The organism is Haloarcula sp. Atlit-7R (assembly GCF_003666065.1).
In the GTDB taxonomy this organism is placed as follows: Archaea; Halobacteriota; Halobacteria; order Halobacteriales; family Haloarculaceae; genus Haloarcula; species Haloarcula taiwanensis.
Window position 1 is genome coordinate 441,097 of the sequence record NZ_QXIK01000001.1, and the last position, 110,442, is coordinate 551,538.

A 110,442-nucleotide genomic window follows, 5' to 3' on the forward strand; every position below is an offset into this window, starting at 1 on the left:
GGGGCGCTTCGGTCGTCTTGAGGCCGAACGACGCCTCCTCGCTGACCTCGCGGAGCCACTCCAGTACGCGCTCGGCCCGCTCGGGGGGAATCGGCGTCAGTACCCGCCCGCGGCCGACCGGGACGAGGAAGAACACCGACCACAGCACCGCGTCGAGGTCCGCGACGAGGTCCCGTATCGCCGGCAGTTGCTCGACCGTCTCCGCGCAGACGGTGGTGTTTATCTGCAGCGGTATGTCGAGGTCACGGGCCGCCTCGGCGGCCTCCATCGTCGCCTCGAAGCTCCCGGACTCGCCCCGGAAGGCGTCGTGGGCGTCGCTGTCGCCGCCGTCGATAGACAGCGCCAGCCGCCGGAGCCCGGCGTCGTCAAGTTCGGCCAGCCGGTCCCGCGTCAGCGAGGTCGTCCCGCTCGGGGTCATCGTCATCCGGAGGCCCTGCTCGGTCCCGTAGGCGACGAGTTCCGGGAGGTCCTCGCGGGTCAGCGGGTCCCCGCCCGAGAGGACGACCAGCTGGCCCTCGCCGAACTCGCGGGCCTGGTCAAGCAGCGCCTTCCCCTCCGCCGTCGAGAGTTCGTCGGGGTGGCGGCGCGGCTGGGCATCGGCCCGGCAGTGCTTGCACGCCAGTTCGCAGGCCTGCGTCACCTCCCAGATCAGCACCAGCGGCTGCTGGTCGAGGTCGAGGTTCCCGTGCATCTATGCCTCCCGGTGGACGCGGGTGACGTGGCCCCCACAGCCACACTGCTGGACGTACTCCACTGAGACGCTGTCGCCGAAGGCCGCCTCAAGCGCGTCGAATAGGTACGTCTCGGGATGGCCGTGATCGGCGTGGCTCACCAGATTGACGTGGTTCCCAGCCGTCGTCATCTCGACGGCGTCGACGGCCTGCTCGACGACGGCGTCGAGGTCATCGGCGTGTGCGGGCGTCTCCAGGTTCGCCGACCAAGAGTTGTCGTGGACCTCGGTCGTAACCGGCGGCAGGTCCTCGTGGGAGTGGCTCATAGGTACCCGTTACCGGCGGGTGTCCCTCGGTCCTTTCCCGAAGATGTTCGGGATATTAATAGAGAACAGATAGGCGGTCACTCGAACAGTCACACTCGTGTTTACCGCGATGATACTTGCTCGACGAGCCAGTCGAACTGCCTGTTGAGTTCCTTCGTGCGCTGTCGGGAGATGACGGTCGAGTCGAGCATCTCGCCGAGCACGGGGAGGTCGAGGGCGCTGTACTCCGTCATCGCCGTCACCTCGGTCCCCTCATCGACGGTTTCGACCGTGTACTCCGTCATCATCGACTCGAAGATGCCCTGACGCTGCTCGTACCGCAGCACTGCGTCAGTCTCGACGATTTCGAGGTCCAGTTCGATTTCGAAGAGACCGACGCGGTTCGTGATGCCGAGGTCGTCCCCGTCCAGCGTCACCTCGTCGAATCCTGCCGCGATCATGAACGGCTCCACGTCGGTTATCAGATCAGTGACTGTTTCCGGATCGGCCGGGATTGTCCGAGTCAGCGAGACGCGCTCCATACCAGACGGCCAGTGGCCGGCGAAATAAGCGTTCGCCATACCCGTAGATGTTCGGCTCGTCGGTCTTGCATGACCGACGCTCGCGCCGAGAGCACACGGCAGGTCCCCAAGGTTCTTGTCCGAGCCATGGGTAGACGAACATGTTCGGGATTACGGCCGCAGAGGTTGGGCGAATATATTCGGATACACCAATGCCACACGCTGAACTCACACTCACGATTCCGGACGAGATCTGGATCGGCGACGTGTCGCGCACGTACAACGATGCGACGTTCCGAATCCTCTCGGCGCTCCCCGGCGAGGACTCCGGCGTCGGACTGGCGGAGATCACAGCCGACGACCTCCCGGCGGTGCTCCGCGACATCGAGGGCCGGGAGTCGGTCACCACGCTCGAAATCCTCTCCCACCGCGACGACAGCGCATTGGTGCAGTTCGAGACGTCGATGCCGCTCCTGCTGTTCCCGGTCCAGGGGTCGGGCGTCCCGCTGGAGATGCCGTTTACGCTCTCGGATGGGGAGGCCGTCTGGGACATCTCCGCGCCACAGGAGCGGCTCTCCGAACTCGGCGAGCAGCTGGAGGAGTTCGGTATCTCCTTCAGCGTCGACCGCATCCGGCAACACCTCGAAACCGAACAGGTGCTCACCGAGAGCCAGTTCGAACTGGTCGAGGAGGCCATCGAGGCGGGCTACTACGACACGCCGCGGGAGTGCTCGCTAACAGAGCTTGCGGACCGAGTCGGTATCGCGAAGTCGACCTGCAGTGAAACGCTCCATCGAGCGGAAGAGCAGATACTCAAGCAGTTTGTGTCGGACCACCCGGCGCGGTGACGGGAAGTCGAAGGGCGTAATACGCGCCTCTGTGAGAGGTACGACATATGAGTTCCGACGCGGTCGACGAGACGCACGAAAACGCTCGACAAGAGGTCGTCGCGGTGGACGCCGACGACAACGAGGAGGGGCTGGTCAATCGGCTCGACGCCCACACCGGCGACGGGGTTCGCCACCGCGCGTTCACCGCCCTGCTGTTCGACGAGGACGACCGAATCCTGCTCGCACAGCGCGCCGCCAACAAACGCCTCTGGGACACCCACTGGGACGGCACCGTCGCCTCTCACCCCGTCCAGGGCCAGACGCAGGTCGAAGCCACCGAGGAGCGGCTTGAAGAGGAACTGGGTATCGACCCCTCGCAGTACGGAGACCTCCGCGTGACCGACCGGTTCGAGTACAAGCGCTACTATGAGAACGCCGGCCTCGAATGGGAGGTCTGTGCGGTCCTACAGGCCACACTCCACGACACGTCGCTGGAACCGAACCCCGAGGAGGTCGACGGTCTCATGTGGGTTCCCTACGAGCGACTACGCGAGCACCCCGAGTACTACCGGCAACTGCGCCTCTGTCCCTGGTTCGAGATTGCGATGCGCCGGGACGAGGAACGGTAGGTCGGCCCCGACGCCGCGGCGGCCTCGCCACGACCCCCCTTCTTTTCGGCTCGGCCGCCCAACCTCGGGTATGGACGTTCCGCTCTATGACTCCCTCGACGGGCAGGTCGCCCTCGTTACCGGAGCGACGCGGGGCATCGGAAAGGCAATCGCTGACGGGCTGGTCGACCTCGGCGCGACTGTGTACGCCGGCGCACGCGATACTGACGACATCGAGGCCACGGACCGCCACGCCGTCGAACTCGACGTGACCGACGACGAGGGGATGGTCGCCGCCGTCGACCGCATCGAGCGCGAACAGGGTCACCTCGACGTGCTGGTCAACAACGCCGGCGTGATGGACTCACGTGACCCGCTGGACGAGATGCCGACCGACATCATCGACCACACCCTCGATACGAACCTCCGGGGGGCAGTCCTCATGACGAAATACGCCCTTCCGCTGTTGCTGGCCGAGGAGGGCGGCCGCGTCGTCACCATGTCGTCCGGGCTGGGAGCCATTACCGAGAGCCAGTCGGGTGGCACGCCGGCCTACCGAATCTCGAAGACGGGCGTCAACGGACTGACAAAGTACCTCGACGGCGAGTACGCGGCCGACGGGCTGGTCGCCAACTCGGTGTGTCCGGGCTACGTCCAGACGGACATGACTGAGGGCAGCGCCCCGCGGACGCCGGAGAAGGGGGCCGAGACGCCGGTCTGGCTCGCCCGCTTCCGACCCGACGCACCAAGCGGACGCTTCTGGCGCGACAAGGCCGAAATCGAGTGGTAGCAGCTACGGTCAGTCAGCGTTCTCGCTGTGGGCCGCCACTGGGTCGTCCGTCGCGTGGGCGGGCTCAGCCGTTGGCAGTTGCAGCTCTACGGTCGTTCCCGATTCGTCCGTATCGGGGAACGACATCCGACCGCCAAGGTTCCGGACAATCCAGTTGACGAGCCACAGCCCGACGCCGGAGCCGTGCTTGAGCGGCGTTTCGGTCCCCGAACGGATGACCTCGCGCTCGTGGTCGGTGATACCGGGACCGTTGTCGTGAACGGCCACACGCGCGCCCGGCGTTCCACCGGCCCGCGTCGCCGTGATCTCGACCGTAACTCGGTCCGCATCGGCTGCTTGATGTTCGACAGCGTTCTCGACTAGCTCCTCCAGCGCGATGAGGACCGACGGACCACCCCGAATCCAGATATCATCCTCGCAGGTGAGCGTGATCGCCACGTCAGGGTGGCGGTCCCGGGCATCGCTGACGACCGATTCCAGTAGTTGGCGAAGCGCTGTCGGGCTGTGCTGTTCGGTCTCTAACGCCTCGGTGACTCGCCCGATTTTGTTGCTTCGGTCGACGATGTCGTCAACTGTGCTGATAATGCGGTCGAGTCGCTCGCGCTCGTCGGTGTCGGCTGTATCCCTGAGCAGGTCCGCGTTCCCCTTGACGACGTTCATCTCGTTTCGGATGTCGTGTCGGAGCAGGCGGTTGAGCACGTCCAGCCGCTGTTCGCGCTGTCGGCGGTCTGTGATATCCCGGAGGCTGATGAGATGGCCCGAAACAACGCCGTACGCGCGGTACAGCGGTATCACGCGCACGTCGTAGTACCGCACACTCCCGCCACGGTCGAGAGCCATCTCGGTCTGTGTTTGCTCGCCAGGGCCGGGGACCGTCTCGGCGAGTGTCGGTGATGTCTGAGAGAGCGAGCGGCCCAGAACCGCGGTCTGGTCACCGTCAAGCAACGCCGTGGCGGCCGCGTTGATGTCGACGATGCGGCGCTCGTCGTCGACAATGATGACCATATCGTCCATTTCGGTGAAGATAGCTTCTCGCCCCAGTTCTCGGGTCACCGGTGCCACGTCGAGCAGTTGCCCGCGGAGGATAGCGACCGAGAGGACGGCTCCCGATGCAACGTACCCGAGACTCGTCGGGTCGAAGGCGGTCGGCAGCACACCGAGCACAAACAGCGTCTGGACGACCGTCGGGACGGCGATGGCGAGCAGCAGTGCGAGCCCCTGGCCCTGGAATACCTGATTCGACCGGAACAGCATTCGTAACAGGAGGACACCGCCGGCGAGGATCAACAGCAGTATGTAGGACATGTGGCCCCAGTACACGACTTCGTACGCGGGCACGAGCGTCACCGACGACGCCGAGACGTACTGCGTCCCGCGACCGGACCAGATGAGTTCGTGTGCGTGATTCGACCACACGAGCGTGACAAACACCGCCGGTTCGATAAGCAACAGCGCTGTTCGGCGCTGGGTGAGCCAGTGTGGATGTCCCGTGTACTCGATAACCGTCACGAGCCACGCGACGGGGATGATTACCGAGAGCGTCAGCTGCACCTGGACGAGTCGCTCCATGGTTGCCAGCCCCGGCACAGCAAGCTCGATACCGTACGTAACGGCCCAGAGGCTCGCCGCAACGACGAACACTGCCAGCGGTCCTGCACCCGGCCGGTCCCGGTGGAGCCACACGAGAAAGGCGACGCCCATGCCGACGACACCCGACAATAAAACGACAGTAAGCGGCGACAGGACCATTCAGTAGCTTAGCAAAGGCGTCCCTGATATAATTATTCTCGGTCACTCAGACTGCGAGCGAACTGCGGACCACACCGCGAGCGCACCGAGGACGAACGCCGGCACGAGCGGGAGCGTGAGATAGGCGTCTCTGAGTGTGAGGCCGAAGCTACTGATGACGCCCTGTGCGGACGGCAAAAGCAAAATTGCGCCGGGAACGAGGAGGAACGCCACGCCGATCATCCCGACGAGAATCCAGCCGCTCGTCCCGAACTCGGGACCGTCGGTGGGGTCCGTGCCTGTCTCACCGTCTGTGCGAGAGCGGTCTGTGGACTGTGGCTCCGTGTCGGGACGGTGGACGTAGCCGGACTCGTCGTCAGCCATCGACATCCACCCCGTCGCGCCCGCTCGAACGGTGCGTCACGATGGACACCCTCCAGTAATACCGGCGGAACAACGTCGCTGCATAGGTCAGAATCAGGCAAGCGTGCGCAAAACGCTAACGGTCCCGCTACTGTGACAGCCCGGGCGTTTCCCGGCTTGAGATGTCACCCAGACTCATCCGGTGCCCGCTGGCAGAAGCGTGTGCGTCCCGCTGCCCCTCCGCGAACGACGACTCTTCGTACAGTCCCTCGAACGCACACTCATGGCAGACGACGTGGTATCTCCCAGCCATACATTTTTGTCCTTCTTACTATATTTTAAGGCTATCGGTTTCAAATATTATATCAATAGTAAGCACACAAACGGTCGTCAGGGTATTTATTCACCCCGACCGTTGAACGAGTATGGTGGATTTCCAGTCCCGTGACACACGCCGCGGTCCGACTGACGGGGACGACGAGACAGCAGAGGGTGAGACAGGGGACGACGAGGAATCCGCGGCCGTCGATACTGACACCGAGGCCACCGCTTCGGAACCCACCGAAGCGGCCGACACAGAGTCGGGAAACGATGACATAGCGACAGGAGAATCCGACAGCACAGCGACTGCTGCAGTGGATGATACCGCTGAGAACCGCGACGAACCCACCACGGCGGCCGAAGCCGACAGTCCTGTGGCGGAACAAATCGACGAGGCGACAGCCCAAAGTTCGGACAACCAGTCAGCGGCCGAAACGCAGGACGGTGAAGTGACTGCTGCAACGACACAGAGCCCTGACGAGGACGCACAGAGGGAACGCCACGGCGAGGCACAGGCAGCGACCCAATCGGCAGATACACCAGAGGAAGCGGCGGTTCAGACAACGGATACGCCGACAGCACAGACAGGAAGCCAAGACGACACGTCACAGGAACAGTCGGTGACCACCGCTGTCGTCACGGTCGGGACGGCGACCGAAGAAGGCGACCCGACGGGCGAGGCGGTGGAAGCGGCCCTCGAATCCACCGGACAGACGGTTACAGCCCGTGAGCGACTGCGAGGGAACTATGACGGTATCCAGGGGACCATCGACAGGCTGGTCGGCCGCGACGACGTGGAGGTCGTCGTCACGGCGGGCGGTCTCGGCGTCGCGCGGTCGGAGCAGACCCTCGAAGCAGTCCACCCGCTGTTCGAGAAGGCCCTCCCGGGATTTGAAGAGGTGTACCGAGCACTGCTCTTCGAGCAACAGGGGGCCGGTGTCATCTCCATCCGTGCGACGGCAGGTATCGCTGACGAAACGCCGGTGTTTTGTCTGCCCGCGGACCCGGCGGCGGCCCGTGTCGCCATCGACGAGATCATCGCGGCGGAAGCCCCGTCTCTCGTCGCCGACCTGTCCTGAGGCGACGGGATGGATTCGCGGTATCAGTCTTGTGTCCGTTTACGCGACTTAACCTGATATTTTATCGGTTCGGTTCGGGCCGCCAATTTTCTATGTCCGACGGGCTATTCCCTCGAATATCGGCCGTTTAAACGTTTAAATCGCTGTGAAAGGTCGTTAACTGCGCCCCCCATTGAAGTGGAGACAGTCCACAGGACCGGGTGTCATGTCCGATCGCAACGCGACACGACGCGGCGTACTCAAGGGTATCGGCACGACAGCTGCAGCCGCACTCGGCGGGGCGGCCCTCTCCGGGACGGTTGCGGCGGCCGGCCCCTGGGAGTCCGTCGAGTCCCCGACCGGGAACACCCTCCACGACGTCGAATACACCGCGGCCGGTGCGTACGCGGTGGCGGGTGGCGGCATCGTCCTCGAACGGACCAGCAAGGGCTGGCAGAAGGTCATCGGCGGCGGCCCGACTGGCAACGGAAATAGCCTCTACGGGGCCGACGTGACCGACGACGGGAAGGCCCTCTGGTTCGTCGGGGCCTCGGGCGCTATCGGCGAGTACGACGTGGAGTCGGGCGTGCTCACCGACCACAGCGCCCCGATGGACGTCACCAACAACTTCAACGACGTGTCCGTGACCGGGGCGGCCGGCGAGGCGAACGTCTACGTCGCCGGCGATTCCGGCAAGATGTACTTCAGCTTCGAGAACGGCGCGAGCGAGACGTGGGACTACACCACGCCCGGCTCCGGGTCGGCCATCAACGCCGTTGACTTCCACGGCGTCCGCTCGGGCCACATCGTCGACGGCAACAAGAGCGTCTTCGTCACCGACGACGGCTCGACGTGGGACAAGATAGGGCTGGCCGACGCCAACGTCAACTTCTACGGCGTCGACTCCGACGGCCCGGACGACGTGTGGATATCCGGCGGCGGCGGCATGATATTCCACTGGAACGGCTCCGAGTGGACGCCGACCGACACGGGCGACGCCGGCCTGCGCGACATCGAGGTCACCGACGACGACAGCGCCGGCTACACCGTCGGCGGCGGCGGCAAGGTGTACGGTTTCGGCGGCGGTGACTGGACCCAGGAGGAGACCCCCGCCGGCGAGAACCTGAAGGCCGTCGTCCGCGGCGGCACCGACATTGCGGTCGGTTCGGGCGGGACTATCCTAGAGCAATAGCGACGGTACAGTAGCGCAGGCCGGTTCGAGACCGCGGTGCGCCGGAGCCACTGACTTTTCACCGGTCCCCTCCAACACCGTGCATGGACGACATTCAGGTCCAGGGAACGTCGGTCCCCGCACTCGGCCTCGGGACGTGGCAGCTCACCGGCCAGTCCTGCCGTGAAACCGTCGAAACGGCTCTGGAGATGGGCTATCGCCACATCGACACCGCACAGGCGTATGGCAACGAGCGGCAGGTCGGACTGGGGATGGATGCCGCCGCGGTCGACCGCGAAGACGTGTTTCTGACGACGAAGCTCGACGGGTCCAACCGCGACGAGCGAAGCGTCCGCCGGTCGACGCGGGAGAGCCTGAACAAACTCGGGACAGACTACCTCGATCTCCTGCTCATCCACTGGCCGAACACCCCGTGGATGGCCCCGCTGTCGGAGACGCTCGGCGCGATGAACGACCTCGTCGAGGAGGGGCTGGTCCGCCACATCGGCGTCAGCAACTTCTCGCCGTCGCTGCTAGACAGGGCGCGGGACATCTCCTCGGCCCCTATCTTCACCGATCAGGTGCAGTACCATCCCTACTGGGACCAGCGGAAACTACTGGATTACTGCCGTATCCACGACGTGCTCCTGACCGCCTACAGCCCGCTGGCCCGCGGCGGCGTCCTCAACGACCCCGCGCTCGTTCAGATAGGGAACCGCTACGGCAAGTCCCCGGCACAGGTCGCGCTCCGGTGGCTCCTCCAGCAGGACGGCGTGGCCGCAATTCCAAAGGCATCCAGCCGCGACCATCTCGAAGCGAACCTCGCGGTGTTCGATTTCGAACTCACCGACGCGGAGAGAGAGCGGATTCGGGACCCGTCGAAGGTCAAGACCGGTATGCAGTTCGTCCGGTCGCAGTTGCCGCTCTGAGCGGGGTCAGCGCCACTCCGTATCGATGCAAAGTCGCTGTTCGGACGGAAATTAGCAGCCGGTAGAACATCCAGCCATTTCTACAGCATTTATCGCTATGTCTGTGGCTTTGGACGCCGCAAATATTACGAATCACACAACTATCATAAACCATCTGGCCGCAGCTTTCGTGTGGTGTGTTACCACTGAACTACAGCGGAGGAACACACCGCCGAACCCACAGCGAGGCCACTGTGTCAGTACACGAATCCGAGCCGATACGACGGAGCATCGAAGTGGAGTACTGGGTCATCGACGAGGCGGGCCGGCTGGTCGAGCCGGGCACGCTCGTCGACGCAACTCCGGGGGCGGAGCGGGAGTTCGTCGAGCCGCTGCTTGAAGTCAAGACGACGCCGTGTGAGACAGCCACAGAACTGCACGAGGAACTCCTCTACCGGCTCGGGGACGTGTTGCGGCGGGCCGACGACCTCGGGAAGCGCCTCGTCCCGCTCTCGACCCCGGTCAACGCCGACGAGATATCGGAGCTACCGAGCGACCGGACCCGGATTCAGAACCGCGTCGTCGGCGACGACTTCGAGTACGTGCGCCACTGTGCCGGCACGCACATCCACGTCGAACAGCAGCCGGGGCGGGCCATCGACCAGCTGAACGCGCTCATCGCCGTCGACCCCGCGCTGGCGCTCGTCTCGTCGTCGCCGTACTTCCGCGGCCGGCGGCTGGCCGACAGCGCCCGCTCGAAACTGTACCGCTGGATGGCGTACAACTCGGTGCCACACCAGGGGTGGCTGTGGTCGTACCTCGAAGACGCCGAGGAGTGGGACCGCCGGCTCGAACGGCGCTACGACGACTTCGTGACCGCGGCCATCGACGCCGGTATCGACCGTCGGACCGTCGCGGCCAACTTCGACCCCGAGAGCGCCATCTGGACGCCGGTCCAGCTCCGGGACAAGTTCGGCACCGTCGAGTGGCGGTCGCCGGACGCCGCGCTCCCGAGCCAGGTCCTGCGGCTGGCCGACGACGTGGCGTCCCTGATGGACCACCTCAGGGGCACCAAGGTGCGAATCGGCGGGGCGACGGGCGGGGTGACCGACGAAGAAATCGTGCTCCCGGAGTTCGACACCGTCCTCGAGTACGCCAACGACGCTATCCGGGACGGAGTCAGCGCCGACGTGGCGGCGTACCTCGACCGGATGGGCTTCGACGTGGACGCCTACGACCCGGTCGCGCCGACCTTCGACAGGCCGGAACCGGTCACGGCCAGCGACGCCCGCGAGATTCGACTGGAACACGCCGACCGACTCCAGGACGACGTGCGACAGGCCGCGCCGGTCGCACTCGACTGAGACAGGGCACCGACACAGGACAGTGACAGTTTAGGAACCGCCACACCAACGCCGCGGTATGGTAACGGCGCTCGCCGACGATATCTGGTGGTACGATCTCACGGGCGTCAACGCGACGCTCGTTGACGACGGCGGAACGCTCACGCTCGTGGATACGGGGCTGCCCTGGCACGGAAACGAACTCATCGCTGGCCTGAGCGACGCTGGCTACGAACTCCGGGATCTGGAGCGCATTCTCCTGACGCACTTCGATTTCGACCACGTCGGCGGACTGGCGGCCTTCGACGGCATCGACGCGACCGTCTACGTCGGCGAACGGGACGCGCCGCTGGTCACCGGCGAGCAATCCCCGCCGCTGGGCAATCACAAGGGCGCGTTCCAGCGGCTCGTCTCGCCGTTTCTGGACGCGCCGGCCGACGACGTGGTCCCCCTCGCCGACGGCGACACCGTCGGCAGTTTCACCGTCTACGAGACGCCCGGCCACACGCCGGGCCACGTCTGCTACGTCAGTGAGTCGCTGTCGCTGGGACTGCTGGGTGACCTCGTCCGGGAGGACGGCGGCCGCTTCGAACCCTCGCCGTGGCTGGTGAGCTACGACACCGACGCCGTCGCCCGGAGTATCAGTGATTTCGCGGACCGGTCGCCCGCCTTCGAGGTCGCGGTCGCGGGCCACGGAGTTCCCTTCGAAAAAAGCGGCTCGGAGCGGCTCGACCGGCTGGCGGTGACGCTGTAATCAGTCCAGTTCCTCGGCGACCGCGTCGGGACCGAGCAGGTCCGGGTCGACGACGAGGTCGGTCTGCCGGCTGGCGAAGCCCGGCAGCGAGCCTTCGGCGTAGACGACGACCCGCAGGTCGGGGTTGAGGTCCTTGGCGACGGCGATGGAGGTGGCCTGGGACATCTCCGTCAGCAGGTACACGTCCGCCTCGTGGACGCCGGCCTCCTCCAGGCCCGGCCGGTTGCCGACGTCGGCGACCGTCACGGTGTGGCCCTCGGCGTCGAGGGCGTCTGTGAGGCCGTTGGGGTCCGTGCCGACGAGAACGACATTCATTCGTACTCGATGGTCGCCGGCGGTTTGTGGGTCACGTCGTAGACGACGCGGGCGACGTTCTCGTGGGCCCCCGTGATGCGCGACTGGATGCGCTGGAGCGTGTCCCAGTCGAGTTCCTGCGCCCGGGCGGTCATGCCGTCACGGCTCTCGACCGAGCGGACGGCGACGACCCAGCCGTGGACGCGGTTGTCGCCCTTGACGCCGGTGGCCTTGCCGATGACGGCGGCCAGGGCCTGCCAAGGCTCGTACTCCTCCAGTTCCTCCTCGACGACGTGGTTAGCCTCGCGGGCCACCTCCAGTTTTTCCTCGGTGACCTCGCCGATGATACGCACCGCGAGTCCGGGACCGGGGAACGGCATCCGCTCGGAGATTATCTCTTCGAGGTCGAGCGCGCGGGCCACTTCCCGCACCTCGTCCTTGTAGAGGTCCCGCATCGGCTCGACGATGCCCTCGAAGTCGATGCGCTCGGGCAGGCCGCCGACGTTGTGGTGGCTCTTTATCGTGCCCTCGCTCTCGATGCGGTCGGGGTAGATGGTCCCCTGGACGAGGTAGTCGGCGTCGACCTCGCGGGCGACCGTCTCGAACTCCCGGATGAACTGCTCGCCGATGATGTGGCGTTTCTCCTCGGGGTCGGTCTCGCCTTCGAGTTCCTCGAGGAAGCGGTCCTGGGCCTCGACGACCCGCAGCGAGTCCATGTAGTCGAACGTCTCGCGGATCTCGTCGGTCTCGCCTTTCCGCATCAGCCCGGTGTCGACGTAGACGGCGGTGAGCTGGTCGCCGATGGCCTCGTAGGCCAGCGCGGCGGCCGTCGAGGAGTCGACGCCACCGGAGAGTCCGATGACGGCGTGTTTGTCGCCGATTTCCTCGGCGATTTCGGCTTTGGCCTCTTCGATGAACTCGTCAACGTTCACCATCAGTGGCTCACCTCCTCGGTCGTCGCAGCGTGTGGGTCCTCACCGAGCACGGCTTCGAGCAGTCCGACGAAGGGCGGGCTAGCACGCGTCGGCCGGGAGCGGAACTCCGGATGGAACTGCGTCCCGATGAAGTACGGGTGGTCTTCCGGTCCGAGTTCGAGTATCTCCATACGGTTCCCGGCGCGGCCGGAGAACTTCAGCCCGGCGGCTTCGAGGTCGCCGATGTACTCGGGGTTGACCTCGTAGCGGTGGCGGTGCCGTTCGGTACAGGACTCGCCGCCGTACAATGTCGCGGCGAGCGTATTCGCGTCGATTTCGGTTTCGTGAGCACCCAGCCGCATCGTCCCGCCCATGTCCTCGATCTCGTACTGTTCGGGCAGGATATCGATGACGGGGTGTGGCGTGTCCTCGTCGAGTTCAGCGGAGTGAGCGCCCGCCAGGTCGAGGACGTTGCGGGCATACTCGACGACAGCCATCTGGAAGCCGAGACACAGCCCGAGGAAGGGAACGTCGTTCTCGCGGGCGTAGCGGATCGCCTCGATCTTCCCCTCGGTCCCGCGCGCGCCGAACCCGCCGGGGACGACGATGGCGTCGGCCTCGCGCATCCGGTCCGCGTGGTGGTCGCTCATCTTCTCGGAGTTGACCCACCGGACGTTCACGTCGACGTTCTTCTCCAACCCAGCGTGTTTCAGCGCCTCGTGGACGGACATGTAGGCGTCTTCGAGGTCGTACTTGCCGACGAGGGCGACCTCGACCTCGCCTTCGGTCTGCTGCGTGACGAGGTCGCGCCAGCGGTTCTCCCGCTCGTCCTCGGGCAGGGCCTCCGACGCGATGTCGAGTTCCTCCATCACGTACTGGTCGAGACCTTCTTCTTCGACCATCAGCGGGACGTGATAGATGTCGTCGACATCCGGGTTCGAGAACACCGCCTCGGTCGGCACGTCACAGAACAGCGCGATTTTCTCTTTTGTGTCGATATCGAGCTTGTCCGAACAGCGGCCGACGAGAATGTCGGGCTGGAGCCCGATAGAGCGCAGTTCCTTCACAGAGTGCTGGGTCGGCTTGGTCTTCTGTTCGCCGTTCTTCGAGTAGGGGACGAGCGTGACGTGGGTAAAGAGAATGTCGTCCTCGTCTTCCTCGTGGGCGAACTGCCGGAGTGCTTCGAGATAGGGCATCCCCTCGATGTCGCCGACAGTGCCACCGACCTCGATGATACAGACGTCGTTGCCCTCGGCGGCCTCGCGGATGCGGCGTTTGATGTCGTCGGTGATGTGCGGGATAATCTGGACCGTGCGACCGAGGTAGTCGCCGGACCGCTCCTTCTCGATGACGTGCTGGTAGGTCTTGCCCGTCGTGACGTTGTGGTCGAAGGTCATGTCGATGTCGAGGAACCGCTCGTAGTTCCCCAGATCGAGGTCGACCTCCCCGCCGTCTTTCAGCACGTACACCTCGCCGTGCTGGAACGGGTTCATCGTACCGGCGTCGACGTTCAGATACGGGTCAATTTTGACCGCTGTAACGTCGAACCCGGCGTTTTTGAGTAATCGGCCTGTGCTGGCGGCGGTGATGCCTTTCCCCAGGCCAGACATCACGCCACCGGTGACAAAGATGAACTTCCGACCCAGTTCCGGGTCGTAGTCCGTTTCGGGTTCGGTCGGCATACCGACGGTGAACCCCGCGTAGTCTAAACGGTTTCGGAGCGCGCACTGTTCGCCACCCCGTCGCAGTGTCAACGCGGCTACAGTGAGGGCAGCGTGAGAACACGCCACGCGGCCACGAGCGCGGCGAGTGACAGCGCCGAAAACACCGCATCACTGGGACTTGAGCCGATGGCGATAAACAACAGATAGCCAGCGACGAACCCACCCAGAAGCGAGACGATGCCGTGCCGTGTCGAGTGAGACGCCGCTTCCCTGGTTCGCGTTGACATACATCACTATTTATCAGTATATAGTATAAATGTACCTTCGGCCGAGAGTCAGGACTTGAGCACGCCGGACCTGATAGCGACGTAGGTCCCGATGGCACCAGCCGAGGCGAGCACGAGCGCCCGGAGCGGGCCGCCTGCGACGAGTGCCGTCTGCATCAGTACTAACAGCGTCACCAGCGTGGCAACAAACGACACGGCAGCGAACGCGAGCGGGCGGTTCATGGTCGGGACTCGGACCCACAGTGCCTCTGTCTTTCGATACTGTCCGGTAGTCTCGGGTCCCGGCAGTCGGATTCGACACCGGCTACAGATGGCCACGGAGAAACGGCCCAACAGTCTCACCGACACGGCCGCTCTGGCCGACGAAGTGATGATCGGCCGGCAGACGCTCGACGGCCTGTCCCAGTTCGGTGGCCCGGTCGACGACCGGCTCCCAGTCCACAGTGTCGTCGCGCTCGCCGACCACGACCTGTACCGGGCAGTCGATAGCGTCGAGCGCGGCGACAGCATCGAGATGGGCGGTCAGTCCGGCCGGCGGAGCGAGGACGGAGAAGACCGACGGCTCGGACTCGCTATCGAGTTCGGCGGCCGCACAGAGCGCCACAGCTGCGCCGAAACTGTAGCCAAACAAGCCGACGGCGTCTGCTCGTTCGCCGGCCCATGCAAGGGCGTTCTCGGCGTCGACCCGTTCGCCGCGGCCCTCGTCCCACGCGCCGTAGTCGAAGCGGAGACAGCCGACATCGGGGGCCAGTGCGTCGCTGACCGCGTTCAGGCGCGTGTCCGACCGCTTACCGCCGTACTGTGGATGGGGCGGGCACGCAACGACGATAGCGTCCGACCCGGGTCGGTCGAGCGTCGCGGTGACGTCTCGCCCGCCCGGAATCCCGACGGTAGTCATACGTGTTCACTCGCCAGCCCTCTGTAAGAAATTTAAGGTTGGAGAGACCAATGCGCATACATGGGAATCCTCTCGCGCGCGTCGTACGTCATCCGCTCGAAACTCAACGCCGTCCTGAACCGAGCGGAGGACCCGACAGAGACCCTCGATTACAGCTACGAGCAGTTGCGTGACGAACTGCAGGATGTCAAACAGGGCATCGCGGACCTGACGACCCAGAAGAAGCGACTGGAGATCCAGAAGCGCCGCCTCGAAGAAAACGTCGAGAAGCACAACGAACAGGCGCGTCAAGCCGTCGAGCAGGACCGTGAAGACCTCGCTCGTCAGGCGCTGGAAAAGAAAAAGCAGAAAATGAGCCAGATAGAGGATCTGGAAGGCCAGATACAGGACTTGCAGAACCAACAGGACCAGCTGGTCGAGCAGAAAGACGAGCTCCAGAAACAGATCGAGCAGTTCCGCACAAAGAAGGAGACGATGAAGGCCCGCCACGAGGCCGCCAAGGCGTCGGCGCGCGTCAACGAGGCAATGACCGGCGCGGGCGACGAGATGCAGGACATCAATCAGGCTATCGAGCGTGCGGAGGAACGCACCGAGGACATGGAAGCCCGCTCGCAGGCGATGGACGAACTCCGCGAGGACGGCGTCCTCGAAAGTCAGATATCGGATGAGAGTTCGCTGGAGCGGGAGCTTGAGGAAGTCCGACAGAAAGGCTCAGTCGACGCCGAACTCGACACGCTGAAAGCCGAGATGGGGAAAGCCGAGGACGGCGATAGCGGGTCGACCGACGCGGACGTCTCCGAGGCCGAACTGGAGCAGGAACTCGCCGACGAGAGTACGCAGGTCGACGTCGACGAGAGCGAGGTCGAGTCGGAGCTTGACGAGCTGAAAGAGGACGAGCAGTAACGCGGCGGCCCGGAACTTTACAGCGGCCAGACAACCGACACCGAGAGCGTCGTCACGGCACACAGAAGCAGCTGGAGCGGTCCGCCGACGCGTGCGAAGTCGGTGAAGCGGTAGCCGCCGGGACCATAGACCATCAGGTTCGTCTGGTATCCAATGGGAGTCAGGAAGGCCGTCGCGACCGCGAACGTGACGACAACGAGAAACGGGAACCCGGAAACGCCGATCTCGGCGGCGGTGGCGACGGCAATCGGAATCATCAGCACGACGGTTGCGGGCGGAGTAATAACGCTGGCGAGGACGGCCGTGAGGAGGTACACCAGCGCCAGCAGCGCAAGCGGCGGAAGGACCCCGGCGGCGTCGACGAGGAGCGCGCCGACGAACGCGGCCCCGCCTGTGGCCTGCATCGCCTGCCCCAGCGGGAGCAGGCCGGCAAGCAGGAACACGACGTTCCAGCTCACCGCGTCGTAGGCCCGCGACGCGCTCAGCGTGCCCGTCGCCACCGTGGCGACGACGCCGCCCAGCGCGGCGATGTAGATGGGAAGCAGGTCCAGCGCCGCGAGTCGCCCGGCCAGCCAGTCGACGACGCCAGCCGATTCGACGCCGGCGCTGAGAATGTACATCGCGACGATAGTGACCACCGCCGGGCTGGCGAACCCGTCGATGGCTGTCCGTGCCGGGACGCCGGTGTACGGTTCCAGCACGACCAGGGCGACGAGGACGGCGACGGCGGTCATGTCCGGCGGGAGCCATTCGGTGACGAACAGCGCCAGCGCGGCGGCGACGAGCGCGAATACCACGAGCGCGCCCGTCGAGAGCGGGGCCATACCACCTCTCTCGACGGACGGTGACAAAGGCGTCCGGGACGCCGCCGGGGTTTCGGGCGCGGAACCGCTGACCGTCGGTCCAAGCCGTCACTCCGGGTTCGGCTCGTATCCCGGTCCTACGCGGAGCGTGAGCGACTGCGTGCGCACCGACAGCGACAGCGTCTCGTGGGTGCTGAGTTCGCCGTCGCGGCTGAAGGTGAGTGTCTCACCGTGTCCGTCGACGGTGATCTCGTCCGCTCGGACGTGGGTTACACCGTCGGTATCAAGTGCCAGTAGTCGCTGGCCGATAGCCTCCGCGACGAGATTCCCCGTCGGCATCTGTTCGACGATAGCCACGTCGAGCAGGCCGTCTTCCATGTTCGCCTGCCCGCCTTCGGCGACGAACTTGCGGGCGTTGCCCACCAGCAGGCACGTGGCCTCGCCGGACCAGGTGAACGGCCCGTCTTTGCCGACAGCCGCGATAGTGATGTCGAGCCCGTCGAAACGCAGCGCCTCCTGTGCGCCGGTGAGCAGAAACGCCAGCGTGCCGAACCGTTCTTTGAGGTCGCCCGGGGTCGAAACGCTGGCGTCGGCTGGGAGGCCCGCGATACAGGAGACGAGGAACGGCTCGCCGCCAGCGACGCCCACGTCCACGGTCCGCTTCGTTCCGGTGTCGGCGATTTCGACGCCGTGTTCGATGTCCCTGATGCCGACGTTCCCGGCCAGAAGGTTCGCGGTCCCGGCCGGGACGACGCTCAGCGTCACGTCCGAGAGGTGGCCGGCGTCGTCGAGGCCGCGGACGACCTCGTTTACCGTCCCGTCGCCGCCACAGACGGCGACCTCGGAAGCCTCGGCCCGGCCCGCCTCGCGGCCGAACGCGACGGCGTCGCCCGGAGCCGCCGTCTCGTACACCTCGAACCCGCGTGCTTCCAGCAGCCGCGGAACGTAGTCGGCGTGCTCGCCGTCGCCGCTGACGGGGTTGAGGATACACCGGCGCGAGCCAATCTGCATACTACTACCGAGTCCGGAGCGGCACTTATACCGTGGTGATGTGTCGCCGTCAGTCCCAGTCGACGTCGGCGCTCCGGTCAGTCTCCCGGAGGATGAACGGGCCGATAGCGAGGGTCCGCTTGGTTATCGTGACGATGCGGAGGATGTACGACAGCAGGACGGTGAAGGGCAGGACCGCCGCCGTCGTCGCCACGGCGACGAGCCACAGCACGTCGGGCACGCCGGCCGTGAGGCCGACGAAGTCCTGCGTATCGAGGAACAGCAGCGACGTGACCGCGACGGTGAGCGCCGGAACCGCGACGTACAGCAGCGTCCGGGAGAGGTTCGACAGCTCCCACTGGAAGTACAGCGTCTTGAAGTGCTCCCGGGCCGGGCCGAACAGTTCGAGCGTCTCGACGAGTTCCGCCAGCGAGTCGTCGATATCGTCGGTGAGTTCCTCGGCGTAGGTCTCCCTGATGCGCCGGCCGACGTACAGTTTCCAGGAGTAGTTGTAGTTCAGGGCGGCCTTGATCACGTCGAACTCCCCGAAGGTCCCGCCTTCGAGCTGGTCGGTGACCCTGTCGGCGTTGCTCGTCACGTCCTCCAGATACGTCGACAGCAGCGCCGTCAGGTCGTCGTCGAGCGCGGTGTCGTCGACGGCGTCCCGGGCTGTTTCGGCCCGCTCGGCGGTCCCGCGGACCAGCGACCGGAGGAACGCCGAGGGCTCCGCGGGACTGACCTGGGCGTCGACGGCGTCGGCCACGTCCGCGCGGAACCGCATCGCCCCGTCCATCCGCTCGCGCTGGTCGCCGACCGCGCCCAGTTCCTGTGACAGGACGAGCTGGCTCAGCGTCAGGACCAGCGTAACTGCGGTTATCGTCCCCGTAATCAGCGCCTGGAACAGCGTTTCCACCGGGTCGCCGCGGGTCAGCAGCGCCAGGGCCGGCGTGGGGTGGAGGAGGCCGACCGCGAGAATGCCACAGAACAGAACGCCCGAGAGGAGGGCGGTGACGAGCCAGCGGTCCGCATCGAGGAGGAGCCAGAGGAGTCGGGTGTCGCCCGCGGCGCGCTCCCGCATGGTGTCGCTCGACTCCCCGCTGTCGGTGGTCATACAGGTCGGCTCGCCCGCTGGGGATAAAAGAGCGCGCCCGGCGCATTCCGGAGTGCCAATACAGCGGCAGCGAGAATCGGCCGAACAAACAGCAGCTATCGGCCGGCGAGGAACGTCACGGCGGTCCGCTGTTGCTCGACTTCAGTTTCGAGGTGGTCGCGGAACGCGGCGATGTCGATGTCTTTCTCTTCGCGTTCCTTGCGGTCCCTGACCGAGATGGTCCCGGCTTCCTCCTCGTTGTCGCCGATGACGCACATATACGGGACGCGGTCGTCGTGGGCCTGCTGTATCTTCTTGCCGACGGTCCAGGAGCGGTCCTCGATGGTGACACGGAAGTCCTCAAGTTCGTCCTGAATCTCCTCGCAGTAGGCGATGTTGTCGTCACTGACCGGCAGCAGGCGGATCTGCTCGGGGGCGAGCCACGGCGGGAACTTCCCGTTGTAGTGTTCGGTCAGCACCATGAAGAACCGCTCGTAGGAGCCATACAGCGCGCGGTGGATCATCACCGGGCGGTGCTCCTCGTTGTCCTCGCCGGTGTAGGAGAGGTCGAACCGCTCGGGCATGTTGAAATCCAGCTGGACGGTCGGGCCGTCCCAGTGCCGTCCGAGCGCGTCCTCGAAGGCGAAGTCGATCTTCGGGCCGTAGAACGCGCCGTCGCCTTCTTCGACGACGTAGTCGATGTCCTGCTCGTCGAGGACCGACTCCAGTTGGGACTCGGCTTTCTCCCAGATTTCGTCGCCGCCGACGGACTTCTCCGGCCGGGTGGCGAACTGGACGGTGTAGTCGAGGTTGAACGTGTCAAGCGTGTCGAGGATGATGTCGACCGTCGCCAGCACCTCCTCCTCGATCTGGTCCGGCCGGACGAACAGGTGGCCGTCGTCGATGGTGAACGCCCACGTCCGGGAGAGCCCGGAGAGTTCGCCGCGTTGCTCCTTGCGGTACACCTTCCCGTCCTCGAAGTACCGCACCGGCAGGTCGCGGTAGCTCCAGGAGTTCTGCTCGAAGATGGTGGCGTGGCCCGGGCAGTTCATCGGCTTCAGGCCGTACTCCTCGTCGTTGACGTCGAGCAGGAACATGTCGTCGACGTAGTTCTCGTAGTGGCCCGACTTCTTCCACAGCTCGGTGCGGAAGACGTGGGGCGTCTCGACCTCGTCGTAGCCCGCGTCGCGGTTGAGGCCGGCGACGTACTCGGAGAGTTCGTTGAGGATTTTCTTGCCGTTTGGCTCGTACAGCGGCAGGCCCGGCCCGGTCGTCTCGTCGATGGAGAACAGGTCCATCTCCTGGCCGATCTTGCGGTGATCCCGTTCCTCGGCCTTGCGGCGTTGTTCGAGGAACTCGTCGAGCGCGTCCTCTGTCGGGAAGGCGGTTCCGTACACGCGGGTCAGCGTCTCGTTGTCCTCCTCGCCGCGCCAGAAGGCCGCCGAGATTTCCAGCAGGGCGAAACCGCCGATTTCACCGGTCGATTCGACGTGGGGGCCCTGACAGAGGTCTTCGAACTCGCCCTGCGTGTAGAACGAGACTTCCTCGTCGTCCGCGGCCTCGGTTTCGAGGATGTCCTGCTTGAACGGGTTGTCCTCGTAGCGTTCGAAGGCCTCGTCGCGGTCGACGAGTTCGCGCTCGATGTCGAGGTCCTCCTCGATGATCTCCTCGGCTTCGGCCTCGATGGCTTCAAGATCGTCTTCGTCGATGTCGACGCCGGTGATATCGTAGTAGAACCCGTTGTCGGTCCACGGCCCGATTGTGAGCTTCGCGTCAGGGTGGAGGCGCTGCAGGGCCTGCGCGAAGACGTGAGCGGCCGAGTGACGAAGCACGTCGAGGTACTCGTCACTGCTCTCGGTGACGATTTCGAGCCTGACATCGTCTGTCAGCGGCGCGTGTTTGTCGACAAGGTCGCCATCGACGACGCCGGCGACCGTGTCGTCACCTAGCCCTGGCCCGATTTCGTAGGCGACATCCTCGACCGTGCTGCCGCGCTCGACCTCTAAGGGAGTCCCGTCGGGCAGCGTGACCGTGACCGTACTCATATCCGAGGATACGACGGCGGCCGGGGATAAGTGTATTGAGACGCGGGCGACGCTGGCGTTACTCTGGTAACGGCGGGTCCGAATCCTCGTCGGCAGTGTCGGCCGCTGGCAGCTCAGACTGGGCTGGTGGCCGTGCCGCGCTTGCCCGTTCGAGCGGTGAGAGCGTCAGTTCTTCCTCGCCTTCGAGCATTGTGAGCCGGTCCGTTACAGTGACGGTCTCCCCGTCGGCCGTGTGCGGCGTTACGCACCTGAGTTTCGATCCGACGTACTCGGCTAATAGTTGGACTGGAAACACGAGCGCCCGGTACTGCTCCCCCGATATTTCAGCGTCTACCGAGCGCACCTGAAACGCGGGTTCGAGTGAACATTCGTTGCGTTTTGCCCACTCCTGAAAGACGCTAACTCGGTTGAGTGCGAACAACCCGAGTTCGGTCCGCGCCTCCGCTGGCGTGGACGGTATCTGCCGTCCAATGACCTGAACAGTGATATCTGACAGAACACCGTCGTCCGACAGCCCCTGGAGCCGGTCAATTACCGCAGCCTGTTGCTGCGTGTGCCCGTCGGGCAGTAGTGAACGAACGTACAGTTCTGCCCGTGTACCGTCTGGCTGCGTGCTCCCCTGCATCGTATAGAAATGAATTGACAGCAACCGGCAAAAGTATTCCTGTTGACAAATAATGGTTAGAACGGTTATACACTGAACGACGGAAGCTGAATCAAACGGTTTCACCGTCGGTTGGACAGTCACGGCTCGTATCAGTGTGATAGTGAGTACTATGTGGGCACAGTTCGCATGAGAAGCCGGATATGTACGATTCGGTACTCGTAGCCACAGACGGGAGTTCGGGAACGGCTGAAACGCTCGCACACGCCACCTCCATCGCGCGCGACAACGACGCGACCCTCCATGGGCTGTACGTCGTGGACAGACGGCTGTACGTCGCGGCCGACAAGGCCAATCAGGACGAGGTGCGTCAGTCGCTGGAGGAAGAGGGCGAGGTCGCGCTCGACGACATCGTGGTCGGCGGCGAGGAGGCCGGCGTCGAGGTCGTCACGACCATGGCGGAAGGGATTCCTCACAAGACAATCACCAACTACGCCGAAGAGGAGGCCATCGACCTCATCGTAATGGGGACCCACGGTCGAACCGGGCGAGACCGGGTCGCCAATCTCGGGAGCGTTACCGAGCGCGTCGTCGAGAGCGCGCCCGTCCCCGTCCTCGTCGTCCACATCGAATAGCTCAGGTGCGGCTGGCGGTTGCGGTACGGACGCGCTCGACAGCGGCTATACGACCGGTGCGCCCCGTTCTGACCGGTATCTTTTCGAGTGGCCGACACGATGGTAGCAGTATGGACAGCCGAGAGTACGCTTTCGAAGGAGCCACGCCAGATATCCACGGATACGCCCACGTCAGCCGCGAGGCGATGCTGGTGGGAGATGTCACCGTCGGCCCGAACGCGAACGTCTGGCCCGGCGTCGTGTTGCGCGGCGACGTGGCCCCCGTCGAAGTGGGCCGCGAATCGGCCATCGGTGACGGAGCCATTGTCCACGCCTCGACCGTCGGGGAGAAGGTGATGGTCGGCCACGGGGCCGTTCTCAACGATGCAGCGGTCAAGGACGGGGCGCTCGTCGGATTCAATTCGACGGTTAGCGACGCCACCATCGGGGAGGGCTCTATCGTCGCGATGGGAACGGTCGTTCCGCCGGGCTACGAGGTTCCAGCAGAGTCCTTTGTTCGCGGGAGCCCGGCCACAGTGACACCGCTGTCCGAGACCACCATCGACCCCAACGAAGTGTTCGAGGCGTTCAGCTCCGGCGATTACGCCAACCTCGCTGCCCGCCACGAGGACCTCTTCGAGTAACGCCCCGTCGGACAACGACGGGTCACTTATAGTGGAAGAACCCACACAGTACCGAGCATGGACGATATCGTCGACCTAGTGACCCGGTCGCTCGCTGACGAGACTGCCGCGGCGTTCACTGAACGGGTCGACGAACAGGCGATGCAGCTCCGGAGGGCCATCGAGGCCGGGGAGTTCGACAACGAGGCGTTCTCCGTCGGTCTGGAAATCGAACTGTACGCCATCAACGCGGAGCCGGACCCGCCCGAACCGGACGATGCGGAGGATAGCGAGGAAACCGCCGAAGCAGGTCTGAACGACGACCTGAGCGAATCGGGCGAAGCGGCCTGGAGCGGGTCGCTCGACGCGCCGGCAGAGCCAGAAGGTGGCGGCGACGCATCGCTGGAACCAAACGGTGACGGAGCGCCCCTTGCGCCAGACGAGGGCGATTCTCTCGAACCCGCTGGAAACGAACCACCGGACCAGAACGCTGCCGAAACCGCTGACGAGCCCGAGGATTCATTCGGCCCCGGAGAGGGGCCGTCACTCGACATCGACCCGGACAGTCCGCTGGCCGAGGACGAACCGGAGACGCCAGAGGAGGAGGCCGAGCCGGCCGTCGAGTCGTCCGTCGAGGAGGACGACGACGAGCCGTACATGGACCCCGAGGACTGGGAGGGACGGCTGACCCGCCTGCCCGACGTGGTGTTCGAGGGCGAGGCCAACAAGGAACTGGGCGTGCACAACGCCGAGGTCAACACCGAGCCAAACAGCTTCGACCAGACTGGGATGGAGGTCCAGACGACGGCGGTAGAGATGCAGACGAAACAGGCCCGCCAGCAGGCGAGCAAACACAACTGCGAACTCGTCCTTGATGCGATGTGGACCGTCCCGCCCGAGGAGGGCAGCGAGGCGTACCTCTCGGCACACGAGACGAGGGACGGGGTTGTCCTCGCGGACAACATGCGGCAGGCTCCCAGATACGTGGCACTAGACAACGAAGCGCTGGACCACGCTGGCGGCAGCATCGACTTCGACGTGCCGGGATACAGCGGGTCGTTCCCGACGATTCTGTTCGAGTCCCTGGCCACCTCGATCCAGCCCCACCTTCAGGTTCCGGACACCGGGGCGTTCCCCGAGTACTACAACGCCGCGATCCGGACGCTCGGACCGCTGCTTGCGCTATCGGTGAACTCGCCGTTCCTCCCGGCAGATATGTACGGCGACACCGACGGCGAGTGGCTCTGTGCGAACACGCACCACGAACTCCGCATCGCGGCTTTCGAGCAGTCTGTCAACACCAACGAGAACCCGAAGGTCCGGGTCCCACGGGACCTCGACGATACGACGGACGTTGTCGGCCGTGTCGTCGACGACGACCTGTTCGCGCCGTTCCTCCGCGAGTTCCTGCACGACGACGACCGGGCGGCGTTCGAAGACGAGTTCTGGGAGTTCGACCACAAGCGCGGGACCTACTGGCGCTGGCTCCGCTGTGTCGCCGGCGGAACGCCGGTCGAGGGAGCAAGCACTGAAAAGTCGCTCCGCATCGAGTACCGTCCCCTCCCGACCCAGCCCCACGCCAAGGATATGATCGGGCTGCAGGCGCTGACGGTCGGCCTCATCCGCGGGCTGGTCGCCGCCGACCACCCCGCCGCGGAACTACCGTGGCAGGAAGCCAAGCGGAGCTTCTACAACGCCGCACAGGACGGCTTCGAGGCCGACCTGTCGTGGGTGACCGCCGAGGGCGAGCGGACGGCCGACCGCGCGGCCATCTACGACGAGGTCTTCGAGTACGCCCGTCTGGGACTGGCAGAGCAAGGCGTCCCGGAGGCCCGCATTGACGAGTACCTCGGGCCTATCGAAGCCCGATACGACGCCGGGACGACCCCGAGCGACTGGAAGATCGCCCGCGTTCGCGAGTCTCTCGACGACGGCGACGACCTCTCGGCAGCCATCACGTCGATGCAGCGGGACTACATCAATGCGACCCGTGAACACCACGCCTTCGAAGAGTGGCTGTAGGCGGCCAGCGGCGGCAGGGAGTCGGGGTTGCCCTGCCGGATGGCGGGTATTTATTCGGACGACGCCGTTATATTCGGGTGATGGTTTCCACAGGCGACACCGCGCCGGACATCTCGGCGACAATCGCGAACGGTGAGGTAGAGGACTTCGAACTGAGCGACCACCTGGGCGACGGGCCGGTCGTGCTCGCGTTTTTCCCGGGCGCGTTTACGCCGCCGTGTTCCAACGAGATGGTGGCCCTGCAGGAACACCTCGGGGACTTCCACGACGCCGGCGCGACGGTCCTTGGCGTCAGCGCCGACTCGGCGTTCTCGCTGAACTCCTTCCGCGACGAGCACGGGCTGGAGTTCGACCTGCTCAGTGACATGGGCCGGTCGGCGATTCAGGACTACGGCCTCGAAATCGACATTGAGGACCTCGGGCTGCTCGGCGTCGCCAACCGCGCCGTGTTCGTCGTCGACGACGACGGCGAAGTCACCTACAGTTGGGTCGCCGACGACCCGACCAACGAGCCGGACTACGATGAGCTGCTAAATGCAGTCGAATCGGCATAAGCGGGCCACATCACACTCCGAACCGGATTTTTTATCGGTACTGTCTCGCAGCTACGCGTCTCGCGCCCGCCGAGCACCGGTGCCGGCCGACACCGAAGTGAGGTCGAACACGGCACCGTCGAGCGGCACGCCGTCGTAGGGGTCTGACGCCAGCAAGAGCGCCCCGTCGAGGTCGACATAGTCGACAAGCGGTGCGAGATGGACTGCTGCGGCGATGCTGGCGTTGGACTCGACCATACACCCGAGCATCAGGTCGAGATTGTGGACCGCAGCGGCGTTGAACAGCCGTGTTGCGGGCCTGAGGCCGCCGCATTTGACCAGTTTGGCGTTGACAATGTCACAGGCGTCAGCGACCCGCGGTACGTCTGACGCTGTCACACAGGATTCGTCGGCGGCGACGGGAATCTCAGTCGCGTCGGTCACGCGGCGGAGGCCGTCGATGTCGTCGGCCTCGACCGGCTGTTCCAGCATCGTCACACCAGCGTCGGCGAGCCAGTCCGCCTTGTTGATAGCCTCGTGAACGGTCCAGGCGGCGTTGGCGTCAACCCGTATCTCGGCGTCGGGGACGGCATCCCGAACCGCGTCCAGTCGCGCCCGGTCGTCGTCGGTCCCGAGTTTGACCTTCAGGTGACCGAAGCCGCTGTCGGCCGCCTCCCATGCTTTCTCGGCCATCCGCTCGGGCGAGTCGATGCCGACTGTGTAGGTGGTCGGCGGGACCGCATCGGGGTCGAGGCCCCACTGCCGGTACAGCGGCAGGTCCAGCTGCCGAGCGGCGAGGTCGTGGACAGCGATAGAGAGTGCCATCCGTGCGGCAGGCTGACCCGGCGCTTGCTCGTCGAGGTCCCGCTCGATGCGTTGCTGCGCGTGTGGGTCGCCGATGCGGTCGACGGTCTCACAGAGTTCGGGGAGCGTTTCGGTCACTGACTGGGCACTCTCGTCGTAGTACGCTGACGGCGTGACGGCCCCGATACCTGTAGTTCCCTCGTGGGTAAGTTCGACCACGACGGTCTCGCTGGTCTCGCTGGTCTCTCGCGAGATACCGAACGGGTTCGACAGCGGCAGTTCGAGGCGGTCGACGCGCCAGTTCATAGGATAGCGTCCAGTACCTCGTCCGGAACGCCGTGGCGGACCGGGTCAGTCGCCGGTGCGTCCAGAGCGTCACTGTACCCTGCGACAGCATCCGCGGCCGCACCGTCGTCGAGGTGGCGGGTGTTCAGCATGCCCGCGACGACGGACGCGTCCGAGATGGGCGCGGCCAGGCGCTCGTAGATGTCGACGTACTCGGAGAGCGGCGGAATATCGAACGACTCGTAGCCGTGGATGACCTCGCGGCCAGCTTCGTGGCACATAACGAGCGCATCCGGGACCGACCCGTGGAGGATGCTCGTCGTCACGCCCGAATAGGCTGGATGGGCCAGCGCACCCTGCCCTTCGACGACGAGGAGGTCCGCCGTCTGCGCTTCTTCGACCAGCCGCTCGACCGCGCCGGCGGCGTAGTCGGCGATGACACGGTCGATGACGATGCCCCAACCAGTGATGGCGATGCCGGTCTGACCCGTCGGAACGACGGCGGCGTCGAGGCCGCGCTCCCGGGCCGCATCGCGGATCTCGAACGACGCAGTCATCTTCCCCGTCGAGCAGTCGGTGCCGACAGTTGTGACGACTGTCGCATCCACATCGCCGGCGGTGCCCGCCGCCACGGTCAGGTCCTCTGGTGGCTTGCGGAGGTCGTGGAGTTCGGCGTCGTGTTCCTCGGCGAGGCGGGCGAACTCCTCGTCGTCGGCCAGGAAGTCGTGCAGCCCAGCGTACACGTCACAGCCGCGTTCGAGCGCTGTGCGAACGTCTTCGCGCCAGGACTCGTCGAACTCACCGCCGATTGGAGAGATGCCAATGACGAGCGCGTCCACCTCGGGCGCGTCGGCCATCGACGCGACGATAGGGGCGTCCTGCACGTCCGGGAGCGTGTCGTTGACGCGCTGTCCGGCCCGCTCGCGGTCGACGAGAGCGTGTACTGCTCGGTCACCGTACCGCAACAACCCGACCGCTGTCTTGGCCCGGTCGGGAAAGGCGTCGTGTGTTAAAATTGCTACGGCCATAGCCGGACAGAGTCGCCGCCCCGCGAAAAAGCTACGGAACGCGCAACCGAACAGTCCACAGTGACCGAACGGCGTCGTCCAGTGCCTCGGCAGGCTCCCCGGTCGCGTCGACCGGCTTCGTCGCCGTCGCGAAGTCCTCGAACTCGTGGATGACTGACCCTTCGCCGACGACGTACAGCCGGTCGGGGGACACCTCCTCGATAGCGGCCCGACAGCGGTCGAGATGGGAGTCGATCTGCTGGTCCCGAAGCCGCTCGAACCGGCTCTGTGAGAAGCCGCCTTTGGAGTGCTGGCTTTTCAGCTCCGAGTCGAAGCCGTGGAACGCCGTCCGCTCGCGGCCGTCGTACTCGCCCATGGCGAACAGGCCCGAGCGGACCAGCGCGACGACGTGCTCACCGGTCGGTTCGAACCACGACCGCTCCAGCCGAACGGTGTCGCCCCACCCGGTGAACGGCGACGGCGGCGAAGGGACCGACAGGCACGCCGACAGGAGGCCGGCGTCATCCGTCACAGCTAGACACGGCGCGGCGCTGGCGACCAGCGATGCGCGGTCGCCGAAGGCGTCCCGAACTGGCCCGGGCAGGGAACGCTCCGCGTCGATATAGGCAGTAAAGACGCCTTCCGGCTCTGTCTCGAAGGATTCCAGCCGAGTGAGTACTTCACTTAGACGGGCCCGACTGAGCGTCTCCTCGGCCCGGAACGTCGATGCGCCCTCCTCGTCCTGCAGGCGCTCGACGCGGTCTTCGAGTTCAGCCACCCGGTCTTCCAGCCGATTGACCTCGGCCTCGGCCTGCTGGCGCTCGGTCGCTGCGTCGGCACGGCGCTCCTTCTCGGCGTCGAGCTGTCGTTCGAGGTGGTGGTTCTCCTCCTCGAGTTCGGCGACCCGCTCTTTCAGCGACGCTCGTCCCAGCAACCGGTCAAGCATCGACTGGATGGCAGACGGGGACAGGCTTAAAAGTGACTTCCCGGACCGCAACTGCATCGAAGCGTTACCACTCAGTCCGGCGGTTCGTCGTCGTCTCTCAGCGAGGAGATGATGAGCCGCCTGATGCCGCGCCGAAGGCGACCGCCGGCCGCGGGTTGAGAGATATCCAGATTGGCGGCGACATCGCTGAGAGTCGCGTTCCGCGGCTCTTCGAAATACCCCATTTCGAGTGCGACGAGGAGCGCCTCCCGCTGGCTGTCAGTCAGCCCTGCGTCCGTGTTTCCCAGACTGGCGTACTCGTTCACGCGCAGCAGATCGATGTCGATGTCGTTCTCTTGAGCGTAGTCCCACAGCTGAGCGAGAGCCGTCCGTTCGGGCAGCCATATCGTCAGTATCCACGCGCTCCCGTCGTTTTCCATGTCGAGGATAACCCCGTTCGCGGCCGAGATGACGGGGGAGAGGATCTTTGCTTCGTCCGTGTACTCGAAGCTGTAGATGGCCTCGTCGTCTCTGGTTTCGATGACGCGTTCGAAGTCCCCGACAGTGCTGTCGTTCCGTAATCCGTCCTCGAACTGCTGGAAGTCGGACGATTCAATGTGGTAAAAGAACTTGCCCGACGTCGGGTCCGTGCCCGCCTCAGACACGGACCTGACTTTCGAGCTCCGGTCGTGGGAAACGGTCTGTGTGAGGACGATGTCGAGATGTTCGGCTCGGACGACCGCCTTGATATCGGTCATGTGTCTGTAGAGTGGTGTGTGCCAGCGCGTGCAATTACGTGGTGGAGATGTCGGCGGAAATCCGTCCCAAACTCTTGGTACTAGCTGAGGGTAGTCGTGCGCTAATTTAACTGAGTCGGTTGGCCGTGAGGGCCGAGTACAGGCGGCCCGATTTCCGTGTCTCGTCCGGCCGGTCCGAGCGGGATACGTGCCCGCTGAGCCGGCGGGTTCCCGTACGGCGATGTCACCGGTTCAGACGCGATGGCTGAACAGCAGCGCCCAGAGACGTTCGGGCCAGCCGGCACCATGCGATGGAGATACGCCGGCGGGGAGGTAGAATTTGGAGTCAGTAGCGCTATCCTGCTCCTCAGCGTGGTTTCGCTGTGACATACATGTGAAGAGAGGCCCCCGAACCGCATTGCTCTGTAGCTTAAGCGTATAACCTACTTATCCCACGTTTCAAAACTCCGGTCCGTCCGGTAGCCAATGAGAACGCAGTAAAGCGGAGTTTCACCCGCTCAAACGGCAGTGTCAGGGAGTATCGTCGCGCCCTCTGAGAGAGAGAGCAGTTGTGCGGCGTGGTCCGCTTTCGCCAGAAATACTTCTTCGAGGCTGGGCGGGTTCCGGACGTTGGCGTCTTCGAGCATCGGTTCGGGAACAACGAGTGTGTCCGCCGGGACCTGTGCATCTCCGTGGACGGCAAAGTGCTGGGAGCCGAGTTTCATTACCAGCGGATAGTCTGTGCGTTCGACCCCTTCGCCGGAGGCGTACAACTGTTCGTTCACTCGTTCGTGCTGCTCGCGACACATCGCGGCCGCCGCGTCATCTCTCGGTTCGACGTAGAGGCGGCCGAGGTAGTATCCACGCGAAAACTGTTCGAACATCGGTGCAGGTGTATGTGTGTCATTTACATACATAAGTGTTCGCCGGCAGCCTTTTGCCGTCGTGCAAACAGCGGCAACTCACAGTCGGTGGCCCGATAGCGACTCCCGTCCGACAGGGCTTTGCCGTGAGCGGTCCCGAGTCGACCCATGAGCGAGCAGCGGGGGCCGTTGCCCCGTCGGTACGCGCGGTACTACCTCGAACAGACGCCGAGCCTCGTGTGGCTGCTGGTCGTCAACGCCGTGGCGATGCTCGTCGGCATCCGGTACTACGTCGAGACGATGCCCGAGGTGTCGACGTTTCTCTGGCCGCTGTACGCCGACTCGCCGGCCGCGCTGTTCCTGATGACGCTGTCGGTCGCTACCCTTCTGCCGTTCCTCGGCAAGTCGCTCGATGAGGTGCCGCTGACGGTGCCGCTCGCGTACCTCCACACGATTGCACTGGTCTGGCTGGTCAAGATGGGGCTGTGGACCGTCGTGGCGTTAAATATCGGCTTCGACGCGTACTTCCCCGCGCCGTGGGCGTATTTCGGCATCATCATCACCCACCTCGGCTTCATCGCCGAAGGGCTGTTAGTTCCCCACTACGCCCGAACGACGAGGGGCGCGCTCGTGACCGCGCTGGTGCTGGCCCTGTGCAACGACGTGCTCGATTACGCCTTCGGATATCATCCGCCGTTGCGCTACGAGCCCGGCCTCGCGCTGCCGGTCGCCACCGTCGCGCTGTCCGTGCTGTCGGTGGGACTCGCCTGGCGACTGCTCCCGTCGGGGAAGCCGCCTTAAATACGTTCGTAAACACTCTTGGACTATCTGCGGTTGTTTCAGGGGCTGATGAACGACACGAACGAAGGCGTTTCTTTTTGATGTGGGAGGGTCGAAGTAGGAATAGGAATGAGCCCACGCCAGGCCACGCTCCTCACAGTGCTGGTCTTCGTCGGGACTGTCGCTGTCGGCCTCCCAGCCGTGACAGCGCAGGAGACCGCAACGGAGACAGTGGCCACGCAGAACGAGTCTGCCAGCGGAATGGGAACGCAACTCACGGCGTTCCTCCAGTCGAACGCTGCCGCCGCGAACGACACGGTCGAGAACGGGATGTGGCGGTCGACATACAACCAATCGAACAGCACTGAACGAGCCGAGCTGGTCACGAAGCGGGCGGGCTCGCTCGAACGCCGGCTCGAACGGCTACAGGAGCGAAACGCCACGCTCGAACAGCAATACGAGAACGGAAGCATCAGTGAGCAGGCCTACGTGGCACAGCAGAGCCGACTCACCGCAGAGATTGCGGGCCTGCAGACCGCGATTAACGATACCGATGCAGCGGCCGAACAGACCGGTGTAAACGACACTGCACTGGAACGGTTGAAACAAAACGCAAGCAAGCTTTCCGGTCAGCAGGTCGCATCGATTGCTCGGGGTATCGCCGGACCGCCGGGGACCGCTGGCCCGGATGAACAGGGACCGCCCGACGACGCTGGAGTCAACCGGAGCGAAGCAGGACCGCCCGACGGCGCCGGAGTCAACGATAGCGACCGGGGGCCGCCAGCCGAGACGCCCGACCGGGGTGCCAACGAGAGCAACCGAGGCCCGCCCGGCGAGGCTCCCGGACAACAGGGAAACAGTAGCGAGCGAGGCCCACCTGACGATGCCCCCGGACAGCAGGAAAACGAGACCGAGGGAGGCCCACCCGCTGACAGGGGTACCGACGGCGATAGCGAGGGGGCAGACGGCGCGGCCGGGAACGAGGGAAACGAGTCTGACAGGGGGGCGGAACGGGGCAACGGGAACGAAAACGGGGAGCGTGGAGCGTCCGGCACCGAGGACAGCGACGACAGCGGCAACGATGCCAGAAACGGCGCTGGCGGGGAGAACGGTTCTGACGCCGACGAATCCGGAAACGACGGGGCCGACGGCTCGTCCGAGACGGATTCCGACGGTGATGCGGGCGAGGGGGGCAACGACGAGGGAAACGGTAACGGGAGCGAGCAAGGCAGCGACGGGGGTGAGCAGGGCAACGACCAAGCCGGGGACCAGGGAAATAACGGAGGCGACGGGGGCAACGACGGCGGTGACCAAGGAAGCGGCCAGGGTAGTGACCAAGGAAACGACGGCGGCAACGGCCAGGACAATGACCGAGGAAACGGCGGCAATCAGGGCAACGGGAACGGCGGCGCATAGGGGTCGCGGGCCTACCCGGTCGCTGAGCGGGGGACACACCAGCAAACCGCCCGACGAGAGTCATACTTTTGAACCGTGACCCGCTACCTACGTATCGATGGACTCCGCCGAGCTACTCAATCTCCTTGGAAACGCCAATCGCCGGCGGATTCTCAAACTACTCGCACACAAACCCTGCTACGTCACCGAAATCAGCGAGTACATCGGTGTCAGTCCGAAAGCGGTCATCGACCACCTGCAGAAGCTCGAAGACGCCGGCCTCGTCGACTCCCGGACGGACGACCAACGCCGAAAGTACTTCTCTATCGCCCGGAACCTCCGTCTGGAGGTCCGCGTCTCTCCGTACGAGTTTGGTACCAAAAGCGCCTATCCGGCAAACCCCGAGTTCGAGATGCCCTCCTGTCGCCACCTCTCGATAGACGTTGGGGCCACATCTGACGGGGACTTTCACGACCTGGCGCGCGAACTGGAGCATCTCCAGCAGCTAGAGAACGAACTGTCGCTGGCTCAGCGATGGGTGCAAGCCCGCATGACCGACGTACGGGACCGCATCGACTCCGGCTTCGAGAACGGCGACGGACGACTGTACGCAGAACTGGTCAGCGGGCTCGCAAACGGTATCGATACCGTTCCAGCGCTGGCCCGAGAGATTGAGGCCCCGCCCGAAATCGTCGAGGAAGCGCTCACGCGGCTGGCGGAGGACGACGTGGTCGAACGGACCGACGACGGCTGGGAAATCGTCTGAGCCAAACGGTGTTTCGGAGAGCGGACCGTCTCAGTCCGCGTTCGAACCGTACGAACTGGGGACTTCGACCGAGAGCTGTTCTGAGAGCAGGTACGTCACAGACCCGACAGCGACCAGTCCGGCGGGGAGCGCAATGTACGCCGAAACGCCGTAGCCGGCCAGCAGGAACAGCCCGGTTGCGACGATGCCGGCCAGTACTGCATAGGGAATCTGGGTGTTCACGTGGTCGACGTGGTCACTCGCGGCGAACATGCTCGACATCACTGTCGTGTCGGAGATGGGCGAGCAGTGGTCGCCAAACAGCGCGCCGGTCAGGATCGCTGCGATAGCTGGGGCAAGCGGCGCGCCGAGAGCGTGTCCGAGCGGTATCGCGACAGGGAACAGGATACCCATCGTCCCCCAAGACGTGCCGATGCTGAAGCTGATAATGACCGCGCTGAGGAAGATGATGGCGGGCAGCATCCCGGCTGTGATAATTCCCTCGCTGATAGCGACGACGTAGGGACCGACACCGAGTGCCTGACTCACAGCACCGATGGACCACGCGAGCGAGAGCACCGCAACGGGGAACATCACCATTTTGAATCCCTCGAAGATGGCATCGCTCACTTTATCGACCGCAATCCGTGCGTGTCCGACCAGAATTGTCAGAATGACCAGACAGGCCGAGAACGAGGCCCAGACGATTGCGTCAGCGGTGGCCGCGTTCGACAGTGCATCGGTGAGACTCCGGCCAGCGAACCCGCCACCAGAGTAATACAGCGAGAACCCGGTCACCCCCACGAGTGCGGCAATTGGTGCTGCGAAGTACCACCACCGTGGCTCTACGTGGTCGGGCGTGACGATATCGTCCTCCTGCGTTTCCATGAGTGGGTCCGCGTTGTCACCGAGGACTTTGCCCTCTTCCTTTGCTCTGCGTTCAGCCTTCGCCATCGGCCCGAAGTCCAAGTCCGCGATGACGACGATGAAAACCATCGCAAGTGCGAGCAGGCTGTAGAACCGATAGGGTATCGACTCGAGGAACAGCAGGAACGCGCTTCGCTCCACCCCAATCGTGGTGAGTTGCTCGGCGATGAGCCCGACCTCGAACCCGAGCCATGTCGAGACGACCGATATCGACGCGGTCGGTGCAGTGGTGGAGTCAAGGATGTACGCCAGCTTCTCGCGGCTGATGTCGAATTTATCAGTGATCGGGCGCATGACAGACCCGGTGATCATCGTCGAGGCGTACGAGTCGACGAAGATCGTCATTCCCAGTAGCGACGTGCCAAGCGCCGCCTGACGACGAGTCCGAATACGCTTGACCATCTGTGACGCCAGCGCATTCATCCCGCCGGAGAGGAAGATCATCCCCAGCATTGCCCCGATGAGGAACGTGAACAGGAGCAGCTTGACGTTGAACGGCTCAGTCACGTTATCCACGACGAACTGGAGGCTCCGGGCGGCTCCGGCGGCTGGATTCCAGCCGACGAGCACCGTCGCGCCGATCCAGATGCCTGCAAACAGCGAGAGGAGTACTTGGCGAGTGAACAGCGTCAGTACAATCGCGAGCATCGCCGGGAACAGGCTGATAAGCCCGTATGTCTCTGGTGCCATACGTTCTGGTCCGGGATTTACATACGAGAGTTATAAGAGTTGTCAACTCAAGATATTGTGGTTAGGTGGCCATAGAAAACAACGTATAATCATATTATTATTTATTTTTTGGACTACTGAACAAGTTATAGATGTGTTCGACGAGACGGAGACAATCGGTCGCACCGAAAACGTCCGTTCACGCCGAAATCGTAGCGAGCCGTCACAAACGAAAGACGGGCAGAAGATTTCAACAGCGTTTGTCTGATACCTCTATTGCAGTCCGAGCGACGGGACCGTGGAATGCACTGCAGCAAATGCAGCAAGCACGGTCGCGATACTGACCGGCACAGTCGCCTGAAAAGCTACAGGTCTCTCGTCAGCCCACTGCGAAGGTCCCGGCCGAAGTAGTGTCCGACGAGCGCGAGGACGAGACCGACCCCACCGGCGATGGCGAACAGTCTGGTACCGTTCAGTCCCGCAGCAAGCTGTGGGAGGAGGGACAGAACGGCCGTTGCGCCGCCGCTGACACCGCCCGCCAGCCCCAGTTCGGCGTATCGGCGCTCGCTAGCGAGCAGTCCGTAGACGAATCCGCCGAGTACGATGCCGAGCAGTTCGGTGAACGGCACGAGCGGTATCAGTCTGCCAAGCACCATCCCGCCGCCGACCGCGCCGAAGGCGAACAGCAGCGCCCGCAGTGAGAAGTAGCTGCCGCTGTCTGTGGTGGACGTTTCGGTGATAGACGACGTTGTGTCGCGTGATTCCCCGACAGCGACGTCCGTCTCTACTGATTCCGTCGTGCCGACATCGACGCCGAGGTCACCGTCCGACTGCGCGTCCGCGTCGCGGGTCCGCTCCTCGGTTCGTTCGGCCATACTGAGTATGGGACGGCGAGTAGTATGGTCCTTTTGGGGCCTGTCGGCAGTCAGGGAGACGGCGGTGTGTCGCTCAGATACCGAGCCAGTCGTCGTTGCGAACCGAGTAACCGTTCGACCGGCAGAACTCCGACGCCCGTCGGCGCACGTCGCGGGACCCCGGTAGCGTCTCGTTCTCGTGAATGTGCTCAATAATCCAGTCGGCGATAGCGCGAATGCCTTCGTCGTCGTCATCCGCATCGATAGTTTGCAGCGCCCGGAACGTCCGCTCGTACCCGTCGCGCTGTGAGGCACCGAACGACGCGCTTTGATACCTGTCGGCAGCCTTTACAATCCGTTTCATCGCCCCCGCTACGGTCGGCCGCTGGACTCGGGTCCGGACCTCGGCCGGCGAGTCGAACGACTCGACCGCTGCATCGGGCAAGAGATCCGCAACGGTGTACGTTCCCTCGGCCGACTCGATCTCGTAATCGCCAACCGCATCGACCACCGTAGCCGCTGATGCCGGGAATTCGAGCGTGTCGAGTTCAGTCTCGAAGGACGCGAGTTCCGTCGAGTCGACTGGCGGCTCGGGCTCGTCCGCGCGCTCGAGCTCCTCGGCGATAGCGCGCTCGCGCTGGCGGCGCTCCTCGTTTCGAGCCTGCGCTTCGCGCCCGTTCTTGTTGTCTGCCATACGTGTTAGGAGCATGTCGAGTGAGATAACATTGTGGTTTGGTATCGTGTGTGTTGAGAGTCCGACTGCGAACTGCCCCACACACCGGAGCCGCGGGTCGTCGTCAGGTCCGGCGTGTGGCTGAAAAGGCTCGGCGAAACGAGTGGGTTCAAGTCCCACCGGCGGAAAGTGCCGCGCATGAACGCAGGCGACCGGGTCCGCGTCGAGCGCGCGGCCCAGACATACGAGGGCGTGTTGCTTCCATCGAGTACGCCCGAGCACCTCGTCGTCAAACTCGACGGCGGGTACAACGTCGGTATCGACCGCGAGGGCGCATCCGTCGACGTGCTAGAGTCGGACGTGTACGACGTCGAGAGCGCGCAGGACGAACAGAGTCAGTCGGCAATCGAATTCGACGACGACCTCCCGACGGTGTCGCTCATCTCCACCGGCGGGACCATCGCCTCGACCGTCGACTACCGCACCGGTGCGGTGACGGCCCAGTTCGACGCAGAGGACGTACTGCGAGCGGTCCCGGACCTCGCCGGGATGGCGAACTACCGCGGCCGCGTCGTCGCGAATATTCTCTCGGAGAACATGACCCCGGCCGTCTGGCAGGACCTCGCGCAGGCGGTCCACGAGGAAATCGAGGCCGGCGCAGACGGCATCGTCGTCATGCACGGCACCGACACGATGCAGTACTCCGCGTCGGCGCTGTCGTTCATGCTCGACACGCCGGTCCCAATCGTGTTTACTGGCAGCCAGCGGTCGGCGGACCGCCCGTCCTCGGACAACGTGATGAACGCTGTTTCGGCGGTCGAGGCTGCGACGAGCGACTGTGCGGAGGTGCTGGTCTGTATGCACGCAGACGAGTCCGACGACCGCTGTGCGCTCCACCGCGGCACCCGCGTCCGGAAGAACCACACCTCGCGCCGGGACGCCTTCGAGACAGTCGGCGCGAAGCCGCTTGGCGAGGTCGACTACGACATCGACGGCGAGAGCACGGTTACGTTCCACCGTGAGTACACCGAACGGGACGCCGCCGACCTGGCGCTGCACGACGACATCGAGACCGACGTGGAACTCCTGAAGTTCTCGCCGGGGATGGACCCGTCGCTGCTCGAAGCCGCCACAGAGGACAGCGAGGGCGTTGTCATCGAGGGCACGGGGCTTGGCCATGTCAACACCGACTGGATCGGGACCATCGAGGAACTGGACATCCCGGTCGTCATGACCAGCCAGTGCCTCGAAGGCCGGGTCTGTGACCGCGTCTACGATACCGGACGGGACCTGCTTGACGCCGGCGTCACTGAGGGCGAAGATATGCTCCCCGGTACAGCGAAGGTCAAGCTCATGTGGGCGCTGGCAAACAGCGACGACGTGGCCGATACGATGCAAGAGCCCCTTGCCGGCGAGATTCAGCAGCGCTCGACACCCTGGTTGTAGCGCTGGGACCGGCGCAGTAGTCACGGTGTGGCTCCGCGGAGCGTCTCTTTTTTATCGTCGCGGGCGAGTCCAACGGTATGTCGCCGACTGTTCGGACGGCTTGTCACGACGACTACGAGGCTATTGTCGACCTGACCAGCGATGTCTGGGCCGACCGCGCGATGGCTGATTACATCCCGGACGTGTTCCACGACTGGGTCGGCGACGACGGCCCGGACCGGAAAACCCTCGTCGTCGACGTTGACGGCCACGCCGTTGGCATCGCGCAGGCCGTCAGACTCACCGAGACCGAGGCGTGGTTTCAGGGCATGCGCATCGACTCGGATCACCGGGGGAAGGGGTTCGGGTCGCTGCTGACCGACCACCTCATCGAATGGGCGGCCGCTGCCGGCGCGTCAGTCGGTCGAAGCATGGTGTTTTCTTGGAACGAGGCTGGACTCGGCCAATCGCTGGCTGCTGGCTTCGAAGCGGTCACGTCGTTCCGCTGGGCACACCCCGAGCCGGCCGACGTGACGCCCAAGATGTCTGTCGGGAACGACCCCACGACAGCGTGGCGCTACTGGCAGGGGAGCGACGGTCGGGATATCCTGTCAGGGCTCGCGCTCGACAGCGGAGAGAGCTGGGCGCTCTCGACGCTGACGCGGGAGACGCTCGACCGGCTAGCGACTGAACGGGCGGTCCTGACCGTCGGCGAGAAGCCACAGGGGATGGCGTGTCGCGCCCGGACGACCGACGCTGACGGCGACCGGCTCGCAGAGTACGCGGTCGGGGTATGGAGTAACGTCGACGCTGCACGGGCCCTATTCGATGCGATCGCTGCCGATGCAGCGAGGCTCGGCGTCGACGGGACACGAGTCCTCGTCCCCGAGACACCGCGACACGTGGCCCAGGCTGCGTACGCCGGCAGAGACATCAGTGAGTGTCCGGACTACGTGTTCGAAATCCGCGACCTCTGAGAGTTATCATAAGCGATAACGCGGACACAACACTCATTGAAAGACTTTCCATACCATAGGTAGATGAATCTGATCGGGAGCTCTCCGGCATTTCTCGCGTACGTCGCGGCATACGCCCTCGCGGCAGTCGGATGCGGTGTCGGGCTCTACAGAGCAGCTCGCATGGAAGACCCGGATACTCGCCGCGGGATGGTCGGACTCCTCCTCTGTAGCGGCGGCTGGGCGGCGCTGCAACTCGGCTTCCTGATCACGCCCGGGACGCTGGGATACGCGTTCTACCTCGGCAGCCTCGTCGTCGGGCTCGCGACGATCGGCGCGTGGCTATACTTTTGCTCGGCGTACACCGGGCGGGCATTCCACCGGAATCGACTGTACCGTGCGGTCGCTGTCAGCGTGTATCTCGCTGTCGTTGCGGTAAAGCTGACCAATCCGTTTCACGGGCTCTATTTCGCCACGCAGTTCGCTTCCGACCCGTTCCCGCACCTGGCAATTACACACGGCGTGTTTCACTGGGTGGTGACAGGGCTCTCGTACGCGCTCGTCACTGTCGGCTTCTTCATGCTGTTCGAACTGTTCCTCGAAGCGGACTACGACACCCGTCCGCTCGGGGTTCTTGTCGGGATTACAGCGCTGCCGGTCATCCTCGATATCGTCGGGTACGTCAGCGACCTCCTCCTCGATATCAACCACGAACCGCTCGGTGTGGCACTGTTTGCGCTCGGTGTCCTCTACGTGTACGACGAGGCGTTTCTCGCCGTCCAGTTGACCGATGGCGTCGACGAAGCGGTCGTGTATCTTGATGATGACGGCTATATCAAGGAGGCAAACGGCAAGGCACAGCGGCTTTTTCCGGCCCTGTCCGGGAGCCGCGGACAGAACCTTGAGACGGTGCTGCCAGCCGTCACCGAAATACTGCAAACGGACGAGCAGATTCTCGAACGAAACCGTGGTGGCGGAGCAGAGTACTACCTCGTCAGCGACACCTCGTTTTCGCTGGGACAGGTCAATATCGGTCGGATGCTCGTGTTCACCGACGTGACCGAAAGCGAACGGCGTCGCCGCGAGCTTGACAGACAGAACGAACAACTGGAGGGGTTCGCCACTGCAATCAGACACGAGCTTCTGAACACGCTCCAGATAATCACCGGTCGTGTCTCCGTCGCCGGCAACGCTCTGGACCGCGGCGAGGTGGACCTGGCAAGAGACTCTCTCCGGTCGACATCCGAGACGGCCGAGCGAATGTCCGAAATCGTCAACGGGCTCGCGACGCTGGCTCGACATGGACAGACAATCGACGAGACGACGGCTGTCGACCTCAGACCAATCGTCGACGGGGCTTGGGAACGTGCTGACACCAACGGCCTCACGATGGCGGCCGACGTAGAGGGACAGGTCATCGCCGACCCGACACGCCTGCGAGACCTCTTCGAGAGCGGGTTCACGTTCGCGGCACACAACGACGCGTCGACGGTCACGGTCAAACGGGAGGCTGACGAGATCGTCATCACCGATGACGGCACCCCGGCGGGCGAGACAGCGTCGGACGCTTTTTTCGAGTACGGCGGCGCGATACCGGACGCTGCGGCCGGGATGACGCTCCCGAACTTGCGGATGCTTGCACGGACCCACGGCTGGGACGTAACACTCGATACTGAATATCAGGACGGCGTCCGTATCGTCATCTCGAATGTGACAGTGGCAGGACCGCCGGAAAACTGACCCGGCCACAAATCCGTCTCAACCGCCGCTGACCGGGGGGAACAACGCAAGTTCCGTCTCCTCGTCGACTGCCGTCGCCAGCCCATCGCCGGTAGCAAAGGGGTCTTCGCCGTCGACGAGCACCCGGATGTGGTCGGCCAGCTCCTCGTTTTCGTCGAGCACCTCCTCGGCGAGCGCCGGTCGGGCCGCGAGCAGCGCATCGAGCGCTGTGCCGACCGTGGCGTCCGCCTCGATATCGACGCTGACCGACTGGCCGTCGGCTGCGTCCCGGAGGTGTGCGAACAGTTTCCACTCCATAGCCGTACTCCGGGCGTCTGGCAAAAGAGGGTTCCGGACTGAGGTGTGTCCGGTCGGTTCGGAGGCAGGAGACAGACAGCGTGCATCCGGCGGTACCGACACTCGAAATTCAGTCTCGGTCCTCCGAACCGTCACCAGCGGTCGGTTCGTCGTCTGCGCCGTCTCCGTCCCCGGTTGGCGCTTCGGAGTCCGTCGAGTCGCTGTCGCCGGCCTCGGCGGACTCGTCGTCAGCCTCGCCGATCCGCTCTTCCGGGTCCCACACCTCGACGGTGTCGTCGGCGTCGTCTGCCGGCACGTCGTCGAACGCTTCCTCGGCCGTCAGGTCGTCGCCTGGCTCCTCCGTGTCGATGTTCCGGAGTGCCTCCAGCGGGTCGTCGGGAGCCTCGTCGCCAGTCTCGGTTGTCCTCTCGCCAGCGCCGGCATCAGCCAGCGCAGACTCAGCCGCCGCATCTTCAACAGCGGAGTCTGCTGACTCGTCGGCAGTGTCGACCGTAGTCGTGTCCGTGCCGGCGTCGGTCGCGGCATCGGCAGCAGTCTCGACCGCGTCGACATTCTGCGCGCTGTCGGCAGCCGAGACAGCAGTCGCGTCGTCCGCCGTTGTTTCCGGTCGGTCCGCTCGCTCGTTCCGGGGGGCAGAGTCAGACGCGCTTGACTGTCCGTCCCCGTCAGCCGCGCCGTCGTCCGGTTCGTCCGCCACAGCCGATGTCGTGGCCGTTTCGCCTTCCGTGGCCTGTTCCAGCCGCCGTAACGCGTCCGGGGTAGCGATTGCGTAGATTGTGTCACCGGCCGCGAGGACGCGTTCGCGGGACGGGATTGTCTCCGGCGCTGTGTCGTCGCGGGTGATCGCGACCACTGACACTGCTAGACTGCCGACCGGCGCGCCGTCGAGCATGCTCCCCGGTTCGACGGCGGTGGTGCCCATTGTCTCGTCGGCCGCACGGAGCAGCGAGGCGAACTCACGGTCAGAGCGGTCCTGCACCGGGAGCGTGACCAGTTTGTACTCGGTCTGGGGGTCGAGTTTCGGCGTGTCGGCGGCGTCGATAGCGACCGTCACCACGTCGTCTGCGACGCCACGGAGTTCCCCGGTGAGTACGCGTTTCGATGGCGCTTGCTCCCAGACCTGAACGAGGTCGCCGGCGCTCGCAGCGTGGGCCGGGTCAGCCCGGAGTGCGACGGCGTTCGTCGATGGTGGCAACGTCGGCCCGATACCGGCCGCCCGCGAGCCGATGGCGAGGTAGTCGACGTTCCCGTCGTCGGCCAGTTCGACGTCCACGTGGCCAACGCCGTAGTCGGTTTTGAGCCGGCCAACCAGCCGCTCCCGGAGTTCGTCTTTCGTCAGCCGCCGCGGGAAGAGAAAGCGGCGGTCAGCGAGCGTCTCTTTTGTCTCGTCGGGCATCGGGTCGTAACCGATGATATCGTCGATATCCTCGGGGAGACGAACCGACGTGACGCGGCCGACGGTCTGGACGATTTCGCTCACGTCGGCGTCGATGTTTCGGCCGCCGGTCGCGGCAAAGAGGTCGACACCCAGCCGGTCTCCGATGCGCATCCCGCCGTAGGCCCCGACGCCGCCGGCGAGGAACGCGGCGAGGTTCAACAGGACCGCCCCGGCCGCCAGCACGTCCTCACGCTGGGCGATGACCTCACTGAGCGCGGTCGTTGCGCCGATGACGAGGACGACCGCAGTCAGTCCGAACAGGACCGCTAGCCCGGTCTGAATGCGCTCACGGACGTACCAGCGGTAGAAGACGGCGATAGCACCAGCTGGCGTCGCGGCGAGAATCGTAATAGCGAGGAGCCAGACGACACCCTCGACCAGCGCCCGTGACACCGTCCCCAGTTGCAGGTTCGCACCGACCTGTGCGAGCAGTGTCGGGCCGACCAGCATCATGCGACCGCCTCCGCGAAGGCATCGAGGTCGGTTCGGCGACCAATCGCGTACAGTTCGTCGCCCGCCTCAACGGCTGCCTCGCCGCGCGGTGCGACTTGCCAGCCGTCCGGCGTCCGGATGGCGACGACAGCAACGTCGTAGGCCTCCCGAACACGGGCGTCCCGGAGCGTTGTCCCGTCAAGCGGGCCGTCGGTGCGAACCGTGAGTCGGCGAAAGCGGTTGCCGGCTCGCCGGAGAAGGGAAATGAGTTCGTACTCCCGATGTGTGCCACGGGGTTCGACCACGACCTTTGGCCGGGCTGAGCGCAGGAGCGGTTGGACATCCGTCCGGGTCACGGCGACGGTGAGTCGCCCCTCGCCACCGTCGGTCGTCGGGGCCCGGACCGGCGTCGGAGTTGGCTCGGTGTCGGCGATTTCCGGTTCCGTTGGCGTCTCGGCGGGCGTCTCGTCGGCCACCGGGTCCGACCGGGCACTGACGACAGTCCCCCGTACCTGCGCGTCCTCAGTCAGCACTGTCACCTCGTCGTTGCGGGCCAGACCGGTCGGCAACAGCGCCTCAACCGAAACGGCGTGGCGATTATCGCCCACGCGCTTCGACAGCCCCGAAAACGGCGGCGCGGCGACGACCGTCGCCCGCCCCTGCTCGTCGATTGAGACGGCGGCGTCACCGAGGTCGAACTCGGATTTCAGTCGCTCTTCCATCCGGCGTTCGAGTTCGCCGATGCGGAGGTCGGCCGGAAACCGCCACTCCTCGTTTCGGATGTCGGCACGAAGCGGCTCCGAAAGCGGCGGATACCCCTCCATATCGGCCACGTCGCCGACAATACGAATACGGACCTCGTCACGGCCACCGACGAGTTCAACCACGTCCGCGGAGAGTTTCTTTTCGCGTAGCCCCTGTAAAGAGAGTCGCTTCGGGAACGTCGCCCCGAGCTGGTCGCCCTTGCTGTGTGCGTACAGCGACACCATCCCGACGAGGATGATTGCAGTGATCACTCGTTCGGCGTTGGGGGCCTCCGTAATCGACTTATCAGCCAGTGCCATGAGGCCGCCGCTGACGCCGGCAAGTGCGATTGCCAGCACGACAACACCGAACCCCGGCACGGTAATGCCGGTAAAATACTTGAAACTGAACCCCAGCGCCCACGACACGAGCGCCGGTATCACTCCCACCAACAACCCCAGATAGATCCCCATCAACACCTCGACCGGGAGCGAAGCCATGTCCACATCCTGCGTGGCCGGTAGTAAATCGCTTCCGGCCCGCGGACAGTACATTTACACCGACCGATGTAATCTGGATGGGTATGGACAGACCGCGGGACTGGCTGGGAGCGCGCGCGACAATCCTCTTGCCGGTGTTGGTAGCGGTGCTGTCGTTCGTCACTGGTGTGGTCAATATCAGTGCCGTGTCGATCAGCGGGCCGCTCGGGGACCTCATTCCGCGCAGCATCCAGCGCACCGCCGGGTTCACCGGCGCACTCACGGGGTTCACGCTCCTCGTCAGCGTCGTTGGACTCCGCCGTCGCCTGCGAATCGCGTGGTACGCGACCGTCGTCTTGCTCCCCGTGGCAGCGGTTCAGGGGCTGGTACAGAACTCCGCGGTGTCGATTCCGTTCGTCGGGTCCGTGCCGAGTTCGGCGGTTTCGATTCCGCTTGTCGCCCTCTCGCTGCTCTCGCTCCCGACGATGCTCCTGAATCGACGGCGGTTCGACCGACCGATCGACCTCTCGACGGCGCAACTGGCCGCGGGCGCGGCGCTCCTCGGCTCGCTCATGTACGGAACGGCGGGGTCGTACGCGCTCCGCGATGAATTCACCAACCTTTCGACGGCGACTGATGCGTTCTATTACACGCTGGTCACGGCCAGCACTGTCGGGTACGGCGATATGACCCCACAGAGCCAGCAAGCGAAACTGTTCGGCATGTCCGTGGTCGTCCTCGGAACGGCCAGTTTCGCCATCGCGCTGGGGTCGCTGCTGGGACCGGCAATCGAAAAACGGCTTTCGGAGGCACTCGGAAACATGACTGACGCACAACTGGACCTGCTTGAGAACCACGTACTGGTACTCGGCCACGGCGACCTGACGGAACCGATTATCGAAGAGCTGACCGGCGAAATCGAGTTCGTTGTCATCACGCCGGACACGGAGACGGCCACCCGGCTCCAGCAACAGGACATCGCCGTCCTGACTGCGGACCCGAGCGACGAAGTACCCATGCAACGGGCCGGTATCGAGGACGCCGCGGCGGTCGTCGCGGCGACGAACGACGACGCGCAGGACGCGCTGGCGATACTGACGGCCCAGACGCTCAATCCGACGGTCAACATCGTCGCCGCGGCGACGGACCGCGAAAACATTGAAAAGCTTCGGCGAGCGGGCGCGGACACGGTCATCAGCCCCGCAGTACTGGGCGGCCACCTCATCGTCCAGTCCGCGCTGGGCCGCGAGGGGATGGAGAACATCGCCGACCACCTGCTCGACGTGAACGACGAGGACGACGCGGAGATTTAGGCTCGACCGCGGTCGACGATAGCGACATCCGTTTCCACGTCCTCCAGCCGTTCGAACGTCGGTGGGGAGATGAACCGCGACGCCTTGCTCCGGTCGCGGCTTGCCCCGATCATGACGAGGTCGTACTGCGACGCCGTATCGGACAGAAACGTCTGGATATCCGTCCGCGGAACCCGCGTCTCGAACGCGCCCTCGTACGGTTCGATGAGGTCCGCAAGCATCTCTTCGGCCCGGCGGCGGTCCCCACGGGAGCCGATACAGGTCGCGACGGCGACCCGCCCGCTCCGGCCGGCCAGTCGTGTGGCGAAGTCGACCATATTGTGAGCCACATCGCTGACACTACGGACGGGGACGATGACCTGTTTCCAGCGGGTCCGGTCGCTCCGGGAGCGGTGGACGACGACGTCGCTTTCACTGCGGAAGAGCCGCTGTAAATACGGCGTCAGCGCCCCGTGTTGGCTTTCGTAGGGTGCGACAATGAGGTCGCAGTTGGTTTCGGCCGCAGTCTGCAGCGTTGTCTTCGCCGGCGACCCGTGGTCGCTCGCGACGACGACCTGACAGGAGACGCCCGTCCGCGTCTCGATCCGGTCGGCGTGGGTCTCCAGCCAATCGATCTCCGCTTCGAGGTCCGTCTGCTCGGGCGACGCCGGGGCGGTTGCCGGGTCACCGCCGTCGCCAACCGGGCGGGTTTCTGCCGACGCCGGCTCGCCCCCGTTCTCGGACCGGATGTCAAGCTGTATCGTGTCCCGTGTGAGGGTTTGCTGGGCCGTGGCGGCGTCGCTGTCCGAAACCACGTCCAGCAGGACGACTTTGCCGGCCTCGTGAGCGGCCGCGAGTCGTGCGCCCAGCATCGCTGTCTGTCCCGCTGCGTCGCCGCGCATCGGGACCAGAACGTGGTCGTCACCGGACATCGACTCGTACAGGTACGTTGCTCGCTGTTCGTAGAACTGCTCGCGCCAGATGACAAAGAGGACTGCCACGAGCGAACTGGCGAGGAAGACACTGGCGACGAACGTCGCCTGCTGGCTCGGTTCGACCAGCAGTGCCAGCAGCGCGGTCGAGTACGACGACGGCTCCTCGATGTCCAGCGGCCAGGTGACTACGCCAGTGGCGAAGACGGCGAGGCCGGCACCGAGCGCGTTGACGCCGAACTGGCCGCCCGGCGCTGTGAGATAGCTGTTCGAGACTGCGAGTGCACCCAGCCCACAGACCGCGCCGATGGTGAGGCCCGCGACGAACCGCTTCGGGTCGGAGTACTTGCTCGTCGGGTCAACAAAGAGCGTGTACGACCCCGCCGCGAGCGGCGGGAACAGCAGGAAACTCAGTCGTGGAACGGCGTTTGCCAGCGTCGTCACCAGCACGATAGCGAGCGGGACGAACACCAGCATAGAGAGGTGAACGAGGTTTTCCGTCACCTCGGCCCACCGCCTGAAGTCCTGCAGTTCGCGGCGCTCGACCCGCCGGAGTCGCCTGACCGCCGCGTGGAACCACTTCCGGAACTGGTCGAGCATACAGGTTCCCACGGGAGAACATCTGTTAAGCCCTCCGCCGGGAAGTTGCGGGGTTAGCTGCTCGTGCGGAGTCAACAGCGGCGGTGCCTACAGCGACGCGGCCGCCGTCAGACTAATTTCGATAGCGCGCTCGACGTTGTTCTTGGCTTTCTCGGGGAGTTCCTCGTCCTCGGTTTCGCCCTTCTGTGTCCCCTCGACGAGGTTGCCGTCGACGGTACAGATAGCGCCCGAGCGCAGGCCCTTGCGACGACACAGCGAGAACAGCGCGGCGGCCTCCATCTCGACGGCCAGCAGACCGGCGTCCTCCCAGTCGTTGATATACTCGTCCGTCTCGGCGTAGAAGGCGTCGTCCGTCGCAATTGGACCGACGTGAACGTCCTCGTCGTTCGCCTCGGCGGCGTCGACCAGCGACGAGAGCACCTCGTAGTCGGGGACGGCCGGGACGGACTTGGATTCGTAGCGCTGGGACGTGCCCTCGTCCTTGGCAGCGCCGTTGGCGACGACCATATCGCCGATTTCGATGCCTTCCTGCAGCGCGCCGGTCGTTCCGACGCGGATGAGCGTCTCGACGCCGACTGCTTCCAGTTCCTCGACGGCAATGGCCGTCGACGGCGACCCGATGCCGGTCGAACAGATGGTGAGCTCGCGACCGTCGTATGTCGCGTTGACGAGTTTGTACTCGCGGTTCTGTGCGACGACTTCGTGGTCGTCACAGAGGCCTGCGATGCGGTCGACGCGTCCGGGGTCGCCCGGCACAAGCGCGATGTCTGTCAGGTCACCCGGTTCGACGAGTAGATGCGGCTGTTTCGCCATACAGGCCAGTCGCACGGAACTATTTAGTAGTCAGTGAATTCACGTCGGTCGCAACAGTGAGGTAGGACGCCCGATAGAGGGGACGTATGGCAGACGATATCTCGCTGTTCGACAGACGGATGCGAGGACCGGCGGGTATCGCTATTGTCGCCGGAGTCGTCCTCGGGCTGCTGACTGGCTACACCGTCGGCGCGGGAACGCCGGACGGCCCCTCGTGGACCCTCGTCGTTCCGTTCGCGCTGCTTGCCACCGTCTTCCTGTATCTCGGGGCCTACAGGAACCTCTCGAAGCGGGCCGGGGACACGTAGCTTACAGCCAGGTGACGAGCACCGGGACGAACAGCGCAAGCGCTGTCCCAAAGATGAACGCCGTGAGTGCCCACTGTCGGATAATCTCGTCAGCGGTGTCTCGAACGCTGCCGCCGAAGCGAGGCATGGCGATGCGAGCGAAAAAGTAGTAGATGAACGCGGAAACGCCCGCAACGCCAGCGATGTGCGGTAGCAGCGGGACGCCGTTGAGCGAGACTGCCATCGGAAGCACGGACGAGAGGCCTGCAACGACCGCGCCGTAGAGCAGGGTCGCAACGAGGGCGGTGCCGTGATGCACGACGGCGGCGAGGGGCCGGCTCACCGCGGCTGGGTCGGCGCGAGTAAGTCCAGCCCCAGCGACGTACGCCGGCAGATACCCCTCGTCCTGTGTCACCATCGGGATGTTCAACAGCAGGCCGACGACCGCACCGGCGACGACACAGACAGACGCCCATTGCGTGATGGGGTAATCAAGCACATGTCTCTCTTGCTCGCGATGCCCATGAGGATTGTGTCATCCGGTCATGGCGACTCGACCGGAGAGAGGCACCCTCTGGGTTCAGTTCACCTAACATAGTACACCACGATAATATATATGTCGTCGTGTGAAAAAATGTTATAAGTTACACCATGACACAGCAACGGTACCAGAACGGAAAGCGGGTGATAAGACGCTGGGACGACGTTTTCAAGGCCGTCAGCGCCGAGCCGCGCCGGCAGCTAATCGTCGCATTGTTAGATGCCCCGCCTGACGCGACAGTCCCGCTCCCCGAGAGTGCAATAAACCCTAATGTCCCGCAGGATCCGGAGATTCTGCGGCAAGAGCTGCACCACTGCCACCTGCCGCTGCTGTCCGACTATGAGTTCATAACGTGGCAAAAGGAGCCACTGGTTGCCGGTCGTGGCCCGCGGTTCAGTGAGGTGGCCACTGTGTTCGAATCGCTGCAATCGAATGCGACGGATCTTCCAGATTCACTCGTGTTCGGGTGTCAGCGGCTCGAACGGGAACGGCAGGAAGGATTCGGCGATTCGGTGCCGGAGTAGCCCCACTCAGACCGGGCTGAACAGGAACAGGACAATGTTGTTCGTGGCCGGGCCGATGCCAACGGCGGTTACGAGCGCGAGCAGGAGACTCGCTTCGATGGGTTCCTCTTCGAGATAGTCGTCCAGCAGAAAGACGACCGCAACCGCCACGAGCAGTTTGACGAACACGAACAGCCAGCCTTTGCCGAGATACGGCGCTGTGGGGAGCGTGCCAGCGAACTCCATGATGCGGGCCGGGATCGGCGTTCGTTCCGTGATGCCGATAACATCAGCGCCGACCGCCGTCGAGACGCCGTCGAGCATATGCGCGAACACGACCGTCGGGGCCGCATACCGCATCCGAACGACCACCGGTGTCCGCCACAGCGCGACCGCAAGCACCGTCACGGCAGTAACGACGGTTGCGACGACGACAGCAACAGTTGGCCAGATGAGTCCAAGCAGGCCGGACTCCAGTGCCATCACGACAGCGATGACAAGCAATACCGTCAGAAATCCGACACCGATGTACCCCAGATTCCGTGATATCGTCTCGCTGTGGCCGCGTCGGACGCTGAACAGCGTCAGCGTGATCCAGACGAGAGCCAGCGTGACGAACGTCGTGAGATACACCGCCGGCGCGCCGAACAGCGGTGCGACCACGGGCCTGTAGGCGTCAATCGGTGGCTGATGGAACGCGTGGAGCGCGCCGCCGAGGGCCATCCACGGCGTCAAGGCGACTACGGTTCGTTGGTCGATCGGTGGTTCGAGGGCGTACAACAGCGCTGTCACCACGAGCGTGCCCGCAAGCAGCGCCACAGTGTACTCAAGCGGCGGGAGCGCTAACCCCGAGGGCAGTACCATGTCCCCCACGCCGACTCCGATGAGGGAAAACCTTCCGAACGAGGCCGACGATACCGTCGCAGCCTGAGCGGCAATCATCGAACACGAGTACGGCACGACAGTAGCTCCACCGTCCGCCGCCCGCCGTCTTTACGTGGGCACCACGTGTCACCCCGCGGTATGGACGAGATACCAGACCGCATCGAGCATACAGTTCTCGGTCCGACGACGACACCGAACGACGTACGAACCTGCCTCGACGAGGCGCTCCAGTACGGAATGCGGGCGTGCATCCCGCCGTGGGCGCTCCCGCTTGCGACCGAGTACGCGAACGTCCCGCTTACGGCCGTCATCGACTTCCCGCACGGCCAGGGTCAGACCGACAGCGTCTGTCAGGCGGCCAAACTGGCCTGGGACGCCGGAGCCGACGAACTGGATATGGTGTGCAACGTGGGCTTGCTCAAGGCCGGCGAGGACGACGCCGTCCGGGACCACATCACTGAGGTCGTCGCCAGCGTCCCAGTTCCGGTGAAGGTCATCGTCGAAGCGCCGCTGCTCTCCGACGAGGAACTCGAGCGGGTCGGGCAACTCGTTGCAGACGCCGACGCTGCCTACCTCAAGACCGCAACGGGGTTCAGCGAGGGCGGCGCGACGGTCCACGACGTGGAGATTCTCAGCAAGTACCTCCCGGTGAAAGCCAGCGGCGGCGTCGGGTCGTGGGCCGACGCCAGGGCGATGTTCGAGGCCGGAGCCGAGCGAATCGGGGCCTCCAGCGGTGATACCATTGTTCGGGAGTGGCAGGCCGAAACGGCGGGTGAAACCGTGACCGAACCAGAGGCAGACCCGGACGACACAGACGCAACCGACGGCTACTGACCGGTCCAATCCGTCGCCCTTTTGCCGTCCTGGCGATAGTATCTGGATGAATGGCCCGGTATCACATCGAGACGTACGGGTGCACCTCGAACAGAGGTGAGACCCAGCAAATCGAGCAGGCGCTCCGGGAGGGCGGGCACCACCCCGCTGACGGGCCGGAGTCCGCCGACGTGGCGATCCTCAACACCTGCACGGTGCTTGAGAAGACCGAACGCAACATGCTCGCACGGGCCAAAGAACTCGATAACGAAACCCCGGCGGACCTCGTCATCACGGGCTGTATGGCGCTCGCACAGGGCGAGGAGTTCCAGAACGCCGACATCGACGCCGAGGTGCTTCACTGGGACGACGTGCCCCAGTACGTCCTCAACGGCGAGTGCCCGACGATTACGCCGGACACCGAAACGGTCCTCAACGGCGTCGTCGGTATCCTTCCCATCGCCCGGGGGTGTATGTCGGACTGCTCGTACTGCATCACAAAGCAAGCGACCGGGCGGATCGAGTCCCCCTCGGTCGAGGAGAACGTCGAGAAGGCCCGTGCGCTGGTCCACGCGGGCGCGAAGGAAATCCGTATCACGGGCCAAGACACCGGCGTCTACGGCTGGGACACGAACCAGGGGACGAGCCTGCTGCCGGAGCTACTCGACCGCATCTGCACCGACATCGACGGCGACTTCCGCGTTCGCGTCGGGATGGCGAACCCGAAGGGCCTGCACGGCGTCCGCGAGGAACTCGCGGCGGTGTTTGCCGAACACGAGGAACTGTACAACTTCATCCACGCACCGGTCCAGTCCGGCAGTGACGACGTGCTGGCAGATATGCGCCGCCAGCACGCCGTTTCGGAGTATCTGGAGGTCGTCGAGACGCTGGACGACAAGCTGGACTACTGGACGCTATCGACGGACTTCATCGTCGGCTTCCCGACCGAGGAACCGGCCGACCACGAGCAGTCGATGGCGCTGCTTCGTGAGACCCGTCCCGAGAAAATCAACGTCACGCGCTTCTCCAAGCGGCCCGGCACCGACGCCGCCGACATGAAGGGGCTGGGCGGCCAGGTCAAGAAGGACCGCTCGAAGGAGATGAGCGAGGCGAAGATGGAACTCATGGCCGAGGCCTACGAGGAGATGGTCGGGCGCACCTCGTCGGTGCTGCTCGTCGAGAACGGCACCGACGAGTCGCTGGTGGGCTACGACGAGGCCTACCGGCAGGTCGTCATCGCCGACGCACAGGAGCGCGGCCTCGAAATCGGCGACATGGTCGAGGTAGAGGTCACAAGCCACAACACCGTCTACGCCTTCGGCGAGCCCGTCGAGCGGGCGCAGGTCGCGGACTGAGCGGGTCAGCAGCCCAAATTTTCAGTCAGAGCGACCGAGTGCTCAGTCGCCGCTGTAGGCTTCGCGAAGGAACGTTACCGCTGCACCGAACATCGCGAGGTTCCCGAAGAAGGCCAGGCGCTCGCCGCCACGGTCATCCGGCTCGGCGTTCCAGAAGTCGTGCATCGTCGGCGTGACGACGGCAAGGAACGTGGCAACGGCACCGGTCGAAACCCGTGGGAGCCGCCAGAATGCCGTCCCCAGCCCGCCGACCAGCATCATCCCCGAGGCCAGTGGGGCCAACAGGTCCGGCGCGGGGACACCCGCCGACTCGGCGTACTCGATTGCGTCCTCCATATCGCGGAAGTCTTCAGCGGCCTGAAGGGCCACGCCGAGGCCAAACAACAGTCGTCCGAGCGCGAGCCAGCTACGTGATGAGTCGTCACCCATATGCTATCTGATAGCACGGCAGCCACTAAAACGTCACTCCAGATCGGCAAGCCGCTCTACTTCTTCGTCGTCTTTCCACTCGCCGAGTTCCTTCGGGTCGACGTGAATGAACGCGTCGTCGACCTCCGGAAGCTCCTCGATGGACTTGATGACTGCCGTCTCGATGTCGTGGGCCTCGAACAGCGTTAGGTCGCCTTCCACCTCGATGTGAAGGCTCACGTCGATTTCAGGGCCGACGTAGTGGGCGATGACATCGTGTGCGCCGCGGACCTTCGGGTGGTCGAGCGCGCGGCGGAGGATTTCGCGCCGAAGGTCCTCCGGTGGTGCGCCGCCGACGAGATACGTGACGTTTTCCTGTACGACCTCGATGCCGGTGTAGATGATGCCGATGGCGACGACGAGTGCGGCCAGCGGGTCGGCGATGGGGTAGCCGACCATCGCACCAGCGACGCCGACCAGCGCCGCGCCCGCGGTGAGGATGTCGTTGCGGTTGTCCTTTGCCGTCGCAATGAGCGCCGGGGAGTTACGGTTCGTGCCCGCGCGGAGACAGTACCGGTAGAGGGCGTACTTCGCGACGGCCGAGAACGCGAGCACGAGCACGGCAGCCGGTCCCTGTGACACCGAGATATTGCCGGTCAACAGGGCGGTGCCGGCGTTCCAGAGGACGAACCCACCAGCGGCGAAGATACCCGCGGCGACGAACAGGGAGACGAACGGCTCGATACGTTCGTGACCGTGGGGGTGCTCGAAGTCCGGCGGGCGTGTCGTCAGGTACAGCCCAGCAACGATGACCAGCGAGTAGGCGGTGTCAGCGGCGCTGTTGATCGCCTCAGACTGGACAGCGAAGCTTCCGGTGGTGAACCAGACGCCGGCTTTCAGCAGCACGAGGAGAAGGTTGACGCCGAGAACGAGCAGCCCAACCCGTCTGAGCGTCGCGCGGCGTGACATTGCTCCCCCGTTGTCGGGCCGCCGTCAAAGCCGCTTCGACACCAGCGCAGTCTCCGTATCAACTTCCCCACGACCGCCTCAGTTGATGCGGACAGCCCCCTCGTCGGGGGTGGTCGTCCCGTCCTGTGACGCGAACGCGGCGTAGAGCCGGTCGTACGTCTCTTCGACAGCCTCGACGATGACTTTCGTGTCGCTGATGACCGGCATGAAGTTGGTGTCGCCGTTCCACCGCGGGACAACGTGTGTATGGAGGTGGTCGTCGATGGACCCACCGGCCGCGGAGCCGCCGAGGTTCAGCCCGGCGTTAAACCCATCCGGGGACAGCGCGGTTTCGAGAGCATCGAAGGTCCGCTGTTTCAGTCGGGCGTGGTCGAGCAGGGTTTCGTCGTCGAGGTCGCCGTACTCGCCGGTGTGGGTGTGCGGAATGACCATCACGTGCCCGGGGTTGTACGGGTAGTTGTTCAGGAGGACAAAGGCGTGGTCGCTTCGCGCCACGAGGTTGTTCGCCCGGTCGTCGTCCTGTGCCTGAAACGCACAGAACACGCAGTCGACATCGGAGTCTGGCTCCTCGCGTTCGACCCACTCGATGCGCCACGGCGCAAACATCTTGTCCATACCGCCAGTTGCCGACCCACCAGCAAAAACGACAGGACTGACACTCCAGAAGTGGTATATAAAGGTGTTGGCCGTTCATGCAATCTGACCGGGTTCTGTGACCTTAGCGTATCTTTTAAACATTCTCGGCTGATCTAACGTCGCCTCCGGCAAAAATCAGCTGCCGTCGGGCGATAAACAGTGCTGAACGGACCAGAACTGAGGGCGGTTTTTATACTCCCTACCCGGCTTGTATCAGACGGGATGGCAGCGATAAACGACGGCGTTGACATGGCTGAACACTGTTCAACGTGTGACCGTGAGACACCACACGCCGTACGTGTCCAGATACAGACAGAATCCGATAAACGCGAAAACGCGGCGTTTTCCCGTGAGCCGTACCGGGTCAGCGAGTGTCAGATCTGTGGCACAACCACGTCAACACGGATGAACAACGCCTGACCATCCCCACACCCCCACCCCACCGTTTCCATACGCTACGCGGTCTCTGACTGCGTGGCCCACACACCCCCACCCTTTCACACGAATTACAGAGCGGCAGCGTTGCTGCTCGAAAACAGTAGTCCGATGTCACCCGGCGGGTTCGAAGTTAGCGTCGCGCTACCGAGAGCGCGTCGTTACTTCACAGCCGTCCTCGGTGATGATGACGGTGTGTTCCTTCTGGCTGACGTACGCGCCGTCCTGCTCTTTGAGTACCGGGTAGCCGTGGACAATGTCCTGCTGTTTCAGGCGGCGAAGCGCCATCTCCGCTCGCGGCGAGTCGAGCCAGCGTGCGGCAAACGGCAGCGTGCGGTACTCCTCGGTGATCTGTTCGAGGACCTGTCGGGCCTGCCGGTTCCGGACCGACCCCTCGCGTTCGAGGGCGAAAATCTCCTCGTCAGCCCCTTCCTGTACCTTGCCGCGGCCGTCGGTAGCGAACGGTTCGATAGCGACCACGTCGCCCACGTCGAGCGTCGCGCCCTGTGCCACTTCGCGGTTCGGGATATTCGGCGACGTGTGCTGCTCCCAGTGACCGAGTCCGTGGCCGGTAAGGTTCACAACGGGGTTGTAGCCGTACCCTTCGATGACCTCCTCGACGGCCGCGCCGATCTGGCCCACGTCGACGCCAGGGCCGGCAACGTCCAGCGCGGCGTCCAAGGCCTCGGCAGGCGCTTCGGCGAGTTCGGCCTGCCCGGACAGGTCGACTGTCACAGCGGTGTCGGCGAGCCACCCGTCAACGTGGACGCCGATGTCGAGGTTGACCATCTCTTCGCCGAAGGTGGCGTCGTCGTCGCGCTCGGGGGTGGCGTGGGCCGCCTCCTCGTCGATGGAGATGTTCACCGGAAACGCCGGCTTGCCGCCCAGCTCTCGTATCTTCTCCTCGGCCCACTGTGCGACTTCGAGATGGGAGACGCCCACCTCGACGCGTTCGGCCGCCTCGTCGCGCACCTGTGCCAGAATCTCGCCCGCTTCGCGGCATTTCTCGTACTGCTCGGAATCGAAATCCACGTCAGTCATGCACGCCGGTTAGTCGGTGGCGGGCAAAGGGGTTTCCCTCTGGCTATCTCCGCGCGGTCTGCATTGCGGCGGTGTTCCGTTCGGCCCCGGTATGGCCGGCCCGGTCAAGAACGATCACGCCAGCACGCCCGCCGGTCGCGTCCTCGAAGTCCGCAATCGCCTCCTCGGCGGCCTGTCGCGGGCCGTACGTGTCTAATTGTTCGACTGCATGGCGGGCTAACCCGAACCGGGCGATAGGCTCTCCTTCGCCGGTCGCGCTCGCACCACCGCGGTCATCAGCGTAAAAGCCAGCGCCGATCTGCGGCACGTCACCGACCCGACCGGCCAGCGCGAACCAGCGCCCGGCGGTCGATGTCGCCGCCGCAAGCCGGTCCCCGTCGGTCGCAACCGCGCCGACAGTGTCAGTGCCGCTGAAATGCTCACGGACCCAGTCGAGGTGGTCGGCGGGGTCACCATCGGGCGGGTTTGCCCGCTCGTATCGCTGTCGCGTCTCTGCAGTCGTGAGGTCGCGATCGGTTTCGACGCCGGAGCCCGCCGCGAACGCCACGGCCTCGTCGCCAGCAAGAAGGACGTGTGGCGTCTCAGCTGCCACAGTACGGGCCACGTCCGCAGCGTGTACAACGCCAGACATTGCACACGCTGCCCCGGTCTGGCCGTCGTGGGTCATCATTCCGGCGTCAGTCCGGACTTCGCCGTCACTCTGGACGGCTCCACCGACGCCGGCGTTGAACGCCGGATCGGATTCGAGGGGCCGAAGCGCGGCCAGAACCGCCTCCATCGGGCGCTCCGCCTTCGCTGCCTGTTCAGCGGCGTCTGTGAGAGTTGCCTGCCGAGTAGCCGGTGACTCCGGTGGACTGCCCGCGCCGCCGTGAACGATGACGTGCATACAGCCCCGTTGACACACGAAGGGCATATCACCTCCGGCAGTTGCGGTTAGTGACGTGCCCGCGAACGGTCGTTGTCCTTTCTTTACGCACTGTGTTACCACGTCTGAGGCAAAGCGGCACGCCTTTAGGGGCGACTGTCAATTGGCGGAATATGGGCTACGATTACGACAAAGTGGAGGTTCCCGACGAGGGACAGCAGATTCAGGTCACGGAGGACGACGAACTCGACGTTCCGGAGAACCCGATCATCCCAATCATCCACGGGGACGGTATCGGGACGGACGTCGGTCCGGCCGCACAGAAGGTGCTCGAAGCCGCCGCGAACGCCACCGGTCGTGACATCTCCTGGATGCGCGTCTACGCCGGCCAGTCCGCCCGGGACAAGTACGACGAGAACCTCCCTGATGACACCGTCGAGGCCATCAAAGAGTTCAACGTCGCTATCAAGGGCCCGCTGACAACACCAGTCGGCGCTGGCTTCCGCTCGCTGAACGTCGCGCTCCGCAAGACGCTCGACCTCTACGCGAACGTCCGCCCGACCTACCACATCGACGGCGTCCCATCACCGGTCAAAGACCCCGAGGAGATGGACATGGTCACCTTCCGGGAGAACACCGAAGACGTCTATGCTGGCATCGAGTGGGAAGCCGGCACCGACGAAGTCGACGAGGTCAAGGAGTTCGTCGAAGAGGAGATGGACTTCGACGAGACCATCCACGACGGCCCGGTCGGCATCGGCGTCAAGCCGATTACCGAGTTCGGGACCAAGCGCCTCGTCCGCGAGGCAATCGACTACGCCCTCGAAGAGGACCGGGACAGCGTCACGCTGGTCCACAAGGGCAACATCATGAAGTTCACTGAGGGTGCCTTCCGCGACTGGGGCTACGAGGTCGCCGACGAGGAGTACGGCGAGAACGTCATCACCGAGGACGAACTCTGGGACGAGTACGACGGCGAAGCGCCCGAGGACGCGCTGGTCGTCAACGACCGCATCGCCGACAACATGCTCCAGCAGCTCCTCACCCGTACCGACGAGTACGACGTCATCGCGACGATGAACCTCAACGGGGACTACATGTCCGACGCCGCCGGCGCACAGATCGGCGGGCTCGGCATCGCCCCCGGTGCGAACTTCGGCACGGCCCGCTGTCTCGCAGAGCCGGTCCACGGCTCCGCGCCGAAGTACGCCGGTGAGGACAAGGTCAACCCGACCGCGATGATTCTCTCCGGCCGCCTCATGCTCGAATACATGGGCTGGAAGGACGCCGGCCAGCTCGTTCGTGACGCCGTCGAGGAGACCATCTCCTCCGGTGACGTCACCTATGACCTCGAACGCCAGATCGAGGGCGGCAACAAGCTCGCTACCAGCGAGTTCGCCGACAAGGTCGTCGAAAATATAGAGAAGCTCTCGTAGAGAGCTTCTGGACTCTGGCGGCGAAGCCGCCAGAACATCGAGAAACTCGCGTAAGCGAGTCGCGCTGGCTACAACACGCTTCATTTTTATTCCGGTACAGCCTGAGAGTGACGGCACAGGCGAGTCCTATCGGGAGAACAGAGCTATCGCTCGGGGGTTGCGTTTCTTGTGGAGCACAGTCGGTCCGAGAAGCGTTACTCGGTCAGCGGCAGGACCACACCGAACACGAGCGGCGAGAGGAGCCCGACGAGGATACCGAGCAGTTCCATGTCGACCAACAGCGTGTCGCCCCAAGCTGGAAGGGTCCCGAGCACGGCGCTTCCGGCGATCTCCCCCGCAATGCCGAGGAGGAACAGCCCTGCCCCGAGCATGAACCCGCGCTTTGCGAGGGTCGCGTAGTCCGCGTTCCAGTTTTGGCTCATACAGGTCCGTTCTTGTGGACCTACTAAGCTCTCTCGGATCGAAAGAGCTACAAGCGGTTTGCAGTGATATCTGGGCACACATGGCCACAGAATCGATTCCGGAACTACTGGAACTCCTACTTTCGACGGTTCTCGCAGTCGGGCTAACCGTCGGCGGGGCACTCACCGAACAGGCCGCCCTCGCCGACCTGTCCGGCGGTATCTCCGCGTTCGCTGCTTGGGAGGTGTACATGGGGCTGGTCCTTCTGTACGCCGGCTATCTGCTCACCTCACGCCGAGTCCTGCCGGCATTCGGTAGCGCCTGAGTCTGGTCTGTGCGGGCGATCGGTTATTCCCGAAGCGGCCGCCTGGTCGTATTTGCGACCCACTCCGGCTGTGCTACTGTCGTCGACCCCACATGCTGTAGCCGCATCTCTTGCGTGACACGGACCTGCTGGTCGCTACGTTCAGCGTCGAAAACCAGCCGGAACGCCGAAACGGTGCCGTCGTGATTGACGCGAAGCCGGACGGAGACGTTGTGAGGGTCACTCACGAACAGCGGCGTGCGGAGTCTGTCGGGGTTGGTGAAACGGGTCCCGACGAGGGCGACGCCGCCGTCACTCCGGTCAGCAACGGAAAGCGCAACGGCTTCCGCGACGCCGCGTATCGTCCGGCGCTCCGAGAGGTCCGAGACCGGGCCGTCGTCGCGAACTGGCCACGTGACCTGATTCCGCCGGTTCGCTCGATTGTCGTACCGGGCCGCGACGATGGAGCCGTTGGTCCAGTAGTCGATGCGGGTGGTGAACGTGTTCAGTTCCGTCCCGTTCTGCCGGAACCGCCCTGCGTACGTCGTCTTGTTCACCGCGACGTAGCGTGTGTGGTTCGTTCGCCGGAGCACCGTTCCGTTGCTGTCGGTGACTCGCTGGCGAGTGTCCAGCGTGTAGTTCGTCGTCGCAAGTGTCCGCGCGTGGGCGCTGGCCAGCGTTGACGGAACTACTGCGTTGTCACTCACGCCCGGCGGATAGCCGACCCCATCGGTCGGCACCGCTACCGGCGTGACCGTCTCGGGACTGTCCGACTGGACGAACCCCGAACACCCGGCGAGTACGAGCGCGAGCGTCACGATGGTAGCCACTGCCCGCGTCATTAGCAACCATACGGACGCAGGACTCAAACAGTTGTGGTTAGTCCTGCCAGTCCGGGTTCGGTCTGGGCGGGCTGAACACGTCGATGCCGCGGACGGGCTCCTCGCCGTCGTTGCGCGCCTCGTGTGGTTCCTCGCTCGGGACCACGTAGGAGTCTCCGGGGCCGATGACGTACTCTTCGCCGTTGACGTGGAAAGTGAAGGTCCCTTTCACGACGTAGCCGACCTGCTCGTGGCGGTGGCTGTGTTCCGGGACGGCCGCGCCGGGTTCGATATGGAACTGCTGGACACTCATCTGCTCTCCGACCGCCATCTGTGTCAGGTGGACGCCGTCGACTGCTTCGACTGTCTCACAGGCCGCCTGTGGTACTTCCCTCATGCGCTGTGCTGTCGTACCTGGCCCACCTAAGCGTTCGTCCGCTACCAACCGTTGCTGGTGTCGTGATTCTCGCTGCTGCCAGCCAGAAATCCCTACCCGAAACGAGACTCACTCCAGCGTTCCCCTGTCGGTGGATTCAGTACCGTCCGGCCCTGACAGAGAGGTATGTACGCGGTCGTCGGGTGTAGTGATTGCAGCGCGCTGTGGGTCACAGAGGGACGGCCGGAGACGACACAGTGCCCGCGGTGTGGCACGCGCCGGAAACACGCCAAGCGGCGGAACTTCGTCGAAACAGACGACGAGGCCCACGCTCGCGAGATCCGGGCGTCGATGCTGGCGAACCGGCAGGGAGAGGGCGACGCCTTCGCGGAACTGGACTCCTACGCCGAGATGGAGCGTCAGGTCGGCGACGCGGGCGTGGACGACGAGACGTATCTCGAAGATTCGGGAGTCGACACTGACGCCGTGTCGGCGGCCGCCGAGCGCGTCGAACAGGGGGCGGCCAGCGGGTCGAGCCGCAAGGAGACTGTCCTGAGCGCGTTGCGGAACCTTGACCAGCCCACCGAAGGCGATGTGGTGGCTTACGCCGAGGAGCGTGGCGTCCCGGCGTCGTACACCCGGAAAGCGCTGCAGAAACTGGTTCGGGCGGGCGAGGTATCGGAGAGCCGGGGGAAGTACCGGCTGCTATGACCGCGACGTTAGATCTGGAGCCCGGCCCGGTCGCAGTCGGGATTCTTGTCGGTCTCTCGGGACTGCTGTTTCTGCTCACCCCGGTCGTCGAGCCAGTTGCCGTGGGTTCACTACAGGTGAGCACGGTCGCGCTCTCGGCGGTCGTCTTGACGCTCGGGTTCGCGCTGGGGACGGTCGTGTTCGCCCACCGAGGCCAGCGACTGTTCGCAATCGCCCACGGTATCTTTGCCGTGGCGTGGGCGTTGCTTGTACTGGGTCCCCTACTCGGACAGGAAGCGCTCCTGCTCGCCGGCGTCGTCGTCCTCGTTGCGGGTGCCGGCTTTCTGGTGAGTCAAAGCCGGCAGTAAGAGCGCACTGACCCAAAAGCGGCACTACCGCCCGAGGTCGGCGTGCGCCGAGGAGAGGTGGCGCGAGGACAGCGCAGCAAGTAAGGAGAGTTCGCCGGCCAGCGCGCCGGCAGCGATGACTTCCGCGAGCGCGTCTGCGTTGCTCCCGGCGGGGTCGCCGCCGCCGGCGTAGCCCAGCACGTCCAGTGCCTCGGACTGGGTCGGCAGGCCCGTCCCGCCGCCAACGGTGCCGACCTCCAGCGACGCGATAGTGACCGAGGCGTACAGCCCGTCCTCGCGGGCGTCGACAGTGGTGATGGCGTTGCTCCCCTCGACGACCTGTGCGATATCCTGCCCGAGCGCGAGGAACGCGGCGGCGACGACGTTGGCGGCGTGGGCGTTGAACCCCAGCGCGCCGGCCTTCGCCGAGCCAACGAGGTTCTTGCGGGTGTTGGCCTCGACGATAGCGTCGGAGGTCGTATCGAGCCGGTCCTCGACCTGCTCGTGGGGAATGAGCACGTCCGCAGCGACGGTCCGACCGCGCCCCTCGACAGCGTTGATAGCGGCGGGCTTCTTATCGGAGCAGAGATTGCCCGACAGCGCGACGAGGTCAGCCGGCGTTTCGGACTCGACAACGTCGCAGGCCGCCTCTGTCGCGATAGTGGCCATGTTCATTCCCATCGCGTCCTTGGTGTCGTAGGAAAAGCGCAGGAAGACGCTGTCGCCGACGACGTACGGTGTCACGTCCTGTAGCTCGCCGTGGCTCGTGGTCGACTCGGCGGCGTCGGCCAGAGCGTCGACGTGTTCGCGGACCCAAGCTGACACTTCGCCGGCCTCGGCCACGTCTTCGACGCGGAACACCGGCGCGCGGGTCATCCCGGACTTGAGGACGCGAGCGGTCGCGCCGCCAGCGTTTCGAATCGTGGAGACGCCGCGGTTGACGGAGGCCAGCAGCGCGCCCTCGCTGGTCGCCAGCGGGAGGTGGTGGTCGCCCTTGGCGGCCCCGCCGTCGACCGGGAGGGGGCCGACCACGCCCATCGGGACCTGCGCCGCGCCGACCATGTTCTCGATGTTGCTCTCGGCGTCGGCAGCGTCGAAGGTGTAGTCGCCGACCGCCGAGAGGTCCGCGCCGGTCTCCTCGGCCAGCAGGTGTCTACGGGCCGCTGCCGCGGTGTCGGGATCGGCGTGGTCTTCCAGTTCGTAGAGCCGCAACTCACCGTCACGAACGCGCTCTGCGAGCGCGACAACGTCGGAGTCGGTCATACTGACCGGTGTGGCTTCGGGACCCCTAACAGTTGCTCTTGGCGGGCCAAGGGTTTTGCAGTCGCCGTTCGGGGGTTCCGTATGGTCGACCGCGTATTCACGAACTGTGAGGTGCGACCGCTGTCCGGCGACGACCCGGCGTCGGCGGTCGCAGTGACGAACGGGACTGTCACAGCTGTCGGCGACCCGGACGAACTCTCGACCGCGGGTGCCGAGACCGTTGATTGCCGCGGTGGTGTCCTGCTGCCCGGTTTCGTCGACGCCCACACGCATCTAGACATCGTCGGCCGGCGTGCAGTCGAGGCGGACCTCGCCGGGGCAGACGGCCCGGCCGACTGCATCGACCGGTTGCTGGCGGCCGACGGCGGCGAGGGTTGGATTCTGGGCTTTGGCTACGACGAGAGCGACTGGGATGGAGACCTGTTGCAGGCGGCGACGCTGGACCGAGTAAGTACCAAGCGCCCTGTTGCGGCCGCGCGCGAAGACATCCACACGGTATCGGTGAACCACGCCGCGCTGGACGTACTGGACCTACCCGACGACGGCGTCCGGACCGAGGACGGAGCCCCGACAGGCGTACTCGTCGAGGAAGCCGCCGAGGCCGTCTTCGACGCTATCGCGCCCGACTACACACAGACCCGGGAGTATCTGCTGGCCGCGCAGGAAGTGGCGCTCTCGGAGGGAATTACCGCCGTCCACGACATGGTGCGGCAGTCACACGCCCCGCGAGTGTACCGCGACCTAGACGCCGAGGACGCACTCTCGCTGCGGGTGCGGCTCAACTACTGGGTCGATCACCTTGATTCGGTCAGGGAACTCGGTCTGGTGACGAACCACGGGAGCGACCGGGTCCGGACGGGCGCGATCAAGACGTACATCGACGGGTCGCTCGGGGCCGGAACCGCGCGGCTCCGGGACCCCTACGCCGACAGCGATAGCGTCGGCGAGTGGCGGACGGCTCCGGATGCTCTCCGGAGACTCGTGTCAGAAGTCGACGACGCGGGCCTCCAGTTCGCCGCCCACGCCATCGGCGACGCGGCCATCGAGGCACTGCTTTCGGCCGTCGAGTCGGTCGACGCCGAGAGCGAGCGCCACCGCGTCGAACACGCCGAGGTCCTGACCGGTGACCTGGTGGAGCGGCTGGCTGCATCGCCGCTGGTCGTGTCATCCCAGCCGAACTTCCATCGGTGGGCAGCGCCCGGTGGCCTGTACGACGAGCGACTCGGCGAGCGCCGCGCGCAGACGAACCGGTTCCGCGACCTCGTTGATGCCGGCGCACAACTGGCCTTCGGGAGCGACTGTATGCCGCTCTCACCGCTGTATGGCGTCCAGCAGGCCGTGACCGCGCCGGAACCGAACCAGCGGCTGACGGTCGACGAGGCACTGCGGGCGTACACCAGCGGTGCCGCGTACGCGGGCTTCGACGAGGACCGGATGGGCACGATTACGCCGGGCTCGGTCGCGGACTTCGCCGTGCTGACGGCCTCCCCGTGGGCGGTGCCTGGCGGCGAAATTTCGGATATCGCAGTTACGTTGACTGTCAGCGACGGTGACGTAGTGTTTGACGCCAGCGACTGACTCGAACAGACAGCGGTGTCGAATCAACCTTTTTGGTCACTCAATGACATACAACATGATTCGGCAATGCGGAATATAGAACCGGATTGGTCGCCAAATCCGGATATAAAAAATTGATGGACTACCAATACCGGAAACGGAATTATAGTTGCCACCAATTTTGCCAACAGAACTTAGTTGGCCACCAATACTGTAAATACAATTCTTTCCACCACCAACTTGCTTCTTTGAAGATAAAATGTTTTCACGAAGTAGTTCCGAAGTGTGAGTACCCACAGGTGGATACATCGTGCCCGAAATGGAAACCGCCGCGTTCGAGACAGATCTCAGCCTCTTCAAGTACGACAACCTCGAGCAACTCCCGTCAACGTATCGGGATCTCGAGGCAGACGAGCGGACCGAGCGCATCGAGAGCGCGCTCGATACCCTCGGCGACGACGTGGTCATCCTCGGCCATAACTACCAGCGCCGGGAGATAGTCGAACACGCCGACTTCATCGGCGACTCCTACCAGCTCTCGAAGGAGGCCGCCGAGTCCGACGCCGACTACGTGATTTTCGGCGGCGTGACGTTCATGGCCGAATCCGCGGACATCATTACGGACGACGACCAGACCGTGATTCTCCCGTCGATGGAGGCCTCCTGCCCGATGGCCGGCATGGCCGAGGCGCTGCAGGTCGATGCCGCGTGGGCGGAGCTGACCGCGGCCCTGGACGACGACGAAGAGATAATCCCTATCACGTACATGAACAGCTACGCCGACCTGAAGGCCTTCTGTGCCGAGCAGGGCGGGCTGGTCTGTACCTCATCGAACGCGCACAAGGCCTTCGAGTACGCCTTCGAGAAGGGCGACAAGGTCCTGTTCCTGCCCGACAAGCACCTCGGCGAGAACACGGCCCACCGCCTCGGCATGGCCGACGAGACCGTCGAGTGGGACCCGTGGGACGCCGAGGGGACCGACGCCGCCGACGCCGTCGAGAACGACGTCATCCTCTGGGAGGGGTACTGCCAGGTCCACGAGCGGTTCCGCGAGCACCACATCGAGTCCGTCCGCGAGGACTACCCCGACGCGAACGTCATCGTCCACCCCGAGTGCCGCCGCGAGGTCGTTGAGGCCGCCGACGTGGCCGGCTCCACGTCGACCATCTGTGAGTCTGTCGCCGAGGCCGACGCCGGCGAGACGTGGGCCATCGGCACCGAGATACACCTCACGCACCACCTCCAGCGGTGGCACCCCGAGGTGAACGTCGTGCCGCTGTGTGGCGATGCCTGTATGGACTGCAACGCGATGCGGCAGATCGACCCGAACTACCTCGCGTGGGTGCTGGAGGAACTGGTCGACGGCCGCGAGCGAAACGTCATCGAGGTCGCGCCCGAGGAGAAGGAACTGGCTCAGGTCGCGATGGACCGGATGCTGGAGATCTAACCATGACGGACGACCCGATTACGACGGACGTGCTGGTCATCGGCTCCGGTATCGCCGGACTGGCAGCTGCGCTCGCTGCGGCCCGCGAAGGCGACGACGTGACGCTCGCCACGAAGGCCACCCGCCCCGAAGGGTCCTCATCCTGGTGGGCACAGGGCGGCATTGCCATTTCTCGGGATACACCCGAGGAATTCAAACAGGACATCATGGCCGCCTCCGACGGCACCGCCGCCCCCGACGCTGTCGACGTGCTAGTCGAGAACGCCAACGAAGCCGTTGAGGACGTGCTGCTTGAGACGCTGGATGTCGAGTTCGACCAGAACGAGTCTGGCCACGACTTCACCCGCGAGGCCGCCCACAGCGAGGACCGCATCCTCCACGTCGATGCCTCGACGGGCAAGCACATCCACGTCCCGTTCCTGAACTACCTCGACGACCACGACCGCGTGGAGATTCTGGACGACACCGCCGCGCTGGAACTCATCCGCCACGAGGGCCGCGTTCACGGCGCGATGCTCGAATCCGACGGCGAGGTCGACCCCTACTTCGCCGGCAGCGTCGTCCTGGCGACCGGCGGTATCGGCGACCTCTACCCGCGGACGACGAATCCCGATAACACCACCGGGGACGGCATCGGCATGGCCGCACTCGCCGGGGCCGAGGTCGAGGACATGGAATACGTGCAGTTCCATCCGACCGCATGCGTACAGGAAGGCGGCGAGCGTGACGGCGACGTGGCCTTCCTCGTCAGCGAGGCTGTCCGCGGTGAGGGCGGCCTGCTCCGTAACGGCGACGGGGAGCGGTTCATGCCAGACTACCACGCCGACGCCGAACTCGCGCCCCGCGACGTGGTGGCCCGGGCAGTCAAAACAGAGCGAGAGGCCACCGGCGAGGTCACGCTGGACGTCTCGCCACTCGATTTCGCAGAGGAGTTCCCCGACCTCGCACAGCGCTGTGAGGACCACGGCGTCGACTGGACCGAGGGAATCCCGGTCGCCCCTGCCGAGCACTTCCTCTGTGGCGGCATCTCCGTCGACGACCGCGGCCGGACGACGCTTGACCGACTCTACGCCGTCGGCGAGTGCTCCCGGACCGGCGTCCACGGCGCGAACCGACTCGCCAGTACGTCCCTCCTTGAGGGACTCGTCTGGGGTCTGCGCGCCGGCGAAGACGCGGCCGGGGCCGAACCGGAGCCCATCGAAGCGCCGGAACTACTGGAACGCGACCCGGACCTGCCCAAGCGGTTCGCCAGCGACAAGTTCCAGCGGCTGACCCGGGTGATGGACGACTATGTCGGCGTCGTGCGCGACCCCGCGGACCTCCAGCGCGCGATGGCCGTCCTCCGCCGGCTCAAGGGCGAAGTGGATGCGTACGTCCGCACGCGGACCAGCCGCTCGCTGTACGAACTCCGCCACGCCAGCGTCACCGCCCTGTTGATCGCGCGCCACGCCGCCGAAAACGAAGAGAGCGTCGGCACGCACAATCTCGTGGACGCGAGCGAGGACCCGCCGGAGTCCACAGCCGACTGATGCTCGCAGACAGCGACATCGAGCGATGGCTCCGGGAAGACGTGGGCCACCACGACGTGACCAACGACGTGCCCGGCACGACTGAGGGACGACTGGTAGCCAAGGAGTCCGGCGTGGTTGCGGGTCTCGACGCTGCCACTGCAGTGTTCGAGTATCTAGACTGTGCGGTTGAGACAGCGGTCGACTCCGGGGCTGCCGTCGACGCCGGAGACGTGGTGCTTCGCGTCGACGGCCCCGCGCAGTCGGTGCTGCGCGGCGAACGCGTCGCGGTGAACGTCACCGGCCACGCCTCGGGCGTGGCAACGAAGACCCGGGCCGCCGTCGATGCGGCGGCATCGGCTGCGACGAATTCCACGCCTCGCATCGCCGGCACGCGAAAAACGACCCCCGGACTGCGCGGCGTCGAGAAGCGAGCGGTAGCGGCCGGCGGCGGCGACACCCACCGGCTTGACCTCTCACACATGGTGATGGTCAAGGACAACCACATTGCCGAGCTGGGACTTGTCGAGGCCGTCGAACACTTCCGCGAGCGGGTCTCCTTCGCCACGAAACTCGACGTAGAGGTCGAAGCTCCGGCAGATGCACCGCGAGCCGCGGAAGCCGGCGCAGACATCGTCTTGCTGGACAATATGGCCCCCGCCGAGACCGAGCGCGCGGTCACCCTCGTGACGGCAGCCGACGCCGATGCACTCACGGAGGCCAGCGGCGGTATCACAGTCGAGGACGTGCCGGCGTACGCCGAAACGGGTGTGGACATCATCTCGATGGGGTCGCTGACCCACTCCGCGCCAACGCTCGATTTCTCGTTCCGAACGGGCTGAAGCGATCAGTCCGGCCGACTCGACGAGGATTCGGTTCTGAGTTCGTGCGGGAGTTCGAGTTGCTTGATACCGGCTCGGTCGTCGATTCGGAACCGGTACAGCGCCGTCGCCTCCGTCTCGGCCGCGCGTTCGAACACGTCTGGCTTCCAGGAGGTGTCAATCTGTTCTTCGATTGCTCTGCGTTCGTCGTCGGGGATGCGCTCGATGGAACCCGTCAGCAGGACGCTGCGCCAGTTGAACGTCGTCTCGATGTCGTAGACGAGAAACCGGGCAATAGCAGCGTCGTCGCTCGCCGTCACTTTCCGGCTGTCGGTACCGAGGACGTAGACGAAGTAGAGCGCGGCGTCGCCGTCGTACCAGAAGCTGAGCGGGCGCAGTAGCGGCGCGGAGTCGGTCGGGACACCGAGCACGCCGACACTTTTCCGCTCGAGGGTCGTTTCGATGTCCTCGCTGTCCATCTGGAGCATCCCGAAATATTCCAGTTCGGCAACTGTCATGTCTCCGATTGTCGGCAGGTAATGATGAATCCACAGGGCAGTGGCGCAAACTGTCGATACCGGGGCGTCGCGTCCGGCCACCCGGTGCTTTTGTGTGGTCACGACGCATCCCTACCCATGCCAGACGCAGTCCGTCGGTGTCCCGAGGACGGCTTCTTCGAGGGCGACACGTGTCCGGTCTGTGACAGAGGAGGCAGCCATGTTCTCGACGGTGGACGGCGACGACAGCTCTCGAAGTTCGTCTCGGGCGCGCTCAGGCATTTCCCCGAGGATGCAGGCATCGAAGTAGACGAAGCGGGGTGGACGGATGTCGCGTCCCTCCGCGAGACAGTCAAGCGGCGGTACGACTGGGCCGATGGTGAGGCACTGGCCGGCGTTCTCGCCACGGACCCGAAAGGGCGATTCGAGCGGACGGGAACCAGTGACGAGTCGAGCGCGGCAGCCGCTGGCGGCCGGGTCCGGGCGGCGTACGGGCACTCCGTCGGCGTAACTCTCGACGCGACCGACGACCCCGTACCGGCGACGCTGTACCACGGAACCGCCCCGCAGAACGCCGATTCGATACGCGAAGCCGGGCTCAAGCCGATGGGCCGCCAGCGAGTCCACCTCTCCGAATCCGCCGCAACAGCCCGCGAGGTGGGGCGTCGCCACGCCGCCGACCCTGTCGTGTTCGTCGTCGACGCCGCGGCGATGCAGGCCGACGACCGGCGGATTGTCAAGCGCGGGACCGAGACGTACACGACTGCCCGCGTGCCACCGCAGTATCTCTCACTGGTCGAAAACTAGCGTGATTGCGCCGCCCGCTACTCGACCAGCGGCGTCCCGGTCATCGCGTCCGGCTGGTCGATACCCATGAGCATGAGCATCGTCGGCGCGAGGTCGGCCAACGTCCCGCCGTCGCGTGCAGTCCGTCCGCCAGCGGTCCCGTCGGGAGACAGATAGATGAAGGGGACGGGGTTGGTCGTGTGGGCCGTGTGCGGGTCGTCTTCGGTCCCCATGTCGTCGGCGTTCCCGTGGTCGGCACAGACCAGCACGTGCCCGCCGGCGGTCTGAATCGCCTCGACGAGGCGGCCCAGTTGCTCGTCGACGGCCTCGACGGCGGTCACCGCCGCGTCAAAGTCGCCGGTGTGGCCGACCATATCGGGGTTGGCGAAGTTCAGGACCATCGCGTCGGGGTCCTCGGTCTCGATGAATTCAATGGCGGTGTCGGCCAGTTCCGGCGCGCTCATCTCGGGCTGGAGGTCGTAGGTCGCCACGTCGGGACTGTCGACAATTTCGCGGCTCTCGCCGTCGAACGCGACCTCGCGGCCGCCGTTGAGGAAGTACGTGACATGGGGGTACTTCTCCGTCTCGGCCAGCCGAATCTGCGTCTTTCCGGCTGCAGAAAGCACCTCGCCGAGCACGTCCTCGGGCTGGTTCGGCGGGAAGGCGACCGGCAGGTCGAACGTCTCGTCGTACTGCGTCATCGTCACCACCCGGGTGTCCGGCGGCTCGGTGTCGGCCCCCCAGGCGTCCGGGCGGATATCGCCGAGCATTCGGGTGAGCTGCCGGGCGCGGTCCGACCGGAAATTGAAGAAGACGACCGAGTCGCCGTCTTCGAGGCCAGCGTGGTCGCCGACGGTCGTCGGCTCGATGAACTCGTCAGTGGTGTCGCGGGCGTACGACTCGGTGGCCGCCGTGACGGCGTCGTCGGCGTGGTGGTCGCCCTCTCGATGGACGATGGCGTCGTAGGCCCGGCGGGTCCGCTCCCAGTTCTGGTCGCGGTCCATCGCGTAGTAGCGCCCGCAGACAGTGGCGACGTGGCCCGTCCCGTGTGCCTCGGCGTGGGCTTCGAGGTCGGCAAGGTAGCCCTCACCGCCGGTCGGCGAGGTGTCGCGGCCGTCGGTGAAGGCGTGCGAGACGGCGTCGGTCCCGCGCTCGCCGGCGAGTTCGATGAGCGCGTGGAGGTGGTCCTGATACGAGTGGACGCCGCCGTCCGACACGAGGCCCATGAAGTGGACCCGGCCGCCGTGGTCCTCGGCGTACTCGAAGGCCGACAGTAGCGTCTGGTTCTCGAAGAAGGGCGGGTCCTGTGCGGCGTCGTCGGGCGGCGATTCGCCCCGGGAGCGCGCGATACTGTCGCTGACACGGGCGGAGTCCTGCTTGACGACGCGGCCGGCCCCGATGTTGAGGTGGCCGACCTCGGAGTTGCCCATCTGGCCCTCCGGGAGACCGACCCGGCGGCCGTGGGTTGCAAGCGTCGACGCTGCGCCTGCGTCTCGGTAGCGGTCGAAGTTCGGCGTGTCGGCGGCGGCGACGGCGTCCCGCACATCGTCGTCCGGGTTCAGCCCCCAGCCGTCCAGAATGATGAGTCCGACGTCCATACCCGGTGGGTCACGCGACCGGCGTAATACACTGTCGGTCAGCGCCGAACGTGACGGTCGATGATGCGAAATTCGGCAGCACTGGTGGTGCTATTCCCCTGCTATCGTTGCTGGTATCGGGAACCCTGAAATTAAGAGGGTGGCCCGCCTTCGGTCGGGCATGACTCGGAACATTCTCTCGGACGACCTGGCCGACGCAATCGTTACGACGGCCCGGACAGCGACAGGCGACTCGCTTCGCTCAGTGACGTATTTCACACGTGCGAACTTCGAGCAGCTCTATCTTCGGGACGACCTCGAACAGGACGCCGACCTCAACGACTTCGTCGGCCACGAGTGGCAGGGGTACAAGCAGACGAAAAACGCCTACCAGGAGTCCGAACTGGGCGACTACCGTTTCACCGTCCGTGCGTTCTCGAACGGCTACCTCCTGCGGGCGACGACCGAGCGACAGGGCGTGCTCATCACCACGGACGGCCTGACGATGCAGTCCTACGAGGAGATCGCCGAGGCCATCGAGCGCCTGCTTCGCGAGGAGTCGGGCAAGGAGTAACCACCGAATTGGCGAGTGACCAAAGGGTTATGTCCGTCCCGGCGAACCCACGGGCATGACGCTGGACCCGGTGCACGTCGACGGCATCGCCAAGCTCGCCGGGCAAGTGCGCGAGACCGTCGAGACGAGCGACCAGGAGGCGGCCGCAGAGGAGGTGTGGGACAGTTTCCTCGATCCGCTGTGGCAGGACGGAACGAAGATTCTGGAGCCGCTGGACGAGCAGCGCCGCCGGAAGGTTCCGATTGAAGACATCGCGCTGGTGGACCCGCCGTTCCCGACCCAGCACGGCCTGGACTCGGGGACGATTAATCCGACGACGTTCAAGAACGGACTGGTACTGGACGTGGCACAGGCGGCGATGGGCAGTGTGCCCTCGGACATCGAACTCCACCGGGGCCGGACCATCATCATGGCCGTGCACTCGAACGACGCGACACTGGGGTTCGGCGGCGAGTGGCAGGGTGGGGACCGCGGTTACGCCAAGCGACGGGTCCTCGACGTGCCACAGGTCGACCGCTACGAACAGCGGGTCGTCCACGCCCTGGCGCTGTACCTCGCAGAGAGCCAGCACGCGCTGACAAACGCCGATGTGGTCGAGGACCTGTTCATCCTCGATGGCCCCATCTACCCGACCGGCGTGCTCCGATGGGCCGACCGCGACACTGAACTAGCCGACCTGCTCGCGGAGGACGACCGGCCGAAGACGGTGGTAAACAACTACGTCGACCTCGTCGAGCGGTTCGTCGAGCGGGACGTTCCGATGGTCGGATTCATCAAAAACTCCTCGACGAAGGCCCTTACGCGGGCCCTCCGCCGAAAAACGAACGCCCCGTGGGTGAACGACACCGCTTTCTTCCGCCGGATACTGGAGCGCCGTGACGATGGGGGCGACCGGCAGACCGACTGTCTCACTGCGACAAACTGGTTCCGCTCGCGGGGCGGCACCGACGGCATCATGGCCGCCGACGGCGACGCGCTGGGCATCGAGCGGTCGCTCGACCCCGAGGCCTACGAGGTGACGTTTTTCGTTCTCTACGACCCCCGGTCCGACCTCGTGTTCCGCGTCGAGGCCCCCTATGCCTTCACCAAGGACCCGGAGTGCCGGGCCAAGCTCACGCGGCAGATACTCCACGACGTGGCCCGAGAGCAGGGGCCGCCACTGGCTATCGGGAAGGCCGACGAGCTCGCCAAAATCGACCGGCAGGGCAGCGAGGAACTCACCCGCCGCATCGAGCGGACGTTCGAGACTGACCGCGAACGAGAGTACAACGATATCCGGTGGGGCGCCGTCGAAGAATCGTTCTGAAGTGGCTAGTCGCGGCGGGCCAAGACGATAGCGTAAAGCAAGACAAGGAGACCGACGAGTTCTGTGAGAGTGCCCGGAAGGGGAAACACCATTCGTGGGAGGACCTGCACGGCACTCAGGGTAACGAGGTACGAGACGAAGGTGAGGAGGCTGATTCCGATAGCCAGTGCGAGTATGGAGCGGGTCCGCCGTCGACGGTAACCAACGAGCGCCAACGCAGCGATAAGCAGTCCGACCCCCGTCTGTGCGAGGTGGAACGCAGTGTTCACGGTAATCCACGTGTCGGCGGAGAGGCCGGCAACCTCCATTACAGCCCCTCCCAGAGGTCGACCAGCGCGTCGGCGAACTCGTGTGTTTTTGACTCGACGGAGAGACTCACGTCAAAGGTCCCTTCGGTGAGACACACCGTGAGTTCGTCCATCTGTGCCTCGTACACGTCGACGTGGTGCCCGTCATCCGCAATTTGCGTTCGAGCAGTGACGAGGCCGCAGTCCTCAAGCGCGCCGAGACGGCGATACACGGTCGAGAGTGACATGTCGCAATCGTTGCTGAGTTCAGTTGCAGTCATCGATCTGTGACTCGTGGCTGCAAGGAGTGCGCGAGCGTATTCGTCATCGAGGAGGGCAAACACCTCAGTCGGGGACGGGTCCTCGGCCACGCGCAGTGGGTTCACCCGGCACCGTGGTATAACTCACCGGTCGTTCGCTGACTCAGAAAACGGACGGGGCTTCCGACAGGCCCGCGCAGTTATGCCGTCTCGGCCTGCTGGACAGTGACATCCACTGTCTCACCGGCGACGCCGAGTCGGGCGAACTGGGTTCGGACGTGTTCCTTGGCCGCGTCGATGGCCGCATCGCGCGTCTCGAAGCCGCGGGGCATCGGGGACTCGAAGGCGATTCGGATCTCGCGGTCGCCGATGGACTGGACCTGACCGCCGCTTTCGACCTCGTAGAAGGCGTCACAGACCCAGACGTAGGGGGTCCCCTCGTCCGGCGCGCCGTTGAACTCGGGCGGCTCCTCGCCCGGTTCGTACAGCGTCCCGGTCAGCGCCGTCCCGCCTGCCGTCCCCCGAATAAGCAACATACTCACATGTAGGGGCCCCAGCGGCAAAAGATTCTCCCCCGGCTCAGGGTCGGCAGTCGACCACGACGGGCAAGTGGTCGGAGCCGTAGTGGTCGTCGTCGCGGTCGGCGATGACCGCCCTGGTGTCGACGGCCACGTCCTCGGTAACGAACACGTGGTCGATGCCCATCTCGGGGAGCAGTTCGTGGAAATCGGTCCGGCTGGTCGTCGGCCCGTGGGTGACGGTCGCTGTGTCGCGGGCGTCAACGAGATTTCGGCCGTCGGGGAGTTCGTGGCTCGTAGCGCGCTCGTAGGCCGGCTCGCCGACCACGCAGTTGAAGTCACCCATCAACACCGCGGGCGCGTCCCGAGCGACGGAGTCGAGATGGTCGAGCGCCAGTTCGATTCCCTCGGTCCGCGCGGCGGTCCCCTGGTGGTCCAGATGCGTATTCAGGCACAGCAAGTCCTCACCAGTGTCGCGGTCGCGGAGACGCGCCCAGGTTGCTACGCGGGGATAGGCGGCGTCCCAACCGACGCTACTCGGCTTGGCCGGCTGTTCGGAGAGCCAGAACGTGTTCGTGGCCGCGCAGTCGAAGCGGTCGGTCCGGTAGCCGATAGCCGTGTGCTCCCCGCCGGCGTCGACGGGGTCACGCGGATCACCGACCCACTCGTAGCCGTCCAGCAACACCTCTAGCTCCCGAAGCTGGTGGGCCATCGCCTCCTGCAGCCCGATAATAGCGGGGTTGTGATACTGAATTATCCCCGCGACCAGCCGCCGCCTGTGGGGCCACCCGTCTACCCCATCTCCGGCGGTGTCGTACCGCACATTGAAAGACATCACCCGCGTCGGATTCATATGCGTTCGTTGACAGCCACCGGGGTAAGGTTTCACATTCATACCGCTGGGGAAAGGTGTTAATCCCCGGCTACCCTGAACTGGAGTATGTCCGACCTCGGGGATTTCACTGATTTCGACGGCGACGACGCGGCGGCCGACGACGAGGCCGCACAGTCGTCAGAGACGACCGACGACGGTGACCGGGCTGTCGACGCGACAGAGGGCACCAATCCGACAGCACCAGCTGCGGATGCCGATTTTGAAGAGATAGACGTGACGCCGGCAGGAACAGACACCGGCCTCGGTGTCCTCTCGGCAGCGAGCGGCCTCCGAATCAGCGAGGAAGCAGAGGAAACGGTCCTGCGGGCGTATGTCACCGCGCGGAACCGCTCGCGCCTGCGCATCGGAACGTATCTGCTGGTCCCGTACCCCGACGGCGAGCGGCTGTTCTGTCGCATCAAGGCCCTGGAGTACGCACAGGAGTTTCACGCCGACGACGCGACCGAAATCCACGCCCGGCGGGCGATGCGCGAGCGGGGCATCGACGAGCGGGACTTCAAGTTCATCGCGGAACTGGAGCCGGTCGCAGTGCTGTACAGCGACGGCGCGACGTCGGAGACGTCGCAAGCAGCCGGCGGTGCCGGCGACAGCGGCGACCTCAAGCGGCGGATGACAGACCGGGTGCCAAAACCCGAAACCGTCGTCCGGGAGGCCACCGACAAATCCGAGATCAAGACCGGTCTGAAGATTCCCGAGGACGGTGTCTTTCTGGGCCATCTCGCCGTCGGCGGCGAAAAGGTCCGCACCGCCGCGGAGCCGCCGACCATCGACTACCGGCTGAAAGACGACTACGACGCCGGTGACCCGCTCGTGTTCCGGCACACCCTCGTTGCCGGCGGGACGGGGTCCGGGAAGACTCACAGTTCCAAGAACGTCCTCCGGCAGTACCTCGGGCGGACTTACGAGATGGGCGACGGCCGGACGCCCGAACTCGCCGTCGTCCAGTTCGACCCCCAGGACGAGTACGCCCAGATGCACGACGACAACCCCGCGATGACCGACGAATTCGAGCGCCGCTGTGAACGGGAGGGCGTCGCCTACGGCGGCCACGACGACACCATCGCGTTCGTCCCGAAGGTCGCGGGGGCCGACTACAACGCCAGCCACCACCGCGCCGAGCAGGTGGAGTTCACCATCCCGTTCTCGCTGGTCCACGACAACCCATGGCTCATCGCCGGGTCCAGCCTGAACGACAACCAGTACGGCGCGCTGGTGAACACACTGCTCCCGCGGTTCGAGCGCGAATACGGCGAGGGCGGGACCTACAGCGACTTCCGGACCTTCCTCGGAGACCCCGCGCTCAAGGAGCAACTGGACGAGGCGGGCGACGTCCACGAGGCCACGTTCGACGCTGTCAAGCGCCGCGTGCAGGGCTTCGGCGCGGTCTTCGACCAGGACGCCCGCCCCATCACCGACCAGATTTCCCAGTTCGTCCGCGACGGCGGCCTGACGGTCATCCCGACGTACCACATCACGGACTCCCGGACCGCCTCAACCATCGTGCTGGCCGTCTCCAGCCTACTCATCGACCAGAAGCTCTCGAACGACCCGGACTACGACCGCATCAAGGAGACGCCGCTCGTGCTGGGGATGGACGAGGCCCACAACTTCCTCACCGACGCCGACAGCGTGCAGGGCCGCAAGGTCATCGGGAAGTTCACCGAGGCCGCCAAACAGGGCCGCAAGGAGCGCCTCGGCCTGTACCTCATCACGCAGGACCCACAAGACATCGCCGATCCGGTGTTCAAGCAGATAAACACGACGATGGTGCTCAATCTCGGCGACGAAGACGCAATTTCGGCGGTGAACATCCCCAGCAATCTGGAATCGAAGGTCCCCTACATGGAGAAAGGCCAGCGGGTCGTCTACTCGCCCGACAACTCCGAGCCGGTGGAACTCATCGGCCTGTCGACCTGTGTGACTCGCCACGGGCGGGACTGAGAGACCGCAGACCAACGCGCCGATTGCAGGGGGCCGAAGATTCAAATCGGCCCCAGCGGAAGTGGTCGTATGGCAAAGCGAATCCTCGTTCCGGTTGACAGCTCAGATCAAGCATCAGTTGCCTGTGAGTTCGCAGCCGAGGAACACCCGGACGCGACCATCGTTCTCCTACACGTCATCAACCCCGCAGAGGCCGGCTACAGCGCGGAGGCATCGATCCCCTCCTTCTCCGAGGAGTGGTACGAAAAACAGAAAGCCACAGCAGAGAGCCTGCTCGACGAGCTTGAATCGGAAGTGACCGAGGCCGGTGTCGACTCTGTCGAACACGTCATCGAGGTCGGACGACCGACGAAGGTCATCGTGGAGTACGCGGACGACCACGACATCAACCAGATTATCATGGGGAGTCACGGCCGCTCGGGGATGTCCCGCATCCTGCTGGGCAGCGTTGCCGAAATCGTCGTCAGACGGGCATCTGTGCCTGTAACCGTCGTCAGATAGCGCTACGAGTGTCGGACGATATGGACGTCGTACTGCGGGTCTTCGGACACCGGTGAGCCGACACTACAGACCGGCGTCGACACCCGTCCAGCGTTCTCACTGCCGATGAACACGATGGAGGCCCCCTCCTCGTGAGCGACTTCTCTGATCGTCCGAGTGATATCCGTCGTCGTTGACCCCATCGAACTCACGTCTTCCGGGACCTCGTAGCGGAACGACGCCGTCGGGGCGACCGACTCAGCTTGCTCTCGCATCCGGTCGGCGATAGCTTCGACGTCGAACTCCTCGGGGTCGTCGACCCAGCCCTGTTCACGCGCGTATGCCGCATCGTTCGGAATAACAGACAGTGCAGTGACATCCTCGTCGCGGTAGCCCGCGAACTCCATCGCCCGCGTTAGCGCGGCTTTCGACAGGGCCGAGCCGTCAAAGGGCACGAGTAGTACCATATCCCACCTGTCGCCCGGTTGTGATTTATTGGTTCCGCAAGCTGGTGCGATTGCTGAGGATTAGTGCTGAAGTCGACACATCGCAGTCCCGCGGTAAGCCGAGCGAATACCCCGGCAAGGTGTCTGTAACTAACTGTGTTGAGTGTGACTAATGGCCATGGAGTCGCTCGAAGATACACTCAGATATCCAATGGAAGACGACGACTGGACCGTAACCATCCTCATCGGCGGCGTCCTCAGCCTGCTCTCGTTCCTCGTCGTTCCAGTCATACTCGTGTACGGTTATCTCGTGCAGGCGGTCCGCGAACGGGCCGACGGAGCGACACAGCCACCGGCGTTCGAAGACTGGGGCGAACTGCTCGTTGACGGGCTCAAGGCCTGGGCCATCAGCATCGTGTACATGCTCGTCCCGCTCGTCGTGTTCGGGGTGACCGTCGGCGGCAGCCTGTTCGCGATAGCAACCGGGACCCGTGCCGGGGCGGGCGCGGGCCTGGCCGGCCTCTTCGGCGGGCTGGCGATATCGTTCGTCCTGTCGCTGGTGTTTGGCTACGTGGCGACGGCAGGCATCATCCACTTCGCCTGTACCGGCGAGTTCGGAGCCGGGTTCGATTTCGGGACGTTGCGGACGCTGGTCCTGTCCCCGGAGTACGCAACACCGTGGCTGGTCTCGATTGCGCTGTTCATCGCCGTCAACGTCGTGGTGAACTTACTCAACGTGATTCCGTTCCTCGGTTCGCTCGTCGCTGTAATTCTCAGTCCGTTCGCCACCTTCTACGTGCTGGTCGTGGCGACGGACCTCTGGGCTGGTGGCTACAACGCGGCTCTCGACGACCGTGACGAACCGGAGTCGGTCGGAACGGCGACGGCTTAGAAGATGTTTGCCTGCTGGTAGACCGAGATCCCGTCGTTCGTTATCTCGTAAGGTTTCGTCTCCCGCGAGTGGTTCGCGTTCCGTATCTTCTGTATCTCGACGGCGAGTCGCGTCTCGCCGGTGTCGGACCGGACGTACTGCAGGATGAACACGGCGTCGGTCAGGTATTCGATGATACCGTGTCTGGACGCGAAGGGGTTGCTCTCGCTGGCCTCAGAGACGAGCATCGTCGTCACGCCGGCCTGTTTCAGCGACCGGGTGAAATCGAACACTTCGGTGCGTCTCCGGGACTGGTCGTCGTACATCATCTCGAGCAGCGAGACGGAGTCGAGTACCAGCCGGTCAGCGCCGAACTTCTCGATGAGCGCCGGTAGCTCACCACGAATGTTGTCAAGGCTATTTGCCATCTCGACCGGGTCAAGATCGACGATTGCTAGCTGGTCCTGTTCTTCGTACTCTTCGAACCCCCAGCCGCGGTCGCCGGCGGTGTCCAGTATCGCGTCGTGAGACTGTTCAAGCGTCAGAAACACCGCGTTCTCCCCGTTCTGGAGGCCGTGGTGAAGGAACTGGAGCCCGAACGTCGTCTTCCCGGTTCCGGCCGAACCGATGGTGACGATGAGGTGACGCTGTGGGACCCCACCCTGAATCATCTGGTCGAGACCCTCGATACCGATGTCGACCCGCGGGATGTCGGACTCGAACTCCGCCTCGAAGTCGCTGCCGCTGTCACCGTCACCGCTGCCGGCAGATTCGAACGCAGTGGCGAAGTCGTCGTCAAAGAGTCCGCCGCTGTCGTCGCCGGAGGACTCGACATCGGCGGACCCACCCTCACTGTTGAAAGGGTCTCCACTGCTGTCGTCGAACGGGCTGCTCTCCCCGCCAGACGCGGTGCCACCGTCGTCAGCAAACGGACTGCTATCACCACTGCGCTCGCCGTCGTCGCTATCGCCCTCAAACGGCCCGGTGTCGGTAGATGCCGATTCCGCGGCGTCGCTCTCGGATGGTGTCGCCGAAGCGTCGTCGGCCTCCACCGGTCCGCTGTCGCCGTCCTCGTCGTCCAGTGCGCTTTCGAACCAGTCGTCGTCGGACTTGTCGTCCTCGCTCATACGCACGACCACCAGCCACACGAACGGCTCATGGAAGGGGATACGCGTCGGGACGGATATAAGTGCCGTCGTAGAGGGTTTATATACGGTCGGCGGGAACGTCCGGCAATGACTGTCGGGATCGTCGCACAGCGGGACAACGACCGAGCCATGTCGCTTTCGAGTACACTGTGTGACCGACTGCGCGCCACGTCGGCGGCCGTCGTCGTGGACGAAACGACGGCCGGCGCGTTAGGCGACCACGACGCGTGGGAGGCTGCTGTGCCTGATTCGGCCCCAGTCGAAGAGATGTCCGCCTGTGACCTCGTCGTGAGCATCGGCGGCGACGGGACCTTCCTGTACGCGGCCCGTGGCGCGGGGTCGACACCGATACTGGGCGTCAATCTCGGTGAAGTCGGCTTTCTGAACGCTATCGCACCCGAAGAAGCCGTCGAGACGGTTGTCGCGGAGGTCGAACACATCCAGAAGACCGGCAGCGCCCGGACACGGGCCAAGCCGCGGCTCCAGGCCAGCGGCGACGAGTGGGAGCTCTCGCCGGCGCTGAACGAAGTCGTCGTCCAGGGCGAGCGCCGCGGCCACGGCGGCGGGGCCACGCTCGACGTGTACGTCGACGACTCGCTGTACACGTCCGGCCACGCCGACGGCGTGCTCGTGGCGACACCCACCGGCTCAACGGCGTATAACCTCAGCGAACGCGGCCCGCTCGTCCATCCCGACGTGGCCGGTCTCATCATCACGGGGATGGCAGACGAGATGGGGACGCCGCCGCTGGTCGTCGACGTTGACAGCGAAATCGCCATCGAACTCACGGACGCCGACAGCGGCGTCGTCGTCAGTGACGGGCGAGTGAGAAAAGACGTAGTGCCGCCGGAGCGAATTACAATCTCGCGTGCGGGCGAACCGGTCCGGCTTGCCGGACCCCCGCTTGATTTTTTCACCGCACTGGACAAGTTGGCCTAACGCCGACCGACGGCGTACAGCACCGGCGCGAGGACGAGCAACACCAGCCCAAACAGTTTGTACTGGAACGCCGACGCAAGGACGCTCCCGCTGTTTGGTTCCATCGCCGACGCCGGCGTAATCACGAGCAGTGCGCCCAGCGCAATCGTGTGTAGCCCCAGCATCCGGAGCGACCGTTGCGGGAGAATTGCGACGAGCCCACCGACAAAGCCGAGTAGCAGGACATCACCGATGGTGTAGTTCAGCAGGAAACTATCGATGAGTTGCAGCGGTGACGCGAGCATTCCTATCCAGAATCTCGCCGGGATGGAATCTTTAAAGTTCCGTTACGCCGCCGACGTGCGGGCGGCGTTCGGCCGTTCAATCCCCCGCTGTCCCCAGCGGTGTAAGCAGGAGGTAGCCGCTGGATGGGGCACCAGCCGTCCGCAGTCGAAACTGCCTCGGTTCGTCGGGTGCCGTCGAGAGGGCGACGACATCAAGGTCAGCTGTGCTGACCGTCTCGGCGTCCACTTCATCGATACCAGCCACGAGCAGTGCTTCCGAAAGGGCTGTCCCGTTGAGCCGGTCGGACGGCACGTCGAACGCGGTCCCGAACGCGTCGTTTGCCGCACGCACGACCGGGCCGTGACCTTCATCGGCGAAGTACAACACCGGGTCCGGATGCCCGTCGAAGAGGTCGACCGGCTGTGGCTCCGGTGTTTGCTTGGCATCTGCCGACACTGTCATCGTTTCGTCGGTCGTCTCGCCGGGCGAGTCAGTCACCAGAAGGTAGGAGACGCCGCCCAGTCCGCCGCCAAGCGCCAGACCGAGGCCGACAGTGACCTGTTTCGAGAGCCCGAGTGAGAACACTGACTGCACCACCAGCGCGACGGTGGCGAGCACGACCGCGCCTGCCCCTATCCAGCCGACCACGGCCGCGAGGCTGCCAAGACGGTGTCGACCGCCTGTGTCCGCCGACGACTTGCTCATCAGTGTACACTCACTGGGCTATCGGTTAACGCTTTTCGAGAGGCGGCTGCCGATAAAACATATACAGTTGCCAGCCCTATAACGGTTTAATACTGTGTCCAGAACTACAGGTGGGCCGCCGCGAGCACTCGTCGTAGACGACGATATGCTGACCGCGGTCGATACCGACCTGAACATTCTGGAGATGCCCTTCGACGACTACCTTCAGAAGCCGGTCGACCAGTCGACGCTCCTGTCGACGCTCGATCAACATCTCGACAGGCCTCAGGAAGACGACAGACTCGACGAGTACTTCCGGATTTCGTCGAAGCTCTCCGTGCTGGAACGGGAAAAGTCCGCGTCACAACTGGAATCGAGCACCGAGTATACGGAGCTGAAAGAGCGTGCCAGAGAGCTGGAGTGGGTGCTGCAAGCCGAGAACGATGATCTCGAGGAGTTGAAAGAGACGTACCAGTCTATCTGCCGAAGCTAAACGCCGAGAAGCAGCGTCTCTTCGATGTACTCGTCGATAGTGTCCCGAATCTCGGCGACAGGGTTGTCGTTGCGTGTTGCGCTCTGAAGAATCACACCGTCGAGTATCGTGATCATAAACCGCGAAACTGTCTCGGGATCGACATCGGCGAAGACCCCCTGTTCGATGCCGTCCTCGATGATCTGTACGAGTTGCCGGGTGAACAGTTCGTCTGTCTCAGTGAACTTTTCGCGGAAGTCCGGGTTCTGGACGGCCTGGGCGCGCATCTCGACGTACGAACCGAGCACGGCGTTCTTTTCCGGCGTTTCGACGCAGTCGGGAAAATCGTCGAGAACAAGGCTGACAAACGTCTTGATGTCCTGCTCGGGGTCGCCGGTCGATTCGATCTGAAAGATGCGGTTAAATTCCGTGAGGATGAACTCCTGAAACGACAGCAGGAGGTCCTCCTTGCCATCGAAGTGGTGATAGAACGTCGATTTACTGAGGTCGGCCTCGTCCGCGATTCGCTGTATCGAAAGTCCGGCATACCCGTATTCCCGGAGGGCGCGGAACGTGGCTCGCATTATCGCCTCGTGCGAGTCCGCCGGCTCCCCGGCAAACGGAATTCCATCACTCATCCCGACCGAATATTCGTTCGGGCTGTAAATATCTTCCCACTGTTACTGAACCACAACGTTGATAGGCGACCGAACGTTCGTTCGATATACACGGTTCGGGCGGGAGTCTGCACAGACGTATGTGGGTACATATCCCGACTACCCAGACATGACGTCCGCTCCGGACAGAAACAACGACAAGAAATGTCCGAAGTGTCCCTACGCATGAAACCACGAACATTACTGACGCTGGCTGTTGTCGCATTGCTCATGGCGTCCGGAACGGCGATCGGCGCCGTGACCGGGAGTCCCGACTTCGACGCAACGTTCGTCGATAACACCGTTACGCCCGGTGAAGAAACAACACTCGACGTTGTGCTCGTCAACAGCGGGACGGTCGACTCCGGTCCGACATCACAGGCCGTTCGGAGCAGCGAAGTAACGACCGCTCGCGGGACCACAGTCAAAGTCAACGACGGAGACGCCCCGATTACGGTGACAACGAGCAAGCAAGCCGTCGGGTCCGTCCCGGAAGGGAAGACACAGCCCATTTCATTCGACATCAGCGTCGATGACGACGCAAGTCCCGGCGACTACACCGTCCCTGTCATCGTCGAATACGAGTACACGAGCTATATCTCCGAAAACGACGGGGCACGAGACGAAGAGACAACGACGAAACGGATCGAACTCGAACTCGAAATCGACGACGACGCGGCTTTCGACGTGGTGGACGTCGACTCCGGCGCACGCGTCGACTCGGTCGGGACGGTCGCGGTCACCGTCGAGAACACTGGTGACGAACCGGCCCGGGAAGCCTCGGTAACGCTGGAATCGACGAACCCTGAACTCACAGTCGGGAGCGACACCAGTAGCTCCCGGTTCATCGACACCTGGGAGGCTGGTGAACAGCGGACGCTCCGGTACCGCGTCGGTGCGAGCGGTGACGCCAGAGCCGAACCGTACCAGTTCGACCTTCAGGTCGACTTCGACGACACGGACGGGGTACGAAAGAGTACGTCCGCCTCCTCGCTCGGTATTACGCCTGCCCGCGAGCAGACGTTCAGCGTCCGGGGCGTCGACAGTGACGTCGCCGTCGGGGATTCGGGGACCTACAACGTCACGCTCCACAACGACGGGCCAGTGGCTGTCAGAGATGCCACGGTCTCCCTGCGCTCACAGAGCAGCGAAATCGCCTTCGGCGAGTCCGACTCCGCCGAGCAGTACATCGGGACGTGGGAACCCGGAGAGACTCGCACCGTCAGCGTTGACGCGTCCGCCAGCGAGGATGCGTCCGTCAGAGGCTATGCGATCTCAGCCACGGTCGGCTACAAGGATCCGGAGGGCGACAGCGGCGCTGACGACGATATCGCACTCGGAATCCGGCCAGAGCCCGAACAGTCCTTCGAGCTGGGGGACGTTGAATCGACACTTCAGGCGGGCGACGACGGGACCATCGAGGCGTCACTCACCAATACTGGCGACCGAACGGTTCGGAACGTCGTCCTAAACTGGGCCAGCGACAACGACAACATCTCGCCAAAGGAGACCCAGTACGCGGTCGGCGATCTCGGACCGGGCGAGTCGGCGACCGTCTCGTTCGACGCCGAAGTGTCGGACAACGCGAACGCCGGCCCGCGGCAGTTCGACTTCGTCGCCAACTACCGTAACAGCGAGGGCGACAGCCGCGAGAGCGATACGCTCGAAGTCCGGCAGAGCGTCGGCGGCAGCGCCGACGAGTTCATCGTCGAGACGACGAACGCGTCTGTCAACGTCGGCGGGTCGAACACGCTCGAAGTGACGATCACCAACGACGCGGGCGAGCGGCTAACCGACATCGAAGCGAAGCTGTTCACTGAAGACCCCATCTCAGTGTCGGATGACCAGGCGTACGTCGAGAGCCTCGACCAGGGCGAGTCAGCGACCATCGAGTTCGGTATCAGCGCGAGCGGTGCCGCGATGACGAAGAACTATCCCGTCTCGCTCGACTTCCAGTACGAGGAGCCGGACGGAGATACGCCGGTGTCCGACACGTACCGACTGCCCGTCTCTGTGACCAACTCCGGCGGTGGCAGTTCGCCACTGACCGCGATTATCGGCGTCGCGCTCGTGGCCGCCCTGGCCATCGGCGGCTACTTCAGATTCCGCTAACGCATGGATTACCAGCGCTACATCGACTGGGCGGACGACCGCATCGTCCACGATTCACGGAAGGTGGTGCTCCTCTTCCTGGTCGTGACGGTGGTCTTCAGCGCCGGCCTCGGAAGCGTCTCGACCAACTCCGGGACGTCACAGTTTACGACCGGGCTTCCGGCCGAAGAGGCACTGCAGGAGGTCAACGACAAGTTCTCGCCGGCCTTCTCTCCGGATACAGGGAGCACGCAGTTGATCCAGCGGGAGAACAACGTGCTCGCGAAGCCGGCGCTGCTACGGATGCTCAGGTCACAGCATCGGTTGGAAGAGCACGGAGCGCTCCGTGTCACGTCGACCTCAAGCGCCGCTACCATCGTCGCCCAGCAGCTAGATCCGGAGGCGAAGACGACCGAACAGCAGATCTATGCTGTCGAAGCCGCGACACCGGGAGAAATCGACGCTGCCGTCGGGCGCGCGGCCGAGCGGAACTCCCGGTTCAAATCGCTACTGAGCAAGGATTTCAACCGCAAATCCGCCTCAGCGTCGGCGACGATCGGCGTCGTCACGCACGAGGTTCCGGCCGGAATCTCGTCCGGGTCAGGCCAGGGCGGATCGAGTCCGCTGACGAGCATCCAGAAACAGGCCGGGTTCACTGTCTCCAGCGCTGACAACGGTGGCATCACCCTGTTCGGGAGTGGCATCATCGCTGACGAGTTCTCGAACGTGGTCAGTGATTCGCTCATCCTGACCGTGCCCGCAGCGGTGCTGTTCATCCTCTTTTTCCTGACGATTGCCTACCGCGACCTCGCAGACATGGCGCTTGGCCTTATTGCGCTGTTTATGGCCGTCGTCTGGACGTTCGGCTTCATGGGGCTTGCCGGTATCCCCTTCTCGCAGATGCTCATCGCCGTGCCGCCGCTGTTGCTGGCGGTCGGTATCGACTTCGGAATTCACGCCGTCAACCGGTATCGGGAGGAGCGCGAAACCGGAGCGTCTATCCAGAAGTCGATGCGAATCACGACTGACCAGTTGCTTGTCGCCTTCTTTATTGTGACGGGGACGACAGTCATCGGGTTCGCCGCGAATCTCACCAGTGCACTGCCGCCGATTCAGGACTTCGGCTACGTGGCCTCTGTCGGTATCACGTTTACCTTCCTCATCTTCGGGGTGTTCCTACCCGCCGCAAAGGTAGAATTGGATCGGCTCCGTCAGCGCTTCCCCATTCCGACGTTCAGTGAGACGCCGCTGGGCGCGGAAGACTCAGCACTCAGCGACGTGTTGCGCGGCGGTGTCGTCATCGCGAATCGCGCCCCGATCGTCTTCCTCGTGCTAATCCTGATATCCACGGTCGGTGCCAGCTACTACGCCACCGGCGTCTCGACCTCGTTCAGTCAGGAGGACTTCCTGCCGCCCGAGGAGAATCCAGACTTCGTCGAATCCCTGCCGGAACCGTTCGCTCCGAGCGAATACACCGTAACGGAGGTGACGAACTTCCTCGATGACCGGTTCGATACGACCCAGTCCAGTCAGGCGACGGTGTACGTAGAGGGGCCAATGCGGAACGATGCGGCGCTTGAGCAGATGTATCGGGCGGGTGACAACCCGCCGGATTCGTTCGTCCGAGAGGACGGGCGCGCTGAGTCGACGTCTATCGTCACGGTCATTCAAGACCGAGCAGCAGAGGACCCCGAATTCCGCCGGATGGTCGAGCGCAACGACCAGAACGACAACGGAGTCCCAGACGATAACCTCGAGGAGATATACGAGTATCTGCTCGACTCGTCGGACCGGAGTACGGCGTTAGAGTACATCACCGAGGACTACCGGAGCGCGCGCGTCGTCTACACGGTCGAATCAGACGCGACCGACGCCGAGGTGACCGCCGATACGCGAACCGTTGCCGAGGACTTCCGGTACGAGGCGACGGCGACCGGCTCAATCATCGTGTTCCAGGCCGTCTCGGACCTTATTCTGGAGTCAGCCATACAGTCACTGGCGATTGCGCTTGCCGGGTCGTCGGTGTTCCTCATTCTCATCTACAATATGCTGGAAGGGCGGCCGTCGCTTGGTCTCGTGAACATCATTCCTGTCGTCGTCACGGTGGCGTGGCTCGGCGGCACGATGCGGGTGCTTAGCATCCCGTTCAACGCGCTCACAGCGACAATGCTGGCGATAACCATCGGGCTGGGGGTCGACTACTCTGTCCACGTCACCCACCGGTTCGCCGACGAGTTCGAGGAGAACGACCTCGAAACGGCGCTAGACCGGACTGTTCGCGGGACCGGCGGGGCGCTGTTCGGGAGTATGCTCACCACGACGTTCGGCATCGGTGTGCTCGGGCTGGCTGTGTTCCCCGCAATCGGCCAGTTCGGCATTCTGACGGCGTTGTCGATCGGGTACGCGTTCCTTGCTTCCCTACTGGTGATCCCCTCCGCGCTCGTCGTCTGGGACCGGGTGTTCAACGCTGACTGGTCGGTCGGTGGCATACTCGGGTTCGGGCGGTCGCGGCCACCCGCACCCGTCGAAGGCGACGACTGACCGGGTCAGTAGGACAGACGACCACACGTCGGTCGTGTCTGGGCGAAACACGCCACTGAAGCCTTTATTTAATGCCGTCGCTCTAGCACTCGTATGACTCACGTCGTTATCATCGGCGCGTATGGGAGTGCCGGGGCCGCAGTCGCCGGCGACCTTGTCGAGGAGGAGGACATCGAACTCACGCTCGTCGACAACGGCGAGCCCGGCGGTGGCCTCTGTATCCTTCGTGGCTGTATGCCGTCCAAGGAAGTGCTCTCCGCAGGTGCACACCGCTTCCAGGCGCGCCACGACGACCGTCTCGTCGGCGACGTGCCCGAAGTCGATCTGGAAGCCGTCGTCGAACGGAAGGACGACCACGTCCTCGGCTGGGCGGGACACCGCCGGGATTCTATCCACGAAATGGCCGAGCGCGACGACGTGACGTTCATCCACGACACTGCCACGTTCGTCGACGAGCATACGGTCCGGGCCGGAGGCGAGGAACACGAAGCCGACTACGTCGTCATCGCGACCGGCTCCAGCGTGAACATCCCAGACACACCCGGAATCAACGAGGTCGACTTCATGACGAGCGACCAGGTGCTCGATGCCACTGAGTTCCCCGACTCTGGCATCGTGATGGGCTTTGGGTACATCGGGATGGAGATGGTCCCGTACCTCGCCGAGGCCGGTGGGATGGAACTCACAGTTATCGAGCACGACGACCGGCCCATCGACGAGGGCGACCCGGAGTTCGGCGACGAGGCGCTCGACATCTACGAGGACAACTGGGACGTGACCGTTCCGACGAACTGCTACGAGAAGGAACTGGAGGAGACAGAAGACGGCGGCGTCCGCCTCACCGTCGAGTACGACGACGGCGGCGAGGAAACGTTCGAAGCCGACCAGCTGTTCCTGTTCACCGGCCGTCGCCCGACCGTCGAGGGATTGGGGTTAGAGAACACGTCCATCTCAGTGGAGGGCGACTGGGCGAAAGACACGATGCAGACCCGCGACGCCGACCACATCTACGCCGTCGGCGATGTCAACGGCAAGGAGCCGATTCTCCACGTCGCCAAGGAGCAGGGCTTCACCGCCGCCGAGAACATCGTCCGGCAAGAGTCCGGTGGCTCGCTCGAAGACTACCGGAATGTCCACCACCACGTTATCTTCTCCGGGCTCGGCGTCTATCCGTTCGCTCGCGTCGGCCACAACGAGGAGACTGCGAAAGAAGCGGGCTACGACATCGTCACGGCGACGCGACAGGCCAGCGACGACGGCGTGTTCAAATCGAAAGACGTGCCCGAGGGCCTTGCGAAACTCGTCGTCGACGCGGAGGACGGAACAGTACTCGGCTGGCAAGGGATGCACTACCACGCGGACAGCTTCGCCAAGACGTTCCAGACCATTGTCGAGCTCGGCCTTGACGTGCGTGACCTGCCGGACCGGGCCTACCATCCGACGCTCCCGGAGAACGTCGACGGACTCATTCGGGACTGCGTCGACCAGCTATAGGCGGTCGACCTGAACCCCGGTCACGTCGAATCGCACCCCGCCGCCATCGCTTTCTGCGACAGTTATTCGCCCACCGTGTGCGTCGACGATTTCGGAGACAATAGCCAGCCCGAAGCCGGTCCCGTCGTCGCTCGTGGTGTAGCCGCGCTCGAACACCTGCTCACGCTCGTCCTCGGGAATTCCGGGGCCGTCGTCCGCCACGTAGAACCCCCGCCCACCCGAGAGCGTCCCGACGCGAACAGTCACGGGGTCGTCGCTGTGCTCCACACTGTTTCGGAAGAGGTTCTCGAACAGCTGCTGGAGGCGCGTCTGGTCGCCCGTGATTTCCGCGTCCATCTCAATTCGTTCGAGCGTCGCGTCCGAGCTTTCGACAGTGTCCCAAGCGGCGGTGATGATATCGTCTAACGACGTTTCGTTCGCGTCGATGACCTTGTGGCCGCCGCGAGCGAGCGCGAGCACGTCGTCGATGAGTTCGTCCATCCGTTCGAGTGACCGGTGGAGCGACTCGATGTGCTCCGGATTCCCGTCGTATTCTTCCTCAACAAGCGTGAGCCGGCCGAACGCCACGCTAAGCGGGTTCCGGAGGTCGTGGCTGACGACGCTGGCGAAGTCCTCCAGACGGTTCCGCTCGCGGGTGAGTTCCTGCTCGCGGCGTTCGCGCTCTTGCTCGTAGCTGACCCAGTTCCCCATCAACTCGACGAGTGTGACTTCCCACTCAGAGAATGAGTCACGGGGGTCCGTACCGTAGAAGCAGAACGTCCCGAACACTGACCCATCGACGATAACAGGAGTTCCAAGGTAACAAGAGATGCCCATCTCCGTGTAGCCAGCCCTTTCGGCCAGATCTGGCCGGTCTTCAGCGATATCGGCCAGCACCAGCGTCTGCTCCTCGATGACGGCCCGCTCGCAGTTCGTTGCCTCCAGCGGGACCGTATCGCCCGCTTCGGTAGTGCCCGTCCGGTCGGTTACGATTTCGAAGACGTATCTGTCACCGTCGATGCGCGAGAGTGCGGCCGTCTCCGTTCCGAGGACGTGTTGGCCGATTTCGAACAAGCGCTTGACCTTCGCCTCGAAATCCATGTCTTTGCGCGAGATGACGGCATAGATTTCTCTGAGCGTTCGCTCTCTCCCTCTGAGCTTCTCCTCGTGTTTCTGGCGCTCCGTGATGTCACGGAAATACACCGAGATGCCTGTCGGCGACGGGTACACGGACACCTCAAACCACGTCTGTAGCGGCTCGAAGTACGCCTCGAAGGATGTCGGCTCCTGGTTCGACATCGCCTCCCGATACCGCTTGCTGAACTCCGTCCCCTCTAGGGACGGAATCACCTCCCAGATGTTGCGCCCCAGCAGGTCCGTCGTCGCTCCGTCCCCCTTCATCGCACGCTCGATGATGCGCCGACCACGCTCGTTGGCGTACGTGAACTCCCAGTTCTCGTCAACAGCGAAGAACGCGTCGGTCATCCGGTCGAGGATGTCCGACTCCTCCCGGGAGCGAGCAACGGCAGCGGTGATCCGCTGTCGAAGCAATTCCGTCTGTTCCGAGAGGGGTGTCTTCGTCACGTAATCCGTGACACCGGCCGAAATGGCCTCGCTGGCCACGCTCTCGTCTCCGTCATCAGTAAACAGCAGAAACGGGAGGTCAAACGACCGGTCCCGAACAGCGCCCAGCAGTTCGATCCCGTTCCGGGCCGGCAATCGATACTCGCTGACAACACAGTCGTAGGACGCGTCTTCGAGGGCACTGAGGGCGTCTGTTGCCGTCTCACACACCGTCACAGTGAATTCGTCGGCGCTACCAGTCAGCGTCTCCTTGACCGCTGTGATGTCATCACAGTCCTCGTCGACATAGAGGACACGGACCTGTCCAGCGGTTCCATCGACCCCGTGACGGTTCGGCGTGGCCACGGGTGTATCCATACGTCTTTCAGGGAATGTGGGAATAAAGTTGTACCGCCGGTAAGCTTTCATTACCAGGGTTGTACCCGGGACAGCGGCTGTGAAGTCAGTCAGAACGGCGCGAGGAAAGTACCGGAATCTCGTCGATTCGGTCCGCGGAAAGCGCGTCCCAATCGACGCCCGTCGGCGTCGTGTGCGTAGTGGCTGTCTCGACAGTTCGCTCCGGCGTCACGACCCGGTCCATCGGCACGTCATGGTCGTCGACAGGCACAGTGGCGTCGACAACGCCACCGGGACCGCCGACAATCTGGAGTTCGTGAACCGTCGTCACGACCGGCGTCGTCTCGTCGACCAGCCCCAGTTCCCGGAGGACGGCGTATTCGAGGTCGCTGTACCCCTCGCCCTTGCCGATTCGTGCGCCGTCTTCGGTGACCGCGACCGACCCCGACACGACGAGGTCGACGTCCCCGACCGCCTCGGGACCGACCTGTCGCGCGTGGTCCGCAACATTCGAGATGGCCGGCGCGGCCTCGATATCATCGAGGTCGTCGGGGTCGAGTTCGTAGAAACACCGCTCGTCCCGAAGCCGTGGTACAGCCATATACACCGTCTTTCCGGCCCGCAACGCCGCCCGTCGGACCGGAAGCTGTGGCGAGTCCGGGTTCGCCTTGACCGTCTCGGCGGCGTCCCAGACTGCGGTCTCTGTCAGGCGCAGTGCGGCCTCACTCGCGCCCTCAAAGTTCGGAATCCGGTCGTGGGGCGGGAACGGGAACCGGGCGACGCCCCGTTCTTCCAGCGCGTCCCAGGCTGTCTCACGGATGCGTTGTTTGTCCATAGCCCTATGGCCTCCGACGACGAACCTGTTGTGCGCAGACCAGCGCTAGCAGTGCGACAAGCGCCCCGACGGCGGTGAATCCGGGACCACTGGCATCGGTGGTCCGTTCCTCCGTCGCCATCGTGTCCGTAGCTGTCGACAGCTCGGTCTGTGCCGTTGCTGTCTCGGAAGGCGTCACGGCCACGGCCGACCGGGGAACGTAGCTGTCGGCGTCATAGCGGTCCGGATAGAGCTGTGCGGTGGCGTTGTGTGCGAACGAGACCACGCTCCGTGGCGCAGGCTGGTTGATATTCCGTACCCGGACGGAGACCGTCGTGTTGGTCTCGCCCGCGGTCGTGCTGGCGTATGGTTCCGTCTGCGTGATGGTCGCCGTGTTCTCGGTGACGAAGAGAACATCCGGGTCGAGCTTGAGGATGACCTCGTCGTTGAGCTGTGGGTATTGCGTGTGGTTGCGGGCCGCGGCGTTCTCCGCGCCCGCGAGTTCGATGAGCGACGTGACGAAGGTGTTGCCGGCCGCCACGTACCCCCCACCGAGCGGATACAGCGCCGTCGGTCGGTCTTCGGCGTCCGCAGTGACCTGCCGAACGGCGTCGACGTTCGCGACCATCCAGGCGTTCGCTTCGCTCGCACCTTCGCAGTTACCAGTCAGTCGACCGATGGTCGCCGTCTTTGCTTGAATGTCCTCGATAGTTGTCGCGGCGGGGAGGTGATACACTGTGAGCCCGGCCTGCCGGAGCGGGGCCACGTCACCGGCGCTGGCGTTCGGTGCAATCACCAGATCCGGGTTCGTACTGACGACGCGCTCAACGTTGACACCGAAGCTTGCGGAGACGTTCGTTCGGCTCTCAGCGCCGTCCAGATAGCTCGCATACTGAGTGAGCCCGACCACCTGGGAGCGGCCGCCGATCTCCCACATCGTCTGGGCGGCCGAGGGATTGGTCGTCGTCACCCGCTCCGGACGCTCCTCGATCGTGACCTCAGTCCCGGTCGCGTCGGTCACCGTGACCGGGAACGAGCAGCCGTCCGCCTGCGTGTCAGCTGCTGCTGACGCCGGAGTGATACCCGCGAAGGAGCCGATGAGCACGACAAAGACATAGACGAGAGCACGTCGTCGCATACCCTATGCGGGTGTCAGGAGCAATAAATACTTATCTACTGCAAGTGGGCTTTCATACATGCGTTTCGCGGGTCGGACCGTCGGGTGGTCGGCTGGGCTCGTCGCCGTCCTCTGTGCCGTGGTGACGACGAGCGCCGGAATCGGTCCAGTGTGGATTCCGCCCGCCGTCGTCGGGAAGGTGCTGCTCAACGCCGTTGTCGTCCCGACGGGCATCTCTATCTCAGGCCCTACGGTCGACGTGACCACGGCCCACATGTTTTCCTACGCCGTAAGCGACCTTCGGACACAGATTGTGATGCAGGTCCGGCTCCCCCGAATACTGCTCGGTGCGGTCGTCGGCTTCTCGCTTGCCGCCGCAGGGACGATTATGCAAGGGATTTTCCGGAATCCGATGGCTGACCCCTCTATCATCGGTGTGTCCTCCGGCGCGGCCGTCGGCGCGGTGGGCTTCATCGTCGCACCGGTCGTCATCCCGTTCGGGCTCGGGCTCCGCGGCGCAGCCTTCGCGGGGGCGCTGGTCGCGGCCTTCGGCGTCTATCTCATCGCGACGCGGAACGGGCGTACGCCGGTCGCGACGCTGTTGCTGGCCGGCGTGGCGATACAGACGTTTCTCGGCGCGGTCGTTTCCTTCCTGTTGCTCCACAGCGGCGAGAGCATCCGCCGGGCGCTGTACTGGCTGATGGGCCATCTCAAGGGTGCGTCCTGGCCGGAAGTGACCACCAGCGTCGTGCTCGTTGCTATCCCATTCGCCGTGTTGCTCGCGTACGCACGCGACCTGAACGTCATGCTGCTCGGCGAGGAGGACGCACAGAGCCTCGGTATCGAGGTCGAACGAACCAAGCGAGTCCTGCTCGCGCTGTCGGCGGTCATCACAGCAGCGGGCGTCGCCGTCGCCGGCATCGTCGGCTTCGTCGGCCTCATCGTCCCCCACGTGATGCGGTTGCTCGTCGGGCCGGACCACCGTATACTGCTCCCGACGGCGGCCCTCGCCGGGGCGTCGTTCCTCGTAGCGACGGACACGCTGGCACGCTCAGGCAGCGCCGAGGTCCCGGTCGGCATCGTCACCGCCGTCCTCGGCGCGCCGTTTTTCCTGTACTTGCTCCGGAAGCGGGAGGTGCACGAGCTATGAACGGCGGAGCTGGGTCCGACAGTGCCGACCCGGAACGGGGTCGCTCCGGACCGATACTCGACGTGTCTGGCCTCGCGGTATCATTCGGCGACCAATCGGTCGTCTCAGACGTCGATTTCAGCGTCGACCGCGGGTCGCTTGTCGGTCTCGTCGGCCCCAACGGCGCGGGCAAGACGACCGTCCTGCGAACGGTCAAGGGGACGCTCGACCCGGACCGCGGCACGGTTCGCGTCGACGGCGAACCGATTTCGGACCGCTCGGCGAAGGCGGTGAGCCGCCTCGTCGCGAGCACGCCACAGGGCACCGCGCTATCGTTCGATTTCAGCGTCAGACAGACCGTTGAGATGGGGCGGACACCGCATCTCGGCCGGTTCGACCGGATTGACGAGGCAGACCGCCAAGCCGTCGAGCGGGCGATGGAGCGCGCGAGCGTCGCCCAGTTCGCCGACCGGCCGTTCACCTCGCTCTCGGGCGGCGAGCGCCAGCGGGTCCTCCTCGCTCGGGCGCTGGCACAGGAGACCCCAGTGCTCCTGCTGGACGAACCGACGGCGAACCTCGACATCAACCACGCCGTCCGGACGCTCGAACTCGTCCGGACGCTGGTCGAGGACGGAAAGACGGCCGTCGCCGCGATTCACGACCTCAATCTGGCCGCCCGGTACTGCGACGAACTGGTGTTGCTCGCCGGCGGCGGCATCCGCGCCGCGGGCCGTCCCGCAGACGTGCTAACGAGCGACACGCTCCGTGACGCCTTCGACGCGGAGACGCTGGTGACGACCCAGCCCGGCACCGACGCGCCGCTCGTGACACCGCTGCCCGAACAAGAGGCAGTCGACCGCCGCGTCCACGTCGTCGGGACCGGTAAGCCGGCGGCGTCCGCCGTCTCGACGCTCGTTGGTGCCGGCTGTCAGGTCAGTGTCGGCGTTGTGCCCGCCGGCGATATAGCCGCCGAGCGGGCGCAGGACCTCGACTGTGAGACGGTCACGGTCCCGGCCTTCGCGGGCATTGACGACGCGACCCGCGGGCGTGCGGTCGAACTCGCCCGGGCCGCCGATGCCGTCGTGGTCGCCGGGGCGGTCGGCGACGGGAACGCGCCGGTGGTCGAGGCTGCCGGAACCTGTCTTGCTGTCGAACCGGACGAGAGCACCTGCACAAGCGCCGCTCACGACACCGTCCCACTGGCTGCGCTCCCCGCAGCGGTCGCGCCCTTGCCGGCCGCACCGGAGCGCGATGCGAAACCGACGCTCAGGCAATCGACCACTGACTGAGAACAGCAACACCGATACTGCTCGTCCACGTATTCTGCCCGTGGACGACACGATTGCGTGGCTCCGGAACCGTCCGTACTACGAGGGACAGATCGTCGACCAGCGGACAGTACCCGGACGGGACGCGCGGACCGCGGACTGCGACGTGACGGACTGGCTCACCGGCGTCCTCGAAGACCGGGGCATCACGGACCTCTACACCCATCAGGTGGACGCTATCGAGGCCGTCCGCGGCGGCGAGAACGTCGTGCTCGCGACCGAGACGGCCAGCGGCAAGAGTCTCGCCTACACCGTTCCGGCGTTCGAGCGGGCGCTTGACCGCCGGGCGACAACACTATACGTCGCCCCACAGGTCGCGCTCATCAACGACCAGACCGAGACGCTGTCGGACTTGGCACAGGGCCTCGGCTTCGCCTCTGGCGTCGCTGTCGCCCAGTACACCGGCCACCAGTCGAAATCGGAAAAAGAGGCCATCAGGGAGCGCCAGCCGACGGTTTTGCTGACGACGCCGGACATGCTCCACTACGGCATCCTCCCACACGCTCATCGGCTGTGGGACTGGTTCTTCCAGCGGCTCGAAACCGTCGTCATCGACGAGGTGCACGGCTACCGCGGCGTGTTCGGCAGCCACGTCTCGCTCGTGATGCGCCGCCTCCAGCGGGTCGCCGAGCGCTTCGACGCCGGGAGCAGGGGCGCAGGAAGCGATGGCGGGACCACGGGCGGCCCGGAGTGGGTCTGTTGCTCGGCGACCATCGGGAATCCCGTGGAGCACGCGGCAGCGGTCACCGGCCAGCCCGAGTCGTCGTTCGCGCTGGTCGACGAGGACACCAGCGCCAGCGGGCCGCGACACTGGCTGCTGTGGAACCCGCCCGAGTACGAGGGCGAGGGCTGGGGCAGCGGCCGCCGCCGGTCGAACCACGTCGAGACCAAGCGGCTGTTCGTCGACCTCGTGGCGCGTGGCCTCCAGACGGTCGTCTTCGCCGGGTCGCGCCAGACCGCAGAACGGTACGCCAGCGACAGCGCCGACGAACTCCGCGACCGCGGGGAACACGACCTCGCGGACGCCGTCGGCGCGTACCAGGCCGCGCTGACCGACGAGCGCCGCCGCGAACTGGAGCAGGGCCTCCAGTCCGGCGACCTCCGGGGCGTCTGGTCGACCAGCGCGCTCGAACTGGGCGTCGACGTGGGCGGCCTCGACGCCGTCCTGCTCGACGGCTACCCCGGCACGCGGATGCGAGCCTTCCAGCAGGCCGGACGGGCCGGCCGTGGGACCGACCCGGCGCTCGTCGCGCTCGTCGGCGGCGAGGACCAGCTGGACCAGTACGTCCTTCGCAACCCCGACGCGCTGTTCGAGACGGGGGCCGAGCAGGCCGTGACCAATCCCGAAAACGAGCAACTGCTCCCGTCTCACGTCCACGCGGCCGCCTGTGAGAACTGGCTGTCGCCCGACGACGACCGCCACTTCGGCGAGACGTTCCCCGACGTGGTTTCCGGCCTCGAATCGGCCGGGAAGCTCGACCGCCGCCAGACCGACCAGGGGATGCGCTGGCTCGGCAGCGGCAGCCCACACCACGAGATGAGCCTGCGGACCGTCGACGACGGCGAGGTAAAGCTCGTGGCGAACGGGGACGTGATAGCGAAACTCTCCGTGGAAGACGCGCTACGCGATGCCCACCCCGGCGCGATTTATCACCATCAGGGGCGGCGGTACGAGGTGACCGACCTCGACCTCAACGCGGGTGTGGCCGAACTGTCGCGGACGTGGGCGGACTACTTCACGCGGGTCCTCCACGACAAGACCATCACCGTCGAGGCCGACCTCGACGAGCGGCGACTGCCGGCCAGCGGGGACGTGCCGGTCCGCTTCGCCTCGGTGACGATGCGAAAGCAGATAACCGGCTACGAGCGCCGCGACGGCTCCTCGGGGGAAGTGCTCGGCCAGCGCGCCCTCGACCTGCCCGAGACGACGCTGGAGACGAAGGCGCTGTACCACACGGTGCCGTCGGAACTGGAAGCGCAGATTCGCCGCGGCGAGTACGGACCCGACAGTGGCGACGGCGGCAGTCTATCAGGCGACGCAGTTGCTGACAGCGGCGAGGCCGGAGACTTCCCGGGCGCGATTCACGCCGCCGAACACGCCATGATTTCCATGTTCCCCTTCGAGTACCTCTGTGACCGCGGCGACATCGGCGGCCTGTCGACGCCCCGGCACCCCCACACTGACGAGCCAACCATCTTCATTTACGACGGGTACCCCGGCGGTATCGGTCTGACGCGGGCCGGCTATCACGACATCGGGCCGCTGATGGACACCACGCTCTCGATGCTGCGCTCGTGTAACTGCGCTGACGGCTGCCCGGCCTGCGTGCAGTCGCCCCACTGTGGCAACGCGAACGACCCGCTGGACAAACACGGCGCGATACACCTACTGAACGGGCTGCTGGAGCGGTAGCGGGACCGTCCAGTTCTGGAGCCGACTCAGGCGTCGTCCGTGGCCTTCGGTAGCGTGAGTCCGACGATGGTCCCCCGCGGCTCGTTGTCTTCGACCCAGACGTCACCACCGTACGCGTCGACCAGCGTCTGAACGAGATAGAGGCCGACGCCGGTCCCCGCACTGTCCGGTCGCTTCTCCCCACGTTCGAACACCGCCCGTTTCTGCTCGTCCGGAATTCCCGGGCCGTTGTCGGCGACAGTGACCTGAAACACGTCACCGTCGTCAGTCACGTCAACGACGACCGACGGCGTTGCCGAATCGTTGTGCTGGATTGCGTTAGTGAGAACGTTCCGGAACACGGAAGACAGGAGTTCGTCGGCTTGCACCTGTACCGACGGGAACTCGTCCGGGACGGTGACATGTGCGTCGGTGTATGTCGCTGTGATATCCTCGGTCACCGAAGACAGAACTGGTCCAAGGGCGACCGGCTCGGTCTCCCAGTCCGTCTGTCGCATTACCGCCGCGAGGTTTCCAGCCGTCTCAAGCAGTTCCACGGCCGACTGGCTACTCTCCTGTATCCCGTCGACGTGTTCTAGGGCGTCGCCGCTGCAGTAGTCCCGGAGCAGTTCCGCCCGGCCGCTGATGGTCTGCAGGTGGTTCGTGAGGTCGTGACGGACGATCTGATTCAGCAGGTCGAGGTTGTCGCGCTGCCGTTTCAGCTCCCGCTCGCGCTCGATCCGTTCGAGGGTAGAGAGTACGTTCTTCCCGAGTATATCGGCCAACTGCGTCTCACGTTCGGTCGGTTCGGCTCGCTCATCCGTCCCGGCAGTCAAAAGCCCGTACTCGCCGAGTGGGACGCTGATACCCCCGTGCAGCGGTGCATCCGATGCGGCTTCGTCTGTCGAAACGAGGACTCGCTGTGTCTCGTCGGATTCATACTGGTCCCACAGCCAGCTCCCGCGCTCGTGTCGCATGACCTCTCCCGGGTCGTCTGGAACCTGAACGTGCTCTCGAAGCGGGTCAGAAATCACCTCTGCTGTGAGCGCGCTGTCGGTGGCCTCCCAGAAGACGCTGAACGGGAAATCGAGAATCGCGGTTGCAGTCTCGACCGCGATTACCGCGACCTCAGACTGGTCTTCGGCGGCCATCAGTCGCCGCATCGCCACGTGCAACTCCTCGATTTGGTCCGCTGGAGGCGCCTGGGGGGGAGCGGACTCGGAGTTTGACCCCATTTTTAGTTTCTTATTTTGACTTGAATATAAATGTTCTTTTTGTATGTCACAAGGACACACTCGACGTGTCCGTCACTCACTGCTCGCTCGCGAACCCGACACACGTTCGGCTGTTGGTCACCGCTGTGGCGGCTAGCTGAAGTCTTCCAGTCGCAACTGGTCGGGGTGGATACCGTCCGGTTCGCTCGCACCGAGTAAACGGGGTAATGCCGTGTTCGCGAACGTCATGCCGACGACGAGCAGTATAGGGGCAAAAAAGAGCCCGTAGAACCCCAGCACGACCGGGCCGAGCGTATACGCCAGCATCAGGAGCCCGACGTGCGTGCTCTCGCCGCTGAGAAGTGGCCGGAGCAGCAGGTCCGGAATCGTGTCGACGACGACCACCGCGACGAGGAGGAACCCAAGGACGTACACGAGCAGCGACGACTGCCCGTCAAGCACCACCGGGAGTGCGGTGATACCGGTCAGCGGGAGGTAGATTATCTTCATCCCGACGACGGGAATCAAGCTCGCGATACCGGTCAGCGCGCCGGCGAGCGTCGGATACGGGACCTCGACGGCCGCTGGCGCGACGACGTTATAACCGGTGAATGCAGCGATAGCGATAAGCGAAATCGCCAACACGTTCAGGAGATTGCCGAACAGCACCGCTTCCAGTTCCTCGTCGACGGCTTCGAGGTACTCACGGATGATGGCCCCATCGTCGAACCGGAGTAGCCATTCGCGGATACGCCGCCCGTCCACCAGCAGGTAGTACGTGACGATGGTCGTGATGAACAGATTGAGAACGAACTGGGAAGCGACCGAGGTAAGCACCATCGCGTTTTCGCTGAGGAAGTCGACGAACGGCGTGAGCTGCCCCGACTGGTAGGCGCTGTACAGCCCCTCGACGGTGAGGTCCGGCACGGACTCTGCCCCGTCCAGCCAACTGATGTGCGTTGCAGCCACGTCAACGAGCGCGTACTGGGTCACGAACTGTCGGGCTTCGACAATGAGGAGGACGGCCGCATAGCTGACGAGCAACAGGAGGGGGATCGCCAACGAAGCCATAACGACGACCGCACGCACCCGCGCCGGAAGGCGAAGCCTGCGCAAGGAACTGTAATACCGTCGCGTCGAATAATAGAGGAAGACGGAGACGGTCAACGCCGCGATGAACTGATATGCGAGGACACTGACCACCACCGCAACAGCGAGACCAAAGAGGGCGACGACGAATCGCTTCTCGTCCATATACGTACCATTTTGTGAATAAGTATAAACGTACGGGCGCCGGGAATCCCGCAGACAGCGCGGGTCGAACCCTGTTCGGACCGGCGCTATTCGGGTCGCTCGCGCGTCGGCTTAACGCTGTCGTGGACGCCGATCTCGCCGGCGAGTTCGTGCTGGCTCGTGTCGCTGAGGTCGATGCCTTCCGCGTGGCAGTCCTCCTTCACCTGCCGGATGAACGCGGCCTTGACTGACGCGAGTCGGTTCCGCCGTTTGTTGGGAATCCAGATCCGGCCTGTCAGGATGATCGCCGTCGACGCGAGGTCGGTGACCCTGGCTGTCGGAGCTGGCTTCTCCGAGACGTGGTCGAGGTCGCGGGCGGCGTTTTCGATGATAACCTGTACCGTTTCGATATCGTCCTCGTAGCCGATACCGAACTGGTAAGAAATCCCGACGGGGCCAGTCGATGTCTGGTTCGTCACCGCGCTCGTTGCCAGTGCCGTGTTCGGGACGATGATGCGTTCGTTGTCCAACGTCCGAATCCGGGTCACCCGCAGGTCGATATCGACCACCGTCCCCTGCATCCCGTTCCAGGCGATGACGTCACCGACGTTCAGGTCCGGGTCAGTCACGATGAACGCGCCGGCGACAAAGTTCCCGAGCACGTCCTGTGCCGCCAGTCCCACTGCCAGTGTGATACCTGCCGCCAGCAGGGTCGACCCCGCAAGCGCGCCCTGAAAGCCCGCAACGCTAGCACCGATTACCACCGCAACGACAACCGACAACAGGTGGACAGCACTGGTCAGCGCACTGGCAACTGTCTTGTTAGTCTCCATCCGTGTCAGCAGCCATCGGGCCACCGGCACGGCGATCAGTCGGCCGAGAGCGTAGAGTAGCGCCGCGACCGCGAGGAACTGCGCCCCGTCGGTCGCGAGTTGGCCGTACGTCGAGGCGATGTCGATATCTAGACCCGCCGGGAGCTGCATACCGTTTCTCGTAGCCCAGCGGATATGAAATCAGGTTGTCACTTCCGGCCTCGTAGCGACCTCGCTGCTCACCCGACGCGCTCGTTCAAAATCAACCTCGTCTTCGTCCCGACAACCTCTTCGAGTTCACGCGCCTGCGTAATGAGTCCGTTGACCGCGTCGGTGTCAGCGGCGTCGACGACGACAACAATGTCCTCCTCCCCGGAAACCTGCCAGACGAAGTCGACCTCCTGCCAATCGGCGATACGGTCCGAGACCTCGGCCGTGTCGACGTTTACGTCGACGCTAACCTCGATCATCGCTTTCACGTTGCCGGTCCGCGTCGCAACGGTGAAACGCTCGATAACGCCGTCGTCGACCAGTCGTTCGACGCGGTTTCGCACAGTCCCTTCCGACGTACCGACCCGGTCCGCGATTTCCGTGTACGGGGTTCGGGCGTCCCGGCGGAGTATCGAAAGTATCTCTCTGTCGAGGTCGTCCATCGAGGTGAGATAGTATCACCGGTCGTGACTTGAGGATTGCGAAATTCGAAACTCGTCTTCGAAAGCAACCCTTATGACCGACTATAGTATACGCATCTCGTAATGGCTGACGCATACGTGGCAATCGAAGGCGACCGCGTCATCGAGGCGCGCGCTCGCGCTCCGGGGACGGCCCGCGGCGAACTGGTCTTTACAACAGCGTACACCGGGTACGAGGAGAGTCTCACCGATCCGTCCTACGAGGAGCAGGTCCTGACGTTCTCCTATCCGCTCATCGGGAACTACGGCGTCCGAGAGGAGCGCTTCGAGTCCGACCGCGTCCACCCGCGCGCGGCCGTCGCCCGCGAGATGACCGACGATGTGGCCGAGTGGCTGGCATCAGAGGGCGTTCCCGCTGTCGACCATCTGGACACGCGCGACATCGTGACCGAAATCCGCGACGAGGGGGCGATGAAATGCGGCATCGCCGCCGGTCCGGACGTGACCGAGCAGGACGCGCTCGACGAACTCCACGAGTGCAAGCACATGTCCGACCACACCGACATCGGCGCGCAGGTCTCCGTCGACGAGATGGAGGTCCACAACGAGGGCGGCGACGGCGCGACGGTCGCGCTGGTCGACTGCGGTGCGAAGGGCTCTATCGTCGAGTCGCTTGTCGAACGCGACGCCGAGGTCCATGTCTTCCCGTACGACGCCAGCGAGGACGACGTGGCCGCCGTCGACCCGGACCTGCTGTTCATCTCGAACGGCCCGGGCGACCCACAGAACTTCGAGCAGGCCGGCGAACTCGTCGAGACCTACGTCGGTGACGTGCCGCTCGCCGGCATCTGTCTCGGCCAGCAGGTCGTCGCCAACGCGCTCGGCGGCGAGACCGAGAAGATGGAGTTCGGCCACCGCGGCGTGAATCAGCCCGTCCGTGACCTGCGCTCGAACCAGGTCGTGATGACGACCCAGAACCACGGCTACACCGTCGCCGACCCCGGCGACAAACTGGACGTGACTCAGGTCAACGTCAACGACGACACGCCGGAGGGGCTGGAGAACGACGACCTGAACATCATCACGCGCCAGTACCACCCCGAGGCCAACCCCGGTCCGCACGACTCGCTTGGCTTCTTCGACGATGTGCTGGGGATGGCGGGGGAATAGCGCGGTTCGGAGCGAGCAACGCGAGCGAGAACCGCGAGACGCGAACGGCGCAGCCGTGAGCGGGGAGAGCCCGAGCGTAGCGAGGGGTCTCCGAATGCCCGAGCGGGGAACGAAGTGCTCTGGGAACAGTAACGCGGTTTGCACGCGCCTGAGCCACGTCTTTCAGTCGCTGTCGTCGTCGATTGGCTGCCCGCGATAGTACGTCGTCTGGTCGCTGTCTTCGGTTTCGTGTGTGGTGTCTTGCGGTGCAACGGGGCGGCCGCGATACATCACCCGGTTGGCGGTGTCGTCGCCGTCGATTGCGTCCGGACTGTCCTGCTGGTGTGTCTCGATGAACTCGGCGGCCGCGTTGAGTGTTGCTTTGTCGGTCTTGCGGTGTACCCAGCAGTGGTACATTTTCCGTGGGGTGCGGAGCGCGAGGCGGTGCGCTCGGAACCCGGACTTGGTGGTGACGTCGGCGACCGACTCGTGTGGGATCTCGATGACATCGTCGTCCTCGGCTTTCCCAATGAGACAGAGGGTCCGGCGGCCGGTGACCAGAATGACTGTCCGGCGGTCGCCGACCGGTGAGTCGGTCTTGCGTTTCGTCCCGCGTCCGATGCCGCGCTTCCCGTTGGTCAGGAGATACGCCGGGGCTTCAGCCCCGTCGAGGTACGTCAGCGGTGGGTTGTTCAGCGGTGGTGACTCGGAGAAGCGACTCTTGTATCCAGCGAGGACTCCCGCCGTGACCGAATCACCGGGGGCCATCTCAGCGACTGTCTCCGCCCGCTTGATGACGTCCTCTCTCATCGACTTCCCGGAGCAGCGACAGCGATTGCAACGCGATCCATACAGCTAATGTCACAGCCCCGGAGATGAGTGTTACGAACGTGCCATTATTGGCGCAGAACAGGACATGTAGTCACCAATACCCCATTTATTACTATTTATAGCCACAATATCGACACAACAGTTATGAGATAGAAGACTTGCTTCGGTACGCAGAAAAAGCTGCGAAAGCACAGACACGCTATGACTCCTGCCTGACGCCTCTGAATTCGAACCGTGCACCGCCGTCGTCGCTTTCTGTCACGGACACCGACCAGTCGTGTGCTTCTGCGATCTCCTTAACGATAGCGAGCCCGAACCCGGTGCCTCCGTCAGTGGTGGTGTAGCCGCTCTCAAACACCGTTTCGTGTTTTTCTGGCGGGATACCATCGCCATCATCGGCAACATAGAACCCTGAACCGTCGAGTTCACCGATTTTGACAGTGACGTCTGAGCCGCCGTGTGTCACGGCGTTGTTGATGAGATTTTCGAGGAGTTGACGAACGCGGCTCTCGTCGGCATGGATTGGGCTTTCAGCCGGGATTTCGAGGGTAGCGTCGTCAGTCTCGACGGCCCGCCAGCAGGACCGTGCAGTCGATTCGAGGTCGAGCGGCTCCGTCTCCGACACTGTATCCCCCTCGCGGGCGAGGGTTAGCAGGTCCTCAATGAGCTCCTTCATGCGGTCGATTGCGCGGAAACAGCGGTCGAACTGCTCGTCCTCGCCGGTGTCTCTGGCAAGGGTGAGCGAACCTTCGAGGACGCCGAGCGGGTTCCGGAGGTCGTGACTGACGATGCTCGCGAACTCTTCGAGCCGGTCGTTCTGTCGCTCCAGTTCCTCGCGGTACTCGATCCGGTCAGAGATGTCCCGTGAAATGACAACGAGCCGAGTGACCGCCCCGTCAGCGAAGATCGGCGTTACCTGTGTTTCCCAGACACCGGTGGGGCCGAGGTCCCGCTCCTCGTATGTGATGGTCTCGCCAGCCGAGGCACACCGCTCGTAGTGGTCAGCGATTCGCCGACCGATGTCCGGACCGGCGGCCTCGACCGGGGTCTGCCCGGTCAGCGAGTCGGTGTCGAATCCGGTCTGGCGTTCGTAGGCCTCGTTCGTCCGGACGTAGCGGAACGTCTGCTCGTCTGCCGACCCCTCGATGTCGACGAGCGCGATAGCGTCGTTCGTGTTCTCGAACACTGCCTCATACTCGTCAGTGAGTCGGGCCAGTTCCTGTTCGCGCCGTTTCTGGTCGGTGATGTCGGTCGCGACGACACAGAGAGCGTAGGGCTCGCCGTCCTCGTCGAGTATCGGTGTCTTCCGCGTCAGATGTGTTCGATCTGTCCCGTCGACAGGGATCACCGTTTCGACTTCGACGGTCTCTTTCTGTTCGAGGGCCCGCTGATCGTCGGCGTGGGTCTGCTCCGCGATGTGGTCCGGGAGAATATCGTAATCGGACATTCCGACGACGGACTCGTCGGCGTCGATCCCGTAGAGGTCACGGGCCGCGCTGTTGATGAACAGAAATCGACTATCGGTGTCTTTCATCAGGATGTAGGTCGGGGCTGTGTCGAGAATGACCTGGAGTTTGCGGCTCGTGTCTTCGAGTTCCTGTTTCCGCTCTTTGTGGTCGGTCACGTCCTGATGGATCCCCACTGCACGAACCGGGTCGCCGTTCTCGTCGCGTTCGAACACCTTGCCGATGTCGCGGATCCACCGGTACTCACCAGTGGCCGTCCTGAGCCGGTGGTCACATTCGTAGATCTCCGTCTCGCCGTCGAGATGGGCGTTCAGCGCCTCGTATGTTTGCTCGCGGTCCTCCGGGTGTATCAGTTCGTCCCAGGTGTCGACCGTGGGTTCGAGTTCGTCCAGCGAGTACCCGAGCATGTCGGCCCACCGCTCGTCGAAGGTGACCGCGTCCGTCTTGACGTTCCAGTCCCAGACGCCGAGTTCGGCACCTTCGAGCGCGAGTTCGTGCCGCTCTGTGAGCGTTCTGAGTTCTTGCTGCCGGTCGAGTCTGGAAAGCGCCTCCTCGGTGTTCGCAGCGAGGGTTCGCATCAGCGAGACCGATGCGTCCTCGAACGCGGCGGCGTCAGTCGAGCCGGCGACCAGCACGCCGTGGTCGCCCAGCGGGAGTAGTATCTCGCTGCTGATGTCGGTGTCGGGGTTGTAGCGGTCAGGGTGAGTGGAGATATCGTCGAAGACGCGCTGTTCACCGGAGTCGAACACCTCCCAGACGAGACTGTCACCCTCGCTAAACGTCGGGTGCTCGCCGATACTCGCCTGTGCCTGGTCGGTCGCCGCGGCCGGTCTGAGAAGGTCGGCTGACTCGTCGGCGAGAAAGACAGCGCTGAGCGGCAGTCCGAGCGGGTCGCGTGCGGTTTCGACGACCAGTGCGGCGACATCCTCGCGAGACTCGGCGTGCATCAGCTCCCGCGTTGTGTCGTGCAACGCCTCGATGCGCTGCTGTCGCCGCCGACGCTCCGTTATCTCCTGAAACTGCGAGAATATCGCGACAGTCTCTCCGTTCTCTCGGATGATGCGGTTGTGCCACTCACAGACAATCTGCTCACCGTTACCGGTCTCGATATCGAGTACCGTATAGTAGCCGCCGCTGCCTTCCTGCAGGGCCGTGATCGTCTCTTCGACTGCATCCCGCGACGAGTCCGGAACAAGCGTCTCAAATCCCGTGCCGACGAGCGCCGACTCCGCTCGCTGCAGGATTTCTTCGCCTTTCTCGTTGACCTGCGCCACCTCAAAGCTCTCGTCCCACTCGATGACGCCGAGCGGCGACTTATCGATAAACAGCGAGAGTCGCTTCCGGCTCGCGTCCAGTGCTTGCTGTGATCGGTACTGCTCGACCGCGTTAGTGATGCGGTTGGCGAGAATCGTGTACTGGTCAGTCCCCTGCTGCTTCTGGAGGTAGTCAGTCACACCGGCCGAAATGGCCTCACTGGCCACTTCCTCGGAACCTTTCCCAGTAAAGAGGATGAACGGGAGGTCTTCATCGACAGCCCGGACAGATTCCAGAAATTCGATGCCGTCCTGCCCGGGCATATCGAAATCGGAGACGACACAGTCGATTGGTTCTTCGCTGAGCCGGGTGAGTCCCTCGTTCGCCGACGTTGCCGAGACCACGTCGAACCGGTCGTCGGTACGGCTGAGAAACGCTGCCGTCATCGACGCGAACTCGGGGTCGTCCTCGACGTGGAGGACACGTACGGCATCGGCCATGAATGATACATGGGCGGGTCCAACGAATAAGTATTTGTGCCCGTCTGTTCGAGTGATCGGAATCAGTGCTACCGCAATGAGCGACCTGTCCCTGACGGGCGGTCGGGTTACTCAGCGCCCCACTCGCGCTGGGTCTTTGGCCGCTCGTCAATGGCCTGTACAGCGAGTGGCTGGTCGGCGGAGTTGATCGCTTCAAGCGCCGCCTCAGCGCTCTCGTGGGTCGAGAAGTACGTCACCGTCTCCTCGACACAGGCTTCAAGCACGTCGCGGTCGCGGGAGAGGACGAGGTCGACCTCGCCGCTCTGGATGGCGTCGATGATGGCGTCGGTGTCCTCGTAGTCGTCGAAGTCCCGCACGTCGAAGTGCTCCTCGAAGCCGAGGATGGGCAGGTCGACGATGGCCGTGCCTTCGAGCGGGATTGCCTTGCCGACGGCCATCTGGGCCTTCTGGTAGGCCTTGCCGAAGGAGCCGGCGGTGCCCATGACCTCGCCGGTTGATTTCATCTCGGGGCCGAGACGCGGGTCCGAACCCGGCAGGCGGTCGAACGGCAGGACGACCTCCTTGACAGAGACCTGCTCGGGAATCTGCTCCTGCACGTCAAGGTCGGACAGCGACGCGCCGGACATCACCTTGGCGGCGATTTTGGCGATTGGGACGCCGGCGGTCTTGGAGATGAACGGGACAGTGCGCGAGGAGCGCGGGTTCGCTTCGAGGACGAACACCTCGCCGTCACGCACCGCCAGCTGGACGTTCAGCAGGCCGACCGTATCCAGCGCGTCGGCGATGTCCTCGACGACCTCGCGGATGCGGGGCATCACGTCCTTGATTTCCTGGGAGCGGGGCGGAATCATGCAGGCCGAGTCCCCGGAGTGGACGCCGGCGGTTTCGACGTGTTCCATCACGCCGCCGATGAGGATGTCGTCCTCGTCGGCGACAGCGTCGACATCCAGTTCGACGGCGTCGGCGAGGAACTCGTCGACGAGAATCGGCTTGTCCGGGCTCACACGGACGGCCTCCTCGATGTACGTTTCGAGGTCCTCGTCGTTGTACACCACGTCCATCGCGCGGCCGCCGAGCACGTAGCTCGGGCGCACGAGGACCGGGTAGCCGATGTCGTGGGCCAGCTCAAGGGCCTCCTCCTTGGAGGTCGCGGAGCCGCCCTCGGCCTGTGAGATGCCGAGTTCGTCCATCAGTTTGTTGAAGCGGTCGCGGTCCTCCGCGAGGTCCATCGCGTCGACGGACGTGCCCATAATCTCACAGTCGAGATCGCGGCGCTTGAGTTCCTGTTCGAGCGGGTGGCCGATGTCGACGGAGGTCTGGCCGCCAAACTGGACCATCACGCCGTCGGCGTTGGTCGCCTCAATGACGTCGGCGACCTCCTCGGCGGTGACCGGCTCGAAGAACAGCCCGTCGGAGGTGTCGTAGTCGGTCGAGACCGTCTCGGGGTTGTTGTTGACGACGTGGGCGTCGATGCCCAGTTCCTCCAGCGCGCGGACGGCGTGGACCGAGCAGTAGTCGAACTCCACGCCCTGCCCGATGCGGATGGGGCCGCCGCCGACGACGACGACGCTCTCTAGGTCGGGGTCTATCTGGAGTTCGTTGCGGTCGATGCCCGACAGCGGGTCCCGCGTCGAGTAGTAGTACGGCGTCGTCGCCTCGAACTCGCCGGCGCAGGTGTCGACGAGCTTGAAGTCGCGGTCGGTCGTGTCCGTCTCGACGTTCTCGATCTGCACACCGCTACCGTCGGTCGCCGCCTCGACTTCCGGCTCGTCGCCGCCGTCTTGGTCGAGGTCGGCCGGGAGCCAGGAGACGTGCGTGTCGTTGAACTCGCCGCCGGCCAGCGCGGTTATCTCTTGGTCGGTGAAGCCGGCCTGTGCAGCGGTCTCGTAGTCACCATCGCGGGCGGCCTCGGCGGCGTCGGCGACCTCCTTGAACCGCTCGACGTACCACTCCTTGATGTCGGTGATGTCGACGACTTCCTCGACGGTGTAGCCGCGACAGAACGCCTCTAACATCGCGTACGGGCGGTCCGGCGTCGGCTTCTCGAGGTACTCCGTTTCCAGTTCCGCGTCGGCTATCTCGTCGAAGTCCGCGGCCGGATTGTACTCCGAGGAGCGAAGCGCCTTCAGCAGGCTCTCGGGGAAGGTCCGCCCGATTGACATCGCCTCGCCGGTCGATTTCATCGCCGTCGAAAGCTCGAACTCGGTGTCCTGGAACTTGTCGATGGGCCAGCGTGGCACCTTCGTCACGACGTAGTCGATGGCCGGCTCGAAGGCGGCGGTCGTCTCGCCGGTAATCTCGTTGTCGATTTCGTGGAGCCGTTTGCCGAGCGCGACCTTCGCTGTCACGCGGGCGATGGGGTAGCCGGTCGCCTTCGAGGCCAGCGCCGAGGAGCGGGAGACGCGGGGGTTGACCTCGACGACGCGGTACTCGCCGCCGGGCGTGCCGTCGTCGTGCCAGGCGAACTGGATGTTACAGCCGCCCTGGATGCCGAGGTCGCGGATGACCTTCAGCGCGGAGTCGCGCATCTCCTGGTGGCCCTCGTCGGGGATGACCTGCGAGGGCGTGACGACGGTCGACTCCCCGGTGTGGATGCCCATCGGGTCGATGTTCTCCATGTTGCAGATGATGATACAGGAGTCGTCGGCGTCGCGCATCACTTCGTACTCGAGTTCGACCCAGCCCGAGATGGACTCGGTGATGAGGACCTCGTTGTTACGCGAGAGGCGCAGGCCCTTGCGGACGCGTTCGATGAGTTCGTCCATCTCGTCGACGACGCCGGAGCCGGACCCGCCCAGCGTGTACGTCGTGCGTGCGATGACGGGGAGCCCGCCGACCTCGTCGACGGCGGCTTCGACGCGGTCGACCAGCGACTCCTCGTCCAGGTCCGTGACCGACTCGCCCTCGTCGAGCGTGATGGTCGTCGAGCGGGGCACCGGCTCGCCGATGTCCTCCATCCGCTGTTTGAACAGGTCGCGGTCCTCCGTCGCGTAGATAGTGTCCAGTGGCGTCCCCATCACGTCCACGTCGTACTCGTCGAGGACGCCCTCCTCGGCGAGTTCGGCCGTGACGTTCAGGCCGGTCTGGCCGCCCAGACCGGCGATGACGCCGTCGGGGTTTTCCTTTCGGATGATCTCAGAGATGGCCTCAGTGTTGATGGGTTCGAGATACACCTTGTCCGCCATCTCCGGGTCAGTCATAATCGTCGCCGGGTTCGAGTTCACGAGCACGACGCGGGCACCCTCTTCCTGGAGGGCGCGACACGCCTGTGCGCCGGAGTAGTCGAACTCGGCCGCCTGGCCGATCTTGATCGGGCCGCTGCCGATGAGCAGGATTGTACGGTCCTCGTCCGCTGTCATTGTACGAGCGGAGTCTATACATCGTAATAAGCCCGGCGAAAGGATGCGAAGCTCGAAGCCTAATTTCGAATATCGTAACACCTGAGCGGCACACGGAAGACACTCTTAGAGAGGTGTACCAAGAGAGGATTCGAGCGGTAGCGTTGCTGAATCCGGTCAGTTGTCGCGGTCGGGAACACGATACCGATAGGGCTGGCCCTGAATGACCTCGACCTCGCCGGACTGGGCACGACGGCCCAGGACTGTTGCAACGCGGTGAGCGCTCCCGACCGCCTCGTCGTGTTCCTCCAGCAAGTCACAGATCTCGCGGGCCGTCAGTGTGCTGTCAGCGTCGGCTTCTTCGAGCACTGTCAGGATGCGCTCGAACTCTCCCTCACGCATAGCCATACACAGTCACAACACCGCAACTACCATATAACACCGTCAGACAACAGTCAGACGGCTGATTTCGGGAAATCAGCCGACGGCGGCGCGTCGCTGGCTGTCGGACAGGACAGGGTCGTTGTCTGTCGCGTTCCCCCAGCGCTTTCGGACCCACGTCGGTCTGGAGACGGCTGTCTCGCCGATCGCGGAGTACCTGATCTCGTAACTGACCCGAGCCTTTCTGGAACGATCCCAGTACGAGACAGTGAACGACTGGACGAGTCCGTCCGGCCGGACAGTCGCCTGCACGCTGTAATTGTCGGCCGGTTCGAACGCCGCAGGGGGCTCCGTGGCTGTGAGTATCACGGGACAGGTGTCACAGCCGTCCCTCGGCCGCTTGACGCTGACGTTCGTTGCGAGATATGCTTCGATGAGCCGAGCGGGATCAGGGTCGAGCAGCTCGCGGACCGGGGTTGGCCGCCTCGTTGCGCTCCATGCACCCTGTGCACGTTCGTCGTAGACATAGCGCCGATTCCGGGTGTTGTACACTCGCTTGGTGTAATTTTTGTTGATGATTTCGGTCCGAAACTGATAGCGATACCTGTCTTCGACGACGAAGCTGACGATTTGAGTCCCCCATTCCAGCGAGAGCCGCATCCCCAGCACGTACGAGCGGTTCCGGGTCGCGCGCCGGTGGCCCGTCGCGAGTCGCCTGGCGTCGACAGCGTTCTCGGTCACAGCGGGGACGGCCCGGCTGTCCTGTGGCTGCTCTGGGACCGGAACCGGGGTTACCGTCTGTCGTTCCGCCCCGCCGAAGGCTCCGCAGCCGGTCAAAAGCACGAGTACGAGCAGGACCGCGAGACGACCTGCCATATGTGGGTGTGTGAGTGCACCACACTAAGTACTCAGGTCGGTGTCTGTTTCAGATAGCGGTGTCCGATCGGCCGTCGAAGTCACGCTCGTCGCGGTACTGCTCGACGAACGCGTCGACGTCGAACTGGAGCATCTGCTCCTCGAACTCCGCCATCACCTCGTCGTCCTCGGCG

The 110,442-nt window shown here is 64.3% G+C and carries 114 protein-coding genes (2 of these 114 cut by a window edge); 48 read left to right on the top strand and 66 right to left on the bottom strand.

Features of this window, described 5'->3' with window-relative positions; all coding sequences use genetic code 11:
• From D3D01_RS02300 to D3D01_RS02310, 3 genes are all read right to left on the bottom strand, one after another.
• On the bottom strand, window positions 1-691 hold the 5' portion of the coding sequence (locus D3D01_RS02300; RefSeq protein ID WP_121511101.1) for a radical SAM protein. The gene continues 383 nt to the left of window position 1, outside the view; 691 of the gene's 1,074 nt are visible here — the first part of the coding sequence; the start codon lies at window positions 689-691; its stop codon lies beyond the left edge, outside the window.
• A complete protein-coding gene (locus tag D3D01_RS02305) occupies window positions 692-997 on the bottom strand; it encodes a CGCGG family rSAM-modified RiPP protein (RefSeq protein ID WP_101349415.1) in 306 nt (101 codons plus the stop codon).
• 101 nt (window positions 998-1,098) lie between these two features.
• On the bottom strand, window positions 1,099-1,518 hold the full coding sequence (locus tag D3D01_RS02310; RefSeq protein ID WP_232794520.1) for an SRPBCC family protein: 420 nt from the start codon (window positions 1,516-1,518) through the stop codon (window positions 1,099-1,101).
• A gap of 191 nt (window positions 1,519-1,709) precedes the next feature.
• Here D3D01_RS02310 and D3D01_RS02315 point away from each other — a divergent pair, with 191 nt between their 5' ends.
• From D3D01_RS02315 to D3D01_RS02325, 3 genes are all read left to right on the top strand, one after another.
• On the top strand, window positions 1,710-2,345 hold the full coding sequence (locus D3D01_RS02315; protein ID WP_101349413.1) for a helix-turn-helix domain-containing protein: 636 nt from the start codon (window positions 1,710-1,712) through the stop codon (window positions 2,343-2,345).
• A gap of 47 nt (window positions 2,346-2,392) precedes the next feature.
• Window positions 2,393-2,956: an NUDIX domain-containing protein gene (locus D3D01_RS02320; protein WP_053966195.1), complete on the top strand. Its 564-nt coding sequence runs from the start codon at window positions 2,393-2,395 to the stop codon at window positions 2,954-2,956.
• Window positions 2,957-3,026: 70 nt separating this feature from the next.
• Entirely contained in the window at window positions 3,027-3,725 is a 699-nt protein-coding gene (locus D3D01_RS02325) for an SDR family NAD(P)-dependent oxidoreductase (protein WP_101349412.1), read from the top strand.
• 9 nt (window positions 3,726-3,734) lie between these two features.
• Here D3D01_RS02325 and D3D01_RS02330 read toward each other — a convergent pair whose 3' ends face one another.
• The 3 genes from D3D01_RS02330 to D3D01_RS23950 form a co-directional block, all read right to left on the bottom strand.
• Window positions 3,735-5,474, bottom strand: a complete 1,740-nt coding sequence (locus D3D01_RS02330; protein ID WP_101349411.1) for a histidine kinase N-terminal 7TM domain-containing protein — start codon at window positions 5,472-5,474, stop codon at window positions 3,735-3,737.
• A 42-nt stretch (window positions 5,475-5,516) separates the two neighbouring features.
• Entirely contained in the window at window positions 5,517-5,837 is a 321-nt protein-coding gene (locus D3D01_RS02335) for a hypothetical protein (RefSeq protein WP_101349410.1), read from the bottom strand.
• A 127-nt stretch (window positions 5,838-5,964) separates the two neighbouring features.
• Window positions 5,965-6,129 (bottom strand): hypothetical protein, encoded by a 165-nt coding sequence (locus D3D01_RS23950; RefSeq protein WP_199725363.1) that lies wholly within the window; start codon window positions 6,127-6,129, stop codon window positions 5,965-5,967.
• A 112-nt stretch (window positions 6,130-6,241) separates the two neighbouring features.
• Between D3D01_RS23950 and D3D01_RS02340 the strand changes: the two genes are divergently transcribed.
• The 5 genes from D3D01_RS02340 to D3D01_RS02360 all read left to right on the top strand — a co-directional run bounded on the left by D3D01_RS02340 (window position 6,242) and on the right by D3D01_RS02360 (window position 11,371).
• Window positions 6,242-7,216, top strand: a complete 975-nt coding sequence (locus tag D3D01_RS02340; protein ID WP_121511102.1) for a molybdopterin-binding protein — start codon at window positions 6,242-6,244, stop codon at window positions 7,214-7,216.
• 205 nt (window positions 7,217-7,421) lie between these two features.
• Window positions 7,422-8,387: a hypothetical protein gene (locus tag D3D01_RS02345; RefSeq protein WP_101349408.1), complete on the top strand. Its 966-nt coding sequence runs from the start codon at window positions 7,422-7,424 to the stop codon at window positions 8,385-8,387.
• Between the two features lie 83 nt (window positions 8,388-8,470).
• Window positions 8,471-9,295: an aldo/keto reductase gene (locus D3D01_RS02350; protein WP_121511103.1), complete on the top strand. Its 825-nt coding sequence runs from the start codon at window positions 8,471-8,473 to the stop codon at window positions 9,293-9,295.
• Between the two features lie 233 nt (window positions 9,296-9,528).
• A complete protein-coding gene (locus D3D01_RS02355; RefSeq protein WP_233563196.1) occupies window positions 9,529-10,638 on the top strand; it encodes a glutamate-cysteine ligase family protein in 1,110 nt (369 codons plus the stop codon).
• Window positions 10,639-10,696: 58 nt separating this feature from the next.
• Window positions 10,697-11,371 (top strand): MBL fold metallo-hydrolase, encoded by a 675-nt coding sequence (locus D3D01_RS02360; RefSeq protein WP_121511105.1) that lies wholly within the window; start codon window positions 10,697-10,699, stop codon window positions 11,369-11,371.
• Here D3D01_RS02360 and D3D01_RS02365 read toward each other — a convergent pair whose 3' ends face one another.
• The 6 genes from D3D01_RS02365 to D3D01_RS02390 form a co-directional block, all read right to left on the bottom strand.
• On the bottom strand, window positions 11,372-11,686 hold the full coding sequence (locus D3D01_RS02365) for an NAD-binding protein (protein ID WP_121511106.1): 315 nt from the start codon (window positions 11,684-11,686) through the stop codon (window positions 11,372-11,374).
• Window positions 11,683-12,600 (bottom strand): glutamine-hydrolyzing GMP synthase, encoded by a 918-nt coding sequence (guaA, locus tag D3D01_RS02370; RefSeq protein WP_101349404.1) that lies wholly within the window; start codon window positions 12,598-12,600, stop codon window positions 11,683-11,685. Before guaA ends, D3D01_RS02365 begins: the two co-directional genes overlap by 4 nt.
• Window positions 12,600-14,261, bottom strand: coding sequence for a CTP synthase (locus tag D3D01_RS02375; RefSeq protein ID WP_121511107.1), 1,662 nt, complete (start codon window positions 14,259-14,261; stop codon window positions 12,600-12,602). Before D3D01_RS02375 ends, guaA begins: the two co-directional genes overlap by 1 nt.
• A gap of 77 nt (window positions 14,262-14,338) precedes the next feature.
• Complete coding sequence (locus tag D3D01_RS02380; protein WP_101349402.1) at window positions 14,339-14,530, bottom strand: hypothetical protein; 192 nt, start codon at window positions 14,528-14,530, stop codon at window positions 14,339-14,341.
• 48 nt (window positions 14,531-14,578) lie between these two features.
• Window positions 14,579-14,752 (bottom strand): hypothetical protein, encoded by a 174-nt coding sequence (locus D3D01_RS23955; RefSeq protein ID WP_198560216.1) that lies wholly within the window; start codon window positions 14,750-14,752, stop codon window positions 14,579-14,581.
• Window positions 14,753-14,834: 82 nt separating this feature from the next.
• Entirely contained in the window at window positions 14,835-15,428 is a 594-nt protein-coding gene (locus D3D01_RS02390; protein WP_121511108.1) for an alpha/beta hydrolase, read from the bottom strand.
• Between the two features lie 60 nt (window positions 15,429-15,488).
• Between D3D01_RS02390 and D3D01_RS02395 the strand changes: the two genes are divergently transcribed.
• The gene (locus tag D3D01_RS02395; protein WP_101349399.1) at window positions 15,489-16,331 is read left to right on the top strand and encodes a PspA/IM30 family protein; all 843 of its coding nucleotides are present in this window, start codon (window positions 15,489-15,491) and stop codon (window positions 16,329-16,331) included.
• A gap of 17 nt (window positions 16,332-16,348) precedes the next feature.
• Here D3D01_RS02395 and D3D01_RS02400 read toward each other — a convergent pair whose 3' ends face one another.
• The 5 genes from D3D01_RS02400 to D3D01_RS02420 form a co-directional block, all read right to left on the bottom strand.
• A complete protein-coding gene (locus tag D3D01_RS02400; protein ID WP_121511109.1) occupies window positions 16,349-17,155 on the bottom strand; it encodes an SLC13 family permease in 807 nt (268 codons plus the stop codon).
• Window positions 17,156-17,242: 87 nt separating this feature from the next.
• The gene (locus D3D01_RS02405; RefSeq protein ID WP_101349397.1) at window positions 17,243-18,145 is read right to left on the bottom strand and encodes a diacylglycerol kinase family protein; all 903 of its coding nucleotides are present in this window, start codon (window positions 18,143-18,145) and stop codon (window positions 17,243-17,245) included.
• A gap of 49 nt (window positions 18,146-18,194) precedes the next feature.
• The gene (locus tag D3D01_RS02410) at window positions 18,195-19,235 is read right to left on the bottom strand and encodes a hypothetical protein (protein WP_121511110.1); all 1,041 of its coding nucleotides are present in this window, start codon (window positions 19,233-19,235) and stop codon (window positions 18,195-18,197) included.
• A gap of 95 nt (window positions 19,236-19,330) precedes the next feature.
• A complete protein-coding gene (gene thrS / locus D3D01_RS02415; RefSeq protein ID WP_101349395.1) occupies window positions 19,331-21,259 on the bottom strand; it encodes a threonine--tRNA ligase in 1,929 nt (642 codons plus the stop codon).
• A gap of 58 nt (window positions 21,260-21,317) precedes the next feature.
• Window positions 21,318-21,884: an HTH domain-containing protein gene (locus D3D01_RS02420; RefSeq protein ID WP_101349394.1), complete on the bottom strand. Its 567-nt coding sequence runs from the start codon at window positions 21,882-21,884 to the stop codon at window positions 21,318-21,320.
• 182 nt (window positions 21,885-22,066) lie between these two features.
• Between D3D01_RS02420 and D3D01_RS02425 the strand changes: the two genes are divergently transcribed.
• From D3D01_RS02425 to D3D01_RS02440, 4 genes are all read left to right on the top strand, one after another.
• The gene (locus D3D01_RS02425; protein WP_121511111.1) at window positions 22,067-22,498 is read left to right on the top strand and encodes a universal stress protein; all 432 of its coding nucleotides are present in this window, start codon (window positions 22,067-22,069) and stop codon (window positions 22,496-22,498) included.
• Window positions 22,499-22,608: 110 nt separating this feature from the next.
• Window positions 22,609-23,121 carry a gamma carbonic anhydrase family protein gene (locus tag D3D01_RS02430; protein WP_121511112.1) on the top strand — a complete coding sequence of 171 codons (513 nt, stop codon included), beginning with the start codon at window positions 22,609-22,611 and terminating at the stop codon, window positions 23,119-23,121.
• 57 nt (window positions 23,122-23,178) lie between these two features.
• Window positions 23,179-25,122 (top strand): hypothetical protein, encoded by a 1,944-nt coding sequence (locus D3D01_RS02435; RefSeq protein WP_121511113.1) that lies wholly within the window; start codon window positions 23,179-23,181, stop codon window positions 25,120-25,122.
• Between the two features lie 80 nt (window positions 25,123-25,202).
• Window positions 25,203-25,676 carry a peroxiredoxin gene (locus D3D01_RS02440; RefSeq protein ID WP_101349391.1) on the top strand — a complete coding sequence of 158 codons (474 nt, stop codon included), beginning with the start codon at window positions 25,203-25,205 and terminating at the stop codon, window positions 25,674-25,676.
• A gap of 51 nt (window positions 25,677-25,727) precedes the next feature.
• Here the strand turns inward: D3D01_RS02440 and D3D01_RS02445 are convergent, their stop codons facing one another.
• From D3D01_RS02445 to D3D01_RS02465, 6 genes are all read right to left on the bottom strand, one after another.
• Window positions 25,728-26,765, bottom strand: coding sequence for a dipeptide epimerase (locus D3D01_RS02445; protein ID WP_121511114.1), 1,038 nt, complete (start codon window positions 26,763-26,765; stop codon window positions 25,728-25,730).
• Window positions 26,762-27,772, bottom strand: coding sequence for a DUF1611 domain-containing protein (locus D3D01_RS02450; RefSeq protein WP_121511115.1), 1,011 nt, complete (start codon window positions 27,770-27,772; stop codon window positions 26,762-26,764). The genes D3D01_RS02445 and D3D01_RS02450 overlap by 4 nt, the downstream gene beginning before the upstream one ends.
• A gap of 31 nt (window positions 27,773-27,803) precedes the next feature.
• Window positions 27,804-28,697, bottom strand: coding sequence for a Vms1/Ankzf1 family peptidyl-tRNA hydrolase (locus tag D3D01_RS02455; RefSeq protein WP_121511116.1), 894 nt, complete (start codon window positions 28,695-28,697; stop codon window positions 27,804-27,806).
• A 71-nt stretch (window positions 28,698-28,768) separates the two neighbouring features.
• A complete protein-coding gene (locus tag D3D01_RS02460; protein ID WP_121511117.1) occupies window positions 28,769-29,434 on the bottom strand; it encodes a helix-turn-helix domain-containing protein in 666 nt (221 codons plus the stop codon).
• Between the two features lie 231 nt (window positions 29,435-29,665).
• Window positions 29,666-29,803: a hypothetical protein gene (locus D3D01_RS23615; protein ID WP_158600423.1), complete on the bottom strand. Its 138-nt coding sequence runs from the start codon at window positions 29,801-29,803 to the stop codon at window positions 29,666-29,668.
• A 128-nt stretch (window positions 29,804-29,931) separates the two neighbouring features.
• A complete protein-coding gene (locus D3D01_RS02465) occupies window positions 29,932-30,297 on the bottom strand; it encodes a DUF5802 family protein (protein ID WP_101349386.1) in 366 nt (121 codons plus the stop codon).
• Window positions 30,298-30,444: 147 nt separating this feature from the next.
• Between D3D01_RS02465 and D3D01_RS02470 the strand changes: the two genes are divergently transcribed.
• The 3 genes from D3D01_RS02470 (at window position 30,445) to D3D01_RS02480 (ending at window position 33,217) form a co-directional block, all read left to right on the top strand.
• Window positions 30,445-31,077 carry a DUF1405 domain-containing protein gene (locus D3D01_RS02470; protein ID WP_121511118.1) on the top strand — a complete coding sequence of 211 codons (633 nt, stop codon included), beginning with the start codon at window positions 30,445-30,447 and terminating at the stop codon, window positions 31,075-31,077.
• A gap of 108 nt (window positions 31,078-31,185) precedes the next feature.
• Window positions 31,186-32,472, top strand: coding sequence for a hypothetical protein (locus D3D01_RS02475; RefSeq protein ID WP_121511119.1), 1,287 nt, complete (start codon window positions 31,186-31,188; stop codon window positions 32,470-32,472).
• Window positions 32,473-32,569: 97 nt separating this feature from the next.
• On the top strand, window positions 32,570-33,217 hold the full coding sequence (locus D3D01_RS02480; protein ID WP_101349383.1) for a metalloregulator ArsR/SmtB family transcription factor: 648 nt from the start codon (window positions 32,570-32,572) through the stop codon (window positions 33,215-33,217).
• 30 nt (window positions 33,218-33,247) lie between these two features.
• Here D3D01_RS02480 and D3D01_RS02485 read toward each other — a convergent pair whose 3' ends face one another.
• From D3D01_RS02485 to D3D01_RS02495, 3 genes are all read right to left on the bottom strand, one after another.
• A complete protein-coding gene (locus tag D3D01_RS02485) occupies window positions 33,248-34,813 on the bottom strand; it encodes a Na+/H+ antiporter NhaC family protein (protein ID WP_101349382.1) in 1,566 nt (521 codons plus the stop codon).
• Between the two features lie 344 nt (window positions 34,814-35,157).
• The gene (locus D3D01_RS02490; protein ID WP_121511120.1) at window positions 35,158-35,667 is read right to left on the bottom strand and encodes a hypothetical protein; all 510 of its coding nucleotides are present in this window, start codon (window positions 35,665-35,667) and stop codon (window positions 35,158-35,160) included.
• Between the two features lie 73 nt (window positions 35,668-35,740).
• Complete coding sequence (locus D3D01_RS02495) at window positions 35,741-36,340, bottom strand: hypothetical protein (protein ID WP_121511121.1); 600 nt, start codon at window positions 36,338-36,340, stop codon at window positions 35,741-35,743.
• Between the two features lie 177 nt (window positions 36,341-36,517).
• Here D3D01_RS02495 and gatD point away from each other — a divergent pair, with 177 nt between their 5' ends.
• The 3 genes from gatD (at window position 36,518) to D3D01_RS02510 (ending at window position 40,440) form a co-directional block, all read left to right on the top strand.
• Window positions 36,518-37,765 carry a Glu-tRNA(Gln) amidotransferase subunit GatD gene (gatD, locus tag D3D01_RS02500; protein ID WP_121511122.1) on the top strand — a complete coding sequence of 416 codons (1,248 nt, stop codon included), beginning with the start codon at window positions 36,518-36,520 and terminating at the stop codon, window positions 37,763-37,765.
• Window positions 37,766-37,842: 77 nt separating this feature from the next.
• Window positions 37,843-38,721: a GNAT family N-acetyltransferase gene (locus tag D3D01_RS02505; RefSeq protein WP_121511123.1), complete on the top strand. Its 879-nt coding sequence runs from the start codon at window positions 37,843-37,845 to the stop codon at window positions 38,719-38,721.
• Window positions 38,722-38,784: 63 nt separating this feature from the next.
• A complete protein-coding gene (locus tag D3D01_RS02510) occupies window positions 38,785-40,440 on the top strand; it encodes a histidine kinase N-terminal 7TM domain-containing protein (RefSeq protein ID WP_121511124.1) in 1,656 nt (551 codons plus the stop codon).
• 18 nt (window positions 40,441-40,458) lie between these two features.
• Here the strand turns inward: D3D01_RS02510 and D3D01_RS02515 are convergent, their stop codons facing one another.
• The 3 genes from D3D01_RS02515 to D3D01_RS02525 all read right to left on the bottom strand — a co-directional run bounded on the left by D3D01_RS02515 (window position 40,459) and on the right by D3D01_RS02525 (window position 43,905).
• A complete protein-coding gene (locus tag D3D01_RS02515; protein ID WP_101349376.1) occupies window positions 40,459-40,737 on the bottom strand; it encodes a ubiquitin-like small modifier protein 1 in 279 nt (92 codons plus the stop codon).
• A gap of 109 nt (window positions 40,738-40,846) precedes the next feature.
• Window positions 40,847-42,628, bottom strand: a complete 1,782-nt coding sequence (locus D3D01_RS02520) for a TrkA C-terminal domain-containing protein (protein WP_121511125.1) — start codon at window positions 42,626-42,628, stop codon at window positions 40,847-40,849.
• On the bottom strand, window positions 42,625-43,905 hold the full coding sequence (locus D3D01_RS02525; RefSeq protein WP_121511126.1) for a potassium channel family protein: 1,281 nt from the start codon (window positions 43,903-43,905) through the stop codon (window positions 42,625-42,627). The genes D3D01_RS02520 and D3D01_RS02525 overlap by 4 nt, the downstream gene beginning before the upstream one ends.
• 29 nt (window positions 43,906-43,934) lie before the next feature.
• Here D3D01_RS02525 and D3D01_RS02530 point away from each other — a divergent pair, with 29 nt between their 5' ends.
• A complete protein-coding gene (locus D3D01_RS02530) occupies window positions 43,935-45,143 on the top strand; it encodes an NAD-binding protein (protein WP_101349373.1) in 1,209 nt (402 codons plus the stop codon).
• Here the strand turns inward: D3D01_RS02530 and D3D01_RS02535 are convergent.
• Together D3D01_RS02535 and D3D01_RS02540 are read right to left on the bottom strand one after the other, a co-directional pair.
• Window positions 45,140-46,654 (bottom strand): HPP family protein, encoded by a 1,515-nt coding sequence (locus tag D3D01_RS02535; RefSeq protein ID WP_101349372.1) that lies wholly within the window; start codon window positions 46,652-46,654, stop codon window positions 45,140-45,142. The genes D3D01_RS02530 and D3D01_RS02535 overlap by 4 nt on opposite strands.
• A gap of 87 nt (window positions 46,655-46,741) precedes the next feature.
• Window positions 46,742-47,467 (bottom strand): nucleoside phosphorylase, encoded by a 726-nt coding sequence (locus D3D01_RS02540; protein ID WP_121511127.1) that lies wholly within the window; start codon window positions 47,465-47,467, stop codon window positions 46,742-46,744.
• Between the two features lie 86 nt (window positions 47,468-47,553).
• Between D3D01_RS02540 and D3D01_RS02545 the strand changes: the two genes are divergently transcribed.
• Entirely contained in the window at window positions 47,554-47,775 is a 222-nt protein-coding gene (locus tag D3D01_RS02545) for a hypothetical protein (RefSeq protein WP_101349370.1), read from the top strand.
• 1 nt (window position 47,776) lies between these two features.
• On the opposite strand, the gene D3D01_RS02550 is transcribed toward D3D01_RS02545, so the two are convergent.
• Window positions 47,777-48,253: a hypothetical protein gene (locus D3D01_RS02550; RefSeq protein ID WP_121511128.1), complete on the bottom strand. Its 477-nt coding sequence runs from the start codon at window positions 48,251-48,253 to the stop codon at window positions 47,777-47,779.
• Between the two features lie 152 nt (window positions 48,254-48,405).
• Here D3D01_RS02550 and D3D01_RS02555 point away from each other — a divergent pair, with 152 nt between their 5' ends.
• Window positions 48,406-48,819 carry a hypothetical protein gene (locus D3D01_RS02555; RefSeq protein ID WP_121511129.1) on the top strand — a complete coding sequence of 138 codons (414 nt, stop codon included), beginning with the start codon at window positions 48,406-48,408 and terminating at the stop codon, window positions 48,817-48,819.
• Window positions 48,820-48,825: 6 nt separating this feature from the next.
• Here the strand turns inward: D3D01_RS02555 and D3D01_RS02560 are convergent, their stop codons facing one another.
• Entirely contained in the window at window positions 48,826-49,662 is an 837-nt protein-coding gene (locus D3D01_RS02560; protein ID WP_101349367.1) for a DUF63 family protein, read from the bottom strand.
• Window positions 49,663-49,821: 159 nt separating this feature from the next.
• Between D3D01_RS02560 and deoC the strand changes: the two genes are divergently transcribed.
• The gene (deoC, locus tag D3D01_RS02565; RefSeq protein ID WP_101349366.1) at window positions 49,822-50,517 is read left to right on the top strand and encodes a deoxyribose-phosphate aldolase; all 696 of its coding nucleotides are present in this window, start codon (window positions 49,822-49,824) and stop codon (window positions 50,515-50,517) included.
• A 50-nt stretch (window positions 50,518-50,567) separates the two neighbouring features.
• Entirely contained in the window at window positions 50,568-51,851 is a 1,284-nt protein-coding gene (locus D3D01_RS02570) for a tRNA (N(6)-L-threonylcarbamoyladenosine(37)-C(2))-methylthiotransferase (RefSeq protein ID WP_121511130.1), read from the top strand.
• Window positions 51,852-51,893: 42 nt separating this feature from the next.
• Here D3D01_RS02570 and D3D01_RS02575 read toward each other — a convergent pair whose 3' ends face one another.
• The 3 genes from D3D01_RS02575 to D3D01_RS02585 all read right to left on the bottom strand — a co-directional run bounded on the left by D3D01_RS02575 (window position 51,894) and on the right by D3D01_RS02585 (window position 53,843).
• Window positions 51,894-52,280, bottom strand: a complete 387-nt coding sequence (locus D3D01_RS02575) for a DoxX family protein (protein WP_101349364.1) — start codon at window positions 52,278-52,280, stop codon at window positions 51,894-51,896.
• Between the two features lie 33 nt (window positions 52,281-52,313).
• On the bottom strand, window positions 52,314-53,228 hold the full coding sequence (locus D3D01_RS02580) for a cation diffusion facilitator family transporter (RefSeq protein ID WP_101349363.1): 915 nt from the start codon (window positions 53,226-53,228) through the stop codon (window positions 52,314-52,316).
• 78 nt (window positions 53,229-53,306) lie between these two features.
• A complete protein-coding gene (locus tag D3D01_RS02585) occupies window positions 53,307-53,843 on the bottom strand; it encodes an HIT domain-containing protein (protein ID WP_121511131.1) in 537 nt (178 codons plus the stop codon).
• Between the two features lie 243 nt (window positions 53,844-54,086).
• Here D3D01_RS02585 and D3D01_RS24460 point away from each other — a divergent pair, with 243 nt between their 5' ends.
• Complete coding sequence (locus tag D3D01_RS24460; RefSeq protein ID WP_004518623.1) at window positions 54,087-54,284, top strand: hypothetical protein; 198 nt, start codon at window positions 54,087-54,089, stop codon at window positions 54,282-54,284.
• 159 nt (window positions 54,285-54,443) lie between these two features.
• Here D3D01_RS24460 and map read toward each other — a convergent pair whose 3' ends face one another.
• Window positions 54,444-55,340 (bottom strand): type II methionyl aminopeptidase, encoded by an 897-nt coding sequence (map, locus tag D3D01_RS02595; protein WP_121511132.1) that lies wholly within the window; start codon window positions 55,338-55,340, stop codon window positions 54,444-54,446.
• Window positions 55,341-55,383: 43 nt separating this feature from the next.
• Window positions 55,384-56,226, bottom strand: a complete 843-nt coding sequence (locus tag D3D01_RS02600; RefSeq protein ID WP_121511133.1) for an isoaspartyl peptidase/L-asparaginase — start codon at window positions 56,224-56,226, stop codon at window positions 55,384-55,386.
• Window positions 56,227-56,378: 152 nt separating this feature from the next.
• Between D3D01_RS02600 and icd the strand changes: the two genes are divergently transcribed.
• Window positions 56,379-57,641 carry an isocitrate dehydrogenase (NADP(+)) gene (icd, locus tag D3D01_RS02605; protein ID WP_121511134.1) on the top strand — a complete coding sequence of 421 codons (1,263 nt, stop codon included), beginning with the start codon at window positions 56,379-56,381 and terminating at the stop codon, window positions 57,639-57,641.
• A gap of 194 nt (window positions 57,642-57,835) precedes the next feature.
• Here the strand turns inward: icd and D3D01_RS02610 are convergent, their stop codons facing one another.
• On the bottom strand, window positions 57,836-58,063 hold the full coding sequence (locus D3D01_RS02610; RefSeq protein ID WP_121511135.1) for a hypothetical protein: 228 nt from the start codon (window positions 58,061-58,063) through the stop codon (window positions 57,836-57,838).
• Between the two features lie 80 nt (window positions 58,064-58,143).
• Between D3D01_RS02610 and D3D01_RS02615 the strand changes: the two genes are divergently transcribed.
• Complete coding sequence (locus tag D3D01_RS02615) at window positions 58,144-58,368, top strand: hypothetical protein (protein WP_101349356.1); 225 nt, start codon at window positions 58,144-58,146, stop codon at window positions 58,366-58,368.
• A gap of 23 nt (window positions 58,369-58,391) precedes the next feature.
• On the opposite strand, the gene D3D01_RS02620 is transcribed toward D3D01_RS02615, so the two are convergent.
• Together D3D01_RS02620 and D3D01_RS02625 are read right to left on the bottom strand one after the other, a co-directional pair.
• A complete protein-coding gene (locus D3D01_RS02620; protein WP_121511136.1) occupies window positions 58,392-59,189 on the bottom strand; it encodes a hypothetical protein in 798 nt (265 codons plus the stop codon).
• Between the two features lie 37 nt (window positions 59,190-59,226).
• Window positions 59,227-59,565, bottom strand: a complete 339-nt coding sequence (locus tag D3D01_RS02625) for a cupin domain-containing protein (protein ID WP_121511137.1) — start codon at window positions 59,563-59,565, stop codon at window positions 59,227-59,229.
• 165 nt (window positions 59,566-59,730) lie between these two features.
• Between D3D01_RS02625 and D3D01_RS02630 the strand changes: the two genes are divergently transcribed.
• Window positions 59,731-60,255 (top strand): DUF5817 domain-containing protein, encoded by a 525-nt coding sequence (locus tag D3D01_RS02630; RefSeq protein ID WP_121511138.1) that lies wholly within the window; start codon window positions 59,731-59,733, stop codon window positions 60,253-60,255.
• Entirely contained in the window at window positions 60,252-60,602 is a 351-nt protein-coding gene (locus tag D3D01_RS02635; RefSeq protein WP_101349352.1) for a hypothetical protein, read from the top strand. Before D3D01_RS02630 ends, D3D01_RS02635 begins: the two co-directional genes overlap by 4 nt.
• Window positions 60,603-60,626: 24 nt before the next feature.
• Here D3D01_RS02635 and hmgA read toward each other — a convergent pair whose 3' ends face one another.
• A complete protein-coding gene (gene hmgA / locus D3D01_RS02640) occupies window positions 60,627-61,844 on the bottom strand; it encodes a hydroxymethylglutaryl-CoA reductase (NADPH) (protein ID WP_121511139.1) in 1,218 nt (405 codons plus the stop codon).
• A gap of 81 nt (window positions 61,845-61,925) precedes the next feature.
• On the opposite strand from hmgA, the gene D3D01_RS02645 reads away from it, so the two are divergent.
• The 4 genes from D3D01_RS02645 to nadC all read left to right on the top strand — a co-directional run bounded on the left by D3D01_RS02645 (window position 61,926) and on the right by nadC (window position 67,198).
• The gene (locus tag D3D01_RS02645) at window positions 61,926-63,422 is read left to right on the top strand and encodes an amidohydrolase (protein ID WP_121511140.1); all 1,497 of its coding nucleotides are present in this window, start codon (window positions 61,926-61,928) and stop codon (window positions 63,420-63,422) included.
• 298 nt (window positions 63,423-63,720) lie between these two features.
• Window positions 63,721-64,848, top strand: coding sequence for a quinolinate synthase NadA (nadA, locus tag D3D01_RS02650; RefSeq protein ID WP_199725365.1), 1,128 nt, complete (start codon window positions 63,721-63,723; stop codon window positions 64,846-64,848).
• 2 nt (window positions 64,849-64,850) lie between these two features.
• A complete protein-coding gene (locus tag D3D01_RS02655) occupies window positions 64,851-66,377 on the top strand; it encodes an L-aspartate oxidase (RefSeq protein WP_121511142.1) in 1,527 nt (508 codons plus the stop codon).
• On the top strand, window positions 66,377-67,198 hold the full coding sequence (gene nadC, locus D3D01_RS02660; RefSeq protein WP_121511143.1) for a carboxylating nicotinate-nucleotide diphosphorylase: 822 nt from the start codon (window positions 66,377-66,379) through the stop codon (window positions 67,196-67,198). Before D3D01_RS02655 ends, nadC begins: the two co-directional genes overlap by 1 nt.
• A 5-nt stretch (window positions 67,199-67,203) precedes the next feature.
• Here nadC and D3D01_RS02665 read toward each other — a convergent pair whose 3' ends face one another.
• A complete protein-coding gene (locus D3D01_RS02665; protein WP_121511144.1) occupies window positions 67,204-67,695 on the bottom strand; it encodes a pyridoxamine 5'-phosphate oxidase family protein in 492 nt (163 codons plus the stop codon).
• A gap of 117 nt (window positions 67,696-67,812) precedes the next feature.
• On the opposite strand from D3D01_RS02665, the gene D3D01_RS02670 reads away from it, so the two are divergent.
• A complete protein-coding gene (locus D3D01_RS02670; RefSeq protein ID WP_121511145.1) occupies window positions 67,813-68,481 on the top strand; it encodes an RNA 2'-phosphotransferase in 669 nt (222 codons plus the stop codon).
• Between the two features lie 17 nt (window positions 68,482-68,498).
• On the opposite strand, the gene gpmI is transcribed toward D3D01_RS02670, so the two are convergent.
• Window positions 68,499-70,058, bottom strand: a complete 1,560-nt coding sequence (gene gpmI / locus D3D01_RS02675) for a 2,3-bisphosphoglycerate-independent phosphoglycerate mutase (protein WP_121511146.1) — start codon at window positions 70,056-70,058, stop codon at window positions 68,499-68,501.
• Between the two features lie 160 nt (window positions 70,059-70,218).
• Between gpmI and D3D01_RS02680 the strand changes: the two genes are divergently transcribed.
• On the top strand, window positions 70,219-70,611 hold the full coding sequence (locus D3D01_RS02680) for a hypothetical protein (RefSeq protein WP_053966265.1): 393 nt from the start codon (window positions 70,219-70,221) through the stop codon (window positions 70,609-70,611).
• Window positions 70,612-70,666: 55 nt separating this feature from the next.
• A complete protein-coding gene (locus D3D01_RS02685) occupies window positions 70,667-71,917 on the top strand; it encodes a DNA double-strand break repair nuclease NurA (RefSeq protein WP_121511147.1) in 1,251 nt (416 codons plus the stop codon).
• Window positions 71,918-71,922: 5 nt separating this feature from the next.
• On the opposite strand, the gene D3D01_RS02690 is transcribed toward D3D01_RS02685, so the two are convergent.
• The 4 genes from D3D01_RS02690 to D3D01_RS02705 form a co-directional block, all read right to left on the bottom strand.
• On the bottom strand, window positions 71,923-72,225 hold the full coding sequence (locus tag D3D01_RS02690; RefSeq protein ID WP_121511148.1) for a hypothetical protein: 303 nt from the start codon (window positions 72,223-72,225) through the stop codon (window positions 71,923-71,925).
• On the bottom strand, window positions 72,225-72,575 hold the full coding sequence (locus D3D01_RS02695) for a winged helix-turn-helix domain-containing protein (protein ID WP_121511149.1): 351 nt from the start codon (window positions 72,573-72,575) through the stop codon (window positions 72,225-72,227). Before D3D01_RS02695 ends, D3D01_RS02690 begins: the two co-directional genes overlap by 1 nt.
• 89 nt (window positions 72,576-72,664) lie before the next feature.
• On the bottom strand, window positions 72,665-73,000 hold the full coding sequence (locus D3D01_RS02700) for a hypothetical protein (protein WP_101349340.1): 336 nt from the start codon (window positions 72,998-73,000) through the stop codon (window positions 72,665-72,667).
• A 43-nt stretch (window positions 73,001-73,043) separates the two neighbouring features.
• Window positions 73,044-73,835, bottom strand: coding sequence for an endonuclease/exonuclease/phosphatase family protein (locus D3D01_RS02705; RefSeq protein WP_121511150.1), 792 nt, complete (start codon window positions 73,833-73,835; stop codon window positions 73,044-73,046).
• Between the two features lie 87 nt (window positions 73,836-73,922).
• On the opposite strand from D3D01_RS02705, the gene D3D01_RS02710 reads away from it, so the two are divergent.
• Together D3D01_RS02710 and D3D01_RS02715 are read left to right on the top strand one after the other, a co-directional pair.
• Window positions 73,923-75,818: an ATP-binding protein gene (locus D3D01_RS02710; protein WP_121511151.1), complete on the top strand. Its 1,896-nt coding sequence runs from the start codon at window positions 73,923-73,925 to the stop codon at window positions 75,816-75,818.
• 69 nt (window positions 75,819-75,887) lie between these two features.
• Window positions 75,888-76,319 carry a universal stress protein gene (locus tag D3D01_RS02715; RefSeq protein WP_101349337.1) on the top strand — a complete coding sequence of 144 codons (432 nt, stop codon included), beginning with the start codon at window positions 75,888-75,890 and terminating at the stop codon, window positions 76,317-76,319.
• A gap of 2 nt (window positions 76,320-76,321) precedes the next feature.
• Here the strand turns inward: D3D01_RS02715 and D3D01_RS02720 are convergent, their stop codons facing one another.
• Window positions 76,322-76,765 (bottom strand): universal stress protein, encoded by a 444-nt coding sequence (locus D3D01_RS02720; protein ID WP_121511152.1) that lies wholly within the window; start codon window positions 76,763-76,765, stop codon window positions 76,322-76,324.
• 157 nt (window positions 76,766-76,922) lie between these two features.
• On the opposite strand from D3D01_RS02720, the gene D3D01_RS02725 reads away from it, so the two are divergent.
• Window positions 76,923-77,636, top strand: a complete 714-nt coding sequence (locus D3D01_RS02725; RefSeq protein WP_101351400.1) for a DUF4013 domain-containing protein — start codon at window positions 76,923-76,925, stop codon at window positions 77,634-77,636.
• Here D3D01_RS02725 and D3D01_RS02730 read toward each other — a convergent pair.
• Window positions 77,633-78,742 (bottom strand): KaiC domain-containing protein, encoded by a 1,110-nt coding sequence (locus tag D3D01_RS02730; RefSeq protein WP_101349335.1) that lies wholly within the window; start codon window positions 78,740-78,742, stop codon window positions 77,633-77,635. The genes D3D01_RS02725 and D3D01_RS02730 overlap by 4 nt on opposite strands.
• Before the next feature lie 108 nt (window positions 78,743-78,850).
• On the opposite strand from D3D01_RS02730, the gene D3D01_RS02735 reads away from it, so the two are divergent.
• Entirely contained in the window at window positions 78,851-79,702 is an 852-nt protein-coding gene (locus tag D3D01_RS02735) for an NAD(+)/NADH kinase (protein ID WP_121511153.1), read from the top strand.
• Here D3D01_RS02735 and D3D01_RS02740 read toward each other — a convergent pair.
• Window positions 79,699-79,986: a hypothetical protein gene (locus D3D01_RS02740; RefSeq protein ID WP_053966276.1), complete on the bottom strand. Its 288-nt coding sequence runs from the start codon at window positions 79,984-79,986 to the stop codon at window positions 79,699-79,701. The two genes, D3D01_RS02735 and D3D01_RS02740, sit on opposite strands and share 4 nt — an antisense overlap.
• Window positions 79,987-80,062: 76 nt before the next feature.
• Window positions 80,063-80,671: a hypothetical protein gene (locus D3D01_RS02745; protein WP_101349333.1), complete on the bottom strand. Its 609-nt coding sequence runs from the start codon at window positions 80,669-80,671 to the stop codon at window positions 80,063-80,065.
• A 94-nt stretch (window positions 80,672-80,765) separates the two neighbouring features.
• On the opposite strand from D3D01_RS02745, the gene D3D01_RS02750 reads away from it, so the two are divergent.
• Window positions 80,766-81,143: a HalX domain-containing protein gene (locus D3D01_RS02750; protein WP_121511154.1), complete on the top strand. Its 378-nt coding sequence runs from the start codon at window positions 80,766-80,768 to the stop codon at window positions 81,141-81,143.
• On the opposite strand, the gene D3D01_RS02755 is transcribed toward D3D01_RS02750, so the two are convergent.
• Window positions 81,140-81,760, bottom strand: coding sequence for a TetR/AcrR family transcriptional regulator (locus D3D01_RS02755; RefSeq protein WP_101349331.1), 621 nt, complete (start codon window positions 81,758-81,760; stop codon window positions 81,140-81,142). The genes D3D01_RS02750 and D3D01_RS02755 overlap by 4 nt on opposite strands.
• 204 nt (window positions 81,761-81,964) lie before the next feature.
• Between D3D01_RS02755 and D3D01_RS02760 the strand changes: the two genes are divergently transcribed.
• The 3 genes from D3D01_RS02760 (at window position 81,965) to D3D01_RS02770 (ending at window position 87,904) form a co-directional block, all read left to right on the top strand.
• Window positions 81,965-83,890, top strand: coding sequence for a COG1361 S-layer family protein (locus D3D01_RS02760; protein ID WP_101349330.1), 1,926 nt, complete (start codon window positions 81,965-81,967; stop codon window positions 83,888-83,890).
• 3 nt (window positions 83,891-83,893) lie between these two features.
• Complete coding sequence (locus D3D01_RS02765) at window positions 83,894-86,410, top strand: RND family transporter (protein ID WP_121511155.1); 2,517 nt, start codon at window positions 83,894-83,896, stop codon at window positions 86,408-86,410.
• A 93-nt stretch (window positions 86,411-86,503) separates the two neighbouring features.
• Complete coding sequence (locus tag D3D01_RS02770) at window positions 86,504-87,904, top strand: NAD(P)/FAD-dependent oxidoreductase (RefSeq protein WP_101349328.1); 1,401 nt, start codon at window positions 86,504-86,506, stop codon at window positions 87,902-87,904.
• Here D3D01_RS02770 and D3D01_RS02775 read toward each other — a convergent pair.
• From D3D01_RS02775 to D3D01_RS02785, 3 genes are all read right to left on the bottom strand, one after another.
• Entirely contained in the window at window positions 87,899-89,824 is a 1,926-nt protein-coding gene (locus D3D01_RS02775; protein ID WP_121511156.1) for an ATP-binding protein, read from the bottom strand. The two genes, D3D01_RS02770 and D3D01_RS02775, sit on opposite strands and share 6 nt — an antisense overlap.
• 85 nt (window positions 89,825-89,909) lie before the next feature.
• Window positions 89,910-90,638, bottom strand: a complete 729-nt coding sequence (locus D3D01_RS02780) for a 5-formyltetrahydrofolate cyclo-ligase (protein ID WP_121511157.1) — start codon at window positions 90,636-90,638, stop codon at window positions 89,910-89,912.
• Between the two features lie 4 nt (window positions 90,639-90,642).
• A complete protein-coding gene (locus D3D01_RS02785; RefSeq protein WP_121511158.1) occupies window positions 90,643-91,755 on the bottom strand; it encodes a PGF-CTERM-anchored ABC transporter substrate-binding protein in 1,113 nt (370 codons plus the stop codon).
• Between the two features lie 58 nt (window positions 91,756-91,813).
• Between D3D01_RS02785 and btuC the strand changes: the two genes are divergently transcribed.
• Genes btuC through D3D01_RS02800 form a run of 3 tightly spaced genes read left to right on the top strand, consistent with a single transcriptional unit; the run spans window position 91,814 to window position 96,604 of the window.
• Window positions 91,814-92,884 carry a vitamin B12 ABC transporter permease BtuC gene (gene btuC, locus D3D01_RS02790; RefSeq protein WP_101349324.1) on the top strand — a complete coding sequence of 357 codons (1,071 nt, stop codon included), beginning with the start codon at window positions 91,814-91,816 and terminating at the stop codon, window positions 92,882-92,884.
• Window positions 92,881-94,152 carry an ATP-binding cassette domain-containing protein gene (locus tag D3D01_RS02795; RefSeq protein ID WP_121511159.1) on the top strand — a complete coding sequence of 424 codons (1,272 nt, stop codon included), beginning with the start codon at window positions 92,881-92,883 and terminating at the stop codon, window positions 94,150-94,152. The genes btuC and D3D01_RS02795 overlap by 4 nt, the downstream gene beginning before the upstream one ends.
• Window positions 94,153-94,192: 40 nt before the next feature.
• Complete coding sequence (locus tag D3D01_RS02800) at window positions 94,193-96,604, top strand: DEAD/DEAH box helicase (protein WP_121511160.1); 2,412 nt, start codon at window positions 94,193-94,195, stop codon at window positions 96,602-96,604.
• A 26-nt stretch (window positions 96,605-96,630) separates the two neighbouring features.
• On the opposite strand, the gene D3D01_RS02805 is transcribed toward D3D01_RS02800, so the two are convergent.
• The 4 genes from D3D01_RS02805 to D3D01_RS02820 form a co-directional block, all read right to left on the bottom strand.
• The gene (locus D3D01_RS02805; RefSeq protein ID WP_121511161.1) at window positions 96,631-97,818 is read right to left on the bottom strand and encodes a sensor histidine kinase KdpD; all 1,188 of its coding nucleotides are present in this window, start codon (window positions 97,816-97,818) and stop codon (window positions 96,631-96,633) included.
• 132 nt (window positions 97,819-97,950) lie between these two features.
• The gene (locus D3D01_RS02810; RefSeq protein WP_101349320.1) at window positions 97,951-99,051 is read right to left on the bottom strand and encodes an AI-2E family transporter; all 1,101 of its coding nucleotides are present in this window, start codon (window positions 99,049-99,051) and stop codon (window positions 97,951-97,953) included.
• 86 nt (window positions 99,052-99,137) lie between these two features.
• Complete coding sequence (locus tag D3D01_RS02815; RefSeq protein WP_121511162.1) at window positions 99,138-100,013, bottom strand: mechanosensitive ion channel family protein; 876 nt, start codon at window positions 100,011-100,013, stop codon at window positions 99,138-99,140.
• A 68-nt stretch (window positions 100,014-100,081) separates the two neighbouring features.
• The gene (locus D3D01_RS02820) at window positions 100,082-100,495 is read right to left on the bottom strand and encodes an Lrp/AsnC family transcriptional regulator (protein ID WP_004518577.1); all 414 of its coding nucleotides are present in this window, start codon (window positions 100,493-100,495) and stop codon (window positions 100,082-100,084) included.
• Between the two features lie 102 nt (window positions 100,496-100,597).
• Here D3D01_RS02820 and carA point away from each other — a divergent pair, with 102 nt between their 5' ends.
• Window positions 100,598-101,644, top strand: coding sequence for a glutamine-hydrolyzing carbamoyl-phosphate synthase small subunit (gene carA, locus D3D01_RS02825; protein WP_101349318.1), 1,047 nt, complete (start codon window positions 100,598-100,600; stop codon window positions 101,642-101,644).
• Window positions 101,645-101,806: 162 nt separating this feature from the next.
• Here the strand turns inward: carA and D3D01_RS02830 are convergent, their stop codons facing one another.
• The 6 genes from D3D01_RS02830 to D3D01_RS02855 form a co-directional block, all read right to left on the bottom strand.
• Window positions 101,807-102,433, bottom strand: a complete 627-nt coding sequence (locus tag D3D01_RS02830) for a PH domain-containing protein (RefSeq protein ID WP_121511163.1) — start codon at window positions 102,431-102,433, stop codon at window positions 101,807-101,809.
• Window positions 102,434-102,653: 220 nt separating this feature from the next.
• Window positions 102,654-105,674 (bottom strand): PAS domain S-box protein, encoded by a 3,021-nt coding sequence (locus D3D01_RS02835; protein ID WP_121511164.1) that lies wholly within the window; start codon window positions 105,672-105,674, stop codon window positions 102,654-102,656.
• A gap of 107 nt (window positions 105,675-105,781) precedes the next feature.
• Window positions 105,782-109,033: a carbamoyl-phosphate synthase large subunit gene (gene carB, locus D3D01_RS02840; protein WP_121511165.1), complete on the bottom strand. Its 3,252-nt coding sequence runs from the start codon at window positions 109,031-109,033 to the stop codon at window positions 105,782-105,784.
• A gap of 156 nt (window positions 109,034-109,189) precedes the next feature.
• Window positions 109,190-109,420, bottom strand: a complete 231-nt coding sequence (locus D3D01_RS02845) for a hypothetical protein (RefSeq protein ID WP_101349314.1) — start codon at window positions 109,418-109,420, stop codon at window positions 109,190-109,192.
• 69 nt (window positions 109,421-109,489) lie between these two features.
• Complete coding sequence (locus tag D3D01_RS02850; protein WP_121511166.1) at window positions 109,490-110,269, bottom strand: hypothetical protein; 780 nt, start codon at window positions 110,267-110,269, stop codon at window positions 109,490-109,492.
• A 49-nt stretch (window positions 110,270-110,318) separates the two neighbouring features.
• On the bottom strand, window positions 110,319-110,442 hold the 3' portion of the coding sequence (locus D3D01_RS02855) for a DUF5815 family protein (RefSeq protein ID WP_101349312.1). 410 nt of this gene lie beyond the right edge of the window; 124 of the gene's 534 nt are visible here — the last part of the coding sequence; its start codon lies off the right edge, out of view; its stop codon occupies window positions 110,319-110,321.

Bases quoted from the DNA above. Each gene is read 5' to 3' on its own strand.
- D3D01_RS02480 (WP_101349383.1), top strand. From the start codon at position 32,570: ATGGACTCCGCCGAGCTACTCAATCTCCTTGGAAACGCCAATCGCCGG.
- D3D01_RS02725 (WP_101351400.1), top strand. From the start codon at position 76,923: ATGGAGTCGCTCGAAGATACACTCAGATATCCAATGGAAGACGACGAC.
- map (WP_121511132.1), bottom strand. From the start codon at position 55,340: ATGACTGACGTGGATTTCGATTCCGAGCAGTACGAGAAATGCCGCGAA.
- D3D01_RS02455 (WP_121511116.1), bottom strand. From the start codon at position 28,697: ATGCTTGACCGGTTGCTGGGACGAGCGTCGCTGAAAGAGCGGGTCGCC.
- D3D01_RS02360 (WP_121511105.1), top strand. From the start codon at position 10,697: ATGGTAACGGCGCTCGCCGACGATATCTGGTGGTACGATCTCACGGGC.
- carB (WP_121511165.1), bottom strand. From the start codon at position 109,033: ATGACAGCGGACGAGGACCGTACAATCCTGCTCATCGGCAGCGGCCCG.
- D3D01_RS02620 (WP_121511136.1), bottom strand. From the start codon at position 59,189: ATGACGCGGGCAGTGGCTACCATCGTGACGCTCGCGCTCGTACTCGCC.
- D3D01_RS02805 (WP_121511161.1), bottom strand. From the start codon at position 97,818: ATGGGGTCAAACTCCGAGTCCGCTCCCCCCCAGGCGCCTCCAGCGGAC.
- D3D01_RS02730 (WP_101349335.1), bottom strand. From the start codon at position 78,742: ATGAGCGAGGACGACAAGTCCGACGACGACTGGTTCGAAAGCGCACTG.
- D3D01_RS02490 (WP_121511120.1), bottom strand. From the start codon at position 35,667: ATGGCCGAACGAACCGAGGAGCGGACCCGCGACGCGGACGCGCAGTCG.
- D3D01_RS02765 (WP_121511155.1), top strand. From the start codon at position 83,894: ATGGATTACCAGCGCTACATCGACTGGGCGGACGACCGCATCGTCCAC.
- D3D01_RS02815 (WP_121511162.1), bottom strand. From the start codon at position 100,013: ATGCAGCTCCCGGCGGGTCTAGATATCGACATCGCCTCGACGTACGGC.
- D3D01_RS02435 (WP_121511113.1), top strand. From the start codon at position 23,179: ATGGACGATATCGTCGACCTAGTGACCCGGTCGCTCGCTGACGAGACT.
- D3D01_RS02540 (WP_121511127.1), bottom strand. From the start codon at position 47,467: ATGGCGAAACAGCCGCATCTACTCGTCGAACCGGGTGACCTGACAGAC.
- D3D01_RS02635 (WP_101349352.1), top strand. From the start codon at position 60,252: ATGACCGCGACGTTAGATCTGGAGCCCGGCCCGGTCGCAGTCGGGATT.
- D3D01_RS02495 (WP_121511121.1), bottom strand. From the start codon at position 36,340: ATGGCAGACAACAAGAACGGGCGCGAAGCGCAGGCTCGAAACGAGGAG.
- D3D01_RS02580 (WP_101349363.1), bottom strand. From the start codon at position 53,228: ATGTCACGCCGCGCGACGCTCAGACGGGTTGGGCTGCTCGTTCTCGGC.
- guaA (WP_101349404.1), bottom strand. From the start codon at position 12,600: ATGGTGAACGTTGACGAGTTCATCGAAGAGGCCAAAGCCGAAATCGCC.
- D3D01_RS02780 (WP_121511157.1), bottom strand. From the start codon at position 90,638: ATGGACAAACAACGCATCCGTGAGACAGCCTGGGACGCGCTGGAAGAA.
- D3D01_RS02460 (WP_121511117.1), bottom strand. From the start codon at position 29,434: ATGACCGATATCAAGGCGGTCGTCCGAGCCGAACATCTCGACATCGTC.
- D3D01_RS02685 (WP_121511147.1), top strand. From the start codon at position 70,667: ATGACGCTGGACCCGGTGCACGTCGACGGCATCGCCAAGCTCGCCGGG.
- D3D01_RS02820 (WP_004518577.1), bottom strand. From the start codon at position 100,495: ATGGACGACCTCGACAGAGAGATACTTTCGATACTCCGCCGGGACGCC.
- D3D01_RS02405 (WP_101349397.1), bottom strand. From the start codon at position 18,145: ATGCAGATTGGCTCGCGCCGGTGTATCCTCAACCCCGTCAGCGGCGAC.
- D3D01_RS02410 (WP_121511110.1), bottom strand. From the start codon at position 19,235: ATGACCACCGACAGCGGGGAGTCGAGCGACACCATGCGGGAGCGCGCC.
- D3D01_RS02395 (WP_101349399.1), top strand. From the start codon at position 15,489: ATGGGAATCCTCTCGCGCGCGTCGTACGTCATCCGCTCGAAACTCAAC.
- D3D01_RS02450 (WP_121511115.1), bottom strand. From the start codon at position 27,772: ATGGCCGTAGCAATTTTAACACACGACGCCTTTCCCGACCGGGCCAAG.
- D3D01_RS02710 (WP_121511151.1), top strand. From the start codon at position 73,923: ATGTCCGACCTCGGGGATTTCACTGATTTCGACGGCGACGACGCGGCG.
- D3D01_RS02645 (WP_121511140.1), top strand. From the start codon at position 61,926: ATGGTCGACCGCGTATTCACGAACTGTGAGGTGCGACCGCTGTCCGGC.
- D3D01_RS02505 (WP_121511123.1), top strand. From the start codon at position 37,843: ATGTCGCCGACTGTTCGGACGGCTTGTCACGACGACTACGAGGCTATT.
- D3D01_RS02575 (WP_101349364.1), bottom strand. From the start codon at position 52,280: ATGGGTGACGACTCATCACGTAGCTGGCTCGCGCTCGGACGACTGTTG.
- D3D01_RS02380 (WP_101349402.1), bottom strand. From the start codon at position 14,530: ATGTCAACGCGAACCAGGGAAGCGGCGTCTCACTCGACACGGCACGGC.
- D3D01_RS02690 (WP_121511148.1), bottom strand. From the start codon at position 72,225: ATGGAGGTTGCCGGCCTCTCCGCCGACACGTGGATTACCGTGAACACT.
- hmgA (WP_121511139.1), bottom strand. From the start codon at position 61,844: ATGACCGACTCCGACGTTGTCGCGCTCGCAGAGCGCGTTCGTGACGGT.
- D3D01_RS02795 (WP_121511159.1), top strand. From the start codon at position 92,881: ATGAACGGCGGAGCTGGGTCCGACAGTGCCGACCCGGAACGGGGTCGC.
- D3D01_RS02585 (WP_121511131.1), bottom strand. From the start codon at position 53,843: ATGGACAAGATGTTTGCGCCGTGGCGCATCGAGTGGGTCGAACGCGAG.
- D3D01_RS02350 (WP_121511103.1), top strand. From the start codon at position 8,471: ATGGACGACATTCAGGTCCAGGGAACGTCGGTCCCCGCACTCGGCCTC.
- D3D01_RS02365 (WP_121511106.1), bottom strand. From the start codon at position 11,686: ATGAATGTCGTTCTCGTCGGCACGGACCCCAACGGCCTCACAGACGCC.
- D3D01_RS02470 (WP_121511118.1), top strand. From the start codon at position 30,445: ATGAGCGAGCAGCGGGGGCCGTTGCCCCGTCGGTACGCGCGGTACTAC.
- D3D01_RS02345 (WP_101349408.1), top strand. From the start codon at position 7,422: ATGTCCGATCGCAACGCGACACGACGCGGCGTACTCAAGGGTATCGGC.
- D3D01_RS02705 (WP_121511150.1), bottom strand. From the start codon at position 73,835: ATGAATCCGACGCGGGTGATGTCTTTCAATGTGCGGTACGACACCGCC.
- D3D01_RS02320 (WP_053966195.1), top strand. From the start codon at position 2,393: ATGAGTTCCGACGCGGTCGACGAGACGCACGAAAACGCTCGACAAGAG.
- D3D01_RS02520 (WP_121511125.1), bottom strand. From the start codon at position 42,628: ATGATGCTGGTCGGCCCGACACTGCTCGCACAGGTCGGTGCGAACCTG.
- D3D01_RS02340 (WP_121511102.1), top strand. From the start codon at position 6,242: ATGGTGGATTTCCAGTCCCGTGACACACGCCGCGGTCCGACTGACGGG.
- D3D01_RS02845 (WP_101349314.1), bottom strand. From the start codon at position 109,420: ATGGCTATGCGTGAGGGAGAGTTCGAGCGCATCCTGACAGTGCTCGAA.
- D3D01_RS02530 (WP_101349373.1), top strand. From the start codon at position 43,935: ATGGACAGACCGCGGGACTGGCTGGGAGCGCGCGCGACAATCCTCTTG.
- gpmI (WP_121511146.1), bottom strand. From the start codon at position 70,058: ATGGACGTCGGACTCATCATTCTGGACGGCTGGGGGCTGAACCCGGAC.
- D3D01_RS02390 (WP_121511108.1), bottom strand. From the start codon at position 15,428: ATGACTACCGTCGGGATTCCGGGCGGGCGAGACGTCACCGCGACGCTC.
- D3D01_RS02535 (WP_101349372.1), bottom strand. From the start codon at position 46,654: ATGCTCGACCAGTTCCGGAAGTGGTTCCACGCGGCGGTCAGGCGACTC.
- D3D01_RS02510 (WP_121511124.1), top strand. From the start codon at position 38,785: ATGAATCTGATCGGGAGCTCTCCGGCATTTCTCGCGTACGTCGCGGCA.
- D3D01_RS02310 (WP_232794520.1), bottom strand. From the start codon at position 1,518: ATGGAGCGCGTCTCGCTGACTCGGACAATCCCGGCCGATCCGGAAACA.
- D3D01_RS02465 (WP_101349386.1), bottom strand. From the start codon at position 30,297: ATGTTCGAACAGTTTTCGCGTGGATACTACCTCGGCCGCCTCTACGTC.
- D3D01_RS02665 (WP_121511144.1), bottom strand. From the start codon at position 67,695: ATGACAGTTGCCGAACTGGAATATTTCGGGATGCTCCAGATGGACAGC.
- D3D01_RS02325 (WP_101349412.1), top strand. From the start codon at position 3,027: ATGGACGTTCCGCTCTATGACTCCCTCGACGGGCAGGTCGCCCTCGTT.
- D3D01_RS02560 (WP_101349367.1), bottom strand. From the start codon at position 49,662: ATGGTACTGCCCTCGGGGTTAGCGCTCCCGCCGCTTGAGTACACTGTG.
- thrS (WP_101349395.1), bottom strand. From the start codon at position 21,259: ATGAGTACGGTCACGGTCACGCTGCCCGACGGGACTCCCTTAGAGGTC.
- D3D01_RS02570 (WP_121511130.1), top strand. From the start codon at position 50,568: ATGGCCCGGTATCACATCGAGACGTACGGGTGCACCTCGAACAGAGGT.
- D3D01_RS23955 (WP_198560216.1), bottom strand. From the start codon at position 14,752: ATGAACCGCCCGCTCGCGTTCGCTGCCGTGTCGTTTGTTGCCACGCTG.
- D3D01_RS02775 (WP_121511156.1), bottom strand. From the start codon at position 89,824: ATGGATACACCCGTGGCCACGCCGAACCGTCACGGGGTCGATGGAACC.
- D3D01_RS02440 (WP_101349391.1), top strand. From the start codon at position 25,203: ATGGTTTCCACAGGCGACACCGCGCCGGACATCTCGGCGACAATCGCG.
- D3D01_RS02600 (WP_121511133.1), bottom strand. From the start codon at position 56,226: ATGCACGTCATCGTTCACGGCGGCGCGGGCAGTCCACCGGAGTCACCG.
- D3D01_RS02740 (WP_053966276.1), bottom strand. From the start codon at position 79,986: ATGCTCGCGTCACCGCTGCAACTCATCGATAGTTTCCTGCTGAACTAC.
- D3D01_RS02400 (WP_121511109.1), bottom strand. From the start codon at position 17,155: ATGGCCCCGCTCTCGACGGGCGCGCTCGTGGTATTCGCGCTCGTCGCC.
- D3D01_RS02670 (WP_121511145.1), top strand. From the start codon at position 67,813: ATGCCAGACGCAGTCCGTCGGTGTCCCGAGGACGGCTTCTTCGAGGGC.
- D3D01_RS02630 (WP_121511138.1), top strand. From the start codon at position 59,731: ATGTACGCGGTCGTCGGGTGTAGTGATTGCAGCGCGCTGTGGGTCACA.
- deoC (WP_101349366.1), top strand. From the start codon at position 49,822: ATGGACGAGATACCAGACCGCATCGAGCATACAGTTCTCGGTCCGACG.
- D3D01_RS02335 (WP_101349410.1), bottom strand. From the start codon at position 5,837: ATGGCTGACGACGAGTCCGGCTACGTCCACCGTCCCGACACGGAGCCA.
- D3D01_RS02515 (WP_101349376.1), bottom strand. From the start codon at position 40,737: ATGGAGTGGAAACTGTTCGCACACCTCCGGGACGCAGCCGACGGCCAG.
- gatD (WP_121511122.1), top strand. From the start codon at position 36,518: ATGAACGCAGGCGACCGGGTCCGCGTCGAGCGCGCGGCCCAGACATAC.
- btuC (WP_101349324.1), top strand. From the start codon at position 91,814: ATGCGTTTCGCGGGTCGGACCGTCGGGTGGTCGGCTGGGCTCGTCGCC.
- D3D01_RS02850 (WP_121511166.1), bottom strand. From the start codon at position 110,269: ATGGCAGGTCGTCTCGCGGTCCTGCTCGTACTCGTGCTTTTGACCGGC.
- D3D01_RS02305 (WP_101349415.1), bottom strand. From the start codon at position 997: ATGAGCCACTCCCACGAGGACCTGCCGCCGGTTACGACCGAGGTCCAC.
- D3D01_RS24460 (WP_004518623.1), top strand. From the start codon at position 54,087: ATGGCAGCGATAAACGACGGCGTTGACATGGCTGAACACTGTTCAACG.
- D3D01_RS23950 (WP_199725363.1), bottom strand. From the start codon at position 6,129: ATGGCTGGGAGATACCACGTCGTCTGCCATGAGTGTGCGTTCGAGGGA.
- D3D01_RS02445 (WP_121511114.1), bottom strand. From the start codon at position 26,765: ATGAACTGGCGCGTCGACCGCCTCGAACTGCCGCTGTCGAACCCGTTC.
- D3D01_RS02425 (WP_121511111.1), top strand. From the start codon at position 22,067: ATGTACGATTCGGTACTCGTAGCCACAGACGGGAGTTCGGGAACGGCT.
- D3D01_RS02735 (WP_121511153.1), top strand. From the start codon at position 78,851: ATGACTGTCGGGATCGTCGCACAGCGGGACAACGACCGAGCCATGTCG.
- nadA (WP_199725365.1), top strand. From the start codon at position 63,721: ATGGAAACCGCCGCGTTCGAGACAGATCTCAGCCTCTTCAAGTACGAC.
- D3D01_RS02545 (WP_101349370.1), top strand. From the start codon at position 47,554: ATGGCAGACGATATCTCGCTGTTCGACAGACGGATGCGAGGACCGGCG.
- D3D01_RS02525 (WP_121511126.1), bottom strand. From the start codon at position 43,905: ATGTACTGTCCGCGGGCCGGAAGCGATTTACTACCGGCCACGCAGGAT.
- D3D01_RS02770 (WP_101349328.1), top strand. From the start codon at position 86,504: ATGACTCACGTCGTTATCATCGGCGCGTATGGGAGTGCCGGGGCCGCA.
- nadC (WP_121511143.1), top strand. From the start codon at position 66,377: ATGCTCGCAGACAGCGACATCGAGCGATGGCTCCGGGAAGACGTGGGC.
- D3D01_RS02755 (WP_101349331.1), bottom strand. From the start codon at position 81,760: ATGAGTGATGGAATTCCGTTTGCCGGGGAGCCGGCGGACTCGCACGAG.
- D3D01_RS02680 (WP_053966265.1), top strand. From the start codon at position 70,219: ATGACTCGGAACATTCTCTCGGACGACCTGGCCGACGCAATCGTTACG.
- D3D01_RS02375 (WP_121511107.1), bottom strand. From the start codon at position 14,261: ATGCCGACCGAACCCGAAACGGACTACGACCCGGAACTGGGTCGGAAG.
- D3D01_RS02785 (WP_121511158.1), bottom strand. From the start codon at position 91,755: ATGCGACGACGTGCTCTCGTCTATGTCTTTGTCGTGCTCATCGGCTCC.
- D3D01_RS02700 (WP_101349340.1), bottom strand. From the start codon at position 73,000: ATGTTGCTTATTCGGGGGACGGCAGGCGGGACGGCGCTGACCGGGACG.
- D3D01_RS02330 (WP_101349411.1), bottom strand. From the start codon at position 5,474: ATGGTCCTGTCGCCGCTTACTGTCGTTTTATTGTCGGGTGTCGTCGGC.
- D3D01_RS02610 (WP_121511135.1), bottom strand. From the start codon at position 58,063: ATGAGCCAAAACTGGAACGCGGACTACGCGACCCTCGCAAAGCGCGGG.
- D3D01_RS02835 (WP_121511164.1), bottom strand. From the start codon at position 105,674: ATGGCCGATGCCGTACGTGTCCTCCACGTCGAGGACGACCCCGAGTTC.
- D3D01_RS02760 (WP_101349330.1), top strand. From the start codon at position 81,965: ATGAAACCACGAACATTACTGACGCTGGCTGTTGTCGCATTGCTCATG.
- D3D01_RS23615 (WP_158600423.1), bottom strand. From the start codon at position 29,803: ATGTCACAGCGAAACCACGCTGAGGAGCAGGATAGCGCTACTGACTCC.
- D3D01_RS02625 (WP_121511137.1), bottom strand. From the start codon at position 59,565: ATGAGGGAAGTACCACAGGCGGCCTGTGAGACAGTCGAAGCAGTCGAC.
- D3D01_RS02555 (WP_121511129.1), top strand. From the start codon at position 48,406: ATGACACAGCAACGGTACCAGAACGGAAAGCGGGTGATAAGACGCTGG.
- D3D01_RS02475 (WP_121511119.1), top strand. From the start codon at position 31,186: ATGAGCCCACGCCAGGCCACGCTCCTCACAGTGCTGGTCTTCGTCGGG.
- D3D01_RS02615 (WP_101349356.1), top strand. From the start codon at position 58,144: ATGGCCACAGAATCGATTCCGGAACTACTGGAACTCCTACTTTCGACG.
- D3D01_RS02655 (WP_121511142.1), top strand. From the start codon at position 64,851: ATGACGGACGACCCGATTACGACGGACGTGCTGGTCATCGGCTCCGGT.
- D3D01_RS02420 (WP_101349394.1), bottom strand. From the start codon at position 21,884: ATGCAGGGGAGCACGCAGCCAGACGGTACACGGGCAGAACTGTACGTT.
- D3D01_RS02315 (WP_101349413.1), top strand. From the start codon at position 1,710: ATGCCACACGCTGAACTCACACTCACGATTCCGGACGAGATCTGGATC.
- D3D01_RS02745 (WP_101349333.1), bottom strand. From the start codon at position 80,671: ATGAGCAAGTCGTCGGCGGACACAGGCGGTCGACACCGTCTTGGCAGC.
- carA (WP_101349318.1), top strand. From the start codon at position 100,598: ATGGCTGACGCATACGTGGCAATCGAAGGCGACCGCGTCATCGAGGCG.
- D3D01_RS02810 (WP_101349320.1), bottom strand. From the start codon at position 99,051: ATGGACGAGAAGCGATTCGTCGTCGCCCTCTTTGGTCTCGCTGTTGCG.
- D3D01_RS02720 (WP_121511152.1), bottom strand. From the start codon at position 76,765: ATGGTACTACTCGTGCCCTTTGACGGCTCGGCCCTGTCGAAAGCCGCG.
- D3D01_RS02485 (WP_101349382.1), bottom strand. From the start codon at position 34,813: ATGGCACCAGAGACATACGGGCTTATCAGCCTGTTCCCGGCGATGCTC.
- D3D01_RS02830 (WP_121511163.1), bottom strand. From the start codon at position 102,433: ATGAGAGAGGACGTCATCAAGCGGGCGGAGACAGTCGCTGAGATGGCC.
- D3D01_RS02715 (WP_101349337.1), top strand. From the start codon at position 75,888: ATGGCAAAGCGAATCCTCGTTCCGGTTGACAGCTCAGATCAAGCATCA.
- D3D01_RS02430 (WP_121511112.1), top strand. From the start codon at position 22,609: ATGGACAGCCGAGAGTACGCTTTCGAAGGAGCCACGCCAGATATCCAC.
- icd (WP_121511134.1), top strand. From the start codon at position 56,379: ATGGGCTACGATTACGACAAAGTGGAGGTTCCCGACGAGGGACAGCAG.